At 53.8% G+C, this 115,343-nt stretch carries 100 protein-coding genes and 1 rRNA gene (1 of these 101 running past the window's edge); 57 read left to right on the top strand and 44 right to left on the bottom strand.

Annotated features, from left to right (window positions below; genetic code table 11):
- Both secA and mutT read left to right on the top strand, forming a co-directional pair.
- Positions 1-2,600, top strand: the 3' portion of a protein-coding gene (secA, locus tag C3432_RS18305) for a preprotein translocase subunit SecA (RefSeq protein WP_103777989.1). It extends 106 nt beyond the left edge of the window; only the last 2,600 of its 2,706 coding nucleotides appear in the window; its start codon lies beyond the left edge, outside the window; it ends in the stop codon at positions 2,598-2,600.
- Positions 2,601-2,658: 58 nt separating this feature from the next.
- On the top strand, positions 2,659-3,060 hold the full coding sequence (gene mutT / locus C3432_RS18300; RefSeq protein ID WP_103777988.1) for an 8-oxo-dGTP diphosphatase MutT: 402 nt from the start codon (positions 2,659-2,661) through the stop codon (positions 3,058-3,060).
- Between the two features lie 58 nt (positions 3,061-3,118).
- On the opposite strand, the gene yacG is transcribed toward mutT, so the two are convergent.
- Genes yacG through coaE form a run of 3 tightly spaced genes read right to left on the bottom strand, consistent with a single transcriptional unit; the run spans position 3,119 to position 4,686 of the window.
- Positions 3,119-3,313, bottom strand: coding sequence for a DNA gyrase inhibitor YacG (yacG, locus tag C3432_RS18295; RefSeq protein ID WP_103777987.1), 195 nt, complete (start codon positions 3,311-3,313; stop codon positions 3,119-3,121).
- Between the two features lie 9 nt (positions 3,314-3,322).
- Positions 3,323-4,066 (bottom strand): cell division protein ZapD, encoded by a 744-nt coding sequence (gene zapD, locus C3432_RS18290; RefSeq protein WP_103777986.1) that lies wholly within the window; start codon positions 4,064-4,066, stop codon positions 3,323-3,325.
- Positions 4,066-4,686 carry a dephospho-CoA kinase gene (coaE, locus tag C3432_RS18285; RefSeq protein WP_103777985.1) on the bottom strand — a complete coding sequence of 207 codons (621 nt, stop codon included), beginning with the start codon at positions 4,684-4,686 and terminating at the stop codon, positions 4,066-4,068. Before coaE ends, zapD begins: the two co-directional genes overlap by 1 nt.
- 224 nt (positions 4,687-4,910) lie before the next feature.
- Here coaE and C3432_RS18280 point away from each other — a divergent pair, with 224 nt between their 5' ends.
- Positions 4,911-5,954, top strand: a complete 1,044-nt coding sequence (locus tag C3432_RS18280; RefSeq protein WP_103777984.1) for a GMP reductase — start codon at positions 4,911-4,913, stop codon at positions 5,952-5,954.
- A gap of 66 nt (positions 5,955-6,020) precedes the next feature.
- Here C3432_RS18280 and hofC read toward each other — a convergent pair whose 3' ends face one another.
- The 4 genes from hofC to nadC form a co-directional block, all read right to left on the bottom strand.
- Positions 6,021-7,223, bottom strand: coding sequence for a protein transport protein HofC (gene hofC / locus C3432_RS18275; RefSeq protein ID WP_103777983.1), 1,203 nt, complete (start codon positions 7,221-7,223; stop codon positions 6,021-6,023).
- Complete coding sequence (gspE, locus tag C3432_RS18270) at positions 7,213-8,598, bottom strand: type II secretion system protein GspE (RefSeq protein ID WP_103777982.1); 1,386 nt, start codon at positions 8,596-8,598, stop codon at positions 7,213-7,215. The genes hofC and gspE overlap by 11 nt, the downstream gene beginning before the upstream one ends.
- Positions 8,599-8,607: 9 nt before the next feature.
- Positions 8,608-9,045: a prepilin peptidase-dependent pilin gene (gene ppdD, locus C3432_RS18265; RefSeq protein ID WP_103777981.1), complete on the bottom strand. Its 438-nt coding sequence runs from the start codon at positions 9,043-9,045 to the stop codon at positions 8,608-8,610.
- A 181-nt stretch (positions 9,046-9,226) separates the two neighbouring features.
- The gene (gene nadC, locus C3432_RS18260) at positions 9,227-10,120 is read right to left on the bottom strand and encodes a carboxylating nicotinate-nucleotide diphosphorylase (protein ID WP_103777980.1); all 894 of its coding nucleotides are present in this window, start codon (positions 10,118-10,120) and stop codon (positions 9,227-9,229) included.
- Between the two features lie 87 nt (positions 10,121-10,207).
- On the opposite strand from nadC, the gene ampD reads away from it, so the two are divergent.
- Positions 10,208-10,771 carry a 1,6-anhydro-N-acetylmuramyl-L-alanine amidase AmpD gene (gene ampD, locus C3432_RS18255; RefSeq protein WP_103777979.1) on the top strand — a complete coding sequence of 188 codons (564 nt, stop codon included), beginning with the start codon at positions 10,208-10,210 and terminating at the stop codon, positions 10,769-10,771.
- A complete protein-coding gene (gene ampE / locus C3432_RS18250) occupies positions 10,768-11,622 on the top strand; it encodes a beta-lactamase regulator AmpE (RefSeq protein WP_103777978.1) in 855 nt (284 codons plus the stop codon). The genes ampD and ampE overlap by 4 nt, the downstream gene beginning before the upstream one ends.
- Before the next feature lie 88 nt (positions 11,623-11,710).
- Here the strand turns inward: ampE and C3432_RS18245 are convergent, their stop codons facing one another.
- From C3432_RS18245 to aroP, 3 genes are all read right to left on the bottom strand, one after another.
- Positions 11,711-12,661: a glycoside hydrolase family 43 protein gene (locus C3432_RS18245; protein ID WP_103777977.1), complete on the bottom strand. Its 951-nt coding sequence runs from the start codon at positions 12,659-12,661 to the stop codon at positions 11,711-11,713.
- Positions 12,661-14,067: a glycoside-pentoside-hexuronide (GPH):cation symporter gene (locus C3432_RS18240; protein ID WP_103777976.1), complete on the bottom strand. Its 1,407-nt coding sequence runs from the start codon at positions 14,065-14,067 to the stop codon at positions 12,661-12,663. The genes C3432_RS18245 and C3432_RS18240 overlap by 1 nt, the downstream gene beginning before the upstream one ends.
- 168 nt (positions 14,068-14,235) lie before the next feature.
- Positions 14,236-15,609: an aromatic amino acid transporter AroP gene (gene aroP / locus C3432_RS18235; protein WP_103777975.1), complete on the bottom strand. Its 1,374-nt coding sequence runs from the start codon at positions 15,607-15,609 to the stop codon at positions 14,236-14,238.
- A 557-nt stretch (positions 15,610-16,166) separates the two neighbouring features.
- Here aroP and pdhR point away from each other — a divergent pair.
- The 4 genes from pdhR to lpdA all read left to right on the top strand — a co-directional run bounded on the left by pdhR (position 16,167) and on the right by lpdA (position 23,270).
- Positions 16,167-16,931: a pyruvate dehydrogenase complex transcriptional repressor PdhR gene (gene pdhR / locus C3432_RS18230; protein ID WP_103777974.1), complete on the top strand. Its 765-nt coding sequence runs from the start codon at positions 16,167-16,169 to the stop codon at positions 16,929-16,931.
- Between the two features lie 162 nt (positions 16,932-17,093).
- Positions 17,094-19,757 (top strand): pyruvate dehydrogenase (acetyl-transferring), homodimeric type, encoded by a 2,664-nt coding sequence (gene aceE, locus C3432_RS18225; protein ID WP_103777973.1) that lies wholly within the window; start codon positions 17,094-17,096, stop codon positions 19,755-19,757.
- 14 nt (positions 19,758-19,771) lie between these two features.
- Positions 19,772-21,670 carry a pyruvate dehydrogenase complex dihydrolipoyllysine-residue acetyltransferase gene (gene aceF / locus C3432_RS18220; protein WP_103777972.1) on the top strand — a complete coding sequence of 633 codons (1,899 nt, stop codon included), beginning with the start codon at positions 19,772-19,774 and terminating at the stop codon, positions 21,668-21,670.
- Between the two features lie 175 nt (positions 21,671-21,845).
- Positions 21,846-23,270, top strand: coding sequence for a dihydrolipoyl dehydrogenase (gene lpdA / locus C3432_RS18215; protein ID WP_103777971.1), 1,425 nt, complete (start codon positions 21,846-21,848; stop codon positions 23,268-23,270).
- Between the two features lie 51 nt (positions 23,271-23,321).
- Here lpdA and C3432_RS18210 read toward each other — a convergent pair whose 3' ends face one another.
- Both C3432_RS18210 and C3432_RS18205 read right to left on the bottom strand, forming a co-directional pair.
- Positions 23,322-24,119: a DUF2950 family protein gene (locus tag C3432_RS18210; RefSeq protein WP_103777970.1), complete on the bottom strand. Its 798-nt coding sequence runs from the start codon at positions 24,117-24,119 to the stop codon at positions 23,322-23,324.
- Between the two features lie 9 nt (positions 24,120-24,128).
- Positions 24,129-25,715 carry a DUF3300 domain-containing protein gene (locus tag C3432_RS18205; RefSeq protein ID WP_103777969.1) on the bottom strand — a complete coding sequence of 529 codons (1,587 nt, stop codon included), beginning with the start codon at positions 25,713-25,715 and terminating at the stop codon, positions 24,129-24,131.
- 391 nt (positions 25,716-26,106) lie between these two features.
- Between C3432_RS18205 and acnB the strand changes: the two genes are divergently transcribed.
- Both acnB and yacL read left to right on the top strand, forming a co-directional pair.
- On the top strand, positions 26,107-28,704 hold the full coding sequence (acnB, locus tag C3432_RS18195; RefSeq protein WP_103777968.1) for a bifunctional aconitate hydratase 2/2-methylisocitrate dehydratase: 2,598 nt from the start codon (positions 26,107-26,109) through the stop codon (positions 28,702-28,704).
- A gap of 174 nt (positions 28,705-28,878) precedes the next feature.
- Entirely contained in the window at positions 28,879-29,241 is a 363-nt protein-coding gene (gene yacL, locus C3432_RS18190; protein ID WP_103777967.1) for a protein YacL, read from the top strand.
- Positions 29,242-29,274: 33 nt separating this feature from the next.
- Here the strand turns inward: yacL and speD are convergent, their stop codons facing one another.
- The 3 genes from speD to C3432_RS18175 all read right to left on the bottom strand — a co-directional run bounded on the left by speD (position 29,275) and on the right by C3432_RS18175 (position 31,523).
- Positions 29,275-30,069: an adenosylmethionine decarboxylase gene (speD, locus tag C3432_RS18185; RefSeq protein WP_103777966.1), complete on the bottom strand. Its 795-nt coding sequence runs from the start codon at positions 30,067-30,069 to the stop codon at positions 29,275-29,277.
- Positions 30,070-30,084: 15 nt separating this feature from the next.
- A complete protein-coding gene (gene speE / locus C3432_RS18180) occupies positions 30,085-30,951 on the bottom strand; it encodes a polyamine aminopropyltransferase (protein WP_103777965.1) in 867 nt (288 codons plus the stop codon).
- Positions 30,952-31,175: 224 nt separating this feature from the next.
- The gene (locus C3432_RS18175; protein ID WP_103777964.1) at positions 31,176-31,523 is read right to left on the bottom strand and encodes a YacC family pilotin-like protein; all 348 of its coding nucleotides are present in this window, start codon (positions 31,521-31,523) and stop codon (positions 31,176-31,178) included.
- Positions 31,524-31,699: 176 nt separating this feature from the next.
- Here C3432_RS18175 and cueO point away from each other — a divergent pair, with 176 nt between their 5' ends.
- The gene (gene cueO, locus C3432_RS18170) at positions 31,700-33,265 is read left to right on the top strand and encodes a multicopper oxidase CueO (RefSeq protein ID WP_103777963.1); all 1,566 of its coding nucleotides are present in this window, start codon (positions 31,700-31,702) and stop codon (positions 33,263-33,265) included.
- 83 nt (positions 33,266-33,348) lie between these two features.
- Here the strand turns inward: cueO and C3432_RS18165 are convergent, their stop codons facing one another.
- Positions 33,349-35,739 (bottom strand): glucose/quinate/shikimate family membrane-bound PQQ-dependent dehydrogenase, encoded by a 2,391-nt coding sequence (locus C3432_RS18165; RefSeq protein WP_103777962.1) that lies wholly within the window; start codon positions 35,737-35,739, stop codon positions 33,349-33,351.
- A gap of 205 nt (positions 35,740-35,944) precedes the next feature.
- Here C3432_RS18165 and hpt point away from each other — a divergent pair, with 205 nt between their 5' ends.
- Complete coding sequence (gene hpt, locus C3432_RS18160; RefSeq protein ID WP_103777961.1) at positions 35,945-36,481, top strand: hypoxanthine phosphoribosyltransferase; 537 nt, start codon at positions 35,945-35,947, stop codon at positions 36,479-36,481.
- 56 nt (positions 36,482-36,537) lie between these two features.
- Here the strand turns inward: hpt and C3432_RS18155 are convergent, their stop codons facing one another.
- Positions 36,538-39,516, bottom strand: coding sequence for a hypothetical protein (locus tag C3432_RS18155; RefSeq protein ID WP_219816760.1), 2,979 nt, complete (start codon positions 39,514-39,516; stop codon positions 36,538-36,540).
- Between the two features lie 405 nt (positions 39,517-39,921).
- Positions 39,922-40,584: a carbonate dehydratase gene (gene can, locus C3432_RS18145; RefSeq protein WP_103777959.1), complete on the bottom strand. Its 663-nt coding sequence runs from the start codon at positions 40,582-40,584 to the stop codon at positions 39,922-39,924.
- Positions 40,585-40,819: 235 nt separating this feature from the next.
- Here can and C3432_RS18140 point away from each other — a divergent pair, with 235 nt between their 5' ends.
- From C3432_RS18140 to C3432_RS18125, 4 genes are all read left to right on the top strand, one after another.
- Entirely contained in the window at positions 40,820-41,746 is a 927-nt protein-coding gene (locus tag C3432_RS18140) for an ABC transporter ATP-binding protein (protein WP_103777958.1), read from the top strand.
- Entirely contained in the window at positions 41,743-42,513 is a 771-nt protein-coding gene (locus tag C3432_RS18135) for an ABC transporter permease (RefSeq protein WP_103777957.1), read from the top strand. The genes C3432_RS18140 and C3432_RS18135 overlap by 4 nt, the downstream gene beginning before the upstream one ends.
- 104 nt (positions 42,514-42,617) lie before the next feature.
- Positions 42,618-43,058 carry a PTS sugar transporter subunit IIA gene (locus C3432_RS18130; protein ID WP_103777956.1) on the top strand — a complete coding sequence of 147 codons (441 nt, stop codon included), beginning with the start codon at positions 42,618-42,620 and terminating at the stop codon, positions 43,056-43,058.
- Between the two features lie 61 nt (positions 43,059-43,119).
- Positions 43,120-44,349 carry a polysaccharide deacetylase family protein gene (locus tag C3432_RS18125; RefSeq protein ID WP_103777955.1) on the top strand — a complete coding sequence of 410 codons (1,230 nt, stop codon included), beginning with the start codon at positions 43,120-43,122 and terminating at the stop codon, positions 44,347-44,349.
- A gap of 6 nt (positions 44,350-44,355) precedes the next feature.
- Here C3432_RS18125 and panD read toward each other — a convergent pair whose 3' ends face one another.
- The 9 genes from panD to thpR form a co-directional block, all read right to left on the bottom strand.
- On the bottom strand, positions 44,356-44,736 hold the full coding sequence (panD, locus tag C3432_RS18120) for an aspartate 1-decarboxylase (protein WP_103777954.1): 381 nt from the start codon (positions 44,734-44,736) through the stop codon (positions 44,356-44,358).
- Positions 44,737-44,884: 148 nt separating this feature from the next.
- Positions 44,885-45,739, bottom strand: a complete 855-nt coding sequence (gene panC / locus C3432_RS18115; RefSeq protein WP_103777953.1) for a pantoate--beta-alanine ligase — start codon at positions 45,737-45,739, stop codon at positions 44,885-44,887.
- Between the two features lie 11 nt (positions 45,740-45,750).
- On the bottom strand, positions 45,751-46,542 hold the full coding sequence (panB, locus tag C3432_RS18110; protein WP_103777952.1) for a 3-methyl-2-oxobutanoate hydroxymethyltransferase: 792 nt from the start codon (positions 46,540-46,542) through the stop codon (positions 45,751-45,753).
- A 120-nt stretch (positions 46,543-46,662) separates the two neighbouring features.
- Positions 46,663-47,142: a 2-amino-4-hydroxy-6-hydroxymethyldihydropteridine diphosphokinase gene (folK, locus tag C3432_RS18105; protein WP_103777951.1), complete on the bottom strand. Its 480-nt coding sequence runs from the start codon at positions 47,140-47,142 to the stop codon at positions 46,663-46,665.
- The gene (gene pcnB / locus C3432_RS18100) at positions 47,139-48,536 is read right to left on the bottom strand and encodes a polynucleotide adenylyltransferase PcnB (RefSeq protein WP_219816762.1); all 1,398 of its coding nucleotides are present in this window, start codon (positions 48,534-48,536) and stop codon (positions 47,139-47,141) included. Before pcnB ends, folK begins: the two co-directional genes overlap by 4 nt.
- Positions 48,537-48,721: 185 nt before the next feature.
- Complete coding sequence (gluQRS, locus tag C3432_RS18095; protein ID WP_103777949.1) at positions 48,722-49,618, bottom strand: tRNA glutamyl-Q(34) synthetase GluQRS; 897 nt, start codon at positions 49,616-49,618, stop codon at positions 48,722-48,724.
- A gap of 63 nt (positions 49,619-49,681) precedes the next feature.
- Positions 49,682-50,137, bottom strand: a complete 456-nt coding sequence (dksA, locus tag C3432_RS18090; RefSeq protein ID WP_003829221.1) for an RNA polymerase-binding protein DksA — start codon at positions 50,135-50,137, stop codon at positions 49,682-49,684.
- Positions 50,138-50,441: 304 nt separating this feature from the next.
- Positions 50,442-51,155, bottom strand: a complete 714-nt coding sequence (gene sfsA / locus C3432_RS18085) for a DNA/RNA nuclease SfsA (protein ID WP_103777948.1) — start codon at positions 51,153-51,155, stop codon at positions 50,442-50,444.
- 38 nt (positions 51,156-51,193) lie between these two features.
- On the bottom strand, positions 51,194-51,724 hold the full coding sequence (gene thpR, locus C3432_RS18080) for an RNA 2',3'-cyclic phosphodiesterase (protein ID WP_103777947.1): 531 nt from the start codon (positions 51,722-51,724) through the stop codon (positions 51,194-51,196).
- Between the two features lie 73 nt (positions 51,725-51,797).
- Here thpR and hrpB point away from each other — a divergent pair, with 73 nt between their 5' ends.
- The 9 genes from hrpB to fhuB all read left to right on the top strand — a co-directional run bounded on the left by hrpB (position 51,798) and on the right by fhuB (position 64,946).
- Positions 51,798-54,221 (top strand): ATP-dependent helicase HrpB, encoded by a 2,424-nt coding sequence (gene hrpB / locus C3432_RS18075; RefSeq protein ID WP_103777946.1) that lies wholly within the window; start codon positions 51,798-51,800, stop codon positions 54,219-54,221.
- Between the two features lie 177 nt (positions 54,222-54,398).
- A complete protein-coding gene (gene mrcB, locus C3432_RS18070; protein ID WP_103777945.1) occupies positions 54,399-56,930 on the top strand; it encodes a bifunctional glycosyl transferase/transpeptidase in 2,532 nt (843 codons plus the stop codon).
- A gap of 362 nt (positions 56,931-57,292) precedes the next feature.
- Positions 57,293-57,784: an Hcp family type VI secretion system effector gene (locus C3432_RS18065; protein WP_103777944.1), complete on the top strand. Its 492-nt coding sequence runs from the start codon at positions 57,293-57,295 to the stop codon at positions 57,782-57,784.
- Positions 57,781-58,260, top strand: a complete 480-nt coding sequence (locus C3432_RS18060; protein WP_103777943.1) for a DUF2778 domain-containing protein — start codon at positions 57,781-57,783, stop codon at positions 58,258-58,260. The genes C3432_RS18065 and C3432_RS18060 overlap by 4 nt, the downstream gene beginning before the upstream one ends.
- On the top strand, positions 58,257-58,490 hold the full coding sequence (locus C3432_RS18055; protein WP_146050926.1) for a hypothetical protein: 234 nt from the start codon (positions 58,257-58,259) through the stop codon (positions 58,488-58,490). Before C3432_RS18060 ends, C3432_RS18055 begins: the two co-directional genes overlap by 4 nt.
- Positions 58,491-58,979: 489 nt before the next feature.
- On the top strand, positions 58,980-61,232 hold the full coding sequence (gene fhuA, locus C3432_RS18050; protein WP_103777941.1) for a ferrichrome porin FhuA: 2,253 nt from the start codon (positions 58,980-58,982) through the stop codon (positions 61,230-61,232).
- A 47-nt stretch (positions 61,233-61,279) separates the two neighbouring features.
- A complete protein-coding gene (gene fhuC / locus C3432_RS18045) occupies positions 61,280-62,077 on the top strand; it encodes a Fe3+-hydroxamate ABC transporter ATP-binding protein FhuC (protein ID WP_103777940.1) in 798 nt (265 codons plus the stop codon).
- Positions 62,077-62,967 carry a Fe(3+)-hydroxamate ABC transporter substrate-binding protein FhuD gene (fhuD, locus tag C3432_RS18040; RefSeq protein WP_103777939.1) on the top strand — a complete coding sequence of 297 codons (891 nt, stop codon included), beginning with the start codon at positions 62,077-62,079 and terminating at the stop codon, positions 62,965-62,967. Before fhuC ends, fhuD begins: the two co-directional genes overlap by 1 nt.
- Positions 62,964-64,946 carry a Fe(3+)-hydroxamate ABC transporter permease FhuB gene (gene fhuB, locus C3432_RS18035; RefSeq protein WP_103777938.1) on the top strand — a complete coding sequence of 661 codons (1,983 nt, stop codon included), beginning with the start codon at positions 62,964-62,966 and terminating at the stop codon, positions 64,944-64,946. Before fhuD ends, fhuB begins: the two co-directional genes overlap by 4 nt.
- 84 nt (positions 64,947-65,030) lie before the next feature.
- On the opposite strand, the gene hemL is transcribed toward fhuB, so the two are convergent.
- Positions 65,031-66,311: a glutamate-1-semialdehyde 2,1-aminomutase gene (gene hemL / locus C3432_RS18030; RefSeq protein WP_103777937.1), complete on the bottom strand. Its 1,281-nt coding sequence runs from the start codon at positions 66,309-66,311 to the stop codon at positions 65,031-65,033.
- A gap of 151 nt (positions 66,312-66,462) precedes the next feature.
- Here hemL and clcA point away from each other — a divergent pair, with 151 nt between their 5' ends.
- Genes clcA through erpA form a run of 3 tightly spaced genes read left to right on the top strand, consistent with a single transcriptional unit; the run spans position 66,463 to position 68,310 of the window.
- Complete coding sequence (gene clcA / locus C3432_RS18025) at positions 66,463-67,884, top strand: H(+)/Cl(-) exchange transporter ClcA (RefSeq protein WP_103777936.1); 1,422 nt, start codon at positions 66,463-66,465, stop codon at positions 67,882-67,884.
- The gene (yadW, locus tag C3432_RS28385) at positions 67,835-67,969 is read left to right on the top strand and encodes a small protein YadW (protein ID WP_374755477.1); all 135 of its coding nucleotides are present in this window, start codon (positions 67,835-67,837) and stop codon (positions 67,967-67,969) included. The genes clcA and yadW overlap by 50 nt, the downstream gene beginning before the upstream one ends.
- Complete coding sequence (erpA, locus tag C3432_RS18020) at positions 67,966-68,310, top strand: iron-sulfur cluster insertion protein ErpA (protein WP_012904541.1); 345 nt, start codon at positions 67,966-67,968, stop codon at positions 68,308-68,310. Before yadW ends, erpA begins: the two co-directional genes overlap by 4 nt.
- A gap of 85 nt (positions 68,311-68,395) precedes the next feature.
- Here the strand turns inward: erpA and C3432_RS18015 are convergent, their stop codons facing one another.
- The 3 genes from C3432_RS18015 to mtnN all read right to left on the bottom strand — a co-directional run bounded on the left by C3432_RS18015 (position 68,396) and on the right by mtnN (position 70,715).
- Complete coding sequence (locus tag C3432_RS18015) at positions 68,396-69,019, bottom strand: TRIC cation channel family protein (protein ID WP_103777935.1); 624 nt, start codon at positions 69,017-69,019, stop codon at positions 68,396-68,398.
- A gap of 186 nt (positions 69,020-69,205) precedes the next feature.
- Positions 69,206-70,024 carry a vitamin B12 ABC transporter substrate-binding protein BtuF gene (gene btuF, locus C3432_RS18010; protein WP_103777934.1) on the bottom strand — a complete coding sequence of 273 codons (819 nt, stop codon included), beginning with the start codon at positions 70,022-70,024 and terminating at the stop codon, positions 69,206-69,208.
- A complete protein-coding gene (gene mtnN / locus C3432_RS18005) occupies positions 70,017-70,715 on the bottom strand; it encodes a 5'-methylthioadenosine/S-adenosylhomocysteine nucleosidase (protein WP_103777933.1) in 699 nt (232 codons plus the stop codon). The genes btuF and mtnN overlap by 8 nt, the downstream gene beginning before the upstream one ends.
- 83 nt (positions 70,716-70,798) lie before the next feature.
- On the opposite strand from mtnN, the gene dgt reads away from it, so the two are divergent.
- The 3 genes from dgt (at position 70,799) to cdaR (ending at position 75,195) form a co-directional block, all read left to right on the top strand.
- Entirely contained in the window at positions 70,799-72,316 is a 1,518-nt protein-coding gene (dgt, locus tag C3432_RS18000; protein WP_103777932.1) for a dGTPase, read from the top strand.
- A 129-nt stretch (positions 72,317-72,445) separates the two neighbouring features.
- Entirely contained in the window at positions 72,446-73,882 is a 1,437-nt protein-coding gene (gene degP / locus C3432_RS17995; protein ID WP_103777931.1) for a serine endoprotease DegP, read from the top strand.
- Between the two features lie 155 nt (positions 73,883-74,037).
- Positions 74,038-75,195 carry a DNA-binding transcriptional regulator CdaR gene (cdaR, locus tag C3432_RS17990; RefSeq protein WP_103777930.1) on the top strand — a complete coding sequence of 386 codons (1,158 nt, stop codon included), beginning with the start codon at positions 74,038-74,040 and terminating at the stop codon, positions 75,193-75,195.
- Between the two features lie 63 nt (positions 75,196-75,258).
- Here cdaR and C3432_RS17985 read toward each other — a convergent pair whose 3' ends face one another.
- The 4 genes from C3432_RS17985 to map all read right to left on the bottom strand — a co-directional run bounded on the left by C3432_RS17985 (position 75,259) and on the right by map (position 80,189).
- Positions 75,259-75,648 carry a DUF3461 family protein gene (locus C3432_RS17985; RefSeq protein ID WP_103777929.1) on the bottom strand — a complete coding sequence of 130 codons (390 nt, stop codon included), beginning with the start codon at positions 75,646-75,648 and terminating at the stop codon, positions 75,259-75,261.
- 110 nt (positions 75,649-75,758) lie between these two features.
- Positions 75,759-76,583, bottom strand: coding sequence for a 2,3,4,5-tetrahydropyridine-2,6-dicarboxylate N-succinyltransferase (dapD, locus tag C3432_RS17980; protein WP_103777928.1), 825 nt, complete (start codon positions 76,581-76,583; stop codon positions 75,759-75,761).
- Between the two features lie 30 nt (positions 76,584-76,613).
- Positions 76,614-79,286: a bifunctional uridylyltransferase/uridylyl-removing protein GlnD gene (gene glnD / locus C3432_RS17975; protein WP_103778275.1), complete on the bottom strand. Its 2,673-nt coding sequence runs from the start codon at positions 79,284-79,286 to the stop codon at positions 76,614-76,616.
- Positions 79,287-79,394: 108 nt separating this feature from the next.
- The gene (map, locus tag C3432_RS17970; protein WP_103777927.1) at positions 79,395-80,189 is read right to left on the bottom strand and encodes a type I methionyl aminopeptidase; all 795 of its coding nucleotides are present in this window, start codon (positions 80,187-80,189) and stop codon (positions 79,395-79,397) included.
- A gap of 459 nt (positions 80,190-80,648) precedes the next feature.
- On the opposite strand from map, the gene rpsB reads away from it, so the two are divergent.
- The 20 genes from rpsB (at position 80,649) to tilS (ending at position 104,751) form a co-directional block, all read left to right on the top strand.
- Positions 80,649-81,374, top strand: a complete 726-nt coding sequence (gene rpsB / locus C3432_RS17965) for a 30S ribosomal protein S2 (protein ID WP_012133990.1) — start codon at positions 80,649-80,651, stop codon at positions 81,372-81,374.
- 134 nt (positions 81,375-81,508) lie between these two features.
- Positions 81,509-82,360 carry a translation elongation factor Ts gene (tsf, locus tag C3432_RS17960; RefSeq protein ID WP_103777926.1) on the top strand — a complete coding sequence of 284 codons (852 nt, stop codon included), beginning with the start codon at positions 81,509-81,511 and terminating at the stop codon, positions 82,358-82,360.
- A 147-nt stretch (positions 82,361-82,507) separates the two neighbouring features.
- Entirely contained in the window at positions 82,508-83,233 is a 726-nt protein-coding gene (pyrH, locus tag C3432_RS17955; RefSeq protein ID WP_103777925.1) for a UMP kinase, read from the top strand.
- A gap of 295 nt (positions 83,234-83,528) precedes the next feature.
- On the top strand, positions 83,529-84,086 hold the full coding sequence (frr, locus tag C3432_RS17950) for a ribosome recycling factor (protein WP_046475801.1): 558 nt from the start codon (positions 83,529-83,531) through the stop codon (positions 84,084-84,086).
- Positions 84,087-84,298: 212 nt separating this feature from the next.
- Complete coding sequence (gene ispC, locus C3432_RS17945; protein WP_103777924.1) at positions 84,299-85,495, top strand: 1-deoxy-D-xylulose-5-phosphate reductoisomerase; 1,197 nt, start codon at positions 84,299-84,301, stop codon at positions 85,493-85,495.
- 390 nt (positions 85,496-85,885) lie between these two features.
- Positions 85,886-86,644 carry a (2E,6E)-farnesyl-diphosphate-specific ditrans,polycis-undecaprenyl-diphosphate synthase gene (ispU, locus tag C3432_RS17940; RefSeq protein WP_103777923.1) on the top strand — a complete coding sequence of 253 codons (759 nt, stop codon included), beginning with the start codon at positions 85,886-85,888 and terminating at the stop codon, positions 86,642-86,644.
- A 12-nt stretch (positions 86,645-86,656) separates the two neighbouring features.
- Positions 86,657-87,517: a phosphatidate cytidylyltransferase gene (gene cdsA, locus C3432_RS17935; RefSeq protein WP_103777922.1), complete on the top strand. Its 861-nt coding sequence runs from the start codon at positions 86,657-86,659 to the stop codon at positions 87,515-87,517.
- 11 nt (positions 87,518-87,528) lie between these two features.
- Positions 87,529-88,881, top strand: coding sequence for a sigma E protease regulator RseP (gene rseP / locus C3432_RS17930; protein WP_103777921.1), 1,353 nt, complete (start codon positions 87,529-87,531; stop codon positions 88,879-88,881).
- A 29-nt stretch (positions 88,882-88,910) separates the two neighbouring features.
- On the top strand, positions 88,911-91,340 hold the full coding sequence (gene bamA, locus C3432_RS17925) for an outer membrane protein assembly factor BamA (RefSeq protein ID WP_103777920.1): 2,430 nt from the start codon (positions 88,911-88,913) through the stop codon (positions 91,338-91,340).
- 127 nt (positions 91,341-91,467) lie between these two features.
- Complete coding sequence (gene skp, locus C3432_RS17920) at positions 91,468-91,953, top strand: molecular chaperone Skp (protein WP_103777919.1); 486 nt, start codon at positions 91,468-91,470, stop codon at positions 91,951-91,953.
- Between the two features lie 3 nt (positions 91,954-91,956).
- On the top strand, positions 91,957-92,982 hold the full coding sequence (lpxD, locus tag C3432_RS17915) for a UDP-3-O-(3-hydroxymyristoyl)glucosamine N-acyltransferase (protein WP_103777918.1): 1,026 nt from the start codon (positions 91,957-91,959) through the stop codon (positions 92,980-92,982).
- Between the two features lie 224 nt (positions 92,983-93,206).
- The gene (fabZ, locus tag C3432_RS17910; protein WP_003018528.1) at positions 93,207-93,662 is read left to right on the top strand and encodes a 3-hydroxyacyl-ACP dehydratase FabZ; all 456 of its coding nucleotides are present in this window, start codon (positions 93,207-93,209) and stop codon (positions 93,660-93,662) included.
- 3 nt (positions 93,663-93,665) lie between these two features.
- Entirely contained in the window at positions 93,666-94,454 is a 789-nt protein-coding gene (gene lpxA / locus C3432_RS17905; protein ID WP_103777917.1) for an acyl-ACP--UDP-N-acetylglucosamine O-acyltransferase, read from the top strand.
- Complete coding sequence (lpxB, locus tag C3432_RS17900; protein WP_103777916.1) at positions 94,454-95,602, top strand: lipid-A-disaccharide synthase; 1,149 nt, start codon at positions 94,454-94,456, stop codon at positions 95,600-95,602. Before lpxA ends, lpxB begins: the two co-directional genes overlap by 1 nt.
- A complete protein-coding gene (gene rnhB, locus C3432_RS17895) occupies positions 95,599-96,195 on the top strand; it encodes a ribonuclease HII (RefSeq protein ID WP_103777915.1) in 597 nt (198 codons plus the stop codon). The genes lpxB and rnhB overlap by 4 nt, the downstream gene beginning before the upstream one ends.
- Positions 96,196-96,231: 36 nt before the next feature.
- Complete coding sequence (dnaE, locus tag C3432_RS17890; RefSeq protein WP_103777914.1) at positions 96,232-99,714, top strand: DNA polymerase III subunit alpha; 3,483 nt, start codon at positions 96,232-96,234, stop codon at positions 99,712-99,714.
- 12 nt (positions 99,715-99,726) lie between these two features.
- Positions 99,727-100,686 carry an acetyl-CoA carboxylase carboxyl transferase subunit alpha gene (accA, locus tag C3432_RS17885; protein WP_103777913.1) on the top strand — a complete coding sequence of 320 codons (960 nt, stop codon included), beginning with the start codon at positions 99,727-99,729 and terminating at the stop codon, positions 100,684-100,686.
- A gap of 99 nt (positions 100,687-100,785) precedes the next feature.
- A complete protein-coding gene (gene ldcC / locus C3432_RS17880) occupies positions 100,786-102,924 on the top strand; it encodes a lysine decarboxylase LdcC (RefSeq protein ID WP_103777912.1) in 2,139 nt (712 codons plus the stop codon).
- A 59-nt stretch (positions 102,925-102,983) separates the two neighbouring features.
- Complete coding sequence (locus tag C3432_RS17875) at positions 102,984-103,373, top strand: VOC family protein (protein ID WP_103777911.1); 390 nt, start codon at positions 102,984-102,986, stop codon at positions 103,371-103,373.
- A gap of 61 nt (positions 103,374-103,434) precedes the next feature.
- Positions 103,435-104,751, top strand: a complete 1,317-nt coding sequence (gene tilS / locus C3432_RS17870) for a tRNA lysidine(34) synthetase TilS (RefSeq protein ID WP_103777910.1) — start codon at positions 103,435-103,437, stop codon at positions 104,749-104,751.
- Between the two features lie 5 nt (positions 104,752-104,756).
- On the opposite strand, the gene rof is transcribed toward tilS, so the two are convergent.
- Both rof and C3432_RS17860 read right to left on the bottom strand, forming a co-directional pair.
- Positions 104,757-105,017, bottom strand: a complete 261-nt coding sequence (gene rof / locus C3432_RS17865) for a Rho-binding antiterminator (protein ID WP_146050925.1) — start codon at positions 105,015-105,017, stop codon at positions 104,757-104,759.
- Positions 105,004-105,204 carry a YaeP family protein gene (locus tag C3432_RS17860; protein WP_103777909.1) on the bottom strand — a complete coding sequence of 67 codons (201 nt, stop codon included), beginning with the start codon at positions 105,202-105,204 and terminating at the stop codon, positions 105,004-105,006. Before C3432_RS17860 ends, rof begins: the two co-directional genes overlap by 14 nt.
- A 187-nt stretch (positions 105,205-105,391) precedes the next feature.
- Here C3432_RS17860 and C3432_RS17855 point away from each other — a divergent pair, with 187 nt between their 5' ends.
- From C3432_RS17855 to nlpE, 3 genes are read left to right on the top strand one after another with little or no spacing between them, the layout of a single operon-like run.
- Positions 105,392-105,937 (top strand): YaeQ family protein, encoded by a 546-nt coding sequence (locus C3432_RS17855; protein WP_103777908.1) that lies wholly within the window; start codon positions 105,392-105,394, stop codon positions 105,935-105,937.
- On the top strand, positions 105,934-106,356 hold the full coding sequence (gene arfB / locus C3432_RS17850; RefSeq protein ID WP_103777907.1) for an alternative ribosome rescue aminoacyl-tRNA hydrolase ArfB: 423 nt from the start codon (positions 105,934-105,936) through the stop codon (positions 106,354-106,356). The genes C3432_RS17855 and arfB overlap by 4 nt, the downstream gene beginning before the upstream one ends.
- 30 nt (positions 106,357-106,386) lie before the next feature.
- Complete coding sequence (gene nlpE / locus C3432_RS17845; protein ID WP_103777906.1) at positions 106,387-107,088, top strand: envelope stress response activation lipoprotein NlpE; 702 nt, start codon at positions 106,387-106,389, stop codon at positions 107,086-107,088.
- Between the two features lie 182 nt (positions 107,089-107,270).
- Here nlpE and C3432_RS17840 read toward each other — a convergent pair whose 3' ends face one another.
- From C3432_RS17840 to metN, 7 genes are all read right to left on the bottom strand, one after another.
- Positions 107,271-108,098 (bottom strand): YaeF family permuted papain-like enzyme, encoded by an 828-nt coding sequence (locus tag C3432_RS17840; protein ID WP_103777905.1) that lies wholly within the window; start codon positions 108,096-108,098, stop codon positions 107,271-107,273.
- A gap of 51 nt (positions 108,099-108,149) precedes the next feature.
- A complete protein-coding gene (proS, locus tag C3432_RS17835) occupies positions 108,150-109,868 on the bottom strand; it encodes a proline--tRNA ligase (RefSeq protein ID WP_103777904.1) in 1,719 nt (572 codons plus the stop codon).
- A 361-nt stretch (positions 109,869-110,229) separates the two neighbouring features.
- Positions 110,230-110,937: a tRNA (N6-threonylcarbamoyladenosine(37)-N6)-methyltransferase TrmO gene (tsaA, locus tag C3432_RS17825; protein WP_103777902.1), complete on the bottom strand. Its 708-nt coding sequence runs from the start codon at positions 110,935-110,937 to the stop codon at positions 110,230-110,232.
- Positions 110,934-111,338 (bottom strand): Rcs stress response system protein RcsF, encoded by a 405-nt coding sequence (rcsF, locus tag C3432_RS17820; protein ID WP_103777901.1) that lies wholly within the window; start codon positions 111,336-111,338, stop codon positions 110,934-110,936. The genes tsaA and rcsF overlap by 4 nt, the downstream gene beginning before the upstream one ends.
- 118 nt (positions 111,339-111,456) lie before the next feature.
- Complete coding sequence (metQ, locus tag C3432_RS17815) at positions 111,457-112,272, bottom strand: methionine ABC transporter substrate-binding lipoprotein MetQ (protein ID WP_103777900.1); 816 nt, start codon at positions 112,270-112,272, stop codon at positions 111,457-111,459.
- 39 nt (positions 112,273-112,311) lie between these two features.
- Positions 112,312-112,965: a methionine ABC transporter permease MetI gene (locus C3432_RS17810; RefSeq protein ID WP_103777899.1), complete on the bottom strand. Its 654-nt coding sequence runs from the start codon at positions 112,963-112,965 to the stop codon at positions 112,312-112,314.
- On the bottom strand, positions 112,958-113,989 hold the full coding sequence (gene metN, locus C3432_RS17805; protein WP_103777898.1) for a methionine ABC transporter ATP-binding protein MetN: 1,032 nt from the start codon (positions 113,987-113,989) through the stop codon (positions 112,958-112,960). The genes C3432_RS17810 and metN overlap by 8 nt, the downstream gene beginning before the upstream one ends.
- A 189-nt stretch (positions 113,990-114,178) precedes the next feature.
- Here metN and gmhB point away from each other — a divergent pair, with 189 nt between their 5' ends.
- On the top strand, positions 114,179-114,745 hold the full coding sequence (gene gmhB / locus C3432_RS17800; RefSeq protein ID WP_103777897.1) for a D-glycero-beta-D-manno-heptose 1,7-bisphosphate 7-phosphatase: 567 nt from the start codon (positions 114,179-114,181) through the stop codon (positions 114,743-114,745).
- Positions 114,746-115,114: 369 nt separating this feature from the next.
- A 16S ribosomal RNA gene (locus C3432_RS27835) occupies positions 115,115-115,343 on the top strand; the annotation flags it as partial.

The following is a 115,343-nucleotide window of genomic DNA, read 5'->3' as shown; positions in this document are numbered from 1 at the left end:
AAAAACTCTCCGATGACGAACTTAAAGCCAAAACTAACGAATTCCGCGCGCGCATTGAAAAAGGTGAAAGCGTGGAAAGCCTGATCCCGGAAGCGTTCGCCGTTGTCCGTGAAGCGAGTAAGCGCGTATTCGGTATGCGTCACTTTGACGTCCAGTTGCTGGGCGGTATGGTGCTTAACGATCGTTGCATTGCGGAAATGCGCACCGGTGAAGGTAAAACCCTGACCGCAACGCTGCCTGCATACCTGAATGCTTTAAGCGGAAAAGGCGTGCACGTGGTCACCGTGAACGACTATCTGGCGCAGCGTGACGCCGAAAACAACCGTCCGCTGTTCGAATTCCTCGGCATGACCGTAGGTATCAACCTGCCGGGTATGCCTGCGCCAGCCAAGCGAGAAGCTTACGCGGCCGACATCACATACGGTACCAACAACGAATACGGCTTCGACTATCTGCGCGACAACATGGCGTTCAGTCCGGAAGAGCGCGTTCAGCGTAAACTGCATTACGCGCTGGTGGATGAGGTCGACTCCATCCTGATCGATGAAGCACGTACCCCGCTGATTATTTCCGGCCCGGCTGAAGACAGCTCGGAAATGTACAAAAAAGTGAACAAAATCATCCCTTACCTGATTCGTCAGGAGAAGGATGATTCGGATACTTTCCAGGGGGAAGGGCACTTCTCCGTTGATGAGAAAGCTCGTCAGGTCAACCTGACAGAACGCGGCCTGGTGCTGATTGAAGAATTGCTGGTAAGAGAAGGCATTATGGATGAAGGCGAGTCTCTGTACTCTCCGGGTAAMATCATGCTGATGCACCACGTGACTGCCGCGCTGCGTGCTCACGTCCTGTTTACCCGCGATGTGGATTACATTGTTAAAGACGGTGAGGTTATCATCGTTGACGAACATACCGGTCGTACCATGCAGGGACGTCGCTGGTCTGACGGCCTGCATCAGGCTGTTGAAGCGAAAGAAGGCGTGGAGATCCAGAACGAAAACCAGACGCTGGCATCCATCACCTTCCAGAACTATTTCCGTCTGTACGAGAAACTGGCCGGTATGACCGGTACAGCAGACACTGAGGCGTTTGAATTCAGCTCTATCTATAAGCTTGATACCGTTGTGGTTCCCACTAACCGCCCAATGATCCGTAAGGACATGCCGGATCTGGTCTATATGACGGAAGCGGAAAAAATTCAGGCTATTATCGAAGATATCAAAGAACGTACCGAGAAAGGCCAGCCTGTGCTGGTGGGTACGATCTCTATCGAGAAGTCTGAAGTTGTCTCTAATGAGCTGAACAAAGCGGGTATCAAACATAACGTTCTGAACGCCAAATTCCACGCCAACGAAGCGGCGATTGTTGCACAGGCGGGTTACCCGGCTGCGGTGACCATCGCAACCAACATGGCGGGTCGTGGTACGGATATCGTACTGGGCGGTAGCTGGCAGGCAGAAATCGCCGCGCTGGAAGATCCGACACCAGAGCAAATTGCTCAGATTAAAGCGGACTGGCAGGTTCGCCATGAAGCGGTGCTGGCATCTGGTGGCCTGCACATCATTGGTACCGAGCGCCACGAATCTCGTCGTATCGATAATCAGCTGCGTGGCCGTTCTGGTCGACAGGGTGATGCGGGTTCTTCCCGTTTCTATCTGTCGATGGAAGACGCGCTGATGCGTATTTTCGCCTCTGACCGTGTTTCCGGCATGATGCGTAAACTGGGTATGAAGCCTGGCGAAGCGATTGAACACCCGTGGGTAACTAAAGCGATTGCCAATGCGCAGCGTAAAGTTGAAAGCCGTAACTTCGATATTCGTAAGCAACTGCTGGAATATGATGATGTTGCTAACGATCAGCGTCGTGCAATCTACACCCAGCGTAATGAACTGCTGGATGTGACGGATGTGAGCGAAACCATCAACAGCATTCGTGAAGATGTGTTCAAAGCGACCATTGACGCCTACATTCCGCCGCAGTCACTGGAAGAGATGTGGGATATTCCGGGTCTGCAGGAGCGTCTGAAAAACGATTTCGATCTGGATATGCCAATCGCCGAGTGGCTGGATAAAGAGCCGGAGCTGCATGAAGAGACGTTGCGTGAACGTATTCTGGCGCAGGCCATTGAGGTGTATCAGCGTAAAGAAGAGATCGTGGGCGCTGAGATGATGCGTCACTTCGAGAAAGGTGTAATGCTGCAAACGCTCGACTCTCTGTGGAAAGAACACCTGGCGGCGATGGATTACCTGCGTCAGGGGATCCACCTGAGAGGTTATGCGCAAAAAGATCCGAAGCAGGAATACAAGCGTGAATCCTTCTCCATGTTTGCCGCCATGCTGGAGTCACTGAAGTATGAAGTGATCAGTACGTTGTGCAAAGTTCAGGTACGTATGCCTGAGGAAGTGGAAGCGATGGAGCAGCAGCGTCGTGAAGAAGCTGAACGTTTAGCACAGATGCAACAACTGAGCCATCAGGATGACGACAGCGCAGCGGCAGCCAACCTGGCCGCGCAGACCGGTGAACGTAAGGTAGGACGTAACGATCCCTGCCCATGCGGTTCCGGTAAAAAATACAAACAGTGCCATGGCCGTCTGAGCTAAGGTCTGAATACGAGCAAAAAGGCGCAGATGACTGCGCCTTTTTTATGGGTAAGACAATATGAAAACACTGCAAATTGCCGTTGGTATTATTCGTAACCCGAATAACGAAATCTTTATTACCCGCCGTGCCGCAGATGCGCATATGGGCAATAAGCTGGAGTTTCCCGGTGGGAAAATTGAAGCGGGTGAAACCGCTGAAAAGGCGTTGATTCGTGAGTTGCAGGAAGAGGTGGGAATTACGCCCGTTAATGCCACACTTTTTGATAAGTTAGAATATCAGTTCCCGGACAGGCATATCACACTGTGGTTCTGGATGGTTGAGCGCTGGGAAGGAGAACCGTGGGGCAAAGAGGGACAGTCAGGGCAGTGGATCGCGCAAAGCGCGCTGAACGTGAACGATTTCCCACCCGCGAATGAGCCTGTGATCGCAAAACTGGTTCAAACCTTACAGGCCGGATAAGGCAACGCCGCCATCCGGCAACACATTGTATCTGATGGCGTTGCGCTTGCTATAACCTCTACTCTTTTTCTTCGCTCCAGCCGTCGCTGTCGGAGAGATCGCCGCTGCTTGGAATACGCTTTTCTTCAGCGGCCCACTCGCCAAGATCGATCAGTTGACAACGTTTGGAACAGAACGGACGGAACGGACTCACTTCTCCCCAGACCACGGTTTTCCCGCAGGTTGGGCAGTTAACGGTGATAGTTTCTGACATCTTTACTCCTTAGCAGCACGCCAGTTCAAAATCGAGGCGTTCAGGCACCAGCCCATTTTCACTGTCCAGCGGCATAAAGCGGATCGCAAAACGGCTCTTGTGTCCGGAAATCTGTGGATAAAGCTGTAAACCCAACTCCAGCTGCAGGCGCAGTAAGTCGGCATCTTCTCCGTTATCCTGATAAAAACCGTTGATACTGGTTTGTTTACGAAACGGCGCTGAGTGACGAATGAGATCAAGGATTAACGTCAGCGCCTGGTTGAGTGGATTCAGGCTGGCAAGCCAGGCATCGACCTGCGCATCCCGGTGTGCCTGCGGCATGTGTAGCCAGATATGCAGCGTTGGCAAATCAAAACTGCAGCAGCCGCCGGGGATACTCAGACGCTGACGAACCAGGCCAATCAGGCGGTCCTCACGCAGGTGTTGCCCTATGCGCGGCGCGGAAATCAAAATGCTGCCCGCATTTTTCAGCTGCTGAAGCAGATCTTCAATACGGCTTTGATCGACACCCGGTACTTCGACCCAGGTCTGAAGTTTACGCTGTTGACGCTCAAGCTCCTTAAGTAATTCTGTACGCACTTCACCACGTTCAAACACGTCCAGAAGATCGCCGATATTACGGAAGAAATGCAGGGCGCTGGCGTGGTCCGCAACAGGTAAACTGACGGTGAGTTGTTGAATCAGAAACTCAATGCGCAACCACGTGCGCATCTTCTCATTGAGAGGGTGTTCAAAAAGGACCTGGGTGTGCATTACGATTTTTCCTGTGAGACAAACTGCGACGCAAGCTGCAAATAATGTGCGTGCAGTCGGGCAACATCCGATGCAATGGCATCTGGTGCGCCGTTATTATTAATAACATCGTCTGCAACGGCAAGGCGCGCTTCACGCGTTGCCTGTGCAGCGAGAATTTGTTCGACATGCTCGCGTGAGACATTATCACGCTGCATTGTCCGAAGGCGTTGTGTTTCGGGCGAGACATCAACCACAAGAATGCGATTCGCTTTTTTATACAGTGAGTTTTCAACCAACAGCGGTACAACCCACAGGACATAAGGAGAGGTCGCTTGTTGAAACTGGTGGTGAGTCTCTTGCTGAATGAGCGGATGCAGTAGTGCATTCAGCCAGGCTTTCTCATCAGGATGAGAAAAAATCCGTTCACGCAAAATTCGTCTTTGCAGTGAACCGTCAGCAGCGATGAGTTCAGAACCAAAATGCTCCGCAATGATATTCAATGCAGGCATACCGGGCGCAACGACCTGGCGCGCAATAATATCTGCGTCGATTACATCAATTCCGAGGTCAGCGAATGCGTTTGCAACGGTGCTTTTACCGCTGCCAATACCGCCGGTTAAGGCTACTGTATACCTCATCTATTTTGATTCCAGGAATTAAGCATGATAATCAAAAGGTTAAAATTTATGCACATAAAGGCAAACCTGTCGCGGGTGTGATCCACTATTCACAGGTAAATTTATGGGATTGTAGCGTAAAAAAAGAGAATTTCGCAGTCTTGCGCGGGATTCATTAGTGCGTATGATAGCGTCACTGGAGTTGTGAGTTTCGAATTTTCGCCATTAACCCCAGGAATCCGCACATGCGTATCGAAGAAGATCTGAAGTTAGGTTTCAAAGACGTTCTTATCCGCCCTAAGCGCTCTACCCTCAAAAGTCGTTCCGATGTTGAACTGGAACGCCAGTTTACCTTTAAACATTCAGGTCAGACGTGGTCCGGCGTGCCGATTATTGCGGCCAATATGGACACAGTCGGCACCTTTGAAATGGCTACCGCACTGGCCTCTTTCGATATTCTGACCGCAATACATAAACACTATTCGGTGGAAGAATGGGCGGCGTTTATCAGTAAGTCATCAGCCGATGTTCTGAAACACGTGATGGTTTCTACCGGCACATCTGACGCGGATTTCGAAAAAACCAAACAGATTCTGGCGCTGAATCCGGGGCTGAACTTCGTGTGCATCGATGTGGCGAATGGCTACTCTGAACACTTCGTCCAGTTTGTGTCGAAAGCGCGCGAGGCGTGGCCGACGAAAACTATTTGTGCTGGTAATGTCGTTACCGGTGAAATGTGTGAAGAACTGGTTCTTTCCGGCGCAGATATTGTGAAAGTGGGTATCGGTCCAGGCTCCGTATGCACCACGCGCGTAAAAACCGGCGTGGGTTATCCGCAGCTTTCTGCCGTTATTGAGTGTGCAGATGCGGCGCACGGTCTGGGCGGTATGATTGTCAGTGATGGCGGTTGCACCATGCCTGGCGATGTGGCGAAAGCTTTCGGCGGCGGCGCAGACTTCGTGATGCTTGGCGGTATGCTGGCTGGTCATGAAGAAAGTGGCGGTAAAGTGGTTGAAGAAAACGGAGAGAAATTCATGCTGTTCTACGGCATGAGCTCTGAATCAGCCATGACTCGTCACGTGGGCGGTGTTGCACAGTATCGTGCTGCGGAAGGTAAAACCGTTAAACTGCCGCTGCGCGGTCCGGTTGATTATACCGCGCGTGATATCCTTGGCGGCCTGCGTTCAGCCTGTACCTATGTCGGGGCATCGCGTCTGAAAGAGTTGACCAAGCGCACGACCTTTATCCGCGTTCAGGAACAGGAAAACCGCGTTTTCAATAGCCTGTAACGCACAGATTGTAAACGGTAAAATGCCGGATGGTGACGTCAACGTCGCCATCCGGCCTGCGAGACTTTATCCCACCCCGCTCATCGCATCGCCCAGATGAAAAACCGGCAAATACATTGCCACCACCAGCGTACCTATGATTAACCCGGTAATCACCAGCAGGGCCGGTTCCAGTAGTGCCGTCAGGTTATCAGCCAGAGCCTGCGTGTTTTCACTGTGATGTCGGGCAAGATTTTGCAGCATCGTATCCAGAGAACCTGATGTCTCACCGGTTTTTACCAGTTGCAGACACAATGGACTGAATACGTCCGCATTTTTGAGTGCCAGCCAGACGGGGTTTCCCGCGCTGATTTCCTGCTCCATTTTCGCCAGTCGTTGTGACCACCAGGGGCTAACAATCGTCTCTCTTACGCTTTCCAGCCCTTGCAGGAAAGCGATCCCCGCACTCTGCGTTAAGGCCAGAACGGTAAATATTTGGGTGAGCTTTTGTCCACGCGCCAGGTGTCCCATTACCGGACAGCGAAGTAAGAGGTGGTGGCGCAGAATTTGCCATGAGGTTCTTCGACGCAGCAGACGGTTGGTCATCGCCAGCACGATACAGAGCAGCATTAGCAGCCATCCCCAGGTGGCGGTGACGCTGGCAAGCCTCATAACCCCCTGCGTCAGAGCGGGAAGTGGGGTGTTGAAAGTCTTATAAATAGCGGCAAATTCAGGCAGAACAAAGTGCAGCATTGCCAGAACCACCAACATTGCCATAGTTAAAATAATGATGGGATAGCGAAGCGCTTTTTTCACTTTTGCCGCCAGCTGTAACTGGGCCTTCTGCTGGCGGGCAAGCTCAAAGCAACACTCATCGAGCTTACCTGTCAGTTCTCCGGTACGGATCATCGCCTGATAAAGCGGAGGAAAGACGTTTGGCCATTGTGCCAGCGCGGTGGAGAGCGCCACACCCTGCTCAAGATCGTGCGCCAGCGTTTGCAGCAGAGCTTGCCACTGTCCGGAAGGATGCTGTTCGGCAAGCAATGTCAGCCCTTCTGAAAGCGTCAGGCCAGACTTAAGGAGCGTGGCGAGCTGATAGATGAATTCCGCGCTTTTTTCCGCTCGCCATTGGGAGGCTTTAACGCTCAAACGCCTGACAGACAGTGGCGTTGTGCTTTGCTGAGCCAGCGTCAGAAGCAGAAGAGCCCGATTCTCAGCCCACAGCGCTCCCTCTACAGGCTCCCCTTCACCATTGATACCCTGCCAGCGCCAGAGTTGTTTAGCGTTCATGCGGCATACCCAATATGCGGATCAATTCCTCAAACGTCGTTAATCCTTTTTCGACCGCCAGACAGCCGTTGTCAAAAAGCGTGCGCATTCCGGCCTGCTGTGCGTAGGTCTCGAGCGTTTCGATGTCGGTGTCGTTAGCAATGCGTTGCCTCAGTGCTGGTGTAATTGGCAGTACTTCAAACAGCGCTGTACGACCATAAAAGCCCTGATGGCAATGCTCACAGCCCGGTGCCTGCCAGCGTGGAAGCGGCGCGGGCCAGATTGCTGTAGGTAGCGCAATGGCGTCACTGGTGGCCTGCCGACAGTGCGGGCACAGTTTGCGAACCAGGCGTTGTGCGACGACCAGTATCAGCGCGGATGAAATCATCCAGCGGGCAACCCCCATTTGCTGCAAACGGATCAGCGTCTCGCAGGTAGAGTTAGTATGTAATGTGGAGAGCACCAGATGACCGGTCTGGGCTGCCTTAATGGCGATTTCTGCCGTTTCGCCATCGCGAATTTCTCCCACCATGATCACGTCGGGATCCTGGCGCAGCAATGCCCGGAGTACGCCTTGAAAAGTCAGTCCAGCGCGAGGGTGAATCTGCGTCTGATTGAGTCCTGCAATCGGGATTTCAACGGGGTCTTCGACACTGCAAAGATTGATATCTGGCGCATTGCGCGTTTGCAGCGCGCTATAGAGCGTGACCGTTTTTCCGCTCCCCGTTGGGCCGGTAACCAGTACTAACCCCTGCGGCTGCTGTAAAGCCTGGATAAACTCGCTTAACTGTGTCTCCTGCATACCAAGTGTTTTAATGTCCAGGGCTTGATCAACCTGATGCAACAGGCGTAGCACAACTTTTTCTCCGGCTTTGCAGGGAAGCGTCGCGATACGCAGCGAGATTGGGCTACCGGATAACTCCATAGCAAATTGCCCGTCCTGTGGGAGACGACGCTCAGCGATATCCAGATTTCCCAGTACTTTCAATCTTGCTGTTAATGCGGTGCCCGTTTCCGTTGAAATGTCCGGTAAGGTATGGAGCACCCCATCCACGCGTAGTCTGATTCGATAGTGGTTTTCAGCCGGTTCGATATGAATATCTGAGGCGCGCAAAGCCCGCGCCGATTGTAATATATGTTGCAGCATTTCCGCCGCTGTGCGGCTGCTGTCAGGTATCACTGCCGGAAGCGTTTGCTGCGGCTTATGCATATGGCCCTCCATTTGTTGGCGGGTCCAGCAGACTATTTCAATGCGTTTAGTGGTGGCAAAATGCAGAGCGTCCAGCAGTTCATGCGACGGGGAATCCACCACGGCGACGTGGACTACATTATGGTTCGCATCAAGCAGTATTCCCTGATGGCGTTGGCACAGTGCGGTAAGTTGCGTGGTGTTCATCCCGGCTCCTTAGTTTGCGTCAAAGCGGAAAACGTCTTCGCAGGCCTGCTGTAGCGCGCTGCCATTCTGAATGGCGCAAACGCGTTTCCAGCCGGTAATACCGTTAGCGTTGTCCCATATCGGGGTCATTGTGATACTGAGACCGTTCAGGCTCTCTTGCCCTGTGAGAGAAACCACGCCTTTCTCAATGCTCATACCAGAGACATAACGCGTGGTCGTGGGGGATGGAATGCCGTTTGCGCCCGCAGCGCAGGTGTCGGTACCGCCATGTTCCAGTGCGCACAGCTCAACGGCGGTACGGTAGGGAACAAAGGTCTGTAGCATGTCCGTCAGCGCCGCTTTGCGCAGGTAGTTCTGATAGGCCGGAATACCGATAGCGCTCAGAATGGCAATAATGCCGATGACTACCATCAATTCGATCAGGGTGAAGCCTCGTTGCTTGTCCATTTTTCGCTCCTTGAGTTATCGCAGGCGCTACTTTGGCAAACAGGTGAGAAGCGGGCGAGCGGCAAAAAATGAAACAGGAATGCGTGTTCAGAGGATTTTTAAAGACTTGCAGGAGCAAACAATGAAATTGCGAGGCGTTATGGGAAAATGTGCCGGATGCATACCATCCGGCAGCGGGGGATTAACGAAAACGCATTGAGAGATCGAGTGCGCGTATGTGCTTGGTTAAGGCGCCAACGGAGATGAAGTCCACACCCGTTTCTGCGAATTCACGCAGGGTTGCATACGTCACGTTGCCGGAGACTTCCAGTCGGGCCTGACCGTTGGTGCGTTTGACGGCCTCGCGCATCTGGTCCGTCTCAAAGTTATCCAGCATGATGATATCCGCACCTGCTTTAAGCGCATCATCCAGTTCATCCAGGTTTTCAACTTCAACTTCTACCGGCACATCCGGATGCAGCCAGAAGGCTTTCTCAACAGCCTGGCGCACTGAGCCTGAGGCAATGATATGGTTTTCTTTGATAAGGAAGGCGTCAGAAAGCCCCAGACGGTGGTTTGCGCCGCCGCCGCAGAGTACGGCATATTTCAATGCGGTACGCAGACCCGGCAATGTTTTACGTGTATCCAGTAGCTGCGTGTTTGTACCGGCCAGCAGGTCGACATATTTGCGGACTTCGCTGGCAACGCCAGAGAGCGTCTGGACAAAGTTTAACGCGGTACGCTCGCCGGTTAACAGGATGCGGGAAGGGCCATCCAGCTCAAACAGCGGCTGATTAGCGTTGATGCTGTCGCCATCTTCGACATGCCAGGTTATGCTGACATCGTCACCAGACAGCTGAATAAAGACCTCTTCCACCCAGCGCTTGCCGCAAAATACCCCGTCTTCACGGGTAATGACCGTGGCATGAGAGCGCGTATTTTCTGGCAGCAGCTGCGCTGTAATGTCGTTACTGGCATCCACTTCTCCGCCTAAATCTTCGCGCAGCGCCTGGGCGACAGCGGCAGGGATATCCAGATTAATGCGTTCCAACAGCGCGTCACGTCGGTAGTCGGGGTTATAGCGGCGAGGCGGCATGATAAAACTCCAAATTGCTAACGAATCATAAGGTAGAAACATGCTACTCTGAAGCAGCTATAAGCACCACTCAAAAGGAGATCCTGCATGTTGTTAGACAAGGGCTGGCTGGCAGAGGCGCGACGCGTTCCCTCTCCTCATTACGACTGCCGCCCGGATGACGAAACCCCTTCTTTGTTGGTGGTGCACAATATTAGCCTGCCGCCCGGTGAGTTTGGCGGTCCGTGGATAGATGCGCTATTCACCGGAACAATCGATCCCGAAGCCCATCCTTTTTTTGCCGACATTGCCCGTCTTCGTGTTTCGGCGCATTGCTTGATTCGCCGTGATGGTGAGATCGTCCAGTATGTTCCTTTCGATAAGCGCGCCTGGCATGCCGGGATATCGCGCTATCACGGGCGTGAGCGCTGCAACGATTTCTCCATTGGGATTGAGCTGGAAGGAACGGATACGCTGGCTTATACCGATGAACAGTATCAGCAGCTGGCTGCCGTTACGCGCACGCTGATCAAGCTTTACCCGGCGATTGCCGACAACATGACCGGACATTGTGATATTGCGCCTGAGCGTAAAACCGATCCTGGCCCCTCGTTTGACTGGGCAAGGTTTCGTGCCCTGGTCACTGCCTCGTCACACAAGGAGATGACATGACGCTGTTTACGACATTACTGGTGCTGATCGTTGAGCGCCTGTTTAAGCTGGGTGAGCACTGGCAGTTTGATCACCGACTCGAAACGATTTTCCGTCGGATTAAACATTTCTCAATGGGCCGAACCCTCGGCATGGCGATTATCGCTATGCTGGTGGCGTTCCTGCTGCTGCGGGCGCTGGAAGGATTGCTGTTTAATGTGCCGACGCTGGTGGCGTGGATCCTGATCGGATTGCTGTGTATTGGGGCAGGGAAGGTCCGTCTGCATTACCATGCGTATCTGAACGCGGCTTCACGCAATGACGCCCATGCCCGGTTGGCGATGGCCAGCGAGCTGACGATGATTCACGGCGTCCCGCCGGATTGCGATGAGCGCGAGTTTCTGCGCGAACTGCAAAATGCGCTGTTATGGATAAACTTCCGCTTTTACCTTGCGCCGCTGTTCTGGTTGATCGTTGGCGGTCCCTGGGGGCCGGTGACGCTGATTGGCTATGCCTTTTTACGCTCATGGCAGTCCTGGCTGGCGCGTTATCAGACGCCTCACCAGCGTCTGCAGTCGGGCATTGATGCGATTCTGCATGTGCTGGACTGGATCCCGGTGCGTTTAGCGGGGGTGGTTTACGCTCTGTCAGGACACGGTGAAAAGGCGCTGCCAGCCTGGTTTGCCTCGCTGGCGGATCTGCGTACTTCCCAGTATCAGGTGCTGACGCGTCTGGCGCAGTTCTCCCTGGCGCGGGAATCGCATACGGATAAAGTGGAAACGCCGAAAGCCGCCGTATCTATGGCGAAGAAGGCTTCGTTTGTGGTGGTGGTGGTCATTGCCTTGCTGACGATTTACGGCACGCTGATTTAAATTTAGCGTGGTTGCCGGATGGCGGCAGAGCCTGATTCGGACAGCGACCGTGATTGGCCCGGTAAGCGAGAGGCTACCGGGCAATCATTCAAAACGTATCCGCAGGCGGGATGCCAAAGTCCGGCATACCGTTTTCGTCCCAGCGGATTAACTTCAGCCGGGTATGACGATTCGGGTCATACAGCGGATCGCCCTCAATCTCGGTATAGTTTCGCGCGTGATACACCAGGACGTCATCGCCTTCCGGCGTTTGCGTAAAGCTGTTGTGTCCAGGGCCGTACTGGCGGTTTTCATCGCTGGTGGTAAAGACCGGTTGCGGTGATTTGCGCCAGTTCTGCGGGTTGAGCGGATCGGCATTGAGATCAATCCACAATAATCCCATACAGTAGTTCTCATCGGTGGCGCTGGCGGAATAGCTGATAAACAGCTTGTCGCCGTGAACCATGACGGCCGGGCCTTCGTTGACCAGAAAGCCCCGACACTCCCAGTCGAACTCAGGCTTACTGAGCATCACCGGCTCGCCCTTAATCGTCCAGGGGTTTTCCAGTTCAGCGAGATAAATGTTGGAGTTCCCGGCGATGTCGGGGGATTTCTGCGCCCACAGATACCACTGCTTTCCCTGATGGTGAAAGGTGGTGGCGTCCAGCGCAAAAGTATCAAATAGCGTCTTAATCTGGCCTTTTACCGTCCAGTTACCGGTGAGCGGGTTGGGATCGGTACATTCGAGCGCAAACATGCGGTGCTGGAACATCCCCTGTTTGTCGAGTGCCTGAGTGTGAGCCGCAGCAAAGTAGATGTACCACTTGCCGTTGATATGATGAATTTCCGGCGCCCAGATCAGCTCGCTCATCGGGCCGGTTTCTGGTTTGCGCCATACGACCACCGGGATGGCCGTGCGTAGCCCGTCCAGCGAGGCGGCCCGGCGGATCTCCAGACGGTCATACTCCGGTACCGAAGCAATAAAGTAATAGTCCTCGCCGTCGCGTAAAATAAACGGATCGGCGCGTTGTTCTATAAACGGATTCGGCCAACTTTGCATTAGGCTTTCCTTACGGTTTCAGCAGCTTTAAGTTCCTGATAGTTGTTAAGCTCGCGATAATTCGTCCGACGTTTCTCCAGGTCATCCTGAATCTGTTTCATCAACTCCCGGTCCACTTTCAGCAGGCGAACCACGCCTGCGGTAATCAGATAGCCAACGCCAGGGATTACCGTAAAGAGCAGCACAATTCCGTTAATCGCCGTGGCGCTTTGCGCTTTTGCTCCCGCATCGTAGCCGTACCAGGAGAGCAAAAAGCCAACCATTGCCCCGGCGATTGCCAGACCCAGTTTCAGAAAGAAAAGGTTGCCGGAGAAACTGATCCCGGTAATGCGTTTCCCGGTTTTCCATTCACCGTAGTCGTCAACATCCGCCATCAGCGACCAGTGCAGTGGGGAAGGGATCTGATGGAGGATATTGAGCAGGAAGTAGAGCACCACAATCATCATTGTGGCTTTTGGATCGAAGAAGTAAAACGTACAGGAGAAAATTGCCAGCGCAATGTTGGTCCAGAAGAACACCTTCAGTTTACACCAGTGGTCGGTCAGCACTTTCGCCAGTACGCTGCCGAGCATCATGCCTGCCACGCCAAGGCTAATAAAAAGGGTGGCGAACTGAGTGCTTTGCCCCATGACCCAGGTGACGTAATACATGGTCGCGGCCATGCGGATAAAGCCAGGACAGACATTGCAAAGCGTCAGCAGCAGGATGCGTACCCACTGGTCGTTTTTCCACACGTCTTTAAAGTCATTTCTCATATCGTCATGGGTTTGAACCGCAGGACGTACACGCTCGCGAACGGTGGCGAAACAGAACAGGAACATACACATGCCGATAATCGCCAGCACGGTCATCGCCATCTGATAACCTTTGGCTTTGTCGTCGCCGCCAAACCAGTCCACCATTGGCAGCAGCGTCAGTGAAAGCAGGAGTGTGGCGATCCCAACTAAAACAAAACGGTAAGACTGACAAGCCACGCGTTCTTTCGGATCGTTGGTAATGACGCCGCCTAAGGAGCAGTAGGGGATATTGATTGCCGTATAGGTTATCGACAACAGGAAATAGGTCACAAAGGCATAGATAACCTTGCTACTGTATGTCCATTCCGGAGTCGTGAACATCAGGATGCTGAATAGCGCATAGGGGAAGGCAATCCACAATAACCAGGGACGAAAGCGACCATATTTGCTTTGGGTACGATCGGCGATGGCCCCCATTATCGGGTCCGTCACGGCATCTATCACGCGTACCGACAGTAATAATACGCCCACAAGAGCAGGCGCCAGACCAAAAATATCCGTATAAAAATAGTTAACAAACAACATGATGGCGCCGAATATTATGTTGCATCCTGCGTCGCCCATGCCATAGCCGATCTTTTCTTTTATCGACAGTTTACTCTTTTCCATTGAGATCTCTCCCCATCAGGTGATGTAGAGAATTATTCGCCGTAGACCTAATAATTGCGTTGCAGGATAGCGCCGCTGATATGGATGAAATTGCTATACAGAGAAAAGTGTGAACCAGGTAACAACCCCCCACCCGACAGGGTGAGGGGAGGGAGAATTGAGGGACAATTAATGTGCTTTAACCGCTTTGGCGGTTTTTTCTTTGAACAGATAACCGATGCCCAGCACAACCAGCCAGACCGGGATCAGATACACGGAGATCGCCATACCTGGGGTGATCAGCATAATCACCAATACTGCCGCCATGAAAGCCAGACAGACCCAATTGCCCAGCGGATAGAACAGCGCCGGGAAACGCGTGCTCACACCCTGTTGCTGTTTAGCGCGGCGGAACTTAATGTGTGCGAGGCTAATCATTGCCCAGTTAATGACCAGGGCAGAGACCACCAGCGCCATCAGCAGACCAAATGCGGATTCAGGTGCCAGGTAGTTAATCAATACGCACAACGCCGTTACCAGCGCCGAAACGATAATGGTGTTAACCGGGACGCCGCGCTTATCGACAGAAAGCAGGGCTTTCGGCGCGTTGCCCTGCTGAGCCAGACCGAACAGCATACGGCTGTTGCAGTAGACACAGCTGTTATAAACAGAGAGGGCCGCGGTCAGTACAACAATGTTCAGGGCGTTAGCGACGAAGGTATCGCCCAGCTCATGGAAGATAAGGACAAATGGGCTGGTATCTGCGGTTACTCGCGTCCACGGCAGCAGAGAAAGCAGCACCGCCAGCGAGCCGACGTAGAAGATCAGGATGCGGTAGATAACCTGATTGGTCGCTTTCGGGATGCTTTGCTCCGGGTTATCCGCTTCAGCGGCGGTAATCCCCACCAGCTCAAGCCCACCAAAAGAGAACATGATGATCGCCATCATCATCACCAGCCCGGTGAAGCCATGGGGTAAGAAACCACCGTGGGACCACAGGTTGCTGACGCTGGCCTGGGGACCACCGTTGCCGCTAAACAGCAGCCAGCCACCGAACAGGATCATAGCCACCACGGCAATGACCTTAATAATGGCGAACCAGAACTCCATCTCACCAAACACTTTTACGTTAGTCAGGTTGATGGCGTTGATAATGACAAAGAAGGCCGCCGCAGAAATCCATGTGGGGATCTCCGGGTACCAGAACTGGATATATTTGCCGACGGCGGTCAGCTCCGCCATTGCTACCAGCACGTACAGCACCCAGTAGTTCCAGCCGGAGGCGAAGCCCGCGAAGCTTCCCCAGTATTTATAAGCAAAATGGCTGAAGGAACCGGCAACCGGCTCCTCAACCACCATCTCGCCTAGCTGGCGCATAATCATAAAAGCGATAAAACCAGCGATGGCGTAACCCAGAATAATGCCGGGGCCTGCTGACTGGATAACGGAGGCGCTCCCCAGGAACAGACCGGTTCCGATTGCGCCGCCCAGCGCGATAAGCTGGATATGGCGGTTTTTAAGGCCGCGCTTTAGCTGCTCGCCGTGCTGTTGACCTTCCATCATGAAACCTCGTGTGTGGTTACTCTTTTGAGTAATTATTTTTGAACTACGCAGCGATGCGTGTGTAAGTTTGCAATTCCGTTTGTTGTATTAATTTGTTTACAGCAAGGGAAACTAAATTATTACCTGAAGTCTTTTGTCCGACTCAGAATAATGGTATGCGGCGGCGAATGCACCTGCTTTATGAAGGGGAGATGACGGGGTGCGTAAAAAGAAAGCATTTGTAAATGAAACACGGAACGTATTCATGAAGGCATAATTCGAATTTTAATTCATTAAAATTGGGTAAATAGTCACATGCTGCTAAGTTGAATCGGTTCAGAACGGATTTTTTATCGTTTCAATTTAGTTAAAACCACTCCCTGCCGGGTAAATTTAACATTTGTGCATAGTTACATGTTTGAAACGTTATTTCTGTAATGTTGTTAAAATGTGCGTGGTTTACTGATTTCAATCAAAACCTGTATGGACATAAGGTGAATACTTTGTTACTTTAGCGTCACAGACATGAAATTGGTAAGACCAATTGACTCCGGGCAAATGGCTTAAGACAGGAAATCATGGCCTACAGCAAAATCCGCCAACCAAAACTATCCGATGTGATTGAGCAACAGCTGGAGTTTTTAATTCTTGAGGGGACATTACGCCCCGGCGAAAAACTCCCACCGGAACGTGAACTGGCAAAACAGTTCGACGTTTCCCGCCCCTCCTTACGCGAGGCGATCCAACGTCTCGAAGCGAAGGGGTTGTTGCTTCGTCGTCAGGGCGGCGGCACTTTTGTTCAGAGCAGCCTGTGGCAAAGCTTCAGCGACCCACTGGTAGAACTGCTCTCCGACCATCCTGAATCCCAGTTTGACCTGCTCGAGACGCGCCATGCGCTTGAAGGCATTGCCGCATATTACGCGGCGCTGCGCAGCACCGATGAAGACAAGACGCGCATTCGTGAACTTCATCATGCCATTGAGCTGGCACAAGAGTCAGGCGATCTGGACGCAGAGTCCGACGCGGTTCTCCAGTACCAAATCGCCGTCACCGAAGCGGCGCATAATGTGGTACTGCTCCATTTGCTAAGGTGTATGGAGCCGATGCTGGCCCAGAATGTCCGACAAAACTTTGAATTGCTGTATGCGCGTCGGGAGATGCTGCCGTTGGTTAGCAGTCACCGGACCCGCATTTTTGAAGCGATAATCGCCGGAAAGCCGAACGACGCGCGTGAAGCCTCCCATCGTCACCTGGCGTTTATTGAAGAAATTTTGCTCGACAGAAGCCGTGAAGAGAGCCGTCGTGAACGCGCCTTACGCCGTCTGGAGCAACGCAAGAATTAGTGATTTTTCTGGCAGAACATTAACCAGAAGATGTTGTAAATCAAGCGCTAACTAAAAGCGCGGCAACTAAACGCAGAACCTGTCTTATTGAGCTTTCTGGCGAAAGCTTAATGGGACAGGTTCCAGATAACTCAACGTATTAGATAGATAAGGAATACCCCCATGTCAGAACGTTTCCCAAATGACGTGGATCCGATCGAAACCCGCGACTGGCTACAGGCGATCGAATCGGTCATCCGTGAAGAAGGTGTTGAGCGTGCTCAGTATCTGATTGATCAGCTTCTTTCTGAGGCCCGCAAAGGCGGCGTGAAAGTAGCGGCAGGTGCAGGGGCCAGCAGTTACATCAACACTATTGCCGTTGAAGACGAACCGGAATACCCGGGCAATCTGGAGCTGGAGCGTCGTATTCGTTCTGCTATCCGCTGGAACGCCATCATGACCGTGCTGCGTGCGTCTAAAAAAGACCTCGAGCTTGGCGGCCACATGGCATCCTTCCAGTCTTCCGCAACCGTTTATGATGTTTGCTTCAACCACTTCTTCCGTGCGCGCAACGAGCAGGATGGCGGCGACCTGATTTACTTCCAGGGCCACATCTCTCCGGGCATTTACGCACGCGCATTCCTGGAAGGTCGTCTGACTGAAGAGCAGATGAACAACTTCCGTCAGGAAGTACATGGCAAAGGCCTGTCTTCCTACCCGCACCCGAAACTGATGCCGGAATTCTGGCAGTTCCCGACCGTCTCTATGGGTCTGGGCCCAATCGGTGCAATCTACCAGGCTAAATTCCTGAAATATCTGGAACACCGTGGCCTGAAAGATACCTCTAAACAAACCGTTTACGCCTTCCTGGGCGACGGCGAAATGGATGAGCCAGAATCTAAGGGTGCTATCACCATCGCGACCCGTGAGAAACTGGACAACCTGGTCTTTGTTATCAACTGTAACCTGCAGCGTCTTGACGGTCCGGTCACCGGTAACGGCAAGATTGTTAACGAACTGGAAGGCATCTTCGCGGGCGCTGGCTGGAACGTTATCAAAGTCATGTGGGGCGGTCGTTGGGATGAGCTGCTGCGTAAAGATACCAGCGGTAAACTGATCCAGCTGATGAACGAAACCGTTGACGGCGACTACCAGACCTTTAAATCCAAAGATGGCGCATACGTACGTGAGCACTTCTTCGGTAAATACCCGGAAACCGCAGCCCTGGTTGCTGACTGGACTGACGAGCAGATTTGGGCGCTGAACCGTGGTGGTCACGATCCGAAGAAAGTCTACGCTGCACTGAAGAAAGCGCAGGAAACCAAAGGCAAAGCCACTGTAATCCTGGCCCATACCATCAAAGGTTACGGCATGGGTGACACCGCCGAAGGTAAAAACATCGCTCACCAGGTTAAGAAAATGAACATGGACGGCGTGCGTTATATCCGCGACCGTTTCAACGTTCCTGTGACCGATGAGCAGGTTGAAAACCTGTCTTACATCACCTTCCCGGAAGGTTCTGAAGAGCACACTTATCTGCACGCTCAGCGTCAGAAACTGCACGGCTATCTGCCTGCTCGTCAGCCGAACTTCACCGAGACGCTGGAACTGCCTCAACTTTCAGACTTCGGTGCGCTGCTGGAAGAGCAGAACAAAGAGATCTCCACCACCATCGCTTTCGTTCGTGCCCTGAACGTGATGCTGAAGAACAAGTCGATCAAAGATCGTCTGGTGCCGATCATCGCTGACGAAGCGCGTACTTTCGGTATGGAAGGTCTGTTCCGTCAGATCGGTATCTACAGCCCGAACGGTCAGCAGTACACCCCGCAGGACCGTGAGCAGGTTGCTTACTATAAAGAAGACGAGAAAGGTCAGATCCTGCAGGAAGGCATCAACGAACTGGGTGCTGGCGCATCCTGGCTGGCTGCTGCGACCTCTTACAGCACCAACGATCTGCCGATGATCCCGTTCTACATCTACTACTCCATGTTCGGGTTCCAGCGTATCGGCGACCTGTGCTGGCAGGCAGGCGACCAACAGGCTCGCGGCTTCCTGGTAGGGGGAACTTCTGGTCGTACGACGCTGAACGGTGAAGGTCTGCAGCACGAAGATGGTCACAGCCATATTCAGTCTCTGACTATCCCGAACTGTATCTCTTACGATCCGTCTTACGCGTACGAAGTTGCGGTCATCATGCATGATGGTCTGGAGCGTATGTACGGTGAGAAACAAGAGAACGTTTACTACTACATCACCACGCTGAACGAAAACTACCACATGCCAGCCATGCCGGAAGGTGCTGAGGAAGGGATCCGTAAAGGTATCTACAAACTCGAAACCCTCGAAGGTAAGAAAGGTAAAGTTCAGCTGCTGGGCTCCGGTTCTATCCTGCGTCACGTGCGTGAAGCTGCACAGATCCTGGCGAACGACTACGGTGTAGGTTCTGACGTGTACAGCGTCACCTCCTTCACTGAACTGGCGCGTGATGGCCAGGATTGTGAACGCTGGAACATGCTGCACCCGATGGAAACTCCGCGCGTTCCGTACATCGCTCAGGTGATGAACGACGCTCCGGCAGTGGCATCTACTGACTATATGAAACTGTTTGCCGAACAGGTTCGTACTTATGTACCGGCTGATGATTATCGCGTACTGGGTACTGACGGCTTCGGTCGCTCTGACAGCCGTGAAAACCTGCGTCACCACTTCGAAGTTGATGCTTCTTATGTGGTTGTAGCGGCCCTGGGCGAACTGGCTAAACGTGGCGAAATCGATAAGAAAGTGGTTGCTGACGCAATCATCAAATTCAACATCGATGCAGATAAAGTTAACCCGCGTCTGGCGTAAGAGGTAAAAGAATAATGGCTATCGAAATCAATGTACCGGACATCGGGGCTGATGAAGTTGAAATCACCGAGATCCTGGTCAAAGTAGGCGACAAAGTTGAAGCTGAACAGTCGCTGATCACCGTAGAAGGCGACAAAGCCTCTATGGAAGTTCCGTCTCCTCAGGCAGGTATCGTTAAAGAGATCAAAGTCTCTGTTGGCGACAAAACTGAGACCGGCAAACTGATCATGATTTTCGATTCCGCCGATGGTGCAGCAGCCGCTGCGCCTGCTCCGGCAGAAGAGAAGAAAGAAGCCGCCCCGGCAGCCGCTGCTCCAGCAGCAGCCGCGGCAGCGAAAGACGTTAACGTGCCTGATATCGGCGGTGACGAAGTTGAAGTTACTGAAATTCTGGTGAAAGTAGGCGATACCGTTGCGGCTGAGCAGTCCCTGATCACCGTCGAAGGTGACAAAGCGTCTATGGAAGTTCCGGCACCATTTGCGGGCACCGTTAAAGAGATCAAAATCAACACGGGCGACAAAGTGTCTACCGGTTCTCTGATTATGGTCTTCGAAGTTGCAGGCGCAGCGCCTGCTGCAGCACCGGCTCAGGCGGCAGCTCCAGCAGCAGCGGCGGCTCCGGCAGCTTCTGGCTCGAAAGAGGTTAACGTTCCGGATATCGGCGGTGACGAAGTTGAAGTCACTGAAGTGATGGTTAAAGTGGGCGATAAAGTTGCCGCTGAACAGTCACTGATTACCGTTGAAGGCGACAAGGCTTCTATGGAAGTTCCGGCACCGTTCGCGGGCACCGTAAAAGAAATCAAAATCAGCACCGGCGACAAAGTCAAAACCGGTTCTCTGATTATGATCTTCGAAGTGGAAGGCGCAGCACCTGCTGCCGCTCCAGCTGCCGCGGCTGCTCCAGCCTCTGCAGCTGCACCGGCTCAGGCTGCTAAACCAGCCGCAGCTCCGGCCGCAAAAGCGGAAAGTAAATCTGAGTTCGCTGAGAACGACGCTTACGTTCATGCAACGCCGCTAATTCGTCGCCTGGCGCGCGAGTTCGGTGTGAACCTGGCGAAAGTGAAAGGTTCTGGTCGTAAAGGTCGTATCCTGCGTGAAGACGTTCAGGCTTACGTGAAAGACGCTATCAAGCGTGCTGAAGCTGCTCCGGCAGCAGCAGGTGGCGGTATTCCGGGCATGCTGCCCTGGCCGAAAGTGGACTTCAGCAAGTTTGGTGAAATCGAAGAAGTGGAGCTGGGCCGTATCCAGAAAATCTCTGGTGCTAACCTGAGCCGTAACTGGGTGATGATCCCGCACGTTACGCACTTCGACAAGACCGATATCACCGATCTGGAAGCGTTCCGTAAACAGCAGAATGCCGAAGCTGAGAAACGTAAACTGGACGTGAAATTCACGCCAGTGGTCTTCATCATGAAAGCCGTTGCCGCCGCTCTGGAACAGATGCCGCGCTTCAACAGCTCTCTGTCTGAAGACGGTCAGCGTCTGACCCTGAAAAAATACATCAACATCGGTGTTGCGGTAGATACGCCGAATGGTCTGGTTGTTCCGGTCTTCAAAGACGTGAACAAGAAGAGCATTACCGAGCTGTCTCGTGAACTGACCACCATCTCCAAGAAAGCGCGTGATGGCAAGCTGACCGCTGGCGAAATGCAGGGCGGTTGCTTCACCATCTCCAGCATCGGTGGCCTGGGCACGACCCACTTCGCGCCGATTGTGAACGCGCCGGAAGTGGCTATCCTCGGTGTCTCCAAGTCCTCTATGGAGCCAGTGTGGAACGGTAAAGAGTTTATGCCGCGTCTGATGATGCCGATTTCGCTCTCCTTCGACCACCGCGTAATCGACGGTGCTGATGGTGCGCGCTTTATCACCATCATCAACAACATGCTGTCTGACATTCGCCGCCTGGTGATGTAAGCGAAAAAGCCGGCCTGACGGCCGGCTTTTTTCTGGTAATCTCATGAAGTCAGTGAGGTTATTGTGCGAAAGACAAATCGGTTGCCGTTTGTTGTTTCAAAATTGTTAACAATTTTGTAAAATACGAGCGGATAGAACGACCCGGTGGACGACGGGTATAAATTAAGAGGTCATGATGAGCACTGAAATCAAAACTCAGGTCGTGGTACTTGGGGCAGGCCCTGCAGGTTACTCTGCTGCCTTCCGTTGCGCAGATTTAGGTCTGGAGACCGTCATCGTAGAACGTTACAACACCCTCGGCGGTGTTTGTCTGAACGTCGGCTGTATCCCTTCTAAAGCGCTGCTGCACGTAGCAAAAGTTATCGAAGAAGCCAAAGCGCTGGCTGAACACGGTATCGTTTTTGGCGAGCCGAAAACCGATATCGACAAGATTCGTACCTGGAAAGAAAAAGTTATCACTCAACTGACCGGCGGTCTGGCGGGTATGGCCAAAGGCCGTAAAGTGAAAGTGGTTAACGGTCTGGGTAAATTTACCGGGGCGAACACCCTGGAAGTTGAAGGTGAAAACGGCAAAACCGTGATCAACTTTGACAACGCGATCATCGCGGCGGGTTCCCGTCCGATCGAACTGCCATTCATTCCGCATGAAGATCCGCGCGTGTGGGATTCCACCGATGCACTGGAACTGAAAACTGTTCCTAAGCGCCTGCTGGTAATGGGCGGCGGTATCATCGGTCTGGAAATGGGTACCGTGTACCACGCGCTGGGGTCAGAGATCGACGTGGTTGAAATGTTTGACCAGGTTATCCCGGCGGCCGATAAAGACGTGGTTAAAGTCTTTACCAAACGCATCAGCAAGAAATTCAACCTGATGCTGGAAACCAAAGTGACCGCCGTTGAAGCGAAAGAAGACGGTATCTACGTTTCCATGGAAGGCAAAAAAGCGCCTGCTGAAGCTCAGCGTTACGATGCGGTGCTGGTGGCTATCGGTCGTGTACCGAACGGCAAAAACCTCGACGCGGGCAAAGCTGGCGTGGAAGTTGATGACCGTGGCTTCATCCGCGTTGACAAACAGCTGCGCACCAACGTGCCGCACATCTTTGCTATCGGCGATATCGTCGGTCAGCCGATGCTGGCGCACAAAGGTGTTCACGAAGGTCACGTTGCCGCTGAAGTTATCGCCGGTAAGAAACACTACTTCGATCCGAAAGTTATCCCATCCATCGCCTACACTGAACCAGAAGTGGCATGGGTTGGCCTGACGGAGAAAGAAGCGAAAGAGAAAGGCATCAGCTACGAAACCGCCACCTTCCCATGGGCTGCTTCTGGTCGTGCTATCGCTTCCGACTGCGCAGACGGTATGACTAAACTGATTTTCGACAAAGAATCTCACCGTGTTATCGGTGGTGCGATTGTCGGTACCAACGGCGGCGAGCTGCTGGGTGAAATCGGTCTGGCGATCGAAATGGGTTGTGATGCGGAAGACATCGCGCTGACCATCCATGCTCACCCGACTCTGCATGAGTCCGTGGGCCTGGCGGCGGAAGTGTTCGAAGGTAGTATCACCGACCTGCCGAACCCGAAAGCGAAGAAGAAGTAATCTTCTGAGTGAAGAAAGAAAAGCGGCTTAGCGGCCGCTTTTTTGTGTCTGCTATTCCACCGGGTTCCAGGGGGCATTGTGACTGAAATGATTTATCTCAGTCACTTTCGTCCCGGTCTCTTTCCCCAGATCCGCCTGATACACCTTATCGTCCTGATTAACCATAAAGCTCATGATGCCCGTTTCCCCCCACATTACCGGCCAGGCGAGCAGGGCGAAGCCTTTCTCATCTTTGTTGGCGATCATGCGGAAATGATAGCCATGATAACCCATGCCCGGTGCGGCAGGGCTGAATGCCGGTCCTAACGGACTGGGCGCTTCACCTGGCGCAGTCGGCCAGTAGAGGCCGTCTTTTTTACCGTCGCTGCTGATGAACTTCTGCGCGTAAGCGTGGTTCAGGGCGTAGTAATCCTGCTGGGCATCAATATAAGCATGCATCGCTTCAATGGCTGCCAGTTCATTGCGACCAATGGCGCGGGTCAGAATTTCATCTTCCGCAGCGGCCATATCAAAACGCCAGCCGGCATCCGTTTTGATGAGCGGAACAGGAAGCTGCCAGCTTTCCTGCCCGACGTTCAGATGGGCCATATTGCCCTGTTGCACAATGCGGTGACTGATTTTCCAGTCGCGCAAAAAGCGTGCGACGGCCTGCGGATCGGCACCTTCCGGTGGGAAATATTCCCGCCAGTTATCGCCCAAAAGCTCGCTCAGTTTGGCTTCATCGTGCGTGGTAACGGCATTCACCAGGGCATCAGCAGCCCGATCGGGCGTGCTGAACTGCTGCTGAGCCTGCGCCAGAAGAGGGAGTGTCAGTAGCGCCAGCGCACTGAAGAGAGTCAACTTTTTCATCTTTTCACCTTACCGGTTACGACGATCTGAAATGCGTTCGTTGAGAGCGGAACGTTGCCCGGAACTGATGTGGCTCCGCTGGCGGCTTTCGCTTCCACGCCGTTGCTGCACCTGCCAGTCAGGAGAACGGCTGTCATTGCCGCTCAACGCGCTGGCACGGGACGAACTCACCCGCTGACGGACGTTTTCCTGCCGTTGCTGGCGCTGTTCCGGCGGCGTTGAGGCCACCCGCTGACGGGCGTTTTCCTGTCGCTGCTGGCGCTGCTCCGGCGGGGGGCTGCTTAGCCGCTGCTGAAACTGCGTTTTAGCCGCATCACGGCGGGTAGTGGTGCTATTGGTATCGTAACCGCGATAGCTGTCCCGGCGGGCGATCTGCTGCAACTGACTGGCGGCGGCTTTGCGCTGCGTATCCCGCGAGGATGAGGATAAGGCTGACGGCGGGTTTAATGATTTACCCGTCCTCTGCTGTAGCGTATTTCGCGCCGCCTGCCGCTGTTCGTCGGTCACGGCGGCCCGCTGCGTAGCGCTTAAACCATTAGCCACATTGGTGCGATGATACTGCCGGGCGATAGCTTCGTTGCGATAGGGGACATTGTTGCGATACGCCGGATTATGCTGCCAGCGGATATTGTTGCCGGCCAGGGATTGACCGCTTATCCGGTTGAAATTGTTAACGTGAATATTGATATTATCGCCATTACGGTTGTAGCCATCATTATCATAATGGTGGTGGTGATCGTCATCATCCCAGTCAATGTTGCTGAACAGCGCGTAGGTGGTTGCGACACCCAGGCTAAACCCTAAGCCATTGGCGAAACTGCTGACGAACTGCTGCCCCGGAGGCGGCGGCAGATAGACCGGCGGATATGCCGTATTGGGCCAGGCGCCGTAGACGACCGTCGGATTGTAGCTCGGGACATAGACCACCTGCGGGTCGGCCGGTTCAATTTTAATGATGGTGGCGGCGGGGGCTGGCGGCGTAACGACGGTGGTCGTTGACGTGGATTTCGCTGGCGCCTCTTTTCCCGGGGTTATGGGTTCGTTACTCACCGTCTGCTGCGGCGTGGATTTCAGCGTGCCGGTCTGCTGGGCCAGCAGGCGCAAACGCTGTACGGAATCCATCACATCTTGCGGTTGCGCCAGAAACGCATCGCCAAGATTTTGCACCCACTCCGGATCCTCTCCCAGCAGCGCCATCAGTTGGGGAAAGGCCACCAGCGATTTCACGCTCGGATCCCACGGCTGACCGGACGCGGCCTGAATCGCCTTGTCACCCTGGAGCGTGGGATTATCGTGCGACCACTGTACCGCCTGGACAACGTTAGCCGGATAGGTGGATGCCATCAGTACCTGAGACAGCAGCGAATCAGGATAAAGCGCAATCGGCGCCACCCAACGATCGATTTGGGCAGTGGTAAAGGTGGAGGGGAGCGCGGGGGCTGTCGCTGTGGCGGGTTCCTGAGGCGTTACGGCAGCAGGTACCGGTTGAACCGGGGCTTCAGGAGTACGACTTTTAACATACAACACTCCAGAAGCAGCAAGTAACCCGGCGCAGCAGACAAGCGCAAGCACATGGGGTTTAAAAGGCAACGTCATTTTCTTACTCCCGATTTCCTGGAAATCGCTATGGTCGAAGAGCTGCCACCCGCAGGTGCAGTGATGCGTGAGTATAAAGGGACGATAGTTTAATTTTTGACGAATCTTGGGATTGTGGTACCGCCCCTTGACTATTCACCTGTGAAATAATGTGACTAAACGTTACTGGAATAAATTCACCTCTTTCTTAAAGGTAAAAGGGCATTAGACTATCCTTAACGATTCAGCCACTTTTTTTATGTTGCTTTTTTGTAAACAGATTAACACCCCACTAAAATCCTGTTATTCTGCCCATTGCGGTATCGGGCATTTACCCTACAAACTGCTGTCTCACAGGAGCGTGAAGAGAATCGCCTGCCGCACTATGACAATGAGAGCGAGGAGAACCGTCGTGCTAGAAGAATACCGTAAGCACGTAGCTGAACGTGCCGCCGAAGGGATTGTGCCCAGGCCCCTGGATGCAACCCAAATGGCCGCGCTCGTCGAGCTGCTGAAGAACCCGCCTGCGGGCGAAGAAGAATTCCTGTTAGACCTGTTGATCAACCGTGTACCGCCTGGCGTAGATGAAGCTGCCTACGTAAAAGCCGGATTCCTTGCTGCCATTGCCAAAGGCGAAGCAACCTCCCCACTGGTTACTCCTGAAAAAGCCATTGAACTGCTCGGCACCATGCAGGGTGGTTACAACATTCATCCGCTGATTGACGCGCTGGATAACGACACGCTGGCACCGATTGCCGCGAAAGCGCTCTCTTCTACGCTGCTGATGTTTGATAACTTCTACGATGTGGAAGAAAAAGCCAAAGCGGGCAACGTCTACGCGAAGCAGGTTATGCAGTCCTGGGCCGATGCCGAATGGTTCCTGAACCGTCCTGCGCTGGCGGAAAAAATCACCGTCACCGTCTTCAAGGTGACCGGTGAGACCAACACCGATGACCTCTCTCCGGCCCCGGATGCCTGGTCTCGCCCGGATATCCCGCTGCACGCCCAGGCCATGCTGAAAAACGCCCGTGAAGGTATTGAACCGGATCAGCCTGGCGTGGTCGGCCCGATCAAACAGATTGAAGCGTTAGCGAAAAAAGGCTTTCCTCTGGCTTACGTCGGTGACGTGGTCGGAACCGGTTCTTCGCGTAAATCCGCCACCAACTCGGTGCTGTGGTTTATGGGCGATGATATCCCCCATGTGCCGAACAAGCGCGGCGGCGGCCTGTGTCTGGGTGGAAAAATTGCCCCTATCTTCTTTAACACTATGGAAGATGCGGGCGCACTGCCCATTGAAGTGGATGTGAACAACCTGAATATGGGCGACGTGATTGATGTTTACCCGTACAAAGGTGAAGTGCGTAACCATGAAACCAACGAACTGCTGGCCAGCTTCGAACTGAAAACCGACGTGCTGATTGACGAAGTGCGTGCCGGTGGCCGTATTCCGCTGATCATCGGTCGTGGCCTGACCACCAAAGCGCGTGACGCGCTGGGTCTGCCGCACAGCGAGGTATTCCGTCAGGCGAAAGATGTGGCGGAAAGCAGCCGTGGTTATTCTCTGGCGCAGAAGATGGTGGGCCGTGCGTGCGGCGTCGCCGGTGTCCGTCCGGGCGCTTACTGCGAGCCGAAGATGACCTCCGTCGGCTCTCAGGATACCACCGGTCCAATGACTCGTGATGAGCTGAAAGACCTGGCCTGTCTGGGCTTCTCTTCCGATCTGGTGATGCAGTCCTTCTGCCATACCGCAGCCTATCCGAAGCCGGTTGACGTCAAGACGCACCACACGCTGCCGGACTTCATTATGAATCGCGGCGGTGTGTCTCTGCGTCCGGGCGACGGCGTGATCCACTCCTGGCTGAACCGTATGCTGCTGCCGGATACCGTGGGTACCGGCGGTGACTCCCATACCCGTTTCCCTATCGGTATCTCCTTCCCGGCGGGTTCAGGTCTGGTGGCGTTTGCTGCTGCGACCGGCGTGATGCCGCTGGATATGCCGGAGTCCGTTCTGGTGCGTTTCAAAGGCAAAATGCAGCCAGGCATCACCCTGCGCGATCTGGTTCACGCCATTCCGCTGTACGCCATCAAACAGGGGCTGCTGACCGTTGAGAAGAAAGGTAAGAAAAACATCTTCTCTGGCCGCATTCTGGAAATTGAAGGCCTGCCGGATCTGAAAGTGGAGCAGGCATTTGAGCTGACCGATGCCTCCGCAGAGCGTTCTGCGGCGGGTTGTACCATCAAGCTGAACAAAGAGCCAATCATTGAATACCTGAATTCCAACATCGTGCTGCTGAAGTGGATGATCGCGGAAGGCTATGGCGATCGTCGTACGCTGGAACGTCGTATTCAGGGGATGGAAAAATGGCTGGCGGAACCTGAACTGCTGGAAGGCGATGCGGATGCAGAATATGCCGCGGTGATCGACATCGATCTGGCGGATATCAAAGAGCCCATCCTCTGCGCGCCGAACGATCCGGACGACGCACGTCTGCTGTCTGACGTGCAGGGCGAAAAAATCGATGAAGTATTCATTGGCTCCTGCATGACCAACATCGGCCACTTCCGTGCGGCGGGTAAACTGCTGGATGCGCATAAAGGCCAGTTGCCGACCCGTCTGTGGGTGGCGCCGCCAACCCGGATGGATGCGGCACAGCTGACCGAAGAGGGCTACTACAGCGTCTTTGGTAAGAGCGGTGCGCGTATTGAAATTCCAGGCTGCTCCCTGTGCATGGGGAACCAGGCGCGCGTGGCGGACGGTGCAACAGTGGTATCCACCTCCACCCGTAATTTCCCGAACCGTTTAGGTACCGGGGCAAACGTCTATCTGGCTTCTGCGGAGCTGGCGGCGGTTGCGGCGCTGATTGGTAAACTGCCGACGCCGGAAGAGTATCAGACCTATGTGGCGCAGGTGGATAAAACCGCAGTGGATACCTACCGTTATCTGAACTTCGACCAGCTTTCTCAGTACACTGAAAAAGCAGACGGCGTGATTTTCCAGACGGCGGTGTAATGTCCTGACGCATTTTGCGTAAAAATGCATCAATGCCCGATGAACCTTGCGTTATCGGGCATTTTTATTTCTATTCCTTACACCCGCTCCGCTTTTTTTCTGCGCCCAGGCTGCGATAATTACAGCAAGGCGCAATGCGGTATTGGCGCATTGCCGGGAGCAGAGGAACACATTATGGATTACGAATTTCTGCGCGATGTGACCGGAGTCGTAAAGGTGCGCATGTCCATGGGCCACGAAGTGGTGGGGCACTGGTTTAATGAAGAAGTGAAAGAAAACCTGGCCTTGCTCGATGAAGTGGAACAGGCGGCGCTGACGGTTAAAGGCAGTGAACGTTCCTGGCAACGGGCGGGGCATGAATACACGCTCTGGATGGATGGCGAAGAGGTGATGGTTCGTGCCAACCAGCTGGAGTTTAGCGGCGATGAAATGGAAGAGGGAATGAACTATTACGATGAGGAGAGCCTGTCGCTGTGCGGCGTCGAGGATTTTCTTCAGGTCGTGGCGGCTTACCGTGAGTTCGTCCAGCAACGTTAATCCGGGCGGAGCCTCCGTGCTCCGCCGTTACGCTTACACGGCCGGAATATTGCGGCCGTAGTAAATCTCGCGCATCTCTTTCCACAGCGCAGCGGTAATCTCTTTGCGCTCCGTTTCCGTCAGGTCTTCCGGCCTGGTGTGGAACATGTAGTGCTTCAGGTCGAATTCTTTCAGCAACATTTTGGTATGAAAGATATTTTCCTGATAGACGTTCACGTCCACCATGTCGTACAGCGCCTTCATATCCTCGGACATAAAGTTCTGAATAGAGTTAATTTCGTGATCGATAAAGTGCTTCATCCCGTTGATGTCGCGAGTAAATCCACGCACGCGGTAATCAATGGTCACGATATCGGATTCTAACTGGTGAATCAGGTAGTTCAGCGCCTTCAGCGGCGAAATCACGCCGCAGGTTGAAACTTCAATATCGGCGCGGAAGGTGCAAAGTCCGCCTTCCGGGTGGCTCTCCGGATAGGTATGGACGCAGATATGGCTCTTATCGAGGTGGGCGACAACCGCTTCCGGCAGCGGGCCGGGGTGTTCTGTGGTGTCGATAAGTTTAGGATCGACCGGTTCTTCGCTCACTAAAATGGTGACGCTGGCACCCTGCGGTTCGTAATCCTGACGGGCGATGTTCAGGATATTGGCCCCGATGATAGAGCAGGTTTCTGACAGGATCTCGGTCAGACGGTTGGCGTTGTAGAGTTCGTCAATATACGCAATATAGCCATCGCGCTCTTCGGCCGTTTTGGCATAGCAGATATCGTAAATACAGAAGCTCAGACTTTTGGTCAGGTTGTTAAAGCCATGCAGTTTCAGTTTTTTCAATTTTTTATCTTCTCCTTAGGACGACCGGGCTGCCAGCGCGTCTTGCAGATACTGAGGTAAGGCAAACGCTGCCGTGTGAATCGCCGGATTGTAATAGCGGCATTTCAGGCCGGAGGCGTGAAAACGCGCCTGAATAATCTCGGTCGACAGGTGGCGCAGCGCTTCATTATCGGTTGCCCACGCGAAGGTCATGATCCCGCCGTAGTAGGTTGGGATCGCCGCCTGATAGAAACTCACGTCGCCAAAGTAAGGGCTGAGCTTACGCTGGCTGTCAAGCGCTTCATCCTGTTGCAGGAAGCAGACGCCGTTCTGGGCGACAAAAACCCCGCCAGGGTTCAGACAACGTTTACAACCTTCATAGAAGGCAGAGGTGAACAGGCTTTCACCGGGACCGATCGGATCGGTGCAGTCGGAGATGATCACGTCAAAGGTCTGGCTGGTTTGATTAACAAAATTCACGCCGTCGTCGATCACCAGATTAAAACGCGGGTCGTCATAGCTGCCAGCATTGTGATTCGGCAGATACTGACGGCAGAAAGAGACCACGCCTGCATCAATCTCCACCATGGTGATGGTTTCGACATTTTTGTGCCGCGTGACTTCGCGCAGCATCGCGCCATCGCCACCGCCGATGATCAGCACATGCTTCGCGTGACCGTGGGCCAGCAGCGGAACGTGGGTCATCATCTCATGGTAGATAAACTCATCGCGCTCGGTGGTCTGTACGACGCCGTCCAGCGCCATTACGCGACCAAACGCGGCGTTCTCAAAAATGATCAGATCCTGGTGATCGGTTTTCTGGTGATACAGGACGTTGTCTACCGCAAAGTACTGCCCAAACTGGTCGTGTAGCGTTTCATGCCACTGGGGATTTTCGGCCATGGGTTGATACCTCCATTGTTAACACCTGTAAAAAAAGGGCGCAACATCATAGCTAACAATGACCGGGGATGCACGGTCAATATTTCAGCAATATAGGCTCGTCATTCTTCATGCTGCATGTACGATGGGCTTTTTGACCCGGCCTTCGGACGGCGCAGGCGCGGCGCAAAACGACGCCGCCGCGTTGTCCTGCAACTTGAATGATTTAGAGCACTGAGCGGAGGTTATTTAACGTAGGCCAGCAGGCTCAGCGAATCGCGCGCCAGTGCTTTACATTTTTTCGCGACGGGAATACCGATACCGCTCAGGTCGCGGTAGCTGTCTTCACCAAGGGATTTCATATCGAAGGTGTCGTAGTTGCTCAGATCCCACTGGTTTTGCTGGGCAAAGAAGACCAGGGCGCGGCGAATTTGCCCGTTGGGTAAATTCTGATAGCCGCAGTCATTTTTCAGATAAACAAAAACTGCCGTTAAGTCAGCCATATCTTCGGCTTCAGATTCGCTAAGCGCATAGCTGTTGGCGCAAACAGCCATCAGGCTGCCGAATAAAACTGTTCTGAAAAACGTCTTCATTGCTTCTACCAGTGCATCGTGGAAAGTAAACGTTAGCACACTGTGAGCGAGGCGACGAACATTATTCGTAAAGCCGTGGTGATTATTCTGAGTGGTAAACTTGACCTTCCCGTAAGGGGAGGGTCTATGCTCAAGTTTCAGGCTGTGTCCTGCCTGTTGAGAATAAGGAAATAAAAATGCAACGCCGTGATTTCTTAAAATATTCCGTGGCGCTTGGGGCTGTATCGGCGCTTCCGTTGTGGAGTCGGGCAGCATTTGCCGCCGAGCGCCCTGCGTTACCCATTCCCGATCTCCTGACTCGCGATGCACATAACCACATATCGCTGATTATCAAAGCCGGTCAATCGATCTTTGCCGGGAAGAGTGCGACAACCTGGGGTTATAACGGCAATCTGCTCGGGCCTGCGCTGAAGCTGCAAAAGGGCCAGGCGGTCACGGTTAATATTCATAACCAGCTTGCCGAAGAGACGACGTTGCACTGGCATGGGCTGGAAATTCCCGGAGAGGTTGATGGCGGCCCGCAGGGGATCATCCCGGCAGGCGGAACGCGGACCGTGACTTTTACCCCTGAACAACGCGCGGCAACCTGCTGGTTTCATCCCCATCAGCACGGAAAAACAGGCCGTCAGGTGGCGATGGGGTTAGCCGGGCTGGCGATCGTTGAAGACGAAGATATCCACAAGCTGCTGTTGCCAAAACAGTGGGGGATCGATGATGTGCCGGTGATCGTGCAGGACAAACAGTTCAACGCCGCCGGACAAATTGATTATCAGCTGGATATGATGACCGCAGCGGTGGGCTGGTTTGGCGATACCCTGCTGACGAACGGCGCAATTTATCCGCAGCATGCCGCCCCGCGTGGCTGGCTGCGCCTGCGTTTGCTCAACGGGTGTAACGCGCGGTCGTTAAATTTTGCCACCAGCGATAATCGGCCGCTGTATGTTATTGCCAGCGACGGTGGCCTGTTGCCGGAGCCGGTTAAAGTGAGTGAATTGCCGGTATTGATGGGGGAACGTTTTGAGGTGCTGGTGGATGTCAGTGATGCAAAACCGTTCGACCTGATGACGCTACCGGTCAGCCAGATGGGAATGGCCATTGCGCCGTTTGATAAACCGCACCCGGTTATGCGTATCCAGCCGGTGATCGTGAATGCTTCCGGAACGCTACCCGATACGCTGACAGCCATGCCCGTCTTGCCTTCGCTTGAGGGTTTGACGGTACGCCAGCTTCAGCTGTCGATGGATCCGATGCTTGACATGATGGGGATGCAGATGTTGATGCAGAAGTATGGCAACCAGGCGATGTCGGGAATGGATCACGGACAAATGATGGGGCATATGGGCAACGGTAAGAGGGATCATGGCAACATGGGCCATATGAACCACAGCGGGAAATTTGATTTCCACAGCGCCAATAAGATCAACGGCCAGGCGTTCGATATGAATAAGCCGATGTTTGCCGCCGCGAAAGGGCAATATGAGCGCTGGGTTATCTCCGGGGTAGGTGACATGATGCTGCATCCGTTCCATATTCATGGCACGCAATTTCGCATTTTGTCGGAAAACGGCAAAGCACCCGCGGTACATCGCGCAGGCTGGAAGGATACGGTGCGCGTTGAGGGCGGCGTGAGCGAAGTCCTGGTGAAGTTCGACCACGATGCGCCAAAAGAACATGCTTATATGGCGCACTGCCACCTGCTGGAACATGAAGATACCGGCATGATGCTCGGATTTACCGTATAAAAATGCCGGATGGCGTTGTCGCCTGTCCGGCCTGTATCGACTCCGCAGGCCCGGTAAGCGGCAACGCCACCGGGCACACTACGTTACTTCGCTTCGTCCGGCAGCGCGTACGCGACAATATAGTCGCCCATCTTCGTCCCAAACGAACCGTGACCACCCGCAGAGATCACCACATACTGCTTGCCATTCACCTCATAGGTCATCGGCGTGGCCTGACCACCTGCCGGTAAACGGCCCTGCCACAGTTTTTCACCGTTGCTCATGTTGTACGCGCGCAGGTAGTTATCTGCTGTCGCCGCGATGAACAGCACGTTACCCGCAGTAGAGATTGGGCCACCCAGCATCGGCATACCCATATTAAACGGTACCGGAACCGGCATCGGGAACGGCATGCTGTCCTGCGGGGTACCAATGCGTTTTTTCCACACCACTTCATTGGTTTTCAGATCCAGCGCGGAGATATAACCCCAGGCCGGCTGTTTACACGGCAGACCAAACGGTGACAGGAACGGGTTCAGGGTCACGCCAAACGGTACGCCGTACTGCGGCTGGATCCCGGATTCAGTCCCTGTCCCTTTGGCATCTTTCGGCGGTTCCATCGGGTTACCGGGGCCGCGCGGGATCAGCTTAGAGACGAACGGCAGCGCCATTGGGTTGGCAATGGCGACCTGGCGATTTGGATCAACGGAGATACCGCCCCATTCGAACATACCGAGGTTGCCAGGGAATACCAGCGTGCCCTGCTCAGACGGCGGCGTGAAGATGCCTTCATAGCGTAGCTGATGGAACATCACGCGGCACACCAGCTGGTCGAACATGGTGGCCCCCCACATGTCTGCGCCGCTGAGGTCTTTTTTCGGACGGAAGCTCAGGTCAGAGAACGGCTGCGTTTTGGAAACGTAGTCGCCTTTGGCTGCACCCTGCGGAACCGGTTTTTCCGGCGCAGGGACGACCAGCTTACCGTTGCTGCGATCCAGCACGAAGATATTGCCGGTCTTCGCCGGAGCGTAAATCACCGGCACGGTTTTGCCGTTAACGGTAATGTCCGCCAGCGTCGGCTGGGACGGCATATCCATATCCCACAGATCGTGGTGAACGGTCTGATAACTCCAGGCAAGCTTACCGGTGGTGGCATTCAGCGCCACGATTGCGCTCGCGTAACGCTCCTGTTCCGGCGTGCGGTTACCGCCCCAGATATCCGGGGTGGTGACGCCCATCGGCAGGTAGACCAGATCCAGCTTCGCGTCATACGCGGCGGGTGCCCAGGAGTTTGGCGAGTTAAAGGTAAAGGTGTGTTCATCCGATGGGATCGCGTTTGGATCTTTCGCGCCCGGGTCGAACGCCCACTGCAGCTTACCGGTATTTACGTCGAAGCCACGGATAACACCCGAGGTTTCACGGGTGGAGAAGTTATCCGTTACCGAACCCGCAATCACGATGGTTTTATCGGTGATGATGGGGGGAGAAGTCGGTTCATACAGACCCGGCGTGGTATCGGGCATATTGGTTTGCAGATTCAGAATGCCTTTGTTGGCGAAGGTTTCGCACAGCTTGCCGGTTTCGGCATTAATGGCAAACAGGCGGCCATCGTTCACCGGCAGGATGATTCGGCGCGGACAGTCAGCAACCACATCCGGTGAGGCGGTGTCGGCTTTGGCTTCATGATATGAAACGCCGCGGCAGGTGACGTGCTGGAAGCGGGTATCCGTATTCAGCTGCGGGTCGAAATGCCACTTCTCTTTACCGGTTGCCGCATCCAGGGCGAACAGGCGCTGGTGAGCGGTACACAGATACAGCATGTTGCCGACTTTAATCGGCGTCACTTCGTTGGTGATTTCGCCCGGATCGTTTGGCTGTTTAAGATCGCCGGTACGGAACACCCAGGCTTCTTTCAGGTTGTGGACGTTCTCTGCGTTAATCTGCTTTAGCGGAGAGTAGCGCTGGCCTTCCTGATTACGGCCATATGCGGGCCAGTCCTGGTCGGCAACCGTTGAAATGGCTTCAGCTGGGGTAGAGTCCGCGCTGAGCGTGCCGTTAATCTCCTGTGGGTCGTTAAAGCCAGCCCAGGTCAGGATCCCGCCGCTTATCAGCAGGGCAACCACCAGAGCCGCCACCGCACCGCCGGAAGGGATAACCAGACGGTGCCAGACGAAAGGCAGGATCAGCCAAATGCCGAAGAAGACCAGGATGTCACTGCGCGGCGTCAATGCCCAGAAGTCGAAGCCGACTTCCCACACGCCCCAGATCATCGTCGCCAGAAGCAGGGCGGCATACAGCCATAGCGCGGATCGCTTGCTGCGCCAGAGTAATACCGCGACGGCCAGCATCACCAGACCGGCAATCGGGTAATACCAGGAGCCGCCGACAGCGACCAGCCAGCCTCCGCCGATCAGAAGATACAGTCCGCAGAGTGCTGCGAAGAGGGCCGTCAGCGTCACGAGAAGTCGTGGCGCTGTTACGTTGTTATTTGCCATAAAAAGGTACCATCTCAATTTGTTAATTTTTTAGTAGCAATTAATTATAGGATTTAACATGTGTGATCGTAATCACAAAATGAGCTTTATCAACAGATGCCGCGAATAAATACTTTTGCTGATATACTGCGTGCCTTGCGCTTCGATGCTGTCTTATCAAGAGCAGGCATGGAGTGATTTGTTTTTAAATCATATGGTTAGAGATATGAAACATACTGTAGAAGTCATGATCCCCGAAGCGGAGATCAAAGCGCGTATTGCCGAACTGGGTCGTCAGATTACTGAGCGTTATAAAAACAGCGGCAGTGACATGGTGCTGGTCGGTCTGCTGCGGGGGTCATTTATGTTTATGGCGGACCTGTGCCGTGAAGTACAGGTATCTCATGAAGTCGATTTTATGACCGCCTCCAGCTACGGTAGCGGTATGTCCACCACGCGTGACGTCAAAATCCTCAAAGATCTGGATGAAGACATTCGTGGCAAGGATGTGCTGATTGTTGAAGACATCATCGATTCGGGTAACACGCTGTCAAAAGTCCGCGAAATCCTGAGCTTGCGCGAGCCGAAATCTCTGGCGATTTGTACACTGCTGGATAAGCCAACCCGCCGTGAAGTGGATGTGCCGGTGGAGTTTGTGGGTTTTTCAATCCCGGACGAATTTGTAGTGGGTTATGGGATTGACTATGCCCAGCGTTATCGCCATCTGCCGTACGTCGGCAAAGTGGTGTTACTGGACGAGTAAGCGCGTGAAAGGCAGGGAAAACCCTGCCTTATTTACGAGGAGATAAAAGCGGTTTATCAGAACTGATAGCCGTAGTTGAGCATCATGCCCTTGTCGCTGAGACCGTCCTCACGCCAGCTGAAGGCTTCCGCCCGCAGTTGGCTGTTTTTCTGCAGATAGTTTACCCCGACGGAAGCAAAGCTGTTAATCCCGCCGCCCTGTTCGCCGCTGTCAATCGCAAAGCGCTGACCCGCCGCGCCCTGCAGTTCGCCGCTGCGCTGGCTCTGGCTAAAGGTGAGATTCGGGCTGCCTTCGACCATCGCGTTAACCGCCCAGCCGTTGCTGCCCTGATAGTCCAGCTTCAGGCCAACGGTGGCGTCTACCGCCGTTTTGGAACCGCCGCTCATTTGCAGGTTGAAATCGCCTGCGCCCGTTTCATCCATGCCGTTGTCGCTGCCGTGGCGGAATTTAACGCCCGCTAACGGCGCGATGCTCAGCTCGTCGCTCAGACTGAACGATTTGCTGAACTGAGAGCGCCATTCCAGATACTGCTGGACGGAGTCGGAGCTGCCGGTGGTATTGACCGCGCCGTAGCTGACCAGACGATCGCTTTGCAACTGCTGGAGGTCATAGCGCAGGCTGTTGCTCAGCATCACATCATCGGCAAACTGCACGTCATGCTGCATACCGAAGAACTGGCTGAAGCCACCCGTCAGGCCATTATCCCCGGCCTCTTTCGCCTGACCGTCGACGATGCGCGCCATGCCGTATTGCATACTCAGGTTCTGCGTTGGCGACAGGTCAAAACGCTGGCTGAGCGAGAGCATGTCAAAGCGGGCATTGTTGCCGAGTTCGGCACGACTGTCGTTCTGGGCGATAACGTTAAAGCCGAGGCCGCTTTCCGTTTTCACGCCGCTGGTTTGCATCATGTTAAAGCGGTTGCTGAGCACGCGCGACTCACGGTTGGCCGTCACGGCTTTCATGCCGGAGAGCTGGCGCATCGCGTCTGTGACCTGCCCGGCGGTTTCCAGGTTGAGGCTGTTATACAACGCGTTATTGGTATAACCCGCGTCAAGCGCTTGCGCCATGTCGCTGACATTGCTGTCGGTGACCACGTCGGTGTAGGCGTTTTTGGTCATGGTCACATCAACGTTGCCGCTGCTGTCTTTGCTGGCGTCAGCGCGCCATACCGCGCTGGTAGAGGCGATATTCTCTTCACCCTGAATATCCTGACCGGTGAAGACGTTATCCATTGTGACGCTCTGCGCGCTGGTGCCCAGCACAAAGCCGGTATTCACTTTTGCCTCTTTAATGGTGTAGCTGCTCGCGGAGTAAGTCCCGTAGGTGCCGCTGGCGGTGGTGCCGACGGTGTAGCCCTGCACGGTATTCTGCACCACGCTGTCAGCTTCGCCACGGACCAGGCTGGAGCCCGTTACGTCGGGGGCGATATTGTACTGGCCGTAGTTGATTAACCTGGCGGTAGACGTGCTGCCGCCACGGTCAAAAACAGCGGAATCGTTGGCATAGATGTTCACCACGCCGGTCGTGCCGTTAATTGCCACTGCATCAGAGGTCGAGCTCTGGAAGGCGGTCATACCTGTTGCGTTCAGGTCGGCGTCCTGCTGCAGGCCCAGGTTAATGGTGCCGTTATTCACGGACGTCGTGCCGCTCAAATCCTGGAATACCGTGGCGTTATCGCCGTTAATGGTGATGGTGCCGTTATTGGTCAGCGTACCTGGTTCGCCCTGACTCTGACTATGAGCGCTGGCGACAGTGACGTTAGCGCCGGTCGCGGTGATGGTACCGTCGTTGACAAAATTACCGGCGCCGAGCCAGAGATACACCCGCTGAGATAACGCATTGCTTAATGTTATCGTCGCGCCGCTATGGTTAGTAAAATCCAGCTTCCCGGAACCGCCCACGCCAGGTTTGGCACCATCAGTGAGGTATGTTGTATAACCTACCTGATCAGGACTGCCGTTACTCAACAGGATCGTACCGTAGTTGTCGAAGTAGCCCTGAGACGCAGGAGAATAAGCGAGGGTTGCAGAGGTGTTGTTGTCGCCATTGCTGAAGGTCAGTGTGCTGTCTTTACCCACGATGGCGCGGGCACCTTCGCCATCCAGCGCAAAGCCATTCATTGAATTACCATTGTCAACGATCTCCAGATTCACATCGCCGCTCATCAGATAGGTGGTGTTACTCTTAATCGTAATGAATTGGGTCTGGACGTCGTTTCCGTCGTTGAGCCGGGCATTGGTTTCCCCCGTGTTTTCAATGATTACCGGCGTCAGGCTGCCCTGGGTGGACAGGGTCACCGGCGCACCTTCGGGCACGTCCAGGCCACTCATCGTGGTATAGGTGTTCAGCCTGACCTTGTTGCCCTGCTCGTCAAACTGCCATTTGCCGCGGTAATCAATCACGCCGTCGGCATTTTTATGCGCGGCGACATAGCCGTCGGTTTTCCCGGTGGTCTGATCGAGCGCGGTGATGACATACTCATTGCCCGCAGCATCAGTGATAAGCCAGGTGCCGTCCGCCTGCTCCTGACCCTGCAACGGCGTGGCGCTATCGCCAAACATGAAGGTCGCGCGGGTGGTCTGCGCAAGCGGCTCGCTGGACGTCACGGTCAGATTATTCGGGAACGTTTTGCTGTAGGTGACAGGTTCATCCGGCGTGTCCGGTGTATCTGGGGTGTCCGGTGTATCTGGAGTGTCCGGCGTATCTGGGGTATCAGGCGTATCAGGGGTGTCCGGTGTATCTGGCGTATCAGGGGTATCCGGCGTGTGGTCATCGCTGCCGCCACCTCCGCCGCTACCGCTGGCCGCAATAACGATACCCGCAATGGCCGCTGCGCCCGCGACGCCTCCCCATATCAGTTTCTGATTTAACCCTTCATCCTGCAGGCAATTGGCAGGCAGTTTCTTTTTCTGCTCCGGGGTTAATTTACTGGCGTCTTCGGGGCAACTATTTTCAATGTTTAACGGTGCGGCGGCATGCGCGTAATTAACCGTGAGCGCCATCGCCACACTCATGCTGATCAATTTATATTTCATAAAAATCCCTTTAACGTTAATTATCTATTTAATTAATTAACATCGTTTCTTTAGCGGAAGGTATTTATGACAAAACGTCATATTCCAATAACTTGCTGTAAATTATGCAGTATTTCTTGGGCTTTTTTGATAACGTAGCCACTCTGCCTGAGCGATGCTAACAGGAAGGGATCCCATTGTTTTAATCTATGACGATTTCAGCTATACCCATGTATCTGTTACGCGAATATTTAAAGGGGAAATAACCCACTATTTCGCGACGGCAGGATGATAAAAACGAGAAAATGCTTTTATTCGAATATTTATTATTTGCATGGGTTATGTTTTTTTGAGAAATATTTTAAAATAAGGCCGGGAAGAGCCGGGGCGGGGCAGGTGACGCCGCCGCCCGGCTTTGTGACAGGTTTATTTATGGTTTACGTGTTTCTGGCTGAGGTTAGACACGCCCTGGCGGTAACGCTGCTCCAGAGTGGAACGACTGGTGGCCGTCACTTCCAGATCGCGCAGCAGGCCGTCATGAATACCATAAGCCCAGCCGTGAATCGTCACTTTCTGACCGCGCTTCCAGGCGGACTGCATGATGGTGGAGTGACCCAGGTTATACACCTGTTCCATCACGTTCAGCTCGCACAGGGTGTCCATACGACGCTCCTGCGGCATTTCGCCGAGCAATGAGCTATGTTTGAACCAGATATCACGGATGTGTAGCAGCCAGTTGTCGATAAGACCCAGTTCAGGGTTCTCAACCGCAGCCTGGACACCGCCACAACCGTAGTGGCCGCAGATAATAATGTGTTCAACTTCCAGGACATCAACTGCATACTGAACGACGGAGAGGCAGTTCAGATCGGTGTGGATGACCAGGTTGGCAACATTACGGTGAACAAACAATTCGCCCGGCTCAAGACCGGTTAAACGTTCTGCGGGAACGCGACTGTCGGAACATCCAATCCATAGAAAACGCGGTTTCTGCGCTTGCGCCAGTTTCTCAAAAAATCCGGGATCCTCTTCCACCAGCATTTTTGACCATAGTGAATTGTTGCTGATGAGTGTATCTATGTCTTTCATGGAGGTTAACGACCTGTAACCAAATAAGTGCGTTGGGCTAATATAGGGCAACTCCAGGATTATTTAAACCACATAATATATACAAAATCATTCGGGGCGCATCGGGGCGGCAATTGAATGAATCCCTGGCGCTTACATCGGTAAGCGATGGGGAGGGAGTGAAGGCAGTCAGCCATGATGCACCTCGAAGGATGACGTGTATGAAAGTGTAAGAACGTAAGGTAAGTAATTATTCATGACCATAGCACTGGAACTTCAACAACTTAAAAAAACGTATCCGGGAGGCGTTCAGGCGCTTCGCGGTATCGATTTGCAGGTCGAAGCGGGGGATTTCTACGCGCTTCTGGGGCCAAACGGGGCTGGGAAGTCGACGACCATCGGCATTATCAGTTCCCTGGTAAACAAAACCTCCGGGCGTGTCAGCGTCTTTGGTTACGATCTCGAAAAAGATGTCGTCAATGCCAAACGTCAACTGGGGCTGGTGCCGCAGGAATTTAACTTTAACCCGTTTGAGACTGTCCAGCAGATTGTGGTTAACCAGGCGGGATACTATGGCGTTGAGCGTAAAGAGGCTATCGAACGTAGCGAAAAGTATCTGAAACAGCTCGATCTGTGGGAAAAGCGTAACGAACGTGCGCGGATGTTGTCCGGCGGGATGAAGCGCCGTCTGATGATCGCCCGTGCGCTGATGCACGAGCCTAAGTTGCTGATTCTTGATGAACCGACCGCCGGTGTGGATATTGAGCTACGTCGTTCAATGTGGGGTTTTCTGAAAGATCTCAACGACAAAGGCACCACCATCATTCTGACCACGCACTACCTTGAAGAGGCGGAAATGCTCTGCCGCAATATTGGCATCATTCAGCATGGCGAACTGGTGGAGAACACCTCCATGAAGGCACTGCTGTCCAAGCTGAAATCCGAAACCTTTATTCTCGATCTGGCACCGAAAAGCCCGCTGCCGAAGCTTGATGGTTACCAGTATCGTCTGGTGGATACCTCAACGCTGGAGGTGGAAGTGCTGCGTGAACAAGGGATTAACAGCGTTTTCAGTCAGCTCAGCGCCCAGGGGATTCAGGTGCTGAGTATGCGTAACAAGGCGAACCGCCTGGAAGAGCTGTTTGTGTCACTGGTTCATGAAAAACAAGGAGATCGCGCATGATGCAGCTTTACTGGGTCGCGCTGAAAAGCATCTGGGCGAAAGAGATTAATCGCTTTATGCGCATCTGGGTGCAGACGCTGGTGCCGCCCGTCATCACGATGACGCTCTATTTTATTATCTTCGGCAACCTGATCGGCTCGCGGATTGGCGAGATGCATGGCTTTAGCTACATGCAGTTTATTGTGCCAGGCCTGATTATGATGGCGGTAATCACCAACGCTTACGCGAACGTGGCGTCGTCATTCTTTAGCGCCAAATTTCAGCGCAATATTGAAGAACTGCTGGTTGCGCCGGTGCCGACGCACGTTATTATCGCCGGGTTTGTCGGTGGTGGCGTGGCGCGTGGGCTGTGCGTCGGGATTCTGGTGACGGCGATATCGCTGTTCTTTGTGCCCTTCCAGGTTCACTCCTGGCTGTTTGTCGCCTTAACGCTGGTGCTGACGGCGGTGCTGTTCTCGCTGGCGGGTTTGCTAAACGCCGTGTTTGCCAAAACCTTCGACGATATCAGCCTGATCCCCACCTTCGTGCTGACGCCGCTGACTTACCTGGGCGGGGTGTTTTACTCCCTGACGCTGCTGCCGCCGTTCTGGCAGGGGCTGTCGCAACTGAACCCGATTGTCTACATGATCAGCGGTTTCCGCTACGGTTTCCTCGGGATCCATGACGTGCCGCTGGTCACCACCTTTGGGGTACTGGTGGTGTTTATCGCGGCGTTTTATCTGCTGTGCTGGTCTTTGATTCAGCGCGGTCGCGGATTGCGTAGCTGATTCGATTCTTCTCTTCTCCTGCAAGGGAGAGGAGAGTTTTGACGGCTGTCATCATTATCCATTTATCACCCTGATAAACTACTCGCCTGCTAAGGAGGTGGGCGATGTTAGGTTGGGTAATTACATGCCATGACGATAAGGCGGAGGAGCTGCTGGATCGTCTGGAAAAACAGTATGGTCCACAGGCACAATGCCGGGCGGTGAATTTCTGGCGCGGCCTGAGTGCGAATATGCTGAGCAGGATGATGTGCGATGCCCTGCATGCCACAGACTCTGGCGATGGCGTCATCTTTCTGACCGATATTTCCGGCGCTGCGCCGTACCGGGTGGCGTCTCTGATGAGCCATAAGCATTTGCAGTGTGAAGTGATTTCCGGGGTGAGCTATCCATTGCTGGAACAAATGCTTTCATCACGGGAGTCGATGAGCAGCGTTGCCTTTCGCGACAGGATCGTGGCTCTTGGTACGCCGGATGTCACCAGCCTCTGGCATCAGCAGCAAAAGAATCCGCCTTTTGTGCTGAAGCATGATTTGTATGACTATTAGACAGTGCTATTGATGACGCTTTTGCTACAATCATTGCGTTTTCTCGCTGCGGTTATCTCATATGGTCATGCGTGTTCTGCTCGTTGTGTTCGTCTTTTTCTCCGGTTGTGCGGCGGCCGTTCTGCCCGCTCGTTACATGCAAACGACTGAAGATGCTGCTATCTGGGCGCAAATTGGCGACCAGATGGTGACGGTGGGTCACGTTCGTGCCGGGCAGATCCTCTCTGTTATCCCCATTGCCGCAGATTATTATGAGTTTAAATTTGGCTTTGGAACGGGGTTTATTGATAAAGGACACCTGGATGTCGTTCAGGGGCGGCAGAAGGTAGAAGATGGTCTGGGCGATCTCAACAAACCGCTCAGCAACCAGAACCTGATCACCTGGAAAGATACGCCGGTTTATAATGCGCCGGATATCGGCAGCGCCCCGTTTGGCGTGCTGGCGGATAACCTGCGTTATCCCATCATCAGCAAACTGAAAGATCGGCTGAATCAGACCTGGTATCAGATTCGCATCGCCAATCGGCTGGCGTATATCAGCGCCCTGGATGCGCAGGAAGACAGCGGTATTCCGGTGCTGACATACCATCACATCCTGCGCGATGAAGAGAACACCCGCTTTCGCCATACCTCCACGACCACCTCAGTGCGCGCCTTCAGCAACCAGATGACCTGGCTGCGCGATCGCGGCTACAGCACGCTGACGCTGTATCAGCTTGAAGGCTACGTGCGTAATAACATGAACCTGCCCGCACGGGCGGTAGTGATTACTTTTGATGATGGCCTGAAATCAGTAAGCCGTTATGCGTACCCGATACTGAAGCAGTACGGAATGAAGGCGACGGCGTTTATTATTTCATCACGTATTAAGCGCCATCCACAGAAGTGGGATCCAAAATCGCTGCAGTTTATGAGCGTTTCGGAACTCAGCGAAATCCGGGATGTTTTTGATTTCCAGTCACATACCCATTTTTTACATCGGGTGGATGGTCATCGTCGTCCAATTCTGCTCAGTCGCAGCTATCACAATATTTTGTTTGATTTTGAACGCTCGAGGCGATCGCTCACCCAGTTTAATCCGCACGTACTCTATCTCTCATATCCGTTTGGCGGCTACAACGCCATGGCGGTTAAAGCCGCGCACGATGCCGGATTTCATCTGGCGGTGACAACGGTAAAAGGGAAGGTGAAGCCGGGGGATAATCCGTACTTATTGAAACGGCTCTATATCTTAAGAACAGATTCGCTGGAAACGATGTCGCGGCTGGTCAGCAACCAGCCGCAGGGGTGACAGGGTTCAGGCTACCTGAACCGGAATCGCTTTGGCGGTACGTTTCATCTCATTGTCGCCATCAAAATAGGCGACTTTCGGCTGCCAGGTACGCGCTTCTTCGTCAGACATGGTGACGAAGCTGGCAATAATCACAATATCACCGACGTCGGCGCAGTGCGCGGCCGCACCGTTGACGGAAATGATTCTGGAGCCGCGTTCTGCCGCAATCGCATAGGTCGAGAAGCGTTTACCGTTGCTCACGTTCCAGATATCAATGGCTTCATTTTCCAGAATGCCCGCGGCGTCGAGAAAATCCTGATCAATGGCGCAGGAGCCTTCATAGTGCAGATCCGCCTGAGTCACTTTCACGCGGTGGAGTTTGCCCTGCAGCATAGTGCGAATCATAACATCTACCTTTAATCCTCGGGATCTTTCAGGAGGCCAACACAGAGGCAACCCGAATGATTTTGAGTCTGTCTTGTTGTCAACGAAGCCAGCCGAAGCCGGCTTTGAGAAATTCCTCAGGCAGTATTGCCCGATTTTTAACCCCTGTCTACTGGGTTAATGTCACGCTCTGATTGTCGATCAGGCGCGCCTGACCGAGCCATGCCGCTACCAGGATCACCGCACGTTTGCTGGTCTCCGTCAGTTCCAGCAGCGTGTCTGCATCGCGGATCTGAATGTCATCGGCACGAAAGCCTTTTTCATTCAACTCCTGCTCAGCGATGGCAATCATCTCTTGCTGGTCGCGGTTGCCTGCTAATAGTTTCTCAGTTATGCCGTTCATCACTTTATACAGGCCTGGCGCAATCTTGCGCTGCTCTGCGGTCAGATAGCCATTACGGGAGCTGAGGGCTAAACCGTCTTTGGCGCGAATAATCGGTACGCCGACGATTTCAATGTCGTAGCCCATATCGGCAACCATTTTGCGGATCAGCGCCAGCTGCTGGAAATCCTTCTCGCCAAAGCAGGCGATGTCCGGCTGGACCAGATTGAACAGCTTGCTGACAATCGTGGAAACGCCACGGAAGTGGCCAGGACGGCTGGCGCCTTCCAGCATGGTGGAAAGCCCGGGGACGTCAACGTAGGTTTGTCCTTCGATACCCTGAGGATAGATTTGGTCAGGTGCCGGAGCAAAAACCAGATCGACTTTACGCTTGTTTAACTTTTCGCAGTCTTCCTGGAGCGTGCGTGGATAGCGAACCAGATCGTCCGGACGATCAAACTGCATCGGATTAACAAAAATGCTCACGACTACTATGTCAGCACGTGCTTTCGCTTCATCAACCAGCTTCATATGACCATCGTGCAGGTTGCCCATGGTTGGAACCAGCGCGATACGTTTACCTTCCTGACGTAAACGGCGGATATGCTGACGCAGCAGCGGCAGGGTTTCAATAATCAACACAATGTGACTCCTTAATGGAAACTGTGTTCTTCGCCCGGATAAACGCCGGACTCGACTTCGGCAATATACTGCCGCACCGCGGCGCGCATGTCGCCTGCTTCCTGGAGGAAATTTTTGGCAAATTTTGGAATGTGCCCGCCAGTGATGCCAAACGCATCGTGCATCACCAGGATCTGACCGTCGGTCACATTGCCAGCGCCAATGCCGATAACCGGAATGGAGAGCGCCTCTGTGACGCGTTTTGCCAGCTCAACAGGGACACACTCCAGCACCAGCAGCTGCGCGCCCGCAGCCTCCAGCGCCAGCGCATCATCCAGCAGCACCTGGCCCGCGTCGCCGCGCCCCTGAATTTTATAACCCCCGAAGATATTTACCGACTGCGGGGTAAGACCGAGGTGTCCACACACCGGCACTGCGCGTTCGGTCAACATCTTCACGGTATCGACCAGCCATGCGCCGCCTTCAATTTTGACCATATTGGCCCCGGCGCGCATGACGATAGCCGCGTTTTCAAACGCCTGTTCCGGAGTGGCATAGGCCATAAAGGGCAAATCTGAGAGCAACAGACACTGGGGGGCGCCACGGCGTACGGCACGCGTGTGGTAAGCGATATCGTCGACGGTAACAGGCAGCGTGGAGTCATGTCCCTGAATCGTCATGCCCAGCGAGTCGCCTACCAGCATGACGTTGATGCCTTCATCAGCAAACAGTTTGGCGAAGCTGTGGTCGTAGGCGGTAATGGTCGCGAAGCGCTTTTTCTCTTGTTTGCATTTTTGCAGCAGGGAGATGGTGGTCGGTTTCATAACATTTCCTGAGGACGAAAGTCATATTTATCGGCATTCTAACAGTCATATTCAGAGGGGCAATTGATTTAAGAAACCGATTGGCATGTAAGCAGTAAACGCTACAGAAAGGGGCGGGGTTTACCAGTGGGCAGGTTTTTCGGCGGCCAGAAGGGTGAGTTGCTGGCGCAGGCTCAGCCCGTCCGGGAAGTGCAGGTCAGGCGCGATTTCGAACAGCGGCCACAGCATAAAACCGCGATTCTTCATATCGTAGTGTGGCACCGTCAAACGTTCTGTGTGAATCACTTCATCGCCGAACAGCATAATATCCAGATCCAGCGTGCGCGGTCCCCAGCGTTCAGCTTTGCGTTCCCGGCCCTGTTGCAGCTCAATGCGCTGGGTGTGATTGAGCAGCGCGTCCGGCGTAAGCGCGGTTTCCAGCGCGACGGCGGCGTTCAGATAGTCCGGTTGATCCTGCGGACCCAGCGGGGGAGTGCGATAAAAAGAGGAGACGGCAACGATCCGGCTGTCAGGGATTTCGCCGATTGCTTTTACGGCAGCATTGACCTGCTCCAGCGGAGAGGCCAGATTACTGCCGAGTGCAATATACGTGATGGTCACACGCTGCCTTCGCGGCGCGGGGCGCGCTTACGTGGACGGCGGTGGCGGCGACGCGGCGCTGGATCTTCATCCAGCTCGTTCAGCATCCCTTTTTGTTCTGGCGGTGCAGAGACCTGGAACTCGCTCCACCAGTGGGCCAGACGCTGAAGTTCAGCATTGTTTTCCACTTCGGCACGCAGGGCCAGCAGATCGAAAGAGGCGCGGAATTTCGGATGCTCCATCAGCTTCCAGGCGCGTTTGCCCTGGCGACGGGACATGCGCAGCTGTAGCTGCCAGATGTCGCGGGTCAGCGAGGTAAGACGTTTTGGAATAGCCAGCGACTGGCACGCTTCATCCAGAACTTCATTCATTGCCAGCGCGAAGGCGTCGTAATAGGCCAGACCGCTCTCCTGGGCAATTTTTTGCGCCATCTCCAGCAGTGGATACCAGAACATGGCGGCAAACAGGAACGCCGGGTTAACGCGCATATCGTTATGGATGCGGTTATCGGTATTCTTCAGCACCTGAGCAATGATCCGCTCCATGGAGCTGTCGCCGTTTTCGGTGAAGTAGCGGGTGATAGTCGGGAACAGCGGCTGAAACAGGCTGTATTCACGCAGCTTTTTATAGGTTTCATAGCCGTAGCCTGCCTGTAAAAGCTTCAGCGACTCTTCGAACAGACGCGCGGGCGGAATATCATTGAGCAGCGTGGCCAGTCGCGGGATGGGCTCTGCGGTCTCCGGGCTGATGCCCATATTCAGTTTTGCGGCAAAGCGAACCGCACGCAACATGCGAACGGGATCTTCACGGTAACGCGTTTCCGGATTGCCGATCAGACGGATCACGCCATCCTGCAGATCCTGCATTCCGCCAACGTAATCACGTACGGTGAAATCAGCCACGCTGTAATAGAGGCTGTTAATGGTGAAGTCGCGGCGCTGGGCATCTTCTTCGATGGAGCCGAAAATGTTGTCGCGCAGCAGCATCCCGTTCTGTCCGCGTTGGGAAGTGGTGCGATCGCTTTCGCTGCCTTCATGGTGTCCGCGAAAGGTCGCCACTTCGATAATTTCCGGGCCAAACATCACGTGGGCGAGACGGAAACGACGGCCAACCAGACGACAGTTACGGAACAGTTTACGAACCTGATCCGGCGTGGCGCTGGTAGTCACGTCAAAATCTTTGGGTTTTTTGCCAAGCAGAAGGTCGCGTACGCCACCGCCGACCAGATAGGCTTCATAGCCCGCTTTGTTCAGACGATAGAGCACCTTGAGGGCATTTTCACTGATATCTTTGCGGGAAATAGCGTGCTGTTCACGCGGGATTACCGTCATATGTGGACGGGCGACGGCAAGCTCGGCCTCGCTCTCCTCGCGGCTTAGCACCTTGCGGCAAAAATTAGCGACTCGGGTAAAAATAGTGCACCTCGGTAGTGTCAAACAATATTCAGGACAAAAGTTGCTCTATGGCTTTCGCTTTGCAGCAAGGCTGCAGGCTTCTGAATCCCCGGGAACATAGAAAAACGATGTGACCGGGGGAGCAAACGCAGCCAGTACAGCAGCAATGCGAAAGACGACGAGCAAAAATAGCGGCTAATCATAGCTCAGCAGGACGCATTTGAGAATGACGGATTTACACTTGCCGATTCTGGCACCGCCGTCAGCCGCCAGTTCTCCACCGCCATCCTGAGAATTTCATCCACAGGCATATCTTGCCACGGCAAATCGGTACGCTGGCCGAGAAAGCGTAGCGCATCAATCAGTATGGGGCGCGGATCGCCTTGCGGTAACGCAGGCGCATGATTCTGTTTGGAAAGTTTAGCGCCTTGTTCATTGAGCGCCAGTGGCAGATGGATATAACCCGGTGCGTTCCAGCCGAACTGCTGGTAAAGCGAAATTTGCCGGACCGTGGGTTCGATGAGATCCGCACCGCGCACGATCTCGGTGACGCCCTGAAAATGGTCGTCTACCACCACCGCCAGGTTATAGGCAAACAGCCCATCGCGACGGTGAATAATGAAATCCTCCTGTGCGAGCTGCGGGTTCGCCTGGATATTGCCGCGCAGCCGGTCAGTGAATTCAGTCACGGGATGCCGCTGCTTAATACGCACCGCGGCCTGTTCCGGTCCATTATGCCGTTCGCGACAGTGGCCATCATAAATACCGCCGATGCTCTGAATACGCGCACGGGTACAGGTGCAGTAATAGCTCAGACCTCTCTCGTAAAGCCAGGCAAGCGCCTCGCGGTAGGCCTCATGGCGGGCGGATTGCCACAACACGTCGCCATCCCAGTGCAGGCCGTAATGTTCCAGCTGACGCAGGATCGTCTCTGCGGCACCGGGAACTTCACGCGGGGGATCGATATCTTCAATACGGACGCGCCAGGTACCGTTCTGTGCGCGGGCCTGTAAATAGCTGCCAAGCGCGGCAATCAGTGAACCAAAATGCAGTTCGCCGGAGGGAGAGGGGGCGAATCGGCCAATGTAGTGTGAGTGAGTCATCTTTGTAGGAAATGAAAAGGCGGGGAAGTCCCCGCCTGTTGTAACGTTATGAAACGGTGGGGATTAGCCCGCCATCTGTTTTTCGCGAATTTCAGCCAGCGTTTTGCAGTCGATGCACAGATCGGCTGTGGGACGCGCTTCCAGGCGGCGGATGCCAATTTCCACACCGCAGGATTCGCAATAGCCGAAATCTTCGTCTTCAACCTTCTTCAGCGTTTTCTCGATCTTTTTGATCAGTTTGCGCTCACGGTCACGGTTACGCAGTTCGAGGCTGAACTCTTCTTCCTGTGCGGCGCGGTCAACCGGATCGGGGAAGTTTGCTGCTTCGTCCTGCATATGAGTAACGGTGCGATCGACTTCATCCCTAAGTTGATTACGCCATGCTTCAAGAATACGCCTGAAGTGCGACAGCTGGGCTTCGTTCATATACTCTTCGCCCGGTTTCTCCTGGTACGGCTCCACCCCAGCGATGGCGAGAATACTCAGGGACGATGTTTTACGGTTTTGCCCTTCTTGCATGTTGCTTCTCCTTAACACGCACTATCGATCCCCATGTTCGGGGAAAAATCAGGTCGCTATAAATAGCAGAAGCTTTTCCGGATAGCAATTATCTAAACGTAACACTTGACAACCCTGTGAGGAAAAGCGTATTTGCGCACGCGGCCAGAATACTAATTCGCCAGTCGTTACACCACAACTATACTCGTCATACTTCAGGTTGCAGATGCGTTGGCTTTATTACCCGGCCCATCTCTGGGCCTCGCCCCTTCGGGGCCAGCACAAGCGCTGTTCAAAACGACTACGCGTTTTCCTGCAACTCGAATTATGTAGAGTATAAAACAGTGGGTAATGGCTCATTAAGAGTCATTGTTTCGGCAGAAAGTTCCGCTTTATAAGCCAGAATCTCTACCCCCTTTTGCTGTGCTTCAATCAACAATTGCGCGTATTTTGCATCGATATGGCGCGCGGGTGAAAACCGTGTAATGGCAGAATGCAGAACGGCAAAAAATATGACTGCGCGTTTGCCTTCCGCCGCTACGCCCATCAGTTCCCGAAGATGTTTCTGACCTCGTTCAGTGATGGCATCGGGAAAAAAACCTTGTTCATTTTCCGCTAACGTGACCGATTTCACTTCAATATAGCAGTCCGGGCGGGAGTCTGCCTGTAACATAAAATCAATACGGCTGCGTTCGGCGCCGTATTTTACTTCGCTTTTTAATACGCTGTAGCCTGAAAGTTCCGAAATCTGCCCATCCTGAATCGCCTCTTTCGTGAGTCTGTTTGCCCACAATGTATTAACGCAAATGAGCGCGCCAGATTGAGTTTGAGTTAATTCCCATGTGTGCGGATATTTGCGTTCAGTTTTTTCTGAAGTCGAATACCAGACCGTGTCACCAGGTGTTGCACAACCGGTCATCGCTCCCGTATTTGGGCAATGTAATGTTAATTCTCTGCCGTCTGGTGTGATCACATCGGCTAAAAAACGTTTATAGCGCTGAATCAACGTGGCGCGCTGAAGTGGAGGGGTAAATTCCATTGCATATATCCTTAAGAGCCAGGCCCATCAGGCTCTGATTATTCGGCAAGCGTCCAGTGTTGCAACTGCGTGTAATGCGTACGGCCCCGTTTGAATGAAGAGGCGTAGAGCGCAAATTCATTGACCGGAAATGACCAGCAAAAACCCGGTGGTGGGATTGCGACGGCATGGCTGGCGTCACGCAGTAGCGTAATGTGTGGATGAAACGGCTGTGGGCTTTGATAGCAGCCGCTGCGCGCCGCCTGCGACCGTAGCATACTGGCAAGTTGCAGCAGTCCTCGCGGCGGCTGGCGCATCCCCAGCCACACAACGCGCGACCGCAGCCACTGTCCGGCATCGTTAAGCGCGAGCGTAAATCCCGGCTGGCGAATGCGTCCGGCAAGGGTGGATAACGCCTGCTGTTTGTCGGCGCCGATCTCGCCTAAAAATGCCAGCGTCAGATGCAGGTTTTCTGCTGCAACGGGACGCCCGGCTTCTGCGGGGAACTGTTCCGCACGCCAGTGAACAATTTGCTCCCGAACGGCGCCAGGCAATTCAATCGCAAAGAACAGCCTTTTGGACTCAGACATGATGGATACTCGGTAATGAATTAACGCGATGCTACAATGCAGCGCGAAGAATGTTAACCCTCTGGAGCCATTTGTGACGTCGTTGCCTGTTGCCGCCGTATTGCCTGAACTGCTTGCCGCCCTTGGGAGCGCACCGCAGGTGTTGCTGAGTGCTCCAACGGGAGCCGGTAAATCAACCTGGCTACCGCTGCAATTTTTGAGTGCTGTTCAGGGGCGAATTCTCCTGCTGGAGCCGCGTCGCCTGGCGGCGCGCAACGTGGCGCAACGCCTGGCGGAACAGCTGAATGAAAAGCCCGGCGAGACGGTTGGCTACCGGATGCGTGCGCAAAGCTGCGTAGGGCCAAAGACGCGCCTGGAAGTGGTCACCGAAGGGGTGATGACCCGAATGATCCAACGCGATCCGGAGCTGAACGGCGTCGGGCTGGTGATCCTCGATGAATTTCACGAGCGCAGTTTGCAGGCCGACCTGGCGCTGGCGCTGCTGCTGGATGTGCAGCAAGGGCTGCGGGATGACTTAACGCTGCTGATCATGTCCGCAACGCTGGATAACGATCGGCTGCAACAGCGGCTACCCGCAGCGCCGGTGATTATCTCTGAAGGTCGGGCGTTTCCCGTTGAGCGCCGCTACCAGCCGCTGGCGTCACAAATGCGTTTTGATGAAGCCGTCGCGTCTGCAACTGCGGAACTGTTGCGTAATGAGGCCGGTTCGCTGCTGCTGTTTCTGCCCGGCGTCGGGGAGATCCAGCGCGTACAGGAGCAGCTACGTTCGCGCGTTGGCGACGATGTGCTGTTGTGTCCGTTATACGGGGCGTTATCGCTAAATGAGCAGCGCAAAGCGATTCTGCCGCCCCCGGCAGGGATGCGCAAAGTGGTGCTGGCAACCAATATTGCTGAGACCAGCCTGACCATTGAGGGAATTCGTCTGGTGGTGGACTGCGCCCAGGAGCGCGTGGCCCGTTACGATGCCCGCACCGGGCTGACGCGACTGGTCACCCAGCGGGTGAGTCAGGCCTCCATGACCCAGCGAGCGGGACGCGCCGGTCGACTGGAGCCCGGCATCTGTTTGCATCTGCTGGAAAAAGAGCAGGCCGAACGCGCTGCCGCCCAGAGCGACCCTGAGATTTTACAAAGCGATCTTTCAGGGTTGCTGATGGAGTTGTTGCAGTGGGGATGCAGCGACCCGACCCAGCTCACCTGGCTGGATCTGCCCCCGGCGGGGAATTTACAGGCGGCAAAGCGGCTGTTACAGATGCTGGGCGCGCTGGATGGCGAGAGGCTGAGTGCGGCAGGACAGAAAATGGCGGCGCTGGGTAACGACCCGCGTCTGGCCGCAATGCTTATAAGCGCCGGTAATGCTGACGAGGCGGCGACCGCGGCGCAGCTTGCTGCCATCCTCGAAGAACCACCGCGAATGGGAAACAGCGATCTCAGCGTGGCGTTTTCGCGTAATCATCCCGCCTGGCAGCAGCGCAGCCTGCAATTACTGAAGCGTCTTAATGCGCACGGCGGTGACGCTGACGCGACGCTGATTGCGCCGCTTCTCTCACGGGCGTTTGCCGATCGTATCGCACGGCGGCGCGGTCAGGATGGTCGCTACCAGCTGGCAAACGGCATGGGGGCCGCGCTGGAGGCTGACGATGCCCTGGGGCGGCATGAGTGGCTGATAGCCCCTCTGTTGTTGCAGGGCAGCGTGTCGCCGGATGCGCGTATTCTGCTGGCCTTACCGCTGGACATTGACGTGCTGGTTCAACGCTGTCCTGAGCTGCTGGCGCAGTCGGATACTGTCGAGTGGGATGACGCGCAGGGCACGCTGAAAGCATGGCGCAGAATGCGGATTGGGCAACTTACGGTAAAAGTACAGCCGCTGGCGAAGCCTTCTGAAGAGGAGCTGCATCAGGCGATGCTTAACGGGATCCGCGACAAGGGGTTAACTGTCCTCAGCTGGACTACAGAAGCGGAGCAACTGCGTTTACGGTTGCAGTGTGCAGCAAAATGGCTGCCGGAGTATGACTGGCCCGCCGTGGATGAGGCGACATTACTGGCGACGCTGGAGCGGTGGCTGCTGCCGCATATGGCTGGCGTTCACTCACTGCGTGGTCTGAAATCCCTTGATGTTCATCAGGCGCTGCGTGGGTTACTGGACTATCCCATGCATCAACGTCTGGAGACTTCGCTGCCCACACATTACACTGTGCCGACGGGAAGCCGGATAGCCATTCGCTATCATGAGGATAACTCCCCCGTTCTGGCGGTCAGAATGCAGGAGATGTTTGGTGAGGCGGTCACGCCAGCCATCGCGCAGGGGCGCGTGCCGCTGGTGCTGGAACTGCTGTCGCCCGCGCAGCGACCGTTACAGATTACACGTGATTTGAGCGCCTTCTGGCAGGGGGCGTATAAGGAAGTGCAAAAAGAGATGAAGGGGCGCTACCCCAAACATGTCTGGCCAGACGATCCGGCGAATACCGCGCCGACGCGGCGCACCAAAAAGTATTCGTAGTGGTCCTGATTTGCCTGATGGCGCGAAGCGCTAAGGTCTGCGGGACATGCCGGTGGGATAAGGTGTTTTCGCCGCCATCCGGCAAAAAAGCCCCATAATTGAGAGATTTCTTCTTCTGTTGTCTGACGGAAGAACAGAGAATCAGGCCGTTGCGCCTGAACGTTGCGGAGAAAAAGCATGGCCGGGAATGATCGCGAGCCAATTGGACGCAAAGGGAAACCCTCGCGTCCGGTGAAACAAAAGGTGAGTCGTCGTCAGCTCAGAGATGAAGAGTACGACGACGATTATGATGATGACGATGAGGATGAAGAACCGATGCCGCGTAAAGGTAAAGGCAAAGGGCGTAAGCCTCGTGGTAAGCGCGGCTGGTTCTGGCTGCTGGTAAAACTGTCGATCGTTTTTTTGGTGCTGATTGCCATTTACGGCGTCTATCTGGATCAAAAAATCCGCAGTCGCATTGATGGTAAAGTCTGGCAGCTGCCTGCGGCCGTGTATGGCCGGATGGTGAATCTTGAGCCAGATATGTCCGTCAGCAAAAACGAAATGGTGAAACTGCTGGAAGCGACGCAGTATCGCCAGGTGACGAAGATGACGCGGCCCGGCGAGTTTACCGTGCAGGCGAACAGCATCGAGATGATCCGCCGTCCGTTTGATTTCCCGGATAGCAAAGAAGGACAGGTGCGCGCACGTCTCACTTTTGACGGCGGTCATCTGGAAACCATCGTCAACATGGATAATAACCGCCAGTTCGGTTTCTTCCGTCTCGATCCGCGTCTGATCACCATGCTTTCATCGCCTAACGGGGAGCAGCGCCTGTTTGTGCCGCGCAGCGGCTTCCCGGATCTGCTGGTGGACACGCTGCTGGCGACCGAAGACCGTCACTTCTATGAGCATGATGGTATCAGCCTGTACTCCATCGGGCGTGCGGTGCTGGCAAACCTGACCGCGGGTCGGACGGTGCAGGGGGCAAGTACCCTGACGCAACAGCTGGTGAAAAACCTGTTCCTCTCCAGCGAGCGCTCCTACTGGCGTAAAGCGAACGAAGCCTACATGGCGCTGATCATGGATGCGCGTTACAGCAAAGATCGGATCCTTGAGCTGTACATGAACGAAGTCTATCTCGGTCAGAGCGGCGACAATGAAATCCGCGGTTTTCCGCTGGCGAGTCTGTACTACTTTGGTCGTCCGGTGGAAGAGCTGAGCCTCGATCAGCAGGCGCTGCTGGTGGGGATGGTGAAAGGGGCGTCAATCTATAACCCGTGGCGGAACCCGAAACTGGCGCTGGAGCGACGCAATCTGGTGCTGCGTCTGCTGCAACAGCAGCAGGTTATCGACCAGGAGCTGTATGACATGCTGAGCGCGCGTCCGCTGGGCGTGCAGCCGCGCGGTGGGGTGATCTCGCCACAGCCCGCCTTCATGCAGATGGTACGTCAGGAGCTACAGGCGAAGCTGGGCGATAAAGTGAAAGATCTCTCCGGCGTGAAGATCTTCACCACCTTCGATTCTGTAGCGCAGGATGCGGCGGAAAAAGCGGCCGTTGAGGGAATTCCGGTACTGAAGAAACAGCGCAAGCTGAGCGATCTTGAAACCGCGATTGTGGTGGTTGACCGCTTTAGCGGCGAAGTGCGGGCGATGGTTGGTGGGGCGGAGCCGCAGTTTGCCGGTTACAACCGGGCAATGCAGGCGCGTCGTTCGATTGGTTCTCTGGCAAAACCGGCTACCTATCTGACGGCGTTGAGCCAGCCGAAGCTTTATCGTCTGAATACCTGGATTGCCGATGCGCCGATTGCGCTGCGTCAGCCAAACGGCCAGGTATGGTCGCCGCAGAACGACGACCGCCGCTACAGCGAGAGCGGTAAGGTTATGCTGGTGGACGCCCTGACGCGTTCGATGAACGTGCCGACGGTCAATCTGGGGATTGCGCTGGGCTTGCCTGCGGTGACGGATACCTGGATAAAACTGGGGGTACCGAAAGATCAGCTGCATCCGGTTCCGGCAATGCTGCTGGGGGCGCTGAACCTGACGCCGATTGAAGTTGCGCAGGCCTTCCAGACCATTGCCAGCGGCGGTAATCGTGCGCCGCTTTCTGCGCTGCGCTCGGTGATTGCGGAAGATGGTTCCGTGCTGTACCAGAGCTTCCCGCAGGCTGAACGTGCCGTTCCGGCACAGGCGGCATATATGACGCTGTGGACGATGCAGCAGGTGGTGCAGCGCGGTACGGGTCGCCAGCTGGGCGCGAAGTATCCGGGTCTGCATCTGGCGGGGAAAACCGGGACGACAAACAACAATGTGGATACCTGGTTTGCCGGTATCGACGGCAGCCAGGTCACTATCACCTGGGTAGGGCGCGACAACAACCAGCCGACTAAACTGTATGGCGCGAGCGGGGCGATGTCGATTTATCAGCGTTATCTGGCGAATCAGACGCCGACGCCGCTGACCCTCACGCCACCGGAAGACATTGTTGATATGGGCGTAGATTACGACGGCAACTTTGTGTGCAGCGGTGGAACGCGTACGCTGCCGGTCTGGACCGCCGATCCAGATTCGCTCTGCCAGCAGGGTGAAATGATGCAACAGCCGCAGCCGACCGGGAATCCGTTCGATCAGTCTTCTCAGCAGCAGCCGCAACAGCAGCCAGCGCAAGAGGAGAAGAAGGACGGCGACGGCGTTGCCGGTTGGATTAAAGACATGTTTGGCAGTAACTAATTGCCCACAGTGTAAAAACCCGCTTCGGCGGGTTTTTTGTCACCCCTAAACCACCTCCTGGGGAGGTGGTGATTGTTCCTGTAGGGCTATAGCCCGAAGAAAACCGATGCGGAAATGTTTCACCTTATACCCGGATAATTCAGAGAAGCAGTGCGGTTATTCTCGGTAATGCAATCAGAAACAATACTAAAGAATGGGGAATAAATGTTTTTAGCCCCCTTTTAGGGTGCCGGGTCAAAGCCACCTTCTAAGAAGGTGGACTCTTTACTGTGCTGGTGGCAGCGTAATGTGGTAAGCACAAAATCCTTAATCAGCTCCATCTCTCAGGCGTAATATCCTTTGTTTTATAAGGAGATAAAATAATGGCAATACCCGCGTATTTATGGCTGAAAGATGATGGCGGTGCAGATATCAAAGGCTCCGTTGATATACGAGATAGAGAGGGAAGCATTGAGGTTTTATCGTTTGGTCACGGACTTCACATTCCTACGGATAGCAACACAGGAAAGCTTACTGGCACGCGAATGCACTCCCCCCTTACCATAGAGAAAGAGTTTGACTCATCTTCTCCCTATCTCTACCGCGCTGTTGCTACCGGTCAAACGCTCAAGTCAGCTGAAATTAAGTGGTACAAAATCAACGATGCAGGCCAGGAAGTTGAGTACTTCAACATGTTCCTTGAGAACGTGAAGATCGTTGGTATCACGCCGGTGATGCATAACGTTAAAAACCCCTCAATGGAAAAGCATAATCATCTGGAGGCGATAGAGCTACGTTACGAAAAAATCACCTGGAAACACTGTGATGGCAATATCCAATATACTGATGGCTGGAATATCAGGGTAACTGCATGATCATTGCCCGGTACGCGTTGAACGGACTCCCCTCATCGATACTCACCGTTCTGGGTGTTGGAAACTTCCCTGCGTTTTCTGGTCAGCTGTACGGGCGCAATAACGTGACGATGGCTGGAAGAAAAAATATTGGCCCCATACCTCCCGGGCGTTACTTCATCGTTGGTCGCCAAAGCGGCGGCAGGCTTGGCACTATAACGGATTTTGGGCTCAAAAATTTCTACGGTACTGACCGTTCAATGTGGTTCGCACTGTATAAAGAAGACTGGCAGATCGATGATAGTGTGTTTATTGATGGAGTTAAGCGGGGTAGTTTTCGCCTCCACCCGGTTGGGCCTCGCGGACTCAGCGAGGGTTGTATTACTCTGTTGCACCTCAGTGATTTTGATTATCTGCGGGAGGCATTAGTGAAAACGACGATGATCCCAGTGCCCTGCACCAGTTTTAAAGCGTATGGAACAATTACGGTCACATGAGGAAGCTGATAGCGATATTCATGAGCGGCCTCGCCGGGCTGGTGGCGTTTGTGTCAATCTCCGCCGTCTGGTTTTACAATGCGCCGCTGCTGTGGATTTATGCGATAAGTAACGCGCTGGCGCTTCGTGGCGACGAGAACACACTTGACCTGCTGCTGATATCGGGTTGGCTGGTGGCGTTGCTCCCTGCGCTGCTGGCGTTCATCTACGTGTATCGGCTATTGAAGTAATAGCGACTTGAGAAGCCCTGCTGAGCGGGGCTAATGAGATGGTCACCCCACCCTGTGAGCGGTACGCTGGCGGAGTGTTCTATTTTAGAGGGAACCATCAGATAATTGATGACATGAACGGCATATCGGCCTGCTGATGAACCTGACATAAAAAATGGCTCCTGGAAGCCGACGGGTTTTTAAGGTTCGGCAGGTGCGGAACTCATCGTGGCGCGGGCATAACTGCTCACCAGACGCCGAATAGATTTACGCAAGCCCATCATAAATCAAAATCTGTGTTGCAAAAACGGGGGTGACCATAGATTTTTATGCGCTAACATTCCAGAATAAATTATTAACCCTTTCTTTTCATCTGGTTGTTTCTTAACCCCTTAGTTTTTGTAGGGGCGCGTACTACTTGCTATCGCGCCAATCTTTCGCCTATTATGCTGCCGTCATAATAATAATTCTCGTTTACGTTATCATTCACTTTACATCAGAGATATACCAATGGCGCGTCTTAAAACTGCTCAGCCAAATCACTCGCTGCGTAAAATCGCAGTTGTAGTAGCCACAGCGGTTAGCGGCATGTCTGTCTATGCACAGGCGGCGGTTGAACCGAAAAAAGAAGAAACCATTACCGTCACCGCCGCGCCTGCTCCGCAAGAGAGTGCCTGGGGACCCGCGGCAACCATCGCGGCCAGACAATCTGCCACGGCGACAAAAACAGATACCCCCATTCAAAAGGTGCCGCAGTCCATCTCTGTTGTAACCGCAGAAGAAATGGCCTTACACCAGCCTAAATCGGTGAAAGAGGCGCTCAGCTATACCCCTGGCGTGGCGGTGGGGACCCGTGGCGCCTCCAATACCTATGATTACCTGATTATCCGCGGATTTGCCGCTGACGGCCAAAGCCAGAATAACTATCTGAACGGCCTGAAGATGCAGGGCAACTTCTACAACGACGCGGTGATCGACCCTTATATGCTGGAGCGTGCGGAAGTCATGCGCGGTCCGGTTTCTGTTCTTTACGGAAAGAGTAACCCAGGCGGCTTGTTGAATATGGTCAGCAAGCGTCCAGGCACGGAACCGCTGAAAGAAGTTCAGTTCAAAATGGGCACTGACAGCCTGTTCCAGACCGGTTTTGATTTCAGCGATGCGCTGGATGATGACGGCGTTTACTCTTATCGCTTAACCGGCCTGGCGCGCTCAGCCAATGCGCAGCAGCAGGGTGCGGAAGAACAGCGTTATGCCATCGCACCGTCTTTCTCCTGGCGTCCGGATGATAAGACCAACTTTACCTTCCTTTCTTACTTCCAGAACGAGCCTGAAACGGGCTACTACGGCTGGCTGCCAAAAGAGGGGACGGTGTCTAAGCTGCCGAACGGTAAGCGTCTCCCGACTGATTTCAACGAAGGCGCGAACAACAATACCTCCTCTCGTAACGAGAAAATGGTGGGCTACAGCTTCGACCATGAATTTAACGACACCTTTACCGTGCGGCAGAACCTGCGTTACGCGCAAAACAAGGTTTCACAGAACAGCGTGTATGGCTACGGCATGTGCTCCGATCCGCTCTATTCGGGCAATCCTGCCTCCAGTCCTTGCGCCAGCGTTCCGCAGTCGCAGTGGGGACATACGCTGACGCGTCAGTATGTGATTGATAATGAGAAATTACAGAACTTCTCTGTCGATACTCAGCTGCAAAGCAAGTTTGCTACCGGTTCTTTAGATCACACGCTGCTGACTGGCGTTGACTATATGCGTATGCGTAACGATATCGACTCCTGGTTTGGTTATGCGGGGTCAGTTGCGCCGTCCGATATCTATAACCTCGATCGCGGCGACTTTGATTTCGGTTCACATCCTGGACCTTCTGGCGCGTATCAGGTGCTGAACAAACAGCAGCAGACTGGCCTGTATGTGCAGGATCAAATGCAGTGGGATAAGGTGCTGGTGACGCTGGGCGGCCGTTACGACTGGGCCAAACAGGACTCTCTGAACCGCGTTTCTGGCGTGCCGGATTCCCGTGATGATAACCAGTTCACCTGGCGTGGTGGCGTTAACTACCTGTTTGATAACGGCGTAACGCCTTATTTCAGCTACAGTGAATCGTTTGAACCGACTTCACAGGTAGGCGCAAGCGGTAATATTTTCGCCCCTTCTAAAGGGAAACAGTACGAAGCTGGCGTAAAATACGTCCCGAGCGATCGTCCCATTGTGGTTACCGGTGCGGTCTATCAGCTGACCAAAACCAACAACCTGATGGCCGATCCGGCCGGTTCGTTCTTCTCGGTTGAAGGCGGTGAGATCCGTTCACGCGGTGTGGAAATCGAGGCGAAAGCGGCGCTGTCTGCAAGCGTCAACGTGGTGGGGTCTTATACCTACACCGATGCGCAATACACCACCGACACCAACAACAAAGGCAACACGCCTGCTCAGATGCCAAAACACATGGCATCACTGTGGGGTGATTACACCCTCTTTGATGGCGCGCTTTCCGGACTGACGTTGGGTACCGGGGTTCGTTACACGGGCTCCAGCTATGGCGATCCGGCAAACTCCTTCAAAGTGGGGAGCTATACGCTGGTGGATGCGTTGGTACGCTACGATCTGGCTCGCGTCGGTATGGCGGGTTCCAACGTGGCGCTGCATGTGAACAACCTGTTTGATCGTGAATACGTCGCCAGCTGCTTTAACACCTATGGCTGCTTCTGGGGCGCGGAGCGTCAGGTTGTTGCTACAGCAACTTTCCGTTTCTAATTTCTTTTTGGGCACGCTTTGCGTGCCCGTTTTACAAGTTGGCTGTTATGCAGGAACACGTGAATCATTCCGATACCACTTTTGCACTGCACAATGTCTCTTTTCGTGTGCCTGGGCGCACGCTGTTGCATCCTCTCTCGTTAACCTTTCCTGCGGGTAAAGTCACCGGTTTAATCGGTCACAACGGTTCCGGTAAATCCACATTGCTGAAAATGTTGGGACGCCATCAACCGCCGTCAGAAGGGGATATTCTGCTCGACTCTCAGCCGCTGGACAGCTGGAACAGCAAGGCGTTTGCCCGTAAGGTCGCTTATCTGCCGCAGCAGTTGCCGCAGGCAGAAGGGATGACGGTGCGCGAACTGGTAGCGATAGGTCGCTATCCCTGGCACGGTGCACTTGGGCGCTTTGGCGTGGCGGACAGAGAGAAAGTGGAAGAGGCCATTTCGCTTGTGGGCCTGAAGCCGCTGGCGCATCGTCTGGTGGACAGTCTCTCCGGGGGTGAACGTCAGCGAGCGTGGATTGCCATGCTGGTGGCGCAGGATAGCCGCTGTCTGCTGCTGGATGAACCGACTTCGGCGCTGGATATTGCCCATCAGGTTGACGTGCTGGCGCTGGTACATCGTCTCAGTCAACAGCGCGGATTAACGGTAGTCGCCGTGCTGCATGATATCAATATGGCAGCCCGCTACTGCGATTACTTAGTCGCGCTGCGCGGAGGGGAAATGATTGCTGAGGGAACGCCAGCCGAACTGATGCGTGCTGAAACCCTGGCGCTGATTTACGGCATCCCAATGGGGATTTTGCCTCATCCGGCCGGTGCCGCACCCGTGAGCTTTGTCTGGTAATGAGTGAGTTACAACATATTACTCGTCGTCGTTTATTAACGGCGATGGCGCTTTCTCCGCTGCTCTGGCAAATGGGGCAGGCGCGTGCGGCGTCCGTCGATCCGCAGCGTATCGTGGCGCTGGAGTGGCTGCCGGTTGAGCTGCTTCTGGCGCTTGGGATCACACCGTACGGCGTGGCGGATATTCCCAATTACCGACTGTGGGTTAACGAGCCGCCGTTGCCGGATTCGGTGATTGATGTCGGACTGCGTACAGAACCCAATCTGGAACTGCTGACCGAAATGAAGCCCTCGTTTATGGTCTGGTCGGCAGGCTATGGCCCTGCTCCTGAAAAACTGGCGCGCATTGCGCCTGGGTGCGGGTTCAACTTCAGTGACGGCAAGCGGCCGCTGGCGGTGGCGCGTAAGTCGCTCGTAGAGATGTCGCAGATACTGAACCTTGAACCCGCGGCAAGACGTCATCTGGCGGAGTATGACCGCTTTATCGAAAGCATGAAGCCACGCTTTGTGCAGCGTGGGGAGCGTCCTCTGCTGCTGATGACTCTGCTCGATCCGCGCCATATGCTGATCTTTGGTCCAAACTGCCTGTTCCAGGAGGTGCTGGATGAGTACGGCATTCGCAATGCCTGGCAGGGGGAAACCAACTTCTGGGGCAGCACCGTGGTGGGAATCGACAGGCTGGCGGTCTACAAAGATGCCGACGTGCTCTGCTTTGATCACGGTAATCACCATGAGATGGAAGCGCTGATGGCGACGCCGTTATGGCAGGCGATGCCATTTGTGCGTGCCGGACGTTTCCAGCGCGTGCCTGCCGTCTGGTTCTACGGCGCGACGCTGTCGACCATGCACTTTGTACGCATTCTGGATAATGCGCTGGGAGGCCGGACGTGAGTAAACGTATTGCGCTGTTCCCGATGCTTTTGCTGGCGATTCTGTTTGTGGTTGCCGCCTGGCTGACCTGGGTGAACTTCTCCATTGCCCTGCCGCGCAGTCAGTGGCAGCAGGCGCTCTGGTCGCCGGATATTGATATTATCGAGCAGATGATTTTCCACTACAGCCTGCTCCCGCGCCTGGCGATCTCCCTGCTGGTCGGTGCCGGACTGGGGCTGGTGGGCGTGCTGTTTCAACAGGTGCTGCGTAACCCGCTGGCGGAGCCGACAACGCTTGGCGTGGCGACCGGGGCGCAGCTGGGGATTACGGTCACCACGCTGTGGGCGATTCCCGGCGCACTGGCGGCGCAATCTGCCGCCCTGGCGGGAGCCTGCATTGTTGGGGCGCTGGTGTTTGGTGTCGCCTGGGGCAAACGGCTCTCGCCGGTTACGCTGATCCTGGCGGGGCTGGTGGTTAGCCTTTACTGTGGGGCGATCAACCAACTGATGGTCATCTTCCACCACGATCAGTTGCAAAGTATGTTCCTGTGGAGCACCGGGACGCTGACCCAGACCGACTGGAGCGGCGTACAGCGGCTGTGGCCGCAGCTGCTGGGCGGGGTGATACTCACGCTGCTGCTGTTGCGCCCGTTGACCTTAATGGGGCTGGACGACGGCGTTGCGCGCAATCTCGGTCTGGCGCTGTCGATGGCGCGCCTGGCAGCGCTGTCGCTGGCGATTGTTCTCAGCGCGTTGCTGGTTAACGCGGTAGGGATTATTGGCTTTATCGGACTGTTTGCGCCGCTGCTGGCGAAGATGCTCGGTGCGCGACGGCTGCTGGCGCGTCTGATGCTGGCCCCGCTGATTGGTGCGCTGATCCTCTGGCTTTCCGATCAAATTATTCTCTGGCTGACCCGCGTCTGGACAGAGGTTTCCACGGGGTCCGTCACGGCCCTGATTGGCGCACCGCTATTGCTGTGGCTACTGCCGCGTCTGCGCAGCATAAGCGCGCCGGATATGAACGTCAGCGATCGCGTAGCGGCAGAACGTCAGCATGTGCTGAGATTTGCGCTGGCTGGCGGAGTATTACTGTTGCTCGGCGCGTTTGTGGCGCTCTCTTTTGGCCGTGACGCGCATGGCTGGACGTGGGCAAGCGGAGCGTTGCTGGACGATCTGATGCCCTGGCGCTGGCCGCGCATTCTGGCGGCGATGATTGCCGGTGTGATGCTGGCCGTAGCGGGCTGTATTATTCAGCGTCTGACCGGAAACCCGATGGCAAGTCCGGAAGTGCTGGGCATCAGCTCCGGTGCGGCGTTTGGCGTGGTATTGATGCTGTTCCTGGTGCCGGGAAACGCCTTTGGCTGGCTGCTGCCTGCCGGGAGCCTCGGCGCGGCGGTCACGCTGCTGATCATCATGGTTGCTGCCGGGCGTGGCGGATTCTCTCCGCATCGGATGCTGCTGGCCGGGATGGCGCTCAGTACCGCATTTACCATGCTGCTGATGATGCTACAGGCGAGCGGCGATCCGCGGATGGCGCAGATCCTGACCTGGATTTCAGGTTCAACCTATAACGCCTCCGGTGAGCAGGTTTTACGTACCGGGATCGTCATGGCGATCCTGCTGGCAATCACGCCGCTGTGTCGCCGCTGGTTGACGATTTTACCGCTAGGCGGCAATACCGCGAGAGCGGTCGGGATAGCGCTGACGCCGTCACGTATTGGTCTGCTGCTGCTGGCCGCCTGTCTGACGGCGACGGCCACGATGACCATCGGGCCGCTGAGCTTCGTAGGTCTGATGGCGCCGCACATCGCGCGCATGTCAGGTTTTCGTCGGACGATGCCGCATATCGTGATGTCGGCGTTGGCTGGGGGATTGCTGCTGGTCTTTGCCGACTGGTGCGGCAGAATGGTGCTGTTCCCGTATCAGATCCCGGCGGGGCTACTCTCGACGTTTATCGGCGCGCCGTATTTTATCTATCTGTTGAGAAAGCAGAGTCGTTAATTTTGTCGGATGGCGGTAAGTGTCTTACCCGGCCTGTGGCTCAACTGCAGGCCGGGTAAGCGTAAACGTCACCCGGCCTGTCACTTACAGCTTCGCAAACACCCGGCGCGCGGCGTCGATGGTGTTATTGATATCTTCCGTGCTGTGCGCCACGGACATAAAGCCCGCTTCAAAAGCCGAAGGCGCCAGGTAGACCCCTTCGTCCAGCATCATGTGGAAGAAACGCTTAAAGCGCTCTACGTCGCAGGCCATCACATCCTGGTAGCAGTTCACGGATTTGGCATCGGTGAAGAAGATCCCGAACATTCCACCAACGTGGTTTACCACCAGCGGAATATGGGCTTCCTGTGCGGCTTCCAGCAGGCCTTCCGCCAGGCGTGTTGTCAGTTCGTTCAGCGCTTCGTGAATTCCCGGCTGGGCGACTTCGGTCAGACAGGCGAAACCCGCCGCCATCGCGATCGGGTTGCCGGAAAGCGTTCCCGCCTGGTAAACCGGACCGGTTGGCGCCAGCGCATCCATCACATCGCGACGACCGCCAAAAGCCCCCACCGGCATACCGCCACCAATGATTTTGCCCAGACAGGTGAGATCCGGCACCACGCCGTAGTAATCCTGCGCGCCAGCCAGCGCCACGCGGAAACCGGTCATGACTTCATCGATAATCAGCAGCGCGCCGAACTCGTCGCACAACGCACGCAGGCCAGGCAGGAATTCCGGCAGCGGCGGGATACAGTTCATGTTGCCAGCGACGGGTTCTACGATGATGCAGGCGATGTCCTGCGGATACTGTTCGAACGCGGCGCGGACGGAGGCCAGATCGTTATAGGTGCAGGTCAGGGTATGTCTGGCAAAATCAGCCGGTACCCCTGGTGAGTTCGGCTGGCCCAGCGTCAGCGCGCCGGAACCTGCTTTGACCAACAGGCAGTCGGCGTGACCGTGGTAGCAGCCTTCAAATTTGATGATCTTATCGCGAGCGGTAAAACCGCGCGCCAGACGGATGGCGCTCATGGTCGCTTCCGTACCGGAATTCACCATCCGCACCATGTCCATGGTCGGCACCAGTTCGGTGACCAGTTCCGCCATTTTCACTTCCATCTCGGTGGGTGCGCCAAAGCTTAAGCCCCGCTCTGCCGCTTCGATTACCGCGTTACGGATCGCCGGATGGTTGTGGCCCAGCACCATAGGTCCCCAGGAGCCGACGTAATCGATATAGGCTTTGCCATCGACATCATACAGATACGCGCCGTCCGCTTTTTCAATAAACAGCGGAGTTCCACCCACGCCAGTAAAGGCGCGAACAGGGGAGTTAACGCCGCCGGGGATTAGCTCACGTGCTGCGCTGTAGAGATTTTCAGACTTACTCATGGATGGGTTCCTGGTTCGTAGAAAAAGTGAATGCCCGCTATTCTAAGTAAAGTTATCTGCATTTGAAACAATACGATTTGCAGGGGATTTTCGCAAAAGAGGCGAGTAGAATGCCGTTTCCGTATTTGTATTACCAATTAATAATCATCTGATGAAGACAGAAACCCCCTCTTTTGAAGCACAGCAAATGGTGCGTTTACGGCACAGGGATCAGATCCGCCGACTGCTCGAACGGGATAAAACGCCGCTGGCGATCCTGTTGATGGCCGCGGTGGTGGGCACAGTGACCGGACTGGTTGGCGTAGCGTTCGAAAAAGCGGTCTCCTGGGTACAAAATATGCGCATCGGCACCCTGGTTCATGTTGTCGATCACCCGTTTTTACTCTGGCCGCTGGCCTTCATCCTTTCGGCCGGGCTTGCAATGGTGGGGTATTTCCTGGTACGCAAATTTGCTCCGGAGGCGGGCGGTTCAGGGATCCCGGAGATTGAAGGGGCGCTGGAGGAACTCCGTCCCGTGCGCTGGTGGCGCGTGCTGCCGGTCAAATTTGTCGGTGGGATGGGGACGCTCGGCGCGGGAATGGTGCTGGGACGGGAAGGACCTACCGTACAGATTGGCGGCAATATAGGCCGTATGGTGCTGGATGTCTTTCGTATGCGCAGCGCAGAAGCGCGCCATACGCTGCTGGCAACCGGTGCGGCGGCAGGTCTCTGTGCGGCGTTCAATGCGCCGCTGGCGGGCATTTTGTTTATTATTGAAGAGATGCGCCCGCAGTTTCGCTACAACCTTATTTCGATCAAAGCGGTGTTCACCGGCGTGATCATGTCGAGCATTGTGTTCCGCATTTTTAATGGCGAAGCGCCGATTATTGAGGTGGGTAAACTCTCCAGTGCGCCAGTAAACACTCTGTGGCTGTACCTGATTCTGGGGATGATTTTTGGCTGTGTCGGCCCGCTATTTAATAAAATGGTGATCCAAACCCAGGACATGTTCCAGCGCTTTCATGGCGGTGAAATTAAAAAATGGGTGCTGATGGGCGGGGTGATCGGCGGGCTGTGCGGGATCCTTGGTTTTATCGAGCCGGAAGCGGCAGGCGGTGGGTTTAACCTGATCCCTGTCGCAGCGGCCGGAAATTTCAGCGTTGGGCTACTGTTATTTATTTTTATCGCCAGGGTCATTACCACGCTACTGTGCTTCTCTTCCGGCGCGCCGGGAGGGATATTCGCCCCTATGCTGGCGCTGGGGACGTTACTGGGGACCGCATTTGGTACGGCTGCGGCGCTGTTTTTTCCGCAGTATCATCTGGAGGCCGGTACCTTTGCCATTGCCGGAATGGGGGCACTGTTAGCCGCGTCGGTTCGTGCGCCGTTAACCGGAATAGTGCTGGTGCTGGAGATGACAGATAACTATCAGCTCATTTTGCCAATGATTATTACCTGCCTGGGCGCAACACTATTGGCACAATTCCTGGGCGGAAAACCGCTATACTCCACTATCCTCGCGCGCACCCTGGCGAAGCAGGACGCTGAGCAGGCAGCTAAAAGCCAGGCGGCTACCGCTGGCGAGAATACTTGAACGAATTACCAGGGTATTAGATAATGTCGCCAATATTGGGCTGGATTTTGCCCAATTGCCGGTGTCGTTTGGAGCAAAAATATGAGTGATGACGTAGCACTGCCACTGCAATTTACTGAAGCAGCAGCCAATAAAGTAAAAAGCCTGATCGCTGATGAAGATAACCCGAACCTGAAATTACGCGTGTATATCACCGGCGGTGGTTGCAGCGGTTTCCAGTATGGTTTTACCTTTGATGACCAGGTCAACGAAGGTGATATGACCATTGAGAAGCAGGGTGTGGGTCTGGTCGTTGACCCGATGAGCCTGCAATATCTGGTGGGCGGTTCTGTAGACTATACCGAAGGGCTGGAAGGTTCCCGCTTTGTCGTGACCAACCCGAACGCAAAAAGCACCTGTGGGTGTGGTTCTTCCTTTAGCATCTGATTGCTGTCTGTCATGCCGGATAGCGGCATAAATGCCTTATCCGGCCTACGCACTGCAGCCTGATAAACGTAGCGCTATCAGGCAATCAACGTCCGTTTTCATCCAGGGCAAACGTTGGCAGCTTCAGATGCCAGCGGATCGCCGCGAGTCGAATGGCTAACGTTACGACCATCCCCATCATGCTTGCTGTCTCCAGGGGGACGGAGAAGGTATAAAACGCCGTGGCGTGCGCAATCCCGCCGATAATACAGGCTGTTGCGTAAATTTCGGTACGCAGGATCATCGGTACTTCACGTGCCAGGACGTCGCGGATAATCCCGCCGCCGACGCCGGTAATCACTCCCATACAGATAGCCACCAGCGGGCCGGTACCGGCAATGAACGCCTTATTCACGCCAATCCCAACGAATACTGCCAGACCCACGGCATCCAGGACCGGCAGCATCCATTTTGGCAGCCGTCGGGGCTGACGAACGAGCAGGATTGTCAGCATACTGGTGACCATGGCGACCACCAGATCGGTGGGGTCTTTTACCCAGAAAACCGGCCCATTATCCAGCGCCATATCGCGGATAGTCCCGCCGCCAACGGCGGTGACCACGCCCAATACCAGCACGCCAAATGGGTCCATACGCAGTTTTCCGGCCAGCAATACGCCAGAGATAGCAAATACAGCTGTGCCTACAATATCCAGCCAATAGACGAGCATCGTCGAATCCCCACTCTTCAGGCTGCCTCTTTGTTGGCTGCGTTAATACTCGTCATACTTCAGGTTGCCGGGCGTTGGCTTTGTTAGTCAGTCCCTTCCCGCAACCCGAATTATTCAGAGTATTGAAAAACCAGCCGCATAGTTATCTATGCTCCTGGTGCTTTCCTCGCCTGCCGCCTCGATGCATCATGAATGATGTTGTGTATCATTTATAGGTGAAAGCGCATTACAGAGTTGTTTTGCGGCGAGGATAATACGCGGGCTCGCGCGTTCAAACCAGTCACTGTTGAGTGGAATAACCGGAATTTTTAACTGATTTCCCCAGTATTGTTTGATTTTGAGAATTTCGTCCGAATTCCCTGCGACGACGATCGCCTGAGGATCTCTTGCCAGCACCTGTTCCCGGCTCACCTGTGGCCAGGGAACCCGACTTCCAACAAAGATGTTTTCCCCGCCACACAATTCAATGACTTGGTTTTGAAGGGAGCCTTTTCCGCTGGTAAAGGGGGGATTGATGCCAAACTGGAGAAACACGCGCTTTTTGGGTTGCTCTGCATAGCGGGATTTTAGCTGAGAATACTCATCCAGTAGGGTTTGTGCGGCCTGTTTTGCTTTTTCCGGCTCGGGACTCCAGGCTGCGAGCTGGCGCAGCGTATCGGCGATTTGCTCAATGGTAACGGCATCGACCCACATCACTTTAATGCCCAGCGAAGAGAGCTGATTGACCTGTCGTTCAGCGTTGCCACCGCGCCAGGCAATCACCAGATCCGGTTTCAGTGCCACAATGCGTTCCAGATTCATTCCTTGCCAGGTGGAAACCTGCTCAATTTTCTGTGCCTGTGGCGGATAGTTGGAGTAGCTGCTGACGGCTATCGGGGTGATCCCGGCGGCAAAGGCGAGTTCGGTATTGGCTGGGGAGAGGGAAATAACGCGCGGTGCGGCATTAAGCCACACCGGAAGGGCTAACAGCAGGGCGGCCAGCGCCCTGGTGAATGATTTAGCCATGCGCCAGTTTCTGCACCAGGGCTTCGACCATCAGGCTCGACTGCTTCGCAGCAACCACCAGGAATTCGTCGAAACTGAGATGAGACTCCCGATCGGCCACGTCTGAAATGGCGCGAACCACCACGAAAGGGACCCTGAAGTTATGGCAGACATGCGCAATCGCCGTGGCTTCCATTTCAACGGCTATGGCCTGTGGGAAGTTGTGGCGGATTTTCTCCAGCGCTTTGGCCCCGTTAATGAAGGCGTCGCCGCTGACGATCAGCCCGCGAACCGCGTTGAGGTTGAGTTCATTGATGCAGGACTCTGCGGCGGCCACCAGTTTCTCATCGGCTTTGAACCCTGCCGGACAGCCCGGAAGCTGACCAAATTCGTAACCGAACGCGGTGACATCAGCGTCGTGATAACGCGCTTCGTCAGACACCACGATATCGCCGACTTTCTGCGTTGAGGCCAGGCCACCAGCGGAGCCGGTGTTGATAATGACATCCGGCTTGCAAAGCTCAATCAGCAGCGTCGCACCCAGCGCAGCAGCAACTTTTCCGATGCCTGATTTCAGTAGCGCAACCTCGGTTCCGTTCAGTTGGCCGGTATAAATTTCACAACCGCCCAGGGTGAGAGTCTGACGGTTTTCGATTTTGTCACGCAGCAGCGTAACTTCTTCTTCCATTGCACCAATGATGCCGATTTTCATAGATTTACTCGCGATAACCCAGATTTGAGGGCATAGTCTATCATGCGCTTAAGGGGAAGCGCATTTCTCACGCGGGAGTGGACATGGCACAGATTGATTTCCGGAACAAAATAAACTGGCGTCGTCGTTATCGTTCACCGCAGGGTGTGAAGAGTGAGCATGAAATACTGCGTATCTTTGAAAGCGATCGCGGGCGCATTATCAACTCTCCGGCGATCCGCCGCCTCCAGCAAAAGACGCAGGTTTTCCCGCTCGAGCGCAATGCCGCAGTACGAACCCGTCTTACCCACTCGATGGAAGTTCAGCAGGTGGGGCGCTATATCGCTAAAGAGGTGTTGAGTCGACTAAAGGAGCAGAAGCGGCTGGAGGCCTACGGTCTGGATGAACTGACCGGCCCCTTTGAGAGTATCGTGGAAATGTCCTGCCTGATGCACGACATTGGTAATCCTCCCTTTGGTCATTTTGGCGAAGCGGCGATAAATGACTGGTTCCGTCAGCGTCTGCACCCTGGAGACACTGAGAGCCAGCCGCTCAGCGAGGACCGCTGTGCTGTTGCGGCGCTGCGCCTGCGCGAAGGTGAAGAGTCGCTCAATGAAACCCGGCGAAAGGTGCGCCAGGATCTGTGCCATTTTGAAGGTAATGCCCAGGGCATTCGTCTGGTACATACCTTAATGCGAATGAACCTGACATGGGCACAGGTCGGTGGGATTTTAAAATATACGCGGCCAGCGTGGTGGCGAGGCGAAACCCCCTCTACACACGACTATTTAATGAAAAAGCCGGGCTACTACCTTTCTGAAGAACCGTATATTGCGAGGTTGCGTAAAGAACTGGATTTGGCGCCTTACAGCCGTTTTCCGTTAGCCTGGATTATGGAGGCCGCTGACGATATCTCTTATTGTGTGGCCGATCTGGAAGACGCTGTAGAGAAACGTATTTTCAGCGTGGAACAACTCTATCATCATCTCTACGAGACGTGGGGAAATCATGAGAAAGGCTCTCTCTTTGCGCTGGTCGTTGAAAACGCCTGGGAGAAATCACGTTCTAATTCATTAAGTCGCAGCACGGAAGATCAGTTCTTTATGTATTTACGGGTGAATACGCTAAATAAACTGGTGCCTTATGCTGCCCAACGGTTTATTGACAATTTGCCGCAGATTTTTGCCGGGACCTTTAACCAGGCGCTGCTTGAGGATGCCAGTGGTTTCAGCCGTCTGCTGGAACTTTATAAGAAGGTGGCGGTAAAACATGTGTTTAGCCATCCGGATGTAGAACAACTGGAGCTACAGGGGTACCGGGTCATTAGCGGATTATTGGAAATTTACAGTCCACTATTAAATATGTCGCTTACAGACTTTACTGAGCTGGTGGAAAAAGAACGGCTTAAGCGGTTTCCTATCGAATCTCGCTTATTCCACAAGCTCTCGACGCGCCACCGCCTGGCCTACATTGAAGCCGTTAGTAAATTAGCTTCAGATTCACCTGGCTATTCGGTTCTTGAATATTATTATCGCTGTCGCCTGATCCAGGATTATATCAGCGGGATGACTGACCTCTATGCCTGGGATGAATATCGGCGTCTGATGGCGGTCGAACAATAAACAGTCTTTTGTAAAGACGGACAATAAATTTTTACCTTTTGCAGAAACTTCCGTCCGGAACTTCGCGCTATAAAATGAATCTGACGTACACAGCAATTTTGCGTTATCTGTTAATTGAGATTGGAACACATGAAAAAAACCACATTAGCAATGAGTGCACTGGCTCTGAGTTTAGGTTTGGCGTTATCTCCGCTCTCTGCGACGGCGGCTGAGACTTCATCTTCAGCAACAACCGCTCAGCAGATGCCAAGTCTGGCACCGATGCTCGAAAAAGTGATGCCATCGGTGGTCAGCATTAACGTGGAAGGTAGCACAACCGTGAATACGCCGCGTATGCCGCGTAACTTCCAGCAGTTCTTTGGTGATGATTCTCCATTCTGCCAGGACGGTTCTCCGTTCCAGAGTTCTCCGTTCTGCCAGGGCGGTGGGCAGGGTGGCGCGCAGCAGGGCGGCGGTCAGCAGCAGAAATTTATGGCGCTGGGTTCCGGCGTCATTATTGATGCCGCGAAAGGCTATGTCGTCACCAACAACCACGTGGTGGATAATGCCACGGTGATTAAAGTCCAGCTGAGCGATGGGCGTAAATTTGATGCCAAGATCGTCGGCAAAGATCCGCGCTCCGACATCGCGCTGATCCAGATTCAGGATCCGAAAAACCTGACGGCGATTAAGCTGGCAGATTCCGACGCGCTGCGTGTGGGGGATTACACTGTCGCGATTGGTAACCCGTTTGGTCTGGGTGAGACGGTAACCTCCGGTATCGTTTCTGCGCTGGGCCGCAGCGGCCTTAATGCGCAAAACTATGAAAACTTTATCCAGACCGATGCCGCAATCAACCGGGGTAACTCCGGTGGTGCGCTGGTTAACCTCAACGGCGAACTGATTGGGATTAACACCGCGATCCTTGCGCCGGATGGCGGCAATATTGGTATCGGTTTTGCGATCCCCAGCAACATGGTTAAAAACCTGACTTCCCAGATGGTGGAGTATGGCCAGGTGAAACGTGGCGAGCTGGGTATTATGGGGACGGAACTGAACTCTGAGCTGGCAAAAGCGATGAAAGTTGACGCTCAGCGTGGTGCGTTCGTCAGCCAGGTGATGCCGAACTCTTCAGCGGCAAAAGCCGGTATTAAAGCCGGGGATGTCATTACCTCACTGAACGGTAAACCGATCAGCAGCTTTGCCGCGCTGCGTGCGCAGGTTGGCACGATGCCGGTTGGTAGCAAAATCAGCCTTGGCCTGCTGCGTGATGGCAAGCAGGTTAATGTGAATCTGGAACTGCAGCAGAGCAGCCAGACTCAGGTTGATTCCAGCTCTATCTTCAGCGGTATTGAAGGTGCAGAGATGAGCAACAAAGGTCAGGATAAAGGCGTGGTGGTGAATAACGTGAAAGCGAATACCCCGGCCGCGCAGATTGGCCTTAAGAAAGGTGATGTGATTATTGGCGCTAACCAGCAGCCGGTAAAAAACATCGCTGAATTGCGCAAAATCCTCGACAGCAAGCCGTCTGTGCTGGCGCTGAATATCCAGCGTGGCGACAGCTCTATCTACCTGCTGATGCAGTAAGCTCCTCAAACCCCTTCCTGTAACAGGGAAGGGGTTGTCCTTTATTCTGTGAAGCCCTCCACAACTCCATACTTCTCTGCTTTGCTTTGTGCATTTGCACAATGCCGACAACAGCTATCTTCCTTAAGCTTGGGCTCTGCTCACAGGAGGGATTTATGGCTGGCTGGCATCTCGATACCAAAATGGCGCAGGATATCGTGGCGCGCACGATGCGCATCATCGATACCAATATCAACGTGATGGATGCCCGTGGGCGGATTATCGGCAGCGGCGATCGCGAGCGTATTGGTGAATTGCACGAAGGGGCGCTGCTGGTACTTTCTCAGGGACGGGTGGTGGACATTGATGATGCGGTCGCGCGGCACCTGCATGGCGTGCGTCAGGGGATAAACCTGCCGCTGCGTCTTGAAGGTGAAATCGTGGGCGTTATCGGACTTACCGGCGAGCCAGAGCATCTGCGTAAGTACGGTGAGCTGGTATGTATGACCGCTGAGATGATGCTTGAGCAGTCGCGCCTGATGCATCTGCTGGCGCAGGACAGTCGTCTGCGTGAAGAGTTGGTGATGAACCTGATCCAGGCGGAAGAGAATACTCCGGCGTTGACCGAGTGGGCGCAGCGTCTGGGGATCGATCTTAATCAGCCGCGGGTGGTGGCGGTAGTGGAGGTCGACAGTGGGCAACTCGGCGTTGACAGCGCGATGGCTGAGTTGCAGCAGCTACAGAATGCGTTAACAACCCCTGAACGTAACAACCTGATTGCCATTGTCTCGCTGACTGAGATGGTGGTGCTGAAACCCGCGCTGAACTCGTTTGGTCGTTGGGATGCTGAAGATCACCGTAAGCGCGTTGAACAGCTTATTGCCCGGATGAAAGAGAACGGTCAGCTGCGTTTTCGCGTATCGCTCGGTAATTACTTCACTGGTCCCGGTAGTATTGCCCGTTCGTACCGCACCGCACGCACGACGATGATGGTGGGGAAGCAGCGGATGCCGGAAAGCCGCAGCTATTTCTATCAGGATTTAATGCTGCCGGTCCTGCTCGACAGTCTGCGCGGCGGCTGGCAGGCCAATGAGTTGGCGCGCCCGCTGGCCAGGCTGAAGGCAATGGATAACAACGGACTGCTGCGGCGGACGCTGGCGGCATGGTTTCGCCATAACGTACAGCCGCTGGCGACCTCAAAAGCGCTGTTCATCCATCGCAATACGCTGGAGTACCGTCTGAACCGTATCTCTGAGTTGACCGGGCTGGATCTGGGGAATTTTGACGACAGGTTATTACTGTATGTGGCGCTGCAGCTGGATGAGCAAAGGTGATATGCAGGATGAACGCGGTTTGTTGGCCCGGTAAGCGATGAGCGCCACCGGGCGACAGACGATCTATTTGGTTCGCGTTAACTTCTCAAGATCCGCCTCGATTTCGCTGATCTTATTGGTGACAACGCTTTCCAGATGACGTAGATCATCAAGGATTTTGCGTTTAAGATCGACTTCCGTGCGATCGCGCAGGCAGATCTGATCCAGCTCGTCGATCACATAGCGCAGGTTAGGGCTGATTTCCTGCACTTCTTTGTAACCCTGACCGACGCCATCGGCAACGATTGTCTTACGCTGGCGAGGATATTTAAACTTGACGCTCTTGGCAAAGAATTCGCCTTTATCCTTCTGGAAATAGATTTTCAGGATATCGTTGTTGGCTTCTTGCCGCAGGCTGTAGCGATCGATTTCTTCAGGATTGGTAATGCCCAGACTTTTCAGATTGTCGTACATTTTCGGTATCCTTAATCTCAACATAACCTTTGAATAATTAACGAAAAGTTTTATTTCCGCCACCTGCAGAGGTAAAAAAAGCGGGCCAGGCCCGCTTTTTCAGATCGCTGTTAGTCGATGGTGCGTAACAGTTCGTTAATTCCCACCTTGCTGCGCGTTTTGGCGTCGACCTTCTTCACTATCACCGCGCAATACAGGCTGTATTTGCCGTCTTTCGATGGCAGGTTGCCGGAAACGACAACGGACCCTGCCGGAACGCGACCATAGTGTACTTCGCCGGTTTCGCGGTCATAGATACGTGTGCTCTGACCGATGTACACGCCCATAGAAATGACGGAACCTTCTTCAACAATCACGCCTTCCACTACTTCGGAGCGTGCGCCGATGAAGCAGTTATCTTCGATGATGGTTGGGTTGGCCTGTAGCGGCTCCAGTACGCCACCGATGCCGACGCCGCCGGACAGATGCACGTTTTTACCGATCTGCGCACAGGAACCCACGGTTGCCCAGGTGTCGACCATTGTCCCTTCATCAACGTAGGCGCCAATGTTCACATAGGATGGCATCAGTACCGTGTTGCGGGCAATAAACGCCCCCTGACGAACCGCCGCAGGCGGAACCACGCGGAAACCCTCTTTCTGGAAGCGCGCTTCGTCGTAGCTGGCGAATTTCATCGGCACTTTATCGAAGTAGCGGCTTTCCGCACCGTCGATAACCTGGTTATCGTTAATACGAAAAGAGAGCAGAACCGCTTTCTTCAGCCACTGATGCGTCACCCACTGGCCGTCGATTTTCTCTGCGACACGCAGAACGCCGGAATCCAGCAGAGAAATAACCTGGTTAACCGCTTCACGGGTAACCGTATCCACATTAGCCGGAGTGATCCCGGCGCGGCGCTCAAAAGCGGTCTCAATAACGTTCTGTAACTGCTGCATTGTTAAACTCTTTCCATATGAATAAACACATTACCCTTTATCGTTTGGATTGAGGGCCTCTGTCAACCGTTGATGTACTTCCTGCTGTAGCTCATTATTAAGGGCACGCCGATCGGCTGTCGCGATTATGAATAAATCTTCTACTCGTTCGCCAATGGTTGTAATTCGGGCACCATGAAGCGAAATTCCCAGATCGGCAAAAATTTGTCCGACCCGCGCCAGCAGTCCTGGCTGATCGAGAGCGATGAGTTCGAGAAACGATTTTCTGTCGGTGTGGGTCGGCAGAAAAGTGACTTCTGTATCTACGGTAAAGTGACGCAATTTAGCCGCCTGGCGACGCGGTTGCGGCGGCTGCCAGCTGTGCTGGGTAATGGCCTGCTCCAGCCCGAAGCGGATTGCTTCATGACGATCGGACGACAGCGGGCTGCCATCCGGCTCCAGGACGATAAACGTATCCATCGCCATGCCGTCGCGGGTGGTGAAGATTTGCGCGTCGTGCACGCTGAGATTGCGCCTGTCCAGCTCGGCGCAGACGGCGGCGAACAGATAGGGGCGGTCCGGACTCCAGATAAAGATCTCGGTTCCTCCGCGCGTGGCCTGTGGGCTGAGCAGAATTAACGGCTTGTTCAGATCGTGCTGCAGCAGATGCCGGGCGTGCCAGGCCAGCTGGTTTGGGCTATGGCGCACGAAATAGTTGGCGCGGCAACGGCTCCAGATCTTATGCAGCGCCTCTTCATCAATGTTGTCCATTCGCAGTAGCGCCAGCGCCTGAAGCTGGTGGTGGCGTACGCGTTCTCGCATATCCGGGGGGTTTTGCATACCGCGGCGCAGCTGTTTTTCGGTCGCGAAATACAACTCGCGCAACAGGCTCTGCTTCCAGCTGTTCCACAGTGATTCGTTGGTGGCACAGATATCAGCCACCGTCAGGCAGACCAGAAAGCGCAGGCGATGTTCCGTTTGCACCTCTTCGGCAAACTGTTTGATCACTTCCGGATCCTGAATATCACGGCGCTGAGCGGTGACCGACATCAGCAGATGTTGGCGTACCAGCCAGGCGACCAGCTGCGTTTCGCGGGAGTTCAGACCGTGCAGTTCGGCAAATTTGAGCACGTCCTGCGCGCCCAGCACCGAGTGATCGCCGCCTCGACCCTTGGCAATATCGTGGAACAGGGCGGCGATCAGAATAAGTTCAGGTTGTCGCAGGCGCGGCCAGAGATCGACGCATAGCGGATGGCGCTGGCGCGTTTCCTCTTTGGCAAAACTCTCGAGCTTCAGCATCACGCGAATGGTGTGCTCATCCACGGTATACGCGTGGAACAGGTCAAACTGCATCTGGCCGACAATGTGCGACCATTGCGGCATATAGGCCCACAGTACGCTATGGCGGTGCATTGGCAGCAGACCGCGGCTGACGGCGCCCGGATGGCGCAGCATGCTTAAAAACAGCGACCGCGCTTCCGGAATGTAGCATAACGGCTGGTTCAGATGACGACGGGCGTGGCGCAAATGGCGCAAGGTGGTGGAGTAGATCCCGGCGATCGCGCTGTTACGTACCATCGTGTAGAACATCCGCAGGATCGCTTCCGGTTTGCGGATAAACAACTCTTCATCACGCAGATCGATAAGCGAGCCGCGCAATTGAAAGTCATCATCAATCGGGCGCGGTTTTTCATCGGCAGGGAGGGCGAGGATCGCTTCATCAAACAACTGCAACAGCATTTGATTCAGCTCGCTGACCCGGCGCGTGACGCGGAAGTAGTCCTTCATCATCTGCTCAACCGCTTCGTTACCTTCTCCACTATAGTTGAGGCGCTGGGCGACGCTTAGCTGGCGGTCGAACAGCAGGCGGTTGTCGTAACGGCTCAGCTCCAGATGCAGGGCAAAGCGGATCCGCCAGAGGATATGCAGACACTCATTCAGCTCGGCGCGTTCTGCCTGAGTTAAAAAGCCGAAACCGACCATCTCATCAAGCGAGGTGGCGCCAAAGTGACGCCGCGCGACCCACTGGAGGGTATGGATATCGCGCAGGCCGCCGGGGCTGCTTTTGATATCTGGCTCCAGATTATAGCTGGTGCCATGGTAACGCTGGTGGCGCTGGTTTTGCTCTTCCACTTTTGCGGCGTAAAACTTATCGGACGGCCAGAATCCTTCGCTGAAAATATGCTTTTGCAATTCAAGGAACAGCGCCACGTCGCCAATCAGCAGACGCGTTTCAATCAGGTTGGTAGCCACGGTGAGATCCGAAAGACCTTCCAGCAGACACTCTTCCAGCGTACGCACGCTGTGCCCGACTTCCAGCTTTACGTCCCACAACAACGTCAGCAGTTCGCCGACCTTTTGCGCCTGATTGTCAGGTAGCTTTTTGCGGCTTAAAACCAGCAGATCGATGTCGGAGAGGGGATGCAGTTCACCGCGTCCATATCCGCCGACGGCAACCAGGGCGAGATCGGCAATCTGCGCGAATCCAGCCTCAATCCACAGGCGTTGCAACAGCTGATCGATAAACTCAGTACGAGCCTCAATTAACTGTTCGGCGGAAATACCGCTGTCAAAGGCTTCGCCCAGCCAGTGCTGAAAGATATCGATATGCGCTTTAATTCCGCTGACGGTTAGCTCGTCTCGCGACCAGGCTCCAGGGTTCTGCGGCTGGCCGGGCAGGGTGGGAAGTGCGGTATTTGCGTGCTGTTCAGGAAGAGTATTCATCATGCGCCACCCATTAAAAAGCCGGATAGTGGCGAAAGCGCCTTATCCGGCCTACGGGACAGAGCAATTTGTAGGCCTGATAAGCGATAGCGCCATCAGGCAAAAATGTTATTCGTTGTGCGTGAGTATCGCAGGAATGGTGTCATCCTTGCGTAACGTCAGAATTTCGCAGCCGTTTTCGGTCACCACAATAGTATGCTCGTACTGCGCAGACAAGCTTCGGTCTTTGGTTTTTACCGTCCAGCCGTCTTTCATCGTACGAATACGATAATCACCGGCATTCAGCATCGGTTCAATGGTGAAAGTCATACCCGGTTGCAGCACCACGCCACCGTCATCGGCATCATAGTGAAGAACCTGTGGCTCTTCATGGAAGCCGCGGCCAATACCATGCCCGCAGTATTCACGCACCACGGAGAAGCCTTCGCCCTCGGCATATTTCTGAATCGCCGCGCCGATAGTGCGCAGGCGGATGCCCGGTTTCACCATTTTGATGCCCAGATACAAACTCTCCTGAGTCACACGGCACAGGCGCTGGCCCAGAATCGTCGGTTTGCCGACGATAAACATTTTTGAGGTATCGCCGTGGTATTCATCTTTGATCACGGTAACGTCGATATTAACGATATCGCCATCTTTCAGATGTTTGGCGTCGTCCGGGATACCGTGGCACACCACCTCATTAATAGAGATGCACACCGATTTCGGATAGCCGTGGTAGCCGAGGCAAGCGGAAATCGCCTGCTGCTCGTTGACGATGTAATCGTTACAGATACGATCCAGTTCACCGGTGCTGACGCCCGGTTTGATATACGGTTCGATCATCTCCAGCACTTCGGCGGCCAGACGGCCCGCGACGCGCATTTTTTCGATTTCTTCAGGGGTCTTGATTGAGATAGCCATGAATTCTGTCCATCAGTGTCGATTATTTCGACAATAATTGTGTAAGTGCTGTCAATGGTATCAGTCCCGGATACATGCTGCCAAATTGAGAATCATTCTGAACTTCGCCTTTCGTGCCGCAAATTGCGTCACAGCGGCGTCGGCTGCATTTTTTCACACCCGCTACTGACGACACGCCTGATCCCAGGCGTCAAAAATTTGCCGCCCGCGTGACACACGAAATGCATCATTCAGTGCAGCACCGTACGCCAACAATTATTGGTGTCTGTGGCGTATTTATGGTATAAAGCGCGCCGGACTTTCGTTCCATTCGAAGACTACACAAGATGGACGGAAGCGACAAATCTCACTTTGTGTAACAACACACACGTATCGGCACATATTCCGGGGTGCCCTTTGGGGTCGGTAATATGGGATACGTGGAGGCATAACCCCAACTTTTATATAGAGGTTTTAATCATGGCAACTGTTTCCATGCGCGACATGCTCAAGGCTGGTGTTCACTTCGGTCACCAGACCCGTTACTGGAACCCGAAAATGAAGCCATTCATCTTCGGTGCGCGTAACAAAGTTCACATCATCAACCTTGAGAAAACTGTACCGATGTTCAACGAAGCCCTGGCTGAGCTGAACAAGATTGCTTCTCGCAAAGGTAAAATCCTTTTCGTTGGTACCAAACGCGCTGCAAGCGAAGCGGTGAAAGACGCTGCTAACAGCTGCGACCAGTTCTTCGTGAACCATCGCTGGCTGGGCGGTATGCTGACTAACTGGAAAACCGTTCGTCAGTCCATCAAACGTCTGAAAGACCTGGAAACTCAGTCTCAGGACGGTACTTTCGAAAAGCTGACCAAGAAAGAAGCGCTGATGCGTACTCGTGAGCTTGAGAAACTGGAAAACAGCCTGGGCGGTATCAAAGACATGGGCGGCCTGCCGGACGCGCTGTTCGTTATCGATGCTGACCACGAGCACATTGCTATCAAAGAAGCAAACAACCTGGGTATCCCGGTATTTGCTATCGTTGATACCAACTCTGATCCGGACGGTGTTGACTTCGTTATCCCGGGTAACGACGACGCAATCCGTGCTGTTAGCCTGTACCTGGGCGCTGTCGCTGCAACCGTTCGTGAAGGCCGTTCTCAGGATCTGGCTTCCCAGGCGGAAGAAAGCTTCGTAGAAGCTGAATAATAAGGTACGCTCGTTCGAGCCCCCTTATAAACCAGGTAGTATCACGTTTGGTTAGGGGCCCTTTAGGCCCCTTTTTCACTTTTAAATCTGTGCGGTTTGACGCCGGGCAGATCAAATCTTCCGAGGATTTTAGAATGGCTGAAATTACCGCATCCCTGGTAAAAGAGCTGCGTGAGCGTACTGGCGCAGGCATGATGGATTGCAAAAAAGCACTGACTGAAGCGAATGGCGACATTGAGCTGGCAATCGAAAACATGCGTAAGTCCGGTGCTATCAAAGCAGCGAAAAAAGCAGGCAACGTTGCTGCTGACGGCGTAATCAAAACCAAAATCGATGGCAACATCGCTTTCATTCTGGAAGTTAACTGCCAGACTGACTTCGTTGCTAAAGATGGTGGTTTCCAGGCATTTGCTGACAAAGTGCTGGACGCGGCCGTTGCTGGCAAAATCACTGACGTCGAAGTGCTGAAAGCGCAGTTCGAAGAAGAGCGCGTTGCTCTGGTTGCGAAAATCGGTGAGAACATCAACATTCGCCGTATCGCTTCCCTGGAAGGCGACGTTCTGGGTAGCTACCAGCACGGTGCGCGTATCGGTGTTCTGGTTGCTGCAACTGGCGCTGACGAAGAGCTGGTTAAACAGCTGGCTATGCACGTTGCTGCAAGCAAGCCTGAGTTCGTTAAGCCGGAAGATGTGTCCGCTGAAGTTGTAGAGAAAGAATACCAGGTTCAGCTGGACATCGCGATGCAGTCTGGTAAGCCGAAAGAAATCGCAGAGAAAATGGTTGAAGGCCGCATGAAGAAATTCACCGGCGAAGTTTCTCTGACCGGCCAGCCTTTCGTTATGGAGCCGAGCAAATCTGTTGGTCAGCTGCTGAAAGAGCACAATGCCGACGTAACTGGCTTCATCCGCTTTGAAGTGGGCGAAGGCATCGAAAAAGTTGAGACTGACTTTGCAGCAGAAGTTGCTGCGATGTCCAAGCAGTCTTAATTGTCGAAAAGGAGCCGCCTGAGGGCGGCTTCTTTTTGCAACCCTTCATGTAAATTCAGCCAGCCCCGGTTTGGTTGCGCTGAAAAGCGACATACAATGTCGCCGGAACTCATTCATCTCAATCGTTGACAGTCTCAGGAAAGAAACATGGCTACCAATGCAAAACCCGTCTATAAACGTATTCTGCTTAAGTTAAGCGGTGAAGCTCTGCAGGGTACGGAAGGCTTCGGTATTGATGCAAGCATACTGGATCGTATGGCTCAGGAGATCAAAGAACTGGTTGAACTGGGTATTCAGGTTGGTGTGGTGATTGGTGGTGGTAACCTGTTCCGTGGTGCTGGTCTGGCGAAAGCGGGTATGAACCGCGTCGTGGGCGACCACATGGGCATGCTGGCCACCGTGATGAACGGTCTGGCGATGCGCGATGCGCTCCACCGCGCCTATGTGAACGCCCGCCTGATGTCTGCTATTCCGCTGAATGGCGTTTGTGACAACTACAGCTGGGCTGAGGCGATCAGCCTGCTGCGTAACAACCGTGTCGTTATTCTTTCCGCAGGAACCGGTAATCCTTTCTTTACCACCGACTCCGCTGCCTGCCTGCGCGGTATCGAAATCGAAGCCGATGTGGTATTGAAAGCCACGAAAGTCGATGGTGTGTTCACCGCCGATCCGGCAAAAGATCCGTCTGCAACCATGTACGAACAGCTGACTTACAACGAAGTGCTGGACAAAGAGCTGAAAGTGATGGATCTGGCTGCGTTTACGCTGGCCCGTGACCATAAACTGCCAATTCGTGTGTTTAACATGAATAAGCCTGGCGCGCTGCGTCGTGTCGTAATGGGTGAAAAAGAGGGGACGTTAATCACGGAATAATTCCCGTGTTACACTTTATCCTTCAGGCTGTCTCTGCGTTGGCTGCCTTTGCTCACCCCAGTCACTTACGGTAGTAAGCGCCTGGGGATGAATGAGGGACATCCTTGTCCCTCACCGAAGGCAGCCGCCTTGATACAACTTGAATGATTTTGTGTAGAAATAGAGGTAAGATTTCGCACTACTGTCGCGGGATAGTGCCTTACCCGTAAACGTATTAATCAGGGCTATACTTAGCACATTTCCACTATGTGCAATTGTCTGGTCTGACTGAGACTAGTATTCAAGGATTCGTAACGTGATTAGCGATATCAGAAAAGATGCTGAAGTACGCATGGAAAAATGCGTTGAAGCGTTCAAAAACCAAATCAGCAAAATACGCACGGGTCGTGCTTCTCCCAGCCTGTTGGATGGCATTGTCGTGGAATATTACGGCACGCCGACGCCGCTGCGTCAGCTGGCAAGCGTAACGGTAGAAGATTCCCGTACCCTGAAAATCAACGTGTTCGATCGTTCCCTGAGCCCGGCGGTAGAGAAAGCGATTATGGCGTCCGATCTCGGTCTGAACCCGAGCTCTGCGGGCAGCGATATCCGCGTTCCGCTGCCTCCTCTGACCGAAGAACGTCGTAAAGACCTGACCAAAATCGTTCGTGGCGAAGCAGAACAGGCTCGCGTTGCCGTGCGCAATGTTCGTCGCGATGCTAACGATAAAGTGAAAGCACTGTTGAAAGATAAAGAGATCAGCGAAGATGACGATCGCCGTTCTCAGGACGACGTACAGAAAATGACTGACGCAGCGATCAAGAAAGTTGATGCGGCGCTGGCAGACAAAGAAGCGGAACTGATGCAGTTCTGATTCGCCTGTACGACTAAAACGCCGCGCAGAAGATCCAAAAGGATCGACTGGCGGCGTTTTGCTTTTTATCTTGTCATACCCTAAATATTTCGAGCTGCGGGGTAAAACGCGTTAGCGTTTTGGACGGCGCTTGTGCTGGCTGCCTACGGGTTGAGTCGAGCCAACGCACATGCAATTTGAAGTATGAGGGGTAAAATTCTTCTGGACGTCTCATGAAGCAACTAACCATTCTGGGCTCGACCGGCTCTATTGGCTGCAGCACGCTGGACGTGGTACGCCACAATCCTGATAACTTCCGTGTTGTAGCGCTGGTCGCAGGTAAAAATGTCACCCGTATGGTGGAGCAGTGTCTGGAATTCTCGCCGCGCTATGCGGTGATGGATGATGAAAATAGCGCCGCTCAGCTTAAGGCGGCGCTGCAGCAACATGGCTGCCGTATTGATGTTCTGAGTGGGCAGCAGGCTGCATGTGATATGGCGGCACTGGACGAGGTTGACCAGGTGATGGCGGCCATTGTTGGCGCTGCCGGACTGCTGCCAACGCTCGCGGCCATCCGCGCCGGAAAGACAATTCTGCTGGCTAATAAAGAATCGCTGATCACCTGTGGTCGCCTCTTTATGGAGGCCGTCAAACAGAGTAAAGCCCGACTTTTGCCGGTGGATAGCGAACATAACGCTATTTTTCAGAGTATGCCCCAACCCATTCAACACGATCTGGGATACGCTGATCTGGAGCAGAATGGCGTTGTATCCGTTTTGCTTACCGGGTCTGGTGGCCCTTTCCGTGAAACGCCATTGCGCGATCTGGTGAATATGACGCCCGATCAGGCATGTCGTCATCCGAACTGGTCGATGGGACGTAAGATCTCCGTCGATTCTGCCACTATGATGAATAAAGGTCTGGAATACATTGAAGCACGCTGGTTGTTTAATGCCAGTGCTGACCAGATGGAAGTGTTGATTCACCCGCAGTCGGTGATCCACTCAATGGTGCGTTATCAGGATGGCAGCGTCCTTGCACAATTGGGGGAACCGGATATGCGTACGCCGATTGCCCATACGATGGCATGGCCGAATCGCGTGACCTCTGGCGTGAAGCCACTCGACTTTTGTAAGCTCAGTGCGCTGACGTTTGCCGCACCTGATTATCAGCGTTATCCGTGTCTGAAGCTGGCGATGGATGCGTTCGAACAAGGGCAGGCCGCGACGACAGCGCTGAATGCGGCAAATGAAACGACGGTCGCCGCATTCCTTGCGCAACAAATTCGTTTTACTGATATTGCTGAACTAAATTTAGCCGTGCTGGAGAAGGTGGATTTGCAGGAACCGCAAAGCGTTGATGATGTGCTGGCGGTTGATACTGTTGCCCGGGAAGTAGCCAAAAAGCAGGTGATGCGACGTGTAAGCTGACGATATTCCTGCTGCAGGAGATCGTGCTATTTGTTAGCGTTGGGCTTCAGTGATATAGTCTGCGCCACCTGATCGCAGGTATTTGGCTTTATTTGGTCAGGTAAGCCGTGGTTTGACACGGCTTTTTTATGTATACACAAAATCATTCCAGTTGCATCCAGGTGGCAAGCGAATGCGTTCCCAGGAGCATATTAATCGTATGTGACAGGGGAAAATGACAAATCTGTCTGGAACAGATTTGAACGTCGCACAGCGGCGGCCCGTAAGGGCGAGGCTCAGAGATGAGCCGGATAATTCGCAGCCAGCAAAGAGACAGCTTGAAGGATGTTGTGTAAAAGGCTTCAGTATTCCTGAGTACCGCTAAATCCTTTCAGGGACTAAAAACGCGTTATGTTGTCTGCAACTCAACCAGTAAGCGAAAATTTGCCAGTACATGGCTGTCGTCATGTCGCGATCATTATGGATGGCAATGGTCGCTGGGCGAAAAAGCAAGGGAAGATTCGCGCTTTCGGACATAAGGCCGGAGCCAAATCTGTCCGTCGGGCTGTCTCTTTTGCTGCCAACAACGGTATTGATGCGTTAACGCTGTATGCCTTTAGTAGTGAAAACTGGAATCGTCCTGCGCAGGAAGTGAGCGCGTTAATGGAGCTGTTTGTGTGGGCGCTGGATAGCGAAGTTAAAAGCCTGCATCGCCATAACGTTCGCCTGCGTATTATTGGAGATATCAGTCGATTTAACTCACGTTTGCAGGAACGTATTCGTAAGTCAGAAGCACTTACCGCCCAGAACACAGGGCTGACGCTGAATATTGCAGCGAATTACGGTGGACGTTGGGATATTGTCCAGGGAGTCAGGCAACTGGCAGAACAGGTGCAGGAAGGTTTACTGCGCCCTGATCAGATTGACGAAGAGATGCTAAGCCAGCAAATCTGCATGCATGAGCTGGCTCCTGTGGATTTAGTAATTAGGACTGGGGGAGAACATCGCATAAGTAACTTTTTGCTTTGGCAAATTGCCTATGCCGAACTTTACTTTACTGATGTTCTCTGGCCCGATTTCGATGAACAAGACTTTGAAGGTGCGCTGCATGCCTTTGCTAATCGAGAGCGTCGTTTCGGCGGCACCGAGCCCGGTGATGAAAAAGCCTGATGGGGGTCTCTTTTGCTGAAGTATCGCCTGATTTCTGCTTTTGTTTTAATACCTGTTGTCATCGCGGCGCTGTTTCTGCTGCCGCCGGTGGGGTTCGCCATTGTTACGCTGGTCGTGTGTATGCTGGCCGCCTGGGAATGGGGACAGTTAAGTGGTTTCACGACTCGCACACAGCGAGTCTGGCTGGCGGTTCTGTGCGGGTTATTGCTGGCGCTGATGCTTTTTCTGCTGCCCGAATATCACCACAATATTCATCAACAACCACTGGTTGACGTTTCGCTTTGGGCTTCGTTGGGATGGTGGATTGCGGCGCTGTTACTGGTGCTTTTTTATCCTGAATCAGCGTCGATCTGGCGTAACTCAAAGACTTTACGCATCATTTTCGGCGTGTTAACTATTGTTCCCTTCTTCTGGGGAATGCTGGTGCTACGCGCATGGCATTATGATGAGAATCAATATAGTGGCGCACTGTGGCTGCTCTATGTCATGATCCTCGTTTGGGGGGCGGACTCCGGGGCGTATATGTTTGGCAAATTGTTTGGCAAACATAAGCTGGCGCCGAAGGTATCTCCGGGTAAAACCTGGCAGGGTTTTATCGGCGGACTCGCCACCGCAGCGGTAATCTCATGGGGTTACGGCATGTGGGCGAATCTGGAAGTCGCACCTGTAACGTTGCTCATCTGCTCTATTGTTGCGGCCCTGGCCTCCGTGTTGGGTGACTTAACCGAGAGTATGTTTAAGCGTGAAGCAGGAATTAAAGACAGCGGTCATTTGATTCCGGGGCATGGCGGTATTCTGGATCGTATTGACAGCCTGACGGCAGCGGTACCGGTCTTTGCCTGCCTGTTGTTACTGGTATTCAAAACGCTTTAACGGAAGGTCTTATGCTGAGTATTCTCTGGAATCTGGCTGCGTTCATCGTTGCACTGGGCGTGCTTATTACCGTGCATGAATTTGGTCACTTCTGGGTTGCCCGGCGCTGCGGTGTCCGTGTCGAGCGCTTTTCCATTGGTTTTGGCAAAGCGCTCTGGCGCCGAACTGACCGGTTGGGTACTGAATATGTTATCGCCCTGATCCCTCTGGGCGGCTATGTCAAAATGCTGGATGAGCGTGCTGAACCGGTGATCCCGGAGCTACGCCACTATGCGTTCAATAATAAAACCGTGGGCCAACGTGCGGCGATTATTGCCGCCGGTCCGGTTGCAAATTTCATTTTCGCTATCTTTGCTTACTGGCTGGTTTTTATCATCGGCGTCCCTGGCGTTCGTCCGGTAGTGGGTGAAATAACGCCCAATTCAATAGCCGCTGAAGCGCAAATTGCGCCAGGCACGGAACTTAAAGCCGTTGATGGTATCGAAACCCCTGATTGGGATGCCGTGCGTTTACAACTGGTAGCAAAAATCGGTGACGAAAGCACGACCATTACCGTGGCGCCCTTTGGCAGCAACCAGCGACAAGAGAAAACGCTGGATTTGCGGCACTGGGCATTTGAGCCTGACAAGCAAGATCCTGTATCTTCTTTAGGGATTCGACCACGTGGTCCGCAGATTGAACCGGTCCTGGCCGAAGTGCAGGTAAATTCGGCGGCAAGCAAAGCAGGTTTGCAAGCGGGCGACAGGATCGTTAAAGTCGATGGTCAATCGTTAACGCAATGGATGACGTTCGTGACGCTTGTGCGCGATAATCCGGGTAAGTCGTTAGCGCTGGAAATTGAAAGACAAGGAAGTGCCTTGTCTTTGACGTTAATCCCGGATACAAAGCCGGTTAACGGAAAGGCGGAAGGGTTTGCGGGTGTAGTACCTAAAATTATCCCTCTGCCGGAAGAATATAAGACTGTACGCCAGTATGGGCCTTTCAGCGCCATTGCCGAAGCCACGGATAAAACGTGGCAGTTGATGAAGCTGACTGTCAGTATGCTGGGAAAATTGATAACCGGTGATGTGAAACTGAACAACCTCAGTGGGCCGATTTCTATCGCTCAGGGGGCTGGGATGTCAGCGGAGTTTGGGGGGATTTATTACCTGATGTTCCTTGCGCTGATTAGCGTGAACTTAGGGATAATCAACCTGTTTCCGTTGCCCGTTCTTGACGGGGGGCATCTGCTGTTCCTGGCGATTGAAAAGCTTAAGGGCGGTCCGGTATCCGAGCGGGTTCAAGACTTTAGTTATCGCATTGGCTCGATTTTGCTGGTGTTGTTAATGGGGCTTGCACTTTTCAATGATTTCTCTCGGTTGTAAGAGAGTGTTAGGAAGAACGCATAATAACGATGGCGATGAAAAAGTTGCTCATAGCGTCGCTGCTGTTTAGCAGCGCCACCGTATACGGTGCTGAAGGGTTCGTAGTGAAAGACATTCATTTCGAAGGCCTGCAGCGAGTCGCCGTTGGTGCGGCCCTCCTCAGTATGCCAGTGCGCACAGGCGACACGGTTAATGATGAAGATATCAGTAATACCATTCGCGCTCTGTTTGCTACTGGCAACTTCGAGGATGTCCGCGTCCTTCGTGATGGTGATACCCTTCTGGTCCAGGTAAAAGAACGTCCAACGATTGCCAGTATCACCTTCTCCGGTAACAAATCGGTGAAGGATGACATGCTGAAGCAAAACCTTGAGGCGTCCGGCGTGCGTGTTGGCGAATCTCTGGATCGCACAACCCTTGCCGATATCGAAAAAGGTCTGGAAGATTTCTATTACAGCGTCGGTAAATACAGCGCCAGCGTAAAAGCTGTCGTGACACCGCTGCCGCGTAACCGTGTTGACCTCAAGCTGGTGTTCCAGGAAGGCGTTTCGGCGAAGATCCAACAGATCAACATCGTTGGTAATCATGCCTTTAGCACTGATGAACTGATCTCTCACTTCCAGTTGCGTGATGAAGTACCGTGGTGGAACGTCGTTGGCGATCGCAAATACCAGAAGCAGAAGCTGGCGGGCGATCTTGAGACACTGCGTAGCTACTATCTGGATCGAGGTTATGCGCGTTTCAACATCGACTCCACGCAGGTTAGCCTGACGCCGGATAAGAAAGGGATCTACATCACCGTTAACATCACGGAAGGCGATCAGTACAAGCTTTCTGGCGTTGAGGTGAGCGGTAACCTGGCCGGACATTCCGCCGAGATTGAGAGCCTGACGAAAATCGAACCGGGCGAACTCTATAACGGCACCAAAGTGACCAAAATGGAAGATGATATCAAGAAGCTTCTTGGTCGCTATGGTTATGCCTATCCACGCGTGCAGTCGCAACCTGAAATCAACGATGCAGACAAAACCGTTAAACTGCGTGTGAACGTTGATGCAGGTAACCGTTTCTACGTACGTAAGATCCGTTTTGAAGGTAACGACACCTCGAAAGATTCCGTCCTGCGTCGCGAAATGCGTCAGATGGAAGGTGCCTGGTTAGGCAGCGACCTGGTCGATCAGGGGAAAGAGCGTCTGAACCGTCTGGGGTACTTTGAAACCGTTGATACAGACACGCAGCGTGTGCCGGGCAGCCCGGATCAGGTTGATGTTGTCTACAAGGTCAAAGAGCGTAATACCGGTAGCTTCAACTTTGGTATCGGCTACGGTACCGAAAGCGGCGTCAGCTTCCAGGCCGGCGTACAGCAGGACAACTGGTTAGGGACGGGTTATTCCGTAGGTATCAGCGGGACTAAGAACGACTACCAGACCTACAGCGAACTGTCCGTTACCAACCCGTACTTTACCGTTGACGGTGTGAGCCTCGGGGGTCGTATTTTCTATAACGACTTCAATGCGAACGATGCGGACCTGTCCGACTATACCAACAAAAGTTATGGTACAGACGTGACGCTGGGTTTCCCGATCAACGAATACAACACGCTGCGTGCGGGTCTGGGTTATGTACATAACTCCCTGTCTAACATGCAGCCACAGGTCGCCATGTGGCGTTATCTGAACTCCGTGGGTGAATACCCGGATAATTCAAACGACAGAAACTCCTATAGCGCCAATGACTTCACCTTCAACTACGGTTGGACGTATAACAAGCTTGACCGTGGTTTCTTCCCAACGGAAGGTACGCGTGTCAACCTGAACGGTAAGGTGACGATCCCGGGCTCTGATAACGAGTTCTACAAAGCGACGCTGGATACCGCGACCTACGTGCCGATCGATGACGATCACAAATGGGTGGTTCTGGGGCGTACCCGCTGGGGTTACGGTGATGGATTTGGCGGCAAAGAGATGCCGTTCTATGAAAACTTCTATGGCGGTGGCTCGAGCACCGTGCGTGGTTTCCAGTCCAACACCATTGGTCCGAAAGCGGTCTACTACCCTTCCAGCAGCCGTCATGATGGTGATAACGACTACGATAACGAATGTAAGAGCTCTGAATCCGCGCCGTGTAAATCGAATGATGCAGTGGGCGGTAACGCCATGGCTGTCGCCAGCCTGGAGTTCATTACGCCTACGCCATTTATTAGCGACAAATACGCCAACTCGGTCCGTACCTCATTCTTCTGGGATATGGGGACCGTCTGGGATACTAACTGGGATTCAAGTGCATATTCCGGTTATCCAGACTACAGTGATCCGAGCAATATCCGTATGTCCGCAGGTATCGCATTACAATGGATGTCCCCATTGGGGCCGTTGGTTTTCTCCTACGCCCAGCCGTTCAAAAAGTACGATGGAGACAAAGCAGAGCAGTTCCAGTTTAACATTGGTAAAACCTGGTAATTGTTCTTCGCAAAGGAATGTAATGGTAGTGTAGCGATGACTTTAGGCGATTTTGCTTGCATGGGATCGCCTTTGCCACGCAAAGAACTGCACCTTCGGGTGCAAATGGGATGGTAAGGAGTTTATTGTGAAAAAGTGGTTATTAGCTGCAGGTCTCGGTTTAGCGATGGTAACGTCTGCACAGGCTGCTGACAAAATTGCAATCGTCAACATGGGTAGCCTGTTCCAACAGGTTGCGCAGAAAACCGGTGTCTCCAACACGCTGGAAAACGAGTTCAAAGGCCGCGCCAGCGAACTGCAGCGTATGGAATCCGATCTGCAATCTAAAATGCAGCGTCTGCAGTCCATGAAAGCCGGCAACGAGCGTACCAAGCTGGAAAAAGACGTGATGGCTCAGCGCCAGACTTTCTCTCAAAAAGCGCAGGCTTTTGAGCAGGATCGTGCACGCCGTTCCAACGAAGAGCGTGGCAAACTGGTTACCCGTATCCAGACTGCCGTAAAATCCGTTGCTAACAGCCAGAGCATCGATCTGGTTGTGGACGCAAACACCGTTGCTTACAACAGCAGCGATGTAAAAGACATCACTGCCGACGTACTGAAACAGGTTAAATAAGTAATGCCTTCAATTCGACTGGCTGATTTAGCAGAGCAGTTGGATGCAGAGTTACACGGTGATGGCGATATCGTCATCACCGGCGTGGCTTCCATGCAATCTGCGCAAACAGGTCACATTACGTTCATGGTGAATCCTAAGTACCGTGAACATCTGGCATTATGCCAGGCTTCTGCTGTCGTGATGACGCAGGACGATCTCCCTTTTGCTAAGAGTGCCGCGCTGGTAGTGAAGAACCCCTACCTGACGTATGCGCGAATGGCGCAAATTTTAGATACCACGCCGCAGCCTGCGCAGAACATTGCTCCGAGTGCAGCGATCGACGCAACGGCAAAGCTGGGTAACAATGTCTCGGTGGGCGCGAACGCGGTCATTGAGTCTGGCGTAGAACTGGGCGATAACGTGGCGATCGGCGCTGGGTGCTTCGTCGGAAAAAATACCAAAATTGGTGCAGGTTCGCGTCTGTGGGCGAACGTGACGATTTACCACGACATTCAGATCGGTGAAAATTGCCTGATTCAGTCGGGTACGGTTGTCGGTGCCGACGGTTTTGGCTATGCCAACGATCGTGGCAACTGGGTGAAGATCCCACAGCTTGGTCGCGTAATTATTGGCGATCGTGTGGAGATCGGTGCCTGTACGACGATCGATCGTGGCGCGCTGGATGATACGGTGATCGGCAACGGTGTTATTATTGATAACCAGTGCCAGATTGCACATAACGTTGTGATTGGCGACAATACGGCAGTTGCCGGTGGCGTCATTATGGCGGGCAGCCTGAAGATTGGTCGCTATTGCATGATTGGCGGGGCCAGCGTGATCAACGGGCATATGGAAATATGCGACAAAGTCACGGTGACCGGCATGGCTATGGTGATGCGTCCTGTCACGGAACCTGGCGTCTATTCTTCAGGTATTCCGCTGCAGCCTAACAAAGTTTGGCGTAAGACTGCCGCACTGGTGATGAATATTGATGATATGAGCAAGCGCCTCAAAGCGATTGAGCGCAAGGTTAATCAGCAAGACTAACGCTCCAGTTATACACAAAATCATTCAAGGTGCCTCAGGGCGGCAACTGAGTGATCCCCGGTAACGCACTCTGGTTCGTGACCGGGGGAGCTAAGGCAGCCAACAAAGAGGCAGCTTGAAGGATGAAGTGTAAGCATATCTGACTTTACGGCCTGTCCCATTCATATGATTGCGGCAGGCCGTGTTATTATTGTCTTTTAGTATATTTGGACAGGAAGAGTATTTTGACTACTAACACTCATACTCTGCATATTGAAGAGATTTTAGAACTTCTGCCGCACCGTTTTCCGTTTCTGCTGGTTGACCGCGTGCTGGATTTTGAAGAAGGGCGTTTTCTGCGCGCAGTGAAAAATGTCTCTGTTAACGAGCCGTTTTTCCAGGGACATTTTCCGGGCAAACCGATTTTCCCGGGCGTGCTGATTCTGGAAGCGATGGCGCAGGCCACCGGTATCCTGGCGTTTAAAAGCGTCGGTAAACTGGAACCGGGCGAACTGTATTACTTCGCTGGTATCGACGAAGCGCGCTTCAAGCGCCCTGTTGTACCCGGCGATCAGATGATCATGGAAGTCACTTTCGAGAAAACACGCCGTGGCCTGACCCGTTTTAAAGGGGTTGCGCTGGTTGACGGTAAAGTAGTTTGCGAAGCAACGATGATGTGCGCTCGTAGCCGGGAGGCCTGATACGTGATTGATAAATCCGCCTTTGTTCATCCCACAGCCATTGTGGAAGAGGGTGCCTCTGTCGGTGCCAATGCCCACATTGGACCTTTTTGTATTGTTGGACCCCATGTTGAAATTGGTGAGGGTACCGTACTGAAGTCTCATGTTGTCGTGAACGGCCATACCAAAATTGGTCGCGATAACGAGATTTATCAGTTTGCCTCTATTGGTGAGGTTAACCAGGATCTGAAATATGCTGGTGAACCCACCCGAGTGGAAATCGGCGATCGTAACCGCATTCGCGAAAGCGTCACCATTCATCGTGGCACAGTGCAGGGTGGTGGATTGACGAAGGTGGGCAGCGATAACCTGCTGATGATCAACGCTCACGTGGCGCACGATTGTTCGATAGGCGACCGCTGCATTCTGGCTAATAACGCCACTCTTGCGGGCCATGTATCGCTGGATGATTTTGTCATCATCGGCGGTATGACCGCGGTGCACCAGTTCTGCGTCATCGGTGCGCACGTGATGGTCGGCGGCTGTTCTGGGGTCGCTCAGGATGTTCCGCCATATGTTATTGCTCAGGGCAACCACGCGACGCCTTTTGGGGTCAATATCGAGGGGCTGAAGCGCCGCGGCTTTAGTCGCGAAGCGATCACCGCGATCCGTAATGCCTACAAAGCGCTGTACCGCAGCGGCAAAACGCTGGACGAAGCGAAACCGGAAATTGCCGAGCTGGCGAAGCAGTATCCGGAAGTTCAACCGTTTAGCGATTTCTTTGCCCGCTCAACGCGTGGTCTGATCCGCTAATGGCTGAACAGCGTCCCTTAACGATTGCCCTGGTCGCCGGAGAAACTTCCGGCGATATTCTTGGTGCTGGCTTAATTCGCGCCCTTAAAGCGCGGATTCCTGATGCTCGTTTTGTTGGCGTTGCGGGGCCGCGTATGCAGGCTGAAGGCTGTGAGGCCTGGTACGAAATGGAAGAGCTGGCGGTGATGGGCATTGTTGAAGTGCTTGGTCGCCTGCGTCGCTTACTGCACATTCGCGCCGATCTCACCCGTCGGTTCACCGATCTTAAGCCAGACGTGTTCGTTGGTATTGATGCGCCTGATTTCAATATTACTCTTGAAGGAAACCTGAAAAAGCAGGGCATTAAAACAATTCATTATGTCAGTCCGTCCGTCTGGGCGTGGCGACAGAAACGCGTTTTCAAAATAGGCAGATCCACCAACATGGTATTGGCTTTTCTGCCTTTCGAAAAAGCGTTTTACGACAAATATCATGTCCCGTGCCGTTTCATCGGCCATACGATGGCGGATGCCATGCCGTTGGACCCGGATAAAAACGCGGCGCGCGACGTGCTGGGGATCTCCCATGACGCTCACTGTCTCGCTCTGTTGCCCGGCAGCCGCGGTGCTGAGGTAGAAATGCTTAGCGCGGATTTCCTGAAAACCGCACAGCTGCTGCGCCAGCACTATCCCGACCTTGAAGTTGTTGTGCCGCTGGTTAATGCCAAACGGCGCGAGCAGTTTGAACATATTAAAGCAGACGTTGCGCCCGAACTTTCCGTACATATGCTTGACGGAATGGCGCGTGAAGCGATGGTGGCGAGCGATGCGGCACTGCTGGCCTCCGGTACGGCGGCGCTGGAGTGCATGTTGGCGAAATGTCCGATGGTGGTGGGCTATCGTATGAAGCCATTCACGTTCTGGCTGGCGAAGCGGTTGGTGAAGACTGATTACGTTTCGTTGCCCAACCTGCTGGCGGGAAGAGAATTAGTTAAAGAGCTGTTGCAGGAAGAGTGTGAACCGCAAAAACTGGCCGAAGCGCTGTTGCCGCTGCTGGCAAACGGTAAAACCCGTCATGTAATGCATGATACCTTCCGCGAACTGCATCAGCAGATCCGTTGCAATGCCGATGAGCAAGCCGCGGATGCCGTCCTGGAGTTAGCACAATGATCGAATTTGTTTATCCGCATACGCATTTAGTCGCCGGTGTGGATGAAGTGGGGCGCGGCCCTCTGGTAGGGGCCGTGGTGACTGCTGCGGTTATCCTCGATCCGACCCGCCCGATAACAGGGCTTAACGATTCCAAAAAGCTTTCTGAAAAGCGCCGTCTGGCGCTGTATGACGAAATTAAAGAGAAAGCTTTAAGCTGGAGTCTGGGGCGCGCAGAGCCGCATGAGATCGACGAGCTGAATATTTTACACGCCACGATGCTGGCGATGCAGCGTGCGGTTGCCGGTCTGCATATAGCACCTGAATACGTGCTGATTGACGGCAATCGCTGTCCGGCATTGCCGGTGTCATCAATGGCAGTGGTGAAAGGCGACAGCCGTGTGGCGGAGATAAGCGCGGCGTCTATTATTGCGAAAGTGACGCGCGATGCCGAAATGGCGGCGCTGGACGGTATTTTCCCACAGTATGGTTTTGCCCGACACAAAGGGTATCCAACCGCTTTTCATCTGGCTGCACTTGCTGAACATGGTGCGACGGAGCATCATCGACGCAGTTTTGCTCCTGTCAAACGCGCTCTGGGACTTGCGTCCTGATTCTTGTGTCGAGAATAAGTAAACCGGAATCTGAAGATGTCTGAACCACGTTTCGTCCACCTCCGGGTGCACAGTGACTACTCCATGATCGATGGGTTGGCTAAAACCGGGCCGCTGGTGAAAAAGGCGGCCGCGTTGGGCATGCCTGCGCTGGCGATCACTGATTTTACCAACCTCTGCGGTTTGGTGAAGTTCTACGGAACGGGCCATGGCGCGGGGATTAAACCCATTGTTGGCGCCGATTTCAATGTCCAGAGCGAGCTGATGGGGGATGAACTCACCCATTTGACGGTGCTTGCCGCAAATAATACCGGCTATCAAAACCTGACCCTGCTTATCTCTAAAGCTTACCAGCGTGGCTACGGCGCGGCGGGACCCATTGTCGATCGCGACTGGCTGATCGAGCACAAAGAGGGGCTGATTCTGCTCTCTGGTGGTCGGATGGGCGACGTTGGTCGCAGTCTGCTGCGGGGTAACAGCGCACTGGTTGACGAGTGCGTGGCCTTCTATGAGGAGCATTTCCCGGATCGTTACTTCCTGGAACTGATCCGCACCGGCAGGCAGGATGAAGAAACTTATTTGCATGCCGCTGTCGAACTGGCGGAAGCGCGTGGTCTGCCCGTTGTTGCCACTAACGATGTTCGCTTTATTGACTCCGACGACTTTGACGCACATGAAATTCGCGTTGCGATTCACGATGGCTTTACCCTTGACGATCCGAAGCGCCCGCGCAACTACTCGCCTCAGCAGTATATGCGTACGGAAGAGGAGATGTGCGAACTCTTTTCCGATATTCCGGAAGCGTTGGAAAACAGCGTAGAGATAGCCAAACGCTGTAACGTCACGGTTCGTCTGGGCGAATATTTTCTGCCGCAGTTCCCGACCGGAGATATGACCACCGAAGATTACCTGGTCAAAAAATCGAAAGAGGGTCTGGAAGAGCGTCTGGAATTTCTGTTTCCTGACGAAGCGGTGCGTAAAGAGAAGCGTCCTCCCTATGATGAGCGTCTGGATATTGAGCTGCAGGTTATTAACCAGATGGGGTTCCCGGGCTACTTCCTGATCGTAATGGAATTTATCCAGTGGTCGAAAGATAACGGCGTGCCGGTAGGTCCAGGACGCGGTTCCGGTGCGGGTTCGCTGGTAGCCTATGCGCTGAAAATCACCGATCTCGACCCGCTGGAATTCGACTTGCTGTTCGAACGCTTCCTTAACCCGGAACGTGTTTCCATGCCTGACTTCGACGTTGACTTCTGTATGGAGAAACGTGACCGGGTTATTGAACATGTCGCGGACATGTACGGGCGCGATGCGGTATCCCAGATTATTACCTTCGGTACAATGGCGGCAAAAGCGGTCATCCGTGATGTTGGCCGCGTACTGGGGCATCCATACGGTTTTGTGGACCGCATCTCAAAGCTGGTGCCGCCAGATCCTGGCATGACGCTGGCGAAAGCGTTTGAAGCTGAACCACAGTTGCCTGAAATTTATGAGGCAGATGAAGAGGTTAAAGCGCTTATCGACATGGCGCGGAAGCTGGAAGGCGTCACGCGTAACGCCGGTAAGCACGCTGGTGGCGTGGTTATCGCGCCGACCAAAATCACCGACTTTGCGCCGCTATATTGTGACGAAGAAGGGCGACATCCGGTTACCCAGTTTGACAAAAGTGATGTGGAATACGCCGGGCTGGTGAAGTTCGACTTCCTTGGCCTGCGTACGCTCACTATCATTAACTGGGCGCTGGAGATGATTAACGCCCGTCGTGAAAAGCACGGCGAGCCGCCGCTGGATATTGCCGCTATCCCGCTTGATGACAAAAAAAGCTTCGACATGCTGCAGCGCTCGGAGACCACCGCTGTCTTCCAGCTTGAATCCCGCGGCATGAAAGACCTGATTAAACGTCTGCAGCCTGACTGTTTCGAAGATATGATAGCCCTGGTGGCCCTGTTCCGTCCGGGGCCGCTGCAGTCGGGGATGGTAGATAACTTTATCGACCGTAAGCATGGACGCGAAGAGATTTCTTACCCGGACGTGCAGTGGCAGCATGAGAGCCTGAAACCGGTGCTGGAGCCAACCTACGGCATCATCCTGTATCAGGAACAGGTTATGCAGATTGCCCAGGTGCTTTCTGGCTACACCCTTGGCGGTGCGGATATGCTGCGTCGTGCGATGGGTAAGAAAAAGCCAGAGGAGATGGCCAAGCAGCGCGGAACCTTCGAAGAAGGGGCCAAAAAGAACGGCGTTGACGGCGAGCTGGCGATGAAAATCTTCGACCTGGTGGAGAAGTTCGCCGGTTACGGATTTAATAAATCGCACTCTGCGGCATATGCGCTGGTTTCTTATCAGACGCTGTGGCTGAAGGCACACTATCCGGCTGAGTTTATGGCGGCGGTCATGACCGCCGATATGGACAACACCGAGAAGGTGGTTGGCCTGGTGGATGAATGCTGGCGTATGGGGCTGAAAATCCTGCCGCCGGATATTAACTCTGGGCTGTATCACTTCCACGTTAACGACGATGGTGAGATAGTTTACGGCATCGGCGCCATCAAAGGCGTGGGTGAAGGTCCGATCGAAGCGATTATTGAAGCGCGTAACAATGGCGGTTATTTCCGCGAGCTGTTCGATCTTTGCGCCCGTACCGATACCAAAAAACTGAACCGTCGCGTGCTCGAAAAACTGATTATGTCCGGGGCGTTTGACCGTCTTGGGCCACATCGTGCAGCGCTGATGAACTCGCTGGGCGATGCGCTGAAGGCCGCCGATCAGCACGCGAAAGCGGAAGCCATTGGTCAGGCGGACATGTTTGGCGTACTGGCGGAAGAGCCGGAGCAAATTGAACAATCCTATGCCAACTGCCAGCCGTGGCCGGAGCAGGTGGTGTTAGATGGGGAACGCGAAACGTTGGGGCTTTACCTGACGGGTCACCCTATCAACCAGTATTTAAAAGAAATTGAGCGCTATGTCGGAGGCTACAGGCTAAAAGACATGCATCCGACAGAACGTGGTAAAGTGACCACGGCTGCGGGGCTCGTCATTGCCGCAAGGGTTATGGTCACCAAGCGCGGCAATCGTATCGGCATCTGCACTCTGGATGACCGTTCCGGGCGTCTGGAGGTGATGTTATTTACCGATGCTCTGGATAAATACCAGCAGCTGCTGGAAAAAGACCGCATACTTATCGTCAGCGGACAGGTCAGCTTTGATGACTTCAGCGGGGGGCTTAAAATGACCGCTCGCGAAGTGATGGATATTGACGAAGCCCGGGAAAAATATGCTCGCGGGCTTGCTATCTCGCTGACGGACAGGCAAATTGATGACCAGCTTTTAAACCGACTCCGTCAGTCTCTGGAACCCCACCGCTCGGGGACAATTCCAGTACATCTCTACTATCAGAGGGCGGATGCACGTGCGCGGTTGCGTTTTGGTGCGACGTGGCGTGTCTCTCCGAGCGATCGTTTGCTAAACGATCTCCGTGGCCTCATTGGTTCGGAGCAGGTGGAACTGGAGTTTGACTAATACAGGAATACTATGAGTCTGAATTTCCTTGATTTTGAACAGCCGATTGCAGAGCTGGAAGCGAAAATCGATTCTCTGACAGCGGTGAGCCGCCATGACGAGAAACTGGATATTAATATCGATGAAGAAGTGCATCGTCTGCGTGAAAAAAGCGTAGAGCTGACGCGCAAAATCTTTGCCGATCTTGGCGCATGGCAGGTTGCCCAACTGGCGCGCCATCCGCAGCGTCCATATACCCTGGATTATGTTCGCCTGGCGTTTGATGAATTTGATGAACTGGCGGGCGATCGCGCTTATGCCGACGATAAAGCTATCGTGGGCGGCATTGCACGTCTGGACGGTCGTCCGGTGATGATTATTGGTCATCAAAAGGGCCGTGAAACTAAAGAAAAAATCCGTCGTAACTTTGGTATGCCAGCACCGGAAGGTTATCGTAAGGCGCTGCGTCTGATGGAGATGGCCGAGCGTTTCAATATGCCGATCGTTACTTTCATCGACACCCCAGGGGCTTATCCGGGCGTGGGCGCGGAAGAACGCGGTCAGTCTGAAGCGATTGCGCGTAACCTGCGTGAAATGTCACGCCTGAGCGTTCCGGTGATCTGTACCGTTATCGGGGAAGGTGGTTCCGGCGGCGCGCTGGCAATCGGCGTAGGTGATAAAGTGAATATGCTGCAATACAGCACCTATTCCGTTATCTCTCCGGAAGGCTGCGCATCCATTCTGTGGAAGAGTGCGGACAAAGCGCCGCTGGCCGCAGAAGCTATGGGTATCATCGCCCCGCGTCTGAAAGAGCTGAAGCTGATTGATTCCATTATTCCGGAGCCGCTGGGCGGCGCGCACCGTAATCCGGAGGCGATGGCTGCTTCGCTGAAAGAACAGCTGTTGGCGGATCTTGCCGATCTCGATGTGTTAAGCACCGATGATTTGAAAAACCGTCGCTACCAGCGCCTGATGAGCTACGGCTACGCCTGAGCCGCAAACTTTCTGAAAAAGGGTCACGAGATGTGACCCTTTTTTTATCTGCGGTTTTTACCTGGCTATGATTAACTATGATTTTTCCAGGAGGAGCGCATGAATATCATTGCCATCATGGGACCACATGGCGTCTTTTATAAAGACGAACCCATCAAAGAGCTGGAACTGGCACTTCACTCGCAAGGGTTTCAGTTAATCTGGCCGCAAAACAGCGTTGACCTGCTGAAGTTTATCGAACATAACCCGCGGATTTGCGGCGTCATTTTTGACTGGGATGAATATAATCTCGATCTCTGTAGCGACATCAATCAGCTGAACGAATATCTTCCGCTGTACGCGTTTATTAATACCCACTCGACAATGGATGTCAGTGCGCACGATCTCCGGATGGCGCTCTGGTTTTTTGAATATGCGCTCGGTCAGTCCGAAGACATTGCAACGCGGATCCGTCAGTACACTAACGAGTATCTCGACAATATCACCCCCCCGTTTACCAAAGCCCTGTTTACCTACGTGAAGGAAGGAAAGTATACCTTCTGTACGCCGGGCCATATGGCGGGGACGGCGTATCAAAAAAGCCCGGTGGGCTGCCTGTTTTACGATTTCTTCGGCGGGAATACCCTGAAAGCCGACGTGTCGATTTCCGTGACGGAGCTGGGATCTCTGCTGGACCATACCGGGCCGCACCTGGAGGCGGAAGAGTATATTGCCCGCACCTTTGGTGCGGAGCAAAGTTATATGGTGACCAACGGCACTTCGACCTCGAATAAGATTGTCGGTATGTATGCTGCACCGGGCGGCAGCACATTACTCATTGACCGCAACTGCCATAAATCGCTGGCGCACCTGCTGATGATGAGCGATGTCGTGCCGCTCTGGCTGAAGCCAACACGCAATGCGTTGGGCATTCTCGGCGGCATCCCGAAGCGTGAGTTTACCCACGAAAGTATTGAACATAAGGTCTTACAGACGCCTCAGGCGCAGTGGCCGGTCCATGCCGTTATTACCAATTCGACCTATGACGGTTTGTTGTATAACACCAACTGGATTAAACAGACGCTGGATGTTCCCTCCATCCACTTCGATTCCGCCTGGGTACCGTATACCCATTTTCACCCGATCTATCAGGGGAAAAGCGGCATGAGCGGTGAGCGCGTGCCGGGAAAAGTGATTTTCGAAACGCAATCGACCCATAAAATGCTGGCCGCGCTGTCGCAGGCATCGCTCATCCATATTAAAGGTGAGTACGACGAAGAAACCTTTAACGAAGCGTTTATGATGCACACCTCCACGTCGCCGAGCTATCCGATTGTGGCCTCCATTGAAACGGCGGCGGCGATGCTGCGTGGTAATCCGGGTAAGCGGCTAATCAATCGCTCGGTAGAACGCGCGCTCCATTTCCGTAAAGAGGTGCAGCGCCTGCGTGAAGAGTCGGACAGCTGGTTCTTTGATATCTGGCAACCGGAAGAAGTGGATGAAGCCGAATGCTGGCCGGTTTCTCCGGGGGCTGACTGGCATGGTTTTACCGAGGCGGACGATGACCACATGTTCCTCGACCCGGTGAAAGTCACTATCCTGACACCGGGTATGGATGAGCAGGGAAATATGAGCGAAGAGGGCATTCCCGCCGCGCTGGTGGCGAAGTTCCTTGATGAACGCGGCGTGGTGGTTGAAAAGACCGGCCCTTATAATCTGTTGTTTCTGTTTAGTATCGGGATTGATAAAACCCGGGCGATGGGACTCCTGCGCGGGTTGACGGAATTCAAACGTTCTTACGATCTCAATTTGCGCGTCAAAAATATGCTACCGGATCTGTATGCCGAAGATCCTGATTTCTATCGAAACATGCGGATTCAGGATCTGGCGCAGGGGATCCATAAGCTCATTCGTCAGCACGATCTTTCCGGATTGATGCTACGGGCATTTGATACGCTGCCAGAGATGATCATGACGCCGCATCAGGCCTGGCAGCGGCAGATCAAAGGTGAAGTGGAGACTATCCGTCTTGATCAACTCGTCGGGCGCGTCAGTGCGAATATGCTCCTGCCTTATCCGCCGGGCGTACCGCTGCTGATGCCTGGAGAAAGGATCACCGAACAGAGTCGGGCTGTGCTCGATTTCCTGCTGATGCTGTGCTCTGTCGGTCATCATTACCCCGGCTTTGAAACCGATATCCACGGGGCGAAGCAAGACGAGGATGGGGTATACCGCGTACGAGTCTTAAAAACGGCATAACGGCTTGCCATATCTGGTTGCTGGCAGGTAACGTGCTGATAACACATCAAGGAGACGCTATGCTCGGTATAAAACAGGTTCACCACATTGCGATTATTGCGACTGATTATGCGGTGAGTAAGGCATTCTATTGCGATATTCTGGGATTCACGCTGATGAGTGAAGCATACCGGGAAGAACGTGATTCCTGGAAAGGCGATTTGGCGCTGAACGGGCAATATGTGATTGAGCTTTTTTCATTCCCGTTTCCGCCGCCACGTCCGGGGCGACCGGAGGCCTGCGGTCTGCGTCACCTGGCATTCAGCGTTGAAAACGTGGAGAAGGCGGTTGTCTATCTGGAAGCCAGGCATGTTAAGTGTGAAGCGATACGCATTGACCCCTTTACTGATAAGCGATTCACCTTTTTCAACGATCCGGATGGATTGCCGCTCGAGCTGTACGAGCAGTAAGGCTTGTTATTAAGATGATTGCCCGGTAACGTGCCGGGCAATGTCACTGTAAACGACCACCATGACGACACTCACGCTGAACACTCATCTTCTTACTTCTCGCCAGATTCTGGTTGCTTTTAGCGGCGGCCTGGATTCGACAGTGCTGCTGCATCAATTGGTTCAATGGCGTGAACGGCATCCTGATGTCCATTTGCGCGCTATCCATATCCATCACGGCCTTAGCCCCCATGCAGAGAGCTGGGTGCAACATTGCGAAGCCGTGTGTGAGCAATGGCGGGTGCCGCTGCTGGTTGAGCGGGTAACGCTCGTCGATGATGGTTTAGGGATCGAAGCCCATGCGCGACGAGCGCGCTATCAGGCGTTTGCCGGAACGCTATTGCCGGGAGAAATCCTGGTAACCGCACAGCATCTGGACGATCAGTGTGAGACCTTTCTGTTGGCGCTCAAGCGTGGTAGCGGTCCTGCGGGGCTTTCTGCAATGGGAGAAAGCTCGCCGTTTGCCGGAACGCAGCTTATTCGTCCGTTGCTGACGCAATCGCGTCGCGCGCTCGAACAGTGGGCACAAGCGCACGCCTTGAGCTGGATTGAGGATGAGAGTAATCAGGACGATACCTACGATCGTAACTTTCTGCGCCTCAAGGTTGTCCCACTGCTGCAACAGCGCTGGCCGCATTTTACGCAAGCCACAGCCCGGAGCGCCGCGCTGTGTGCAGAGCAGGAAAGTCTGCTGGATGAACTACTTGCCCAGGATTTAGCCGACTGTGTTACCCCGCGGGGAGGGCTACAGCTGGCACCGTTAATGACGATGAGCGTGGTGCGGCGTGCGGCGCTGCTGCGCCGTTGGCTGATGATGCTGAATGCGCCAATGCCTTCCCGCGATGCGCTGGAACGCATCTGGCAGGAGGTGGTTTGCGCACGCGCGGATGCCTCGCCCTGCTTGCGGTTTGGCGAATATGAAATCCGTCGCTATCAGTCGCAATTGTGGTGGATTAAATCCGTTATCGGGCAAAGCGAAACGGTCATTGTGTGGCCATCCTGGCAAACTCCGCTGATGTTACCTGCCGGTCTTGGGACAGTGCAGTTGGTTGCGGGGGGAGAGCTGCGTTCCCCACGTGCCGCTGAACCTGTGAGCATACGTTTTAAGGCATCGGGAGTTTTGCATATTGTGGGGCGTAACGGTGGACGTAAGCTGAAGAAAATCTGGCAGGAATTGGCGGTTCCCCCCTGGCGACGCGATACTACGCCGCTGCTGTTTTACGGCGATACGCTGATTGCTGCGGCAGGGGCTTTTGTCACGCTTGATGGCCTGGCTGAAGGGGAGTCTGGTGTCAGGCTGGAATGGAAGGAATACGGGCAGCTATCACCTGCCCGTTAAATGATTCAGGATTCACTGACCACGACAGTACCAATATCCGGATGACTGAAGCTGGAAATTTTGTCGAGACGCAGCTCGCGTGTTTCACCGGCGACATCCGCGACCAGATATTCCACGTTTTTGCGTGAAACCAGATCGTTTGCTTTCGCCTGTAAAACTTCACCATCCTTAAGCTCCAGCGTGAGCAAAAGATGATGCTGGCAGGCGAGCTCAAGATTATCGTAGTCATCGCAATTAATGGGTTGATACGTTTCATTCATTGACATAATCGCTCACCAGTAAGTTCGCGGCAGCACAGGCCGCCTTTTCCCTGACCGACTCTGAAAGGGTGCTGTCGTCTGCTATTTCATTAAGCACTTTTAATACGCAACCCAGCGCATCCGGGATATACCCTAAGTCTCCGCTGGCGATTTCCGCATACCGCTTGCGTATTAACTCACAATATTTTTCCACATGCCCTCCTGTCAGTACTCTGACTTAACCGTGGATGCAAGTCTAAGCCTACGAAGATAAACTCTGTTTAGCAAGGTGACTATACCACACTCATTCAGGCAATATCAGCGCCTTGATAAAGCATCGTTAACAGCCTTTTGCCGCCGTTTTCGCTACAATGTGCGCCTGATTCGAAAGGAGTTTTCTCATGGCGCTTAAAGCGACAATTTATAAAGCAGCGGTGAACGTGGCGGATCTTGACCGCAACCAGTTCCTGGATGCCGCGCTGACGCTGGCGCGTCACCCGTCCGAAACCCAGGAGCGTATGATGTTGCGCCTGCTGGCGTGGATTAAATACGCGAATGAACGATTGCAGTTCACTCGCGGTCTGAGCGCAGAAGATGAGCCGGAAGCCTGGCTGCGTAACGATCATCTCGGGATTGATTTGTGGATTGAGCTGGGTCTGCCGGACGAGAAGCGGATTAAGAAAGCCTGCACTCAGGCGGCTGAGGTCGCGCTGTTTGCTTATAACAACCGCGCGGCGCAGATCTGGTGGCAGCAGAATCAGAGTAAATGTGCACAGTTTGCTAACCTTTCCGTCTGGTATCTGGATGATGAGCAGCTGGCGCAGCTGAGCGCTTTTGCCGACCGGACGATGACCCTGCAGGCGACGATTCAGGATGGCGCCATCTGGCTGTCAGATTCTCAGAATAATCTGGAAATTCACCTGACTGCGTGGCAGCAACCTGCATGATTGTTATCTCCAGAAATGTTTCGATCCCTGATAATGAGCTGGAGATTACGGCTATTCGTGCCCAGGGCGCGGGTGGACAGCATGTGAATAAGGCTTCAACGGCTATCCATTTGCGCTTTGACATCAAGGCCTCTGGCCTGCCAGAGTATTATAAAGAACGTTTGCTGGCCGCCAGTCATCATCTGATAAGCAGTGAAGGTGTGATCATTATTAAGGCGCAGGAATACCGCAGTCAGGAGTTAAACCGGGAGGCGGCGATATCGCGGCTGGTGGCGGTAATAAAAGAATTAACCGTAGTGCAGAAAAACCGTCAGGCGACGCGTCCCACGCGAGCGTCTAAAGAGCGCAGATTAGCGTCGAAGGCACAAAAATCGACAGTGAAAGCACTTCGCGGAAAAGTTCGTCGGCCACCGGACTGACGGACGGGAATCATAATTTATAAGGAATTAATGGTGAAAACAGCGATATTGTCAGCAATGGCCGCGTTGACGCTCTTTGCATTGATCGGCTGTAACAACCGTGCTGAAGTTGAGACGTTACAACCCACCCAGGCAGCGGAGCTTAAACCGATGCAGCAGAGCTGGCGCGGTGTATTGCCTTGTGCAGATTGCGAAGGTATCGAAACCTCTCTGTTTCTGGAAAAAGACGGAACATGGGTTATGAATGAACGCTATCAGGGCGTACGTGATGAACCGTCTTCATTTGCTTCGTATGGGTCCTGGGCGCGTACCGCTGATAAACTGGTGCTGACCGATAGCAAAGGTGAGAAGTCCTATTACCGGGCGAAAGGCGAATCTCTGGAGATGCTCGATCGTGAAGGTAATCCGATTACGTCTCAGTTCAACTATATGCTGGAGCCGGTAAAATCCAGCCTGCCAGTGACGCCAATGGCGATGCGCGGCATGTATTTCTATCTGGCTGATGCGGCGACCTTCACCGATTGTGCGACAGGCAAAAGTGTCGCTGTTGCGAACAATGCGCAACTGGAGCGTGATTATCTGACTGCGCGTGGTACAACGGGTGAGGCGGTACTGCTGACGGTGGAGGGGCATTTCACGATGGCGGCAAACCCGGACACGGGAGAAGGCGTGAAAACGCTCATTCCCGATAAGGACGCTAAATTCGCTGCCGGCGAGGGCTGTAACGACTAAATGAATGCTGAAACGGCCCGGTAATGGACTGACTCCATCATTCGGGCCGTTAATTTATGGTCGCTGACTGGCTTTAACCATCTGGAAACCCGCCGGATTATTGTCGCGATCGTCGTCCTCGCCCCTTCGCGCCAGCGCAGGCGCTGTTCAAAACGACTGCGCGTTTTGTCCTGCAACTCGAATTATTTAGAGGTCAGTCCAACAAAACGGCTCGCTTTGATATATATCCCTAACTTCAGGTGCCCGACATACTGTAGCTGCGTTTCAGACTTAAACACGGAAACGTCGCCCTGGCGCATATGCATCAGGTCGGAAGGGCTAATCCAGCCCGCCTGCGCCATCGTTAGCGGGTGCCCGGCTTTAGCAAAAGCATCGGTCACAAATTCGGAGCAAAACCAGGCCTTCTTTTCTCCCTCACTGGCATCGCTTAGCTGCGCCTTCGCCAGACCACTGACGCACTGCTGGCGAAAATCCTCCGAGAAGGGATTGAGCGAACACATCTGGCGGGTCACCATGAACGGAATAAATTCGACGATGCCGCGATAGTTATAGCCACTGTCTTTGATTTTATAAGCAAATGCTTTGATTTCTGCGGCCTGCTGCGGCGTAAGATCCGGCACTCTCAAGGCAAAAAGTTTATCGCTATGCTTCATGGCCTGTTTCAGCGTCACGATTTGTACGCCAGCCCCGGTCGCCTCTGCGACTTCATTATCGCCCAGGTAAACCGCGACATGGCTAACGGAAGAAGTGCTGAAAGCGCGGATTCCGAATGAGGTCACACCAGGACTGGAGGAGAACAGCAGATCGCCAGGCTTGAGATCGGTATCCGTAATCTCATACAGCGCTTTATCGGTAAATGAACTTTGCCGCTGGAATTTGATCGCCCATTTTCTGGCCTGGGTATCAACAGCAGTTGCTGATGACTTCGGCTGACTGACGTCAACGGTGCAGGCCGAAAGTAAGAGTAAGCAGGGGAGGAGCAGGCGGTAATACGCCGTCTGTTTAGCCATTTTATACAATCCATGTAAAAAAGGTCCTGAAAATCAGGACCTCTTATGCCATCAGCCTTTAATCTGTTTTACCAGATAGCTGACGATGTCGCCGGTTTTAATCAACTGTTTCTCGCCATTACGACGGTATTTGTATTCGATATCGTCATTGTCGAGGTTACGGTCACCCAGCACGATAGTGTGCGGGATGCCAATCAGCTCCATATCGGCAAACATCACGCCCGGACGCTCTTTACGATCGTCCATCAGCACTTCAATGCCCTGCGCACGCAGCTCAGCGTACAGCTTTTCAGCCAGCTCCTGCACACGGTAGGATTTGTGCATGTTCATCGGCAGAATCGCCACCTGGAACGGTGCGATGGCATCAGGCCATACGATGCCACGCTCATCAAAGTTCTGCTCGATAGCCGCCGCCACAACGCGGGTTACCCCGATCCCGTAGCAGCCCATCGTCAGGATCTGGTTACGACCATCTTCGCCCTGTACGGCAGCTTTCATCGCTTCAGAGTATTTGGTGCCCAGCTGGAAGATGTGACCCACTTCGATACCGCGTTTAATCAGCAGCGTGCCTTTACCATCCGGGCTAGGATCGCCTGCAACCACGTTACGGATATCAGCCACTTCTGGCGTTGCCACGTCACGATCCCAGTTGATGCCGAAATAGTGTTTACCGTCGATGTTCGCGCCAGCGGCGAAATCGCTCATTACCGCAACGGTGCGGTCGATCACCACCGGAATCGGCATATTTACCGGACCGAGAGATCCTGGACCTGCTTTTACCAGGACACGAATTTCGTCTTCCGTTGCAAAAGTCAGCGGGCTGGCAACCTGCGGCAGTTTTTCCGCTTTGACTTCATTCAGTTCGTGATCGCCACGGACTAACAGGGCAACCAGCGGGTAGCTACTCCCTTCAACCGCTTTCACCAGCAGGGTTTTGACAGTTTTCTCAATAGGCAGATTGAACTGCTCAACCAGTTCAGCGATGGTTTTCGCATCTGGCGTATCAACCAGCGTCATTTCCTGGGTTGCTGCGGCACGCGGCTCTTTCGGCGCAACGGCTTCGGCGAATTCAATGTTTGCCGCGTAGTCAGAAGAGTCAGAGAAGATCACATCATCTTCGCCGCTCTGCGCCAGTACCTGGAACTCGTGCGATGCGCTACCGCCGATAGAACCGGTGTCAGCCTGTACCGCGCGGAAATCCAGGCCCATACGGCTGAAGATTTTGCTGTAAGCGGCATACATGGCATCGTAGGTTTCCTGCAAGGATTCCTGAGAGGTATGGAAAGAGTAAGCATCTTTCATCAGGAACTCACGGGAACGCATCACGCCGAAACGTGGGCGTACTTCATCACGGAATTTGGTCTGGATCTGGTAGAAATTCAGCGGCAGCTGTTTGTAAGAGCTGAGCTCGTTACGAATCAGGTCGGTGATCACTTCTTCATGAGTTGGGCCGAGTACGAACGGACGCTCGCCACGGTCAACAAAACGCAGCAGTTCCGGACCGTACTGTTCCCAACGACCACTCTCTTGCCACAGGTCAGCGGGCTGAACGACTGGCATAGACACCTCGATCGCACCGGCGTTGTTCATCTCTTCACGCACGATGTTTTCGACTTTTTTCAGGACGCGCACGCCGGTCGGCAGCCAGGTGTATAACCCGGAGGCCAGCTTGCGGATCATCCCGGCGCGCAGCATCAGCTGATGGCTGATAACCTCGGCGTCGGCAGGTGTCTCCTTCAGAGTGGAGAGCAGGTATTGGCTAGTACGCATGTTGTTACGGTTCCAGTTGAACGATCGAACAGGCTCAAGGCGAGCCTGACACAAAAAAAGTGATTTACCCGTCATACTTCAAGTTGCATATGCGCTGGCTTTACTACCCGGCCCATCCCAGGGCCTCGCCCCTGTGGGGCCGCGGTAGACAGCATTCAAATCTGCTCCCGGCAGATTGGTCATTCTCCCCCGTCACGTACTTGTGTACGCTCCTGGGGATCTCTCTCACCAGAGGCTGCCTTCAGCAGTTCAAATTCGTTCCTGACAAATTTGTCGCCGCGTCGCCGCTTTACTGCAACTCGAATTATTTAGGGTTCAGTTTACCAGCGACAAAGGGATGTCAAAAGAGAAGGGCGTGAAATTACCGGGGTTCCAGTGCAAAGACTTCAAAACCTGTCTCAGTGACGCGCCAGCGCACGTTGAAATCATGCAGCCAGACGGCGTATGTCTTGCCTGTCTCTTCGCCCTTACGATACGCAGGACGCGGATCCTGCGCCAGTACTTCGCGAATAAATGTTTTTAGCTGCGGATAATGCTTTTCAAGCCGCGGAAATTGCTTTTCAACCTCTTCGCTAAAGCTGACGTGCATTTCGGCTGCTGGCGCATGTTGCGCATAGCTGGCGGTCGCGTCTGGCAGAGACTCCGCAAAGGGTAAATAGGGTTTGATATCAATGACTGGCGTACCGTCCACCAGATCCAGACTTCCCAGCCGCAGAATCACCTTATCTTTCTGGCAGCTAACGGATGTTAGCTCAACCAGTGACATACCGACAGGATTCGGGCGGAAGGTAGAACGGGTGGCAAAAACGCCCATTCGGGCGTTGCCGCCCAGACGGGGAGGGCGCACGGTAGGACGCCATCCGCCTTCCATCGTCTGATGAAAAACGAAGATGACCCACAAATGGCTGAACGCTTCCAGGCCGCGAACGGCATCGGCCTGATTGTAGGGCGCCAGCAGATGCAGCTCGCCGTTTGCTTTTTTCACCAGACCGGGCTGGCGGGGAACGGCGAACTTTTCTTTGTAGGGTGAGCGAATAACGCCTATTTGTTCAAACTGAAAACTGCTCATTTCGCCGAGATGTTAAGCGCGGATCCGATACAAACGGCCTGACGATAGCAGCCTGGCGTCCCGCTGGTCACTTCGCAGCTATGTAGGAGCACAGCGTTTGCCTTCATTTTTGAAGCGTTAATTTGCATACGCTTGCGTGCGGTTGGGATGCTCGGCGGAGAGTCCTGGTTAGAGGCCTGGCAAGAGTCACCGCTGACTTCGCCAAGATCGCGGAAAGGTTTACCCACCAAATCTTCAGCGTTGGTATAGATTCGAACCGGTGCGGCACGTGGCGCTTTCGGTTTTTCCGGCTCCGCTTTTACTGGGGTAGAGGTGCTTTTTACGGGTTCAACAGGGGATCTGCTTAGCATCGAACAGCCGCTCAGCATGAGTGCTAATAAACAGATCGGTAAAGCACGCATAATATTTCCTCAATTAATCATCTCATTGTCAGATATTGAATCAGGAGCTTGCATAAATGACAAGACGGGCAAGCGCCCGTCCTGAATGATATTACATATTGTGAATACAGCCTAAAAATTACCAGCCTTTAACAGCGCCGCCGTTGAAGACTTTATTCGCTGCTTCGTAGACTTCGTCAGACTGATAAGCCTGGACGAATTTCTTCACGTTCTCCGCGTCTTTGTTGTCTTCACGGGTCACGATCAGGTTGACGTACGGGGAATCTTTATCTTCAACGAAGATCCCGTCTTTGGCTGGGGTCAGGCCAATCTGGCTGGCGTAAGTCGTGTTGATAACGGCCAGAGCGATCTGCGCATCGTCCAGAGAACGCGGCAGCTGCGGGGCTTCCAGCTCAACAATTTTCAGTTTTTTCGGGTTTTCCACCACATCCAGAACGGTCGGCAGCAGACCAACGCCCTCTTTCAGTTTAATTAAGCCCACTTTCTGTAACAGCAGAAGCGAACGGCCGAGGTTGGTCGGATCGTTTGGTACTGCAACCTGGGAACCGTTCTGTAGCTCATCAAGCGATTTGATTTTTTTGGAGTAACCGGCAATCGGGTATACGAAGGTACTGCCAGCCGGGACCAGTTTGTAACCACGATCTTTGATCTGCTGATCCAGATACGGCTTGTGCTGGAAGGCGTTAGCATCGATATCACCCTTGCTTAACGCTTCATTTGGTAGCACGTAATCGTTGAAGGTCACCAGCTCCACATCCAGGCCGTATTTTTCTTTTGCCACTTTTTGTGCAACTTCGGCGACCTGCTGCTCAGCGCCAACAATAACGCCCACTTTAATGTGGTTGGGATCTTTTTCATCCTGGCCACAACCCACAAGTGCCAGAGAACCTATCAGGGCTCCAACTGCCGCAAAAGTTTTGAATTTGAACGCCATGCCTGTTTCCTTAATGTGTTTTTGATGTTGTATGTGATGTTACTTATGTGTGACCGCCCGGACGATGCGATCGCCTGCGAACTGAATTAAATAAACCAGCACTACCAGTAATACTAATACCGTATTCATAACGGTAGCATTGTAGCCGATATAACCGTACTGATAGCCGATCTGACCCAGCCCACCTGCGCCGACGGCCCCCCCCATCGCGGAGTAGCCAACCAGCGTGATAAGCGTAATGGTTGCCGCATTCACCAGACCTGGCAGCGCTTCCGGCAGCAGAACCTTGCGGACGATCTGCAACGGTGTCGCTCCCATTGCGCGGGATGCTTCAATAAGGCCTGTTGGGATCTCCAGAAGGGCATTCTCAACCATACGGGCGATGAACGGCGCGGCACCAACGGTGAGCGGCACAATGGCAGCCTGCAGACCGATGGAGGTCCCCACAATCACGCGGGTGAATGGAATCATCCATACCAGTAAGATTATAAACGGAATAGAGCGGAATATATTCACCAACGCTGACAGCGTACGATAGAGTTTTGCGTTGGCAATGATTTGTCCCGGACGAGTGACATACAGCAGTACGCCCACCGGCAAACCAATCACGAAACCGAAGAAACCGGATACGAAGGTCATTGCCAGCGTTTCCCATACGCCGCGAACCAGCAGCCACATCATTGGCTCAGACATAACCCAGTACCTCTACTTTTACATGGTGTTCCTGCAGCCAGGCAATGGCGGCTTGCGTATCTTCTTGCGCGCCGTGCATTTCGGTCAACATAATGCCGAACTTTACGCCACCGGCGTAATCCATCTGCGCGCTAATAATGTTGTTATTCACATTGAAACGACGCGCTGTCTCAGAAAGCAGCGGGGCGTCAACGGACTTGCCGGTGAACTCCATACGCAGCATCGGGACGCTGTCGGCTTCTGGCTCCTCTTTCAGGCGCGCCAGGTAATCTTCCGGGATATCCAGATGTAGCGTCGACTGAATGAATTTCTGCGCCAGCGGGGTTTTGGGATGAGAGAACACTTCGCTGACGGTATCCTGCTCTATCAGTTCGCCGTTGCTGATGACTGCCACACAATCACAGATGCGCTTAACAACATCCATTTCATGGGTGATCAACAGAATCGTCAGACCGAGACGGCGGTTAATGTCTTTCAGTAGCTCAAGGATTGAACGTGTGGTTGCGGGATCCAGCGCGCTGGTAGCTTCATCACACAGCAGAACTTTCGGCTGGCTTGCGAGCGCACGGGCAATCGCGACACGCTGTTTTTGACCGCCGGAAAGGTTTGCCGGATAGCTGTCGTGTTTATCATCCAGACCAACCAGATCCAGAAGTTCCGTAACGCGACGTTTAATCTCTTCTTTAGGGGTGTTATCCAGTTCCAGCGGTAGAGCGACGTTGCCAAAAACGGTACGGGAAGCCAACAAGTTAAAATGCTGGAAAATCATGCCAATCTGGCGACGCGCTTTGGTCAGCTCAGATTCGGAAAGAGCGGTCAGATCCTGGCCGCCAACCAGAACGCTACCTTCAGTCGGGCGCTCCAGTAGGTTTACACAACGGATAAGCGTGCTTTTACCGGCACCTGAAGCACCAATAACGCCATAAATTTGTCCTGCAGGAACGTGCAGACTGACGTTGTTCAACGCCTGAATGGTACGGGCCCCCTGCTGGAACACCTTGGTGATATTCGAAAGTTTAATCATTGATTATTTATTATCGTAATTAAGTTAGCCGTGGCATTTTCGTCTGCCAGATACGGTCGTAGCCGTTAACAAAATGGATGTTAAGGCATCCAGACGTCTAAATCAATCAGGGTTTATGCGATGAGCACTTTCTTGCTTGCTGAAACATGCGATACTAACGCCACATGCCTTATTCAGGAGCTATAAAAGGTGGCAAAGTCCGTACCCGCAATTTTCCTTGACCGTGATGGCACTATTAATGTGGATCACGGCTATGTACACGAAATCGATGCGTTCGAGTTTATTGACGGCGTCATTGACGCCATGCGCGAACTTAAGAATATGGGCTATGCGCTGGTGGTGGTGACTAACCAGTCCGGTATCGCGCGCGGCAAATTTACTGAAGCACAATTCGAGACATTAACCGAATGGATGGACTGGTCCCTGGCGGATCGTGATGTCGATCTCGACGGTATCTATTACTGCCCGCACCATCCCCAGGGCAGTGTTGAAGAGTTTCGCCAGGTGTGCGATTGCCGTAAGCCGCATCCGGGAATGCTTATCTCCGCGCGTGACTTCCTGCACATTGATATGGCTGCTTCTTATATGGTGGGTGACAAAATAGAAGATATGCAAGCGGCGGCGGCGGCAAATGTAGGAACTAAAGTGCTGGTACGTACCGGCAAACCCATCACCCCGGAAGCAGAAAATGCGGCGGATTGGGTAATAAACAGTCTGGCAGATCTGCCAATGGCGATAAAAAAGCAGCAAAAATAAGCGTTGTGATTAAAAGCTGAGCGGTTGAAACAAATCTGCATTTTTCCGCTTGTCTTCCTGAGTCGACTCCCTATAATGCGCCTCCATCGACACGGTGGATGTGAATCACTTCACACAAACAGCCGGGCCGGTTGAAGAGAAAAATCCTGAAATTCAGGGTTGACTCTGAAAGAGGAAAGCGTAATATACGCCACCTCGCGACAGAGCGCTGAAGCGCGTCGCAACTGCTCTTTAACAATTTATCAGACAATCTGTGTGGGCACTCAAAGTGACATGGATTCTTAATGTCTTCGGACAATAAATGAATACCAAGTCTCTGGAGTGAACACGTAATTCATTACGAAGTTTAATTCTACGAGCATCAAACTTAAATTGAAGAGTTTGATCATGGCTCAGATTGAACGCTGGCGGCAGGCCTAACACATGCAAGTCGAACGGTAACAGGAAGCAGCTTGCTGCTTTGCTGACGAGTGGCGGACGGGTGAGTAATGTCTGGGAAACTGCCCGATGGAGGGGGATAACTACTGGAAACGGTAGCTAATACCGCATAACGTCGCAAGACCAAAGAGGGGGACCTTCGGGCCTCTTGCCTGCCATC

Origin of the sequence: Citrobacter amalonaticus, assembly GCF_002918555.1 — a bacterium.
Classification (GTDB): domain Bacteria; phylum Pseudomonadota; class Gammaproteobacteria; order Enterobacterales; family Enterobacteriaceae; genus Citrobacter_C; species Citrobacter_C amalonaticus_A.
The sequence above is the reverse complement of the archived record's forward strand: the minus strand, read 5'-3'. Positions and strand labels throughout refer to the sequence as shown.

Excerpts from the sequence above, each read along its gene's own strand:
- panD (WP_103777954.1), bottom strand. The coding sequence starts at position 44,736 with ATGATTCGCACTATGCTGCAGGGCAAACTCCACCGCGTGAAAGTGACT.
- C3432_RS18015 (WP_103777935.1), bottom strand. The coding sequence starts at position 69,019 with ATGCTCGTCTATTGGCTGGATATTGTAGGCACAGCTGTATTTGCTATC.
- C3432_RS17840 (WP_103777905.1), bottom strand. The coding sequence starts at position 108,098 with ATGGCTAAACAGACGGCGTATTACCGCCTGCTCCTCCCCTGCTTACTC.
- arfB (WP_103777907.1), top strand. The coding sequence starts at position 105,934 with ATGATTGTTATCTCCAGAAATGTTTCGATCCCTGATAATGAGCTGGAG.
- mutT (WP_103777988.1), top strand. The coding sequence starts at position 2,659 with ATGAAAACACTGCAAATTGCCGTTGGTATTATTCGTAACCCGAATAAC.
- accA (WP_103777913.1), top strand. The coding sequence starts at position 99,727 with ATGAGTCTGAATTTCCTTGATTTTGAACAGCCGATTGCAGAGCTGGAA.
- tsaA (WP_103777902.1), bottom strand. The coding sequence starts at position 110,937 with ATGAGCAGTTTTCAGTTTGAACAAATAGGCGTTATTCGCTCACCCTAC.
- C3432_RS17985 (WP_103777929.1), bottom strand. The coding sequence starts at position 75,648 with ATGTACGACAATCTGAAAAGTCTGGGCATTACCAATCCTGAAGAAATC.
- C3432_RS18065 (WP_103777944.1), top strand. The coding sequence starts at position 57,293 with ATGGCAATACCCGCGTATTTATGGCTGAAAGATGATGGCGGTGCAGAT.
- C3432_RS18060 (WP_103777943.1), top strand. The coding sequence starts at position 57,781 with ATGATCATTGCCCGGTACGCGTTGAACGGACTCCCCTCATCGATACTC.
- cdaR (WP_103777930.1), top strand. The coding sequence starts at position 74,038 with ATGGCTGGCTGGCATCTCGATACCAAAATGGCGCAGGATATCGTGGCG.
- pdhR (WP_103777974.1), top strand. The coding sequence starts at position 16,167 with ATGGCCTACAGCAAAATCCGCCAACCAAAACTATCCGATGTGATTGAG.
- nadC (WP_103777980.1), bottom strand. The coding sequence starts at position 10,120 with ATGCCGCCTCGCCGCTATAACCCCGACTACCGACGTGACGCGCTGTTG.
- lpxD (WP_103777918.1), top strand. The coding sequence starts at position 91,957 with ATGCCTTCAATTCGACTGGCTGATTTAGCAGAGCAGTTGGATGCAGAG.
- C3432_RS17810 (WP_103777899.1), bottom strand. The coding sequence starts at position 112,965 with ATGTCTGAGCCAATGATGTGGCTGCTGGTTCGCGGCGTATGGGAAACG.
- metQ (WP_103777900.1), bottom strand. The coding sequence starts at position 112,272 with ATGGCGTTCAAATTCAAAACTTTTGCGGCAGTTGGAGCCCTGATAGGT.
- ldcC (WP_103777912.1), top strand. The coding sequence starts at position 100,786 with ATGAATATCATTGCCATCATGGGACCACATGGCGTCTTTTATAAAGAC.
- yacG (WP_103777987.1), bottom strand. The coding sequence starts at position 3,313 with ATGTCAGAAACTATCACCGTTAACTGCCCAACCTGCGGGAAAACCGTG.
- rpsB (WP_012133990.1), top strand. The coding sequence starts at position 80,649 with ATGGCAACTGTTTCCATGCGCGACATGCTCAAGGCTGGTGTTCACTTC.
- fhuC (WP_103777940.1), top strand. The coding sequence starts at position 61,280 with ATGCAGGAACACGTGAATCATTCCGATACCACTTTTGCACTGCACAAT.
- ppdD (WP_103777981.1), bottom strand. The coding sequence starts at position 9,045 with ATGGACAAGCAACGAGGCTTCACCCTGATCGAATTGATGGTAGTCATC.
- degP (WP_103777931.1), top strand. The coding sequence starts at position 72,446 with ATGAAAAAAACCACATTAGCAATGAGTGCACTGGCTCTGAGTTTAGGT.
- pyrH (WP_103777925.1), top strand. The coding sequence starts at position 82,508 with ATGGCTACCAATGCAAAACCCGTCTATAAACGTATTCTGCTTAAGTTA.
- rseP (WP_103777921.1), top strand. The coding sequence starts at position 87,529 with ATGCTGAGTATTCTCTGGAATCTGGCTGCGTTCATCGTTGCACTGGGC.
- coaE (WP_103777985.1), bottom strand. The coding sequence starts at position 4,686 with ATGAGGTATACAGTAGCCTTAACCGGCGGTATTGGCAGCGGTAAAAGC.
- fhuD (WP_103777939.1), top strand. The coding sequence starts at position 62,077 with ATGAGTGAGTTACAACATATTACTCGTCGTCGTTTATTAACGGCGATG.
- erpA (WP_012904541.1), top strand. The coding sequence starts at position 67,966 with ATGAGTGATGACGTAGCACTGCCACTGCAATTTACTGAAGCAGCAGCC.
- C3432_RS17855 (WP_103777908.1), top strand. The coding sequence starts at position 105,392 with ATGGCGCTTAAAGCGACAATTTATAAAGCAGCGGTGAACGTGGCGGAT.
- gluQRS (WP_103777949.1), bottom strand. The coding sequence starts at position 49,618 with ATGACTCACTCACACTACATTGGCCGATTCGCCCCCTCTCCCTCCGGC.
- C3432_RS18175 (WP_103777964.1), bottom strand. The coding sequence starts at position 31,523 with ATGAAGACGTTTTTCAGAACAGTTTTATTCGGCAGCCTGATGGCTGTT.
- ispU (WP_103777923.1), top strand. The coding sequence starts at position 85,886 with ATGTTGTCTGCAACTCAACCAGTAAGCGAAAATTTGCCAGTACATGGC.
- C3432_RS18280 (WP_103777984.1), top strand. The coding sequence starts at position 4,911 with ATGCGTATCGAAGAAGATCTGAAGTTAGGTTTCAAAGACGTTCTTATC.
- sfsA (WP_103777948.1), bottom strand. The coding sequence starts at position 51,155 with ATGGAATTTACCCCTCCACTTCAGCGCGCCACGTTGATTCAGCGCTAT.
- C3432_RS18055 (WP_146050926.1), top strand. The coding sequence starts at position 58,257 with ATGAGGAAGCTGATAGCGATATTCATGAGCGGCCTCGCCGGGCTGGTG.
- C3432_RS18240 (WP_103777976.1), bottom strand. The coding sequence starts at position 14,067 with ATGGAAAAGAGTAAACTGTCGATAAAAGAAAAGATCGGCTATGGCATG.
- dnaE (WP_103777914.1), top strand. The coding sequence starts at position 96,232 with ATGTCTGAACCACGTTTCGTCCACCTCCGGGTGCACAGTGACTACTCC.
- C3432_RS17875 (WP_103777911.1), top strand. The coding sequence starts at position 102,984 with ATGCTCGGTATAAAACAGGTTCACCACATTGCGATTATTGCGACTGAT.
- bamA (WP_103777920.1), top strand. The coding sequence starts at position 88,911 with ATGGCGATGAAAAAGTTGCTCATAGCGTCGCTGCTGTTTAGCAGCGCC.
- mrcB (WP_103777945.1), top strand. The coding sequence starts at position 54,399 with ATGGCCGGGAATGATCGCGAGCCAATTGGACGCAAAGGGAAACCCTCG.
- hpt (WP_103777961.1), top strand. The coding sequence starts at position 35,945 with ATGAAACATACTGTAGAAGTCATGATCCCCGAAGCGGAGATCAAAGCG.
- C3432_RS18155 (WP_219816760.1), bottom strand. The coding sequence starts at position 39,516 with ATGAAATATAAATTGATCAGCATGAGTGTGGCGATGGCGCTCACGGTT.
- map (WP_103777927.1), bottom strand. The coding sequence starts at position 80,189 with ATGGCTATCTCAATCAAGACCCCTGAAGAAATCGAAAAAATGCGCGTC.
- panB (WP_103777952.1), bottom strand. The coding sequence starts at position 46,542 with ATGAAACCGACCACCATCTCCCTGCTGCAAAAATGCAAACAAGAGAAA.
- dgt (WP_103777932.1), top strand. The coding sequence starts at position 70,799 with ATGGCACAGATTGATTTCCGGAACAAAATAAACTGGCGTCGTCGTTAT.
- nlpE (WP_103777906.1), top strand. The coding sequence starts at position 106,387 with ATGGTGAAAACAGCGATATTGTCAGCAATGGCCGCGTTGACGCTCTTT.
- aceF (WP_103777972.1), top strand. The coding sequence starts at position 19,772 with ATGGCTATCGAAATCAATGTACCGGACATCGGGGCTGATGAAGTTGAA.
- can (WP_103777959.1), bottom strand. The coding sequence starts at position 40,584 with ATGAAAGACATAGATACACTCATCAGCAACAATTCACTATGGTCAAAA.
- C3432_RS18135 (WP_103777957.1), top strand. The coding sequence starts at position 41,743 with ATGATGCAGCTTTACTGGGTCGCGCTGAAAAGCATCTGGGCGAAAGAG.
- yacL (WP_103777967.1), top strand. The coding sequence starts at position 28,879 with ATGGATTACGAATTTCTGCGCGATGTGACCGGAGTCGTAAAGGTGCGC.
- clcA (WP_103777936.1), top strand. The coding sequence starts at position 66,463 with ATGAAGACAGAAACCCCCTCTTTTGAAGCACAGCAAATGGTGCGTTTA.
- tilS (WP_103777910.1), top strand. The coding sequence starts at position 103,435 with ATGACGACACTCACGCTGAACACTCATCTTCTTACTTCTCGCCAGATT.
- mtnN (WP_103777933.1), bottom strand. The coding sequence starts at position 70,715 with ATGAAAATCGGCATCATTGGTGCAATGGAAGAAGAAGTTACGCTGCTG.
- C3432_RS18125 (WP_103777955.1), top strand. The coding sequence starts at position 43,120 with ATGGTCATGCGTGTTCTGCTCGTTGTGTTCGTCTTTTTCTCCGGTTGT.
- proS (WP_103777904.1), bottom strand. The coding sequence starts at position 109,868 with ATGCGTACTAGCCAATACCTGCTCTCCACTCTGAAGGAGACACCTGCC.
- C3432_RS18130 (WP_103777956.1), top strand. The coding sequence starts at position 42,618 with ATGTTAGGTTGGGTAATTACATGCCATGACGATAAGGCGGAGGAGCTG.
- aroP (WP_103777975.1), bottom strand. The coding sequence starts at position 15,609 with ATGATGGAAGGTCAACAGCACGGCGAGCAGCTAAAGCGCGGCCTTAAA.
- dksA (WP_003829221.1), bottom strand. The coding sequence starts at position 50,137 with ATGCAAGAAGGGCAAAACCGTAAAACATCGTCCCTGAGTATTCTCGCC.
- C3432_RS18210 (WP_103777970.1), bottom strand. The coding sequence starts at position 24,119 with ATGAAAAAGTTGACTCTCTTCAGTGCGCTGGCGCTACTGACACTCCCT.
- C3432_RS18205 (WP_103777969.1), bottom strand. The coding sequence starts at position 25,715 with ATGACGTTGCCTTTTAAACCCCATGTGCTTGCGCTTGTCTGCTGCGCC.
- hofC (WP_103777983.1), bottom strand. The coding sequence starts at position 7,223 with ATGAACGCTAAACAACTCTGGCGCTGGCAGGGTATCAATGGTGAAGGG.
- rcsF (WP_103777901.1), bottom strand. The coding sequence starts at position 111,338 with ATGCGTGCTTTACCGATCTGTTTATTAGCACTCATGCTGAGCGGCTGT.
- rof (WP_146050925.1), bottom strand. The coding sequence starts at position 105,017 with ATGTCAATGAATGAAACGTATCAACCCATTAATTGCGATGACTACGAT.
- hemL (WP_103777937.1), bottom strand. The coding sequence starts at position 66,311 with ATGAGTAAGTCTGAAAATCTCTACAGCGCAGCACGTGAGCTAATCCCC.
- aceE (WP_103777973.1), top strand. The coding sequence starts at position 17,094 with ATGTCAGAACGTTTCCCAAATGACGTGGATCCGATCGAAACCCGCGAC.
- metN (WP_103777898.1), bottom strand. The coding sequence starts at position 113,989 with ATGATTAAACTTTCGAATATCACCAAGGTGTTCCAGCAGGGGGCCCGT.
- fhuA (WP_103777941.1), top strand. The coding sequence starts at position 58,980 with ATGGCGCGTCTTAAAACTGCTCAGCCAAATCACTCGCTGCGTAAAATC.
- tsf (WP_103777926.1), top strand. The coding sequence starts at position 81,509 with ATGGCTGAAATTACCGCATCCCTGGTAAAAGAGCTGCGTGAGCGTACT.
- glnD (WP_103778275.1), bottom strand. The coding sequence starts at position 79,286 with ATGAATACTCTTCCTGAACAGCACGCAAATACCGCACTTCCCACCCTG.
- ispC (WP_103777924.1), top strand. The coding sequence starts at position 84,299 with ATGAAGCAACTAACCATTCTGGGCTCGACCGGCTCTATTGGCTGCAGC.
- lpxB (WP_103777916.1), top strand. The coding sequence starts at position 94,454 with ATGGCTGAACAGCGTCCCTTAACGATTGCCCTGGTCGCCGGAGAAACT.
- thpR (WP_103777947.1), bottom strand. The coding sequence starts at position 51,724 with ATGTCTGAGTCCAAAAGGCTGTTCTTTGCGATTGAATTGCCTGGCGCC.
- ampE (WP_103777978.1), top strand. The coding sequence starts at position 10,768 with ATGACGCTGTTTACGACATTACTGGTGCTGATCGTTGAGCGCCTGTTT.
- dapD (WP_103777928.1), bottom strand. The coding sequence starts at position 76,583 with ATGCAGCAGTTACAGAACGTTATTGAGACCGCTTTTGAGCGCCGCGCC.
- speE (WP_103777965.1), bottom strand. The coding sequence starts at position 30,951 with ATGGCCGAAAATCCCCAGTGGCATGAAACGCTACACGACCAGTTTGGG.
- zapD (WP_103777986.1), bottom strand. The coding sequence starts at position 4,066 with ATGCACACCCAGGTCCTTTTTGAACACCCTCTCAATGAGAAGATGCGC.
- C3432_RS18140 (WP_103777958.1), top strand. The coding sequence starts at position 40,820 with ATGACCATAGCACTGGAACTTCAACAACTTAAAAAAACGTATCCGGGA.
- C3432_RS18245 (WP_103777977.1), bottom strand. The coding sequence starts at position 12,661 with ATGCAAAGTTGGCCGAATCCGTTTATAGAACAACGCGCCGATCCGTTT.
- rnhB (WP_103777915.1), top strand. The coding sequence starts at position 95,599 with ATGATCGAATTTGTTTATCCGCATACGCATTTAGTCGCCGGTGTGGAT.
- lpdA (WP_103777971.1), top strand. The coding sequence starts at position 21,846 with ATGAGCACTGAAATCAAAACTCAGGTCGTGGTACTTGGGGCAGGCCCT.
- gspE (WP_103777982.1), bottom strand. The coding sequence starts at position 8,598 with ATGAACACCACGCAACTTACCGCACTGTGCCAACGCCATCAGGGAATA.
- C3432_RS18165 (WP_103777962.1), bottom strand. The coding sequence starts at position 35,739 with ATGGCAAATAACAACGTAACAGCGCCACGACTTCTCGTGACGCTGACG.
- cueO (WP_103777963.1), top strand. The coding sequence starts at position 31,700 with ATGCAACGCCGTGATTTCTTAAAATATTCCGTGGCGCTTGGGGCTGTA.
- btuF (WP_103777934.1), bottom strand. The coding sequence starts at position 70,024 with ATGGCTAAATCATTCACCAGGGCGCTGGCCGCCCTGCTGTTAGCCCTT.
- ampD (WP_103777979.1), top strand. The coding sequence starts at position 10,208 with ATGTTGTTAGACAAGGGCTGGCTGGCAGAGGCGCGACGCGTTCCCTCT.